This window comes from Roseococcus sp. SYP-B2431, from assembly GCF_004336745.1.
GTDB lineage: Bacteria > Pseudomonadota > Alphaproteobacteria > Acetobacterales > Acetobacteraceae > Roseococcus.
In genome coordinates this window covers 673701-787816 of record NZ_SJXD01000011.1, presented here as the reverse complement: position 1 = coordinate 787816, position 114116 = coordinate 673701, and the positions used below count along the sequence as shown (strand labels likewise).

100 protein-coding genes and 1 tRNA gene (2 of these 101 cut by a window edge) are annotated in these 114116 nt (G+C 70.8%); 62 read left to right on the top strand and 39 right to left on the bottom strand.

Going from position 1 to position 114116, the window contains the following annotated elements; genetic code table 11:
• The 4 genes in view from EJV46_RS04980 to EJV46_RS04965 are tightly spaced (at most 37 nt apart) and all read left to right on the top strand, a layout consistent with a single transcriptional unit that may run on beyond the window.
• Positions 1-800, top strand: partial view of a M20/M25/M40 family metallo-hydrolase gene (locus tag EJV46_RS04980; RefSeq protein WP_131547470.1) — the 3' portion only. 583 nt of this gene lie to the left of the window's left edge; only the last 800 of its 1383 coding nucleotides appear in the window; its start codon lies off the left edge, out of view; it ends in the stop codon at positions 798-800.
• Between the two features lie 16 nt (positions 801-816).
• Positions 817-2355: an AbgT family transporter gene (locus EJV46_RS04975; protein WP_131547469.1), complete on the top strand. Its 1539-nt coding sequence runs from the start codon at positions 817-819 to the stop codon at positions 2353-2355.
• Between the two features lie 37 nt (positions 2356-2392).
• Entirely contained in the window at positions 2393-4204 is a 1812-nt protein-coding gene (locus EJV46_RS04970; protein WP_131547468.1) for an SLC13 family permease, read from the top strand.
• Positions 4205-4216: 12 nt separating this feature from the next.
• Positions 4217-6043: an SLC13 family permease gene (locus EJV46_RS04965; protein ID WP_131547467.1), complete on the top strand. Its 1827-nt coding sequence runs from the start codon at positions 4217-4219 to the stop codon at positions 6041-6043.
• A gap of 21 nt (positions 6044-6064) precedes the next feature.
• Here EJV46_RS04965 and EJV46_RS04960 read toward each other — a convergent pair.
• A tRNA-Cys gene (locus tag EJV46_RS04960) sits at positions 6065-6138 on the bottom strand.
• Between the two features lie 123 nt (positions 6139-6261).
• On the opposite strand from EJV46_RS04960, the gene EJV46_RS04955 reads away from it, so the two are divergent.
• From EJV46_RS04955 to EJV46_RS04845, 24 genes are all read left to right on the top strand, one after another.
• Positions 6262-6957, top strand: coding sequence for a protein-L-isoaspartate O-methyltransferase (locus tag EJV46_RS04955; protein WP_131547466.1), 696 nt, complete (start codon positions 6262-6264; stop codon positions 6955-6957).
• 158 nt (positions 6958-7115) lie between these two features.
• A complete protein-coding gene (locus EJV46_RS04950; RefSeq protein WP_240782403.1) occupies positions 7116-8582 on the top strand; it encodes a TolC family outer membrane protein in 1467 nt (488 codons plus the stop codon).
• Between the two features lie 40 nt (positions 8583-8622).
• Positions 8623-9195: a DUF2497 domain-containing protein gene (locus EJV46_RS04945; protein WP_131547464.1), complete on the top strand. Its 573-nt coding sequence runs from the start codon at positions 8623-8625 to the stop codon at positions 9193-9195.
• 106 nt (positions 9196-9301) lie between these two features.
• Positions 9302-11998: a valine--tRNA ligase gene (locus EJV46_RS04940; protein WP_131547463.1), complete on the top strand. Its 2697-nt coding sequence runs from the start codon at positions 9302-9304 to the stop codon at positions 11996-11998.
• A 103-nt stretch (positions 11999-12101) separates the two neighbouring features.
• Positions 12102-13820, top strand: coding sequence for a dihydroxy-acid dehydratase (gene ilvD / locus EJV46_RS04935; RefSeq protein WP_131547462.1), 1719 nt, complete (start codon positions 12102-12104; stop codon positions 13818-13820).
• A 67-nt stretch (positions 13821-13887) separates the two neighbouring features.
• The gene (locus tag EJV46_RS22690; protein WP_165585347.1) at positions 13888-14478 is read left to right on the top strand and encodes a hypothetical protein; all 591 of its coding nucleotides are present in this window, start codon (positions 13888-13890) and stop codon (positions 14476-14478) included.
• 102 nt (positions 14479-14580) lie between these two features.
• Positions 14581-15486, top strand: a complete 906-nt coding sequence (locus EJV46_RS04925; protein WP_131547461.1) for a flagellin — start codon at positions 14581-14583, stop codon at positions 15484-15486.
• Between the two features lie 93 nt (positions 15487-15579).
• Positions 15580-15924 carry a flagellar biosynthesis regulator FlaF gene (locus EJV46_RS04920; protein ID WP_131547460.1) on the top strand — a complete coding sequence of 115 codons (345 nt, stop codon included), beginning with the start codon at positions 15580-15582 and terminating at the stop codon, positions 15922-15924.
• Between the two features lie 11 nt (positions 15925-15935).
• The gene (locus EJV46_RS04915; protein ID WP_131547459.1) at positions 15936-17384 is read left to right on the top strand and encodes a tetratricopeptide repeat protein; all 1449 of its coding nucleotides are present in this window, start codon (positions 15936-15938) and stop codon (positions 17382-17384) included.
• Positions 17385-17386: 2 nt separating this feature from the next.
• Positions 17387-19630: a tetratricopeptide repeat protein gene (locus EJV46_RS04910; RefSeq protein ID WP_131547458.1), complete on the top strand. Its 2244-nt coding sequence runs from the start codon at positions 17387-17389 to the stop codon at positions 19628-19630.
• Positions 19631-19661: 31 nt separating this feature from the next.
• A complete protein-coding gene (locus EJV46_RS04905) occupies positions 19662-20408 on the top strand; it encodes a glycerophosphodiester phosphodiesterase family protein (protein WP_131547457.1) in 747 nt (248 codons plus the stop codon).
• A gap of 54 nt (positions 20409-20462) precedes the next feature.
• Positions 20463-21251 (top strand): ABC transporter ATP-binding protein, encoded by a 789-nt coding sequence (locus EJV46_RS04900; protein WP_240782402.1) that lies wholly within the window; start codon positions 20463-20465, stop codon positions 21249-21251.
• Positions 21248-23119 carry an AMP-binding protein gene (locus tag EJV46_RS04895; RefSeq protein ID WP_131547456.1) on the top strand — a complete coding sequence of 624 codons (1872 nt, stop codon included), beginning with the start codon at positions 21248-21250 and terminating at the stop codon, positions 23117-23119. Before EJV46_RS04900 ends, EJV46_RS04895 begins: the two co-directional genes overlap by 4 nt.
• Positions 23119-24012: a branched-chain amino acid ABC transporter permease gene (locus EJV46_RS04890; RefSeq protein WP_131547455.1), complete on the top strand. Its 894-nt coding sequence runs from the start codon at positions 23119-23121 to the stop codon at positions 24010-24012. The genes EJV46_RS04895 and EJV46_RS04890 overlap by 1 nt, the downstream gene beginning before the upstream one ends.
• A complete protein-coding gene (locus EJV46_RS04885) occupies positions 24012-25073 on the top strand; it encodes a branched-chain amino acid ABC transporter permease (protein WP_131547454.1) in 1062 nt (353 codons plus the stop codon). The genes EJV46_RS04890 and EJV46_RS04885 overlap by 1 nt, the downstream gene beginning before the upstream one ends.
• 24 nt (positions 25074-25097) lie before the next feature.
• Positions 25098-26378: an ABC transporter substrate-binding protein gene (locus EJV46_RS04880; RefSeq protein ID WP_131547453.1), complete on the top strand. Its 1281-nt coding sequence runs from the start codon at positions 25098-25100 to the stop codon at positions 26376-26378.
• A complete protein-coding gene (locus EJV46_RS04875) occupies positions 26375-27208 on the top strand; it encodes an ABC transporter ATP-binding protein (RefSeq protein ID WP_131547452.1) in 834 nt (277 codons plus the stop codon). The genes EJV46_RS04880 and EJV46_RS04875 overlap by 4 nt, the downstream gene beginning before the upstream one ends.
• Entirely contained in the window at positions 27199-28755 is a 1557-nt protein-coding gene (locus EJV46_RS04870; protein ID WP_131547451.1) for an AMP-binding protein, read from the top strand. The genes EJV46_RS04875 and EJV46_RS04870 overlap by 10 nt, the downstream gene beginning before the upstream one ends.
• Positions 28752-29939, top strand: coding sequence for an isovaleryl-CoA dehydrogenase (locus EJV46_RS04865; protein WP_131547450.1), 1188 nt, complete (start codon positions 28752-28754; stop codon positions 29937-29939). The genes EJV46_RS04870 and EJV46_RS04865 overlap by 4 nt, the downstream gene beginning before the upstream one ends.
• Positions 29940-31541, top strand: coding sequence for a carboxyl transferase domain-containing protein (locus EJV46_RS04860; RefSeq protein WP_131547449.1), 1602 nt, complete (start codon positions 29940-29942; stop codon positions 31539-31541). It abuts the gene before it with no gap.
• 138 nt (positions 31542-31679) lie between these two features.
• Positions 31680-33560 (top strand): biotin carboxylase N-terminal domain-containing protein, encoded by a 1881-nt coding sequence (locus EJV46_RS04855; protein ID WP_131547448.1) that lies wholly within the window; start codon positions 31680-31682, stop codon positions 33558-33560.
• A 269-nt stretch (positions 33561-33829) separates the two neighbouring features.
• Positions 33830-33973, top strand: a complete 144-nt coding sequence (locus tag EJV46_RS22685) for a hypothetical protein (RefSeq protein WP_165585346.1) — start codon at positions 33830-33832, stop codon at positions 33971-33973.
• Positions 33974-34134: 161 nt separating this feature from the next.
• Positions 34135-35649, top strand: coding sequence for a L,D-transpeptidase family protein (locus tag EJV46_RS04850; protein WP_131547447.1), 1515 nt, complete (start codon positions 34135-34137; stop codon positions 35647-35649).
• 2 nt (positions 35650-35651) lie between these two features.
• Positions 35652-36245 (top strand): DUF882 domain-containing protein, encoded by a 594-nt coding sequence (locus tag EJV46_RS04845; RefSeq protein WP_131547446.1) that lies wholly within the window; start codon positions 35652-35654, stop codon positions 36243-36245.
• 30 nt (positions 36246-36275) lie between these two features.
• On the opposite strand, the gene EJV46_RS04840 is transcribed toward EJV46_RS04845, so the two are convergent.
• Together EJV46_RS04840 and EJV46_RS04835 are read right to left on the bottom strand one after the other, a co-directional pair.
• Positions 36276-37229, bottom strand: a complete 954-nt coding sequence (locus EJV46_RS04840) for a tripartite tricarboxylate transporter substrate binding protein (RefSeq protein WP_131547445.1) — start codon at positions 37227-37229, stop codon at positions 36276-36278.
• 40 nt (positions 37230-37269) lie between these two features.
• On the bottom strand, positions 37270-38397 hold the full coding sequence (locus tag EJV46_RS04835; RefSeq protein WP_240782449.1) for a mandelate racemase/muconate lactonizing enzyme family protein: 1128 nt from the start codon (positions 38395-38397) through the stop codon (positions 37270-37272).
• A gap of 108 nt (positions 38398-38505) precedes the next feature.
• Here EJV46_RS04835 and EJV46_RS04830 point away from each other — a divergent pair, with 108 nt between their 5' ends.
• The 3 genes from EJV46_RS04830 to EJV46_RS04820 are packed head-to-tail and all read left to right on the top strand — an operon-like array spanning position 38506 to position 40807.
• Positions 38506-38715, top strand: coding sequence for a hypothetical protein (locus EJV46_RS04830; protein WP_131547443.1), 210 nt, complete (start codon positions 38506-38508; stop codon positions 38713-38715).
• A complete protein-coding gene (locus EJV46_RS04825) occupies positions 38712-40124 on the top strand; it encodes an amidase (RefSeq protein WP_131547442.1) in 1413 nt (470 codons plus the stop codon). The genes EJV46_RS04830 and EJV46_RS04825 overlap by 4 nt, the downstream gene beginning before the upstream one ends.
• Complete coding sequence (locus EJV46_RS04820; RefSeq protein ID WP_131547441.1) at positions 40124-40807, top strand: DUF2064 domain-containing protein; 684 nt, start codon at positions 40124-40126, stop codon at positions 40805-40807. The genes EJV46_RS04825 and EJV46_RS04820 overlap by 1 nt, the downstream gene beginning before the upstream one ends.
• Positions 40808-40819: 12 nt before the next feature.
• On the opposite strand, the gene araD is transcribed toward EJV46_RS04820, so the two are convergent.
• The 3 genes from araD to EJV46_RS04805 all read right to left on the bottom strand — a co-directional run bounded on the left by araD (position 40820) and on the right by EJV46_RS04805 (position 44356).
• On the bottom strand, positions 40820-42541 hold the full coding sequence (araD, locus tag EJV46_RS04815; protein ID WP_131547440.1) for an L-arabinonate dehydratase: 1722 nt from the start codon (positions 42539-42541) through the stop codon (positions 40820-40822).
• 1 nt (position 42542) lies between these two features.
• Positions 42543-43301, bottom strand: a complete 759-nt coding sequence (locus tag EJV46_RS04810) for an SDR family NAD(P)-dependent oxidoreductase (protein WP_131547439.1) — start codon at positions 43299-43301, stop codon at positions 42543-42545.
• Between the two features lie 62 nt (positions 43302-43363).
• Positions 43364-44356, bottom strand: a complete 993-nt coding sequence (locus EJV46_RS04805) for a tripartite tricarboxylate transporter substrate binding protein (protein WP_131547438.1) — start codon at positions 44354-44356, stop codon at positions 43364-43366.
• Positions 44357-44721: 365 nt separating this feature from the next.
• Between EJV46_RS04805 and EJV46_RS04800 the strand changes: the two genes are divergently transcribed.
• The 4 genes from EJV46_RS04800 to EJV46_RS04790 all read left to right on the top strand — a co-directional run bounded on the left by EJV46_RS04800 (position 44722) and on the right by EJV46_RS04790 (position 48430).
• Entirely contained in the window at positions 44722-45531 is an 810-nt protein-coding gene (locus EJV46_RS04800) for a GntR family transcriptional regulator (protein ID WP_165585345.1), read from the top strand.
• Positions 45532-45613: 82 nt separating this feature from the next.
• Positions 45614-46846, top strand: coding sequence for a CaiB/BaiF CoA-transferase family protein (locus EJV46_RS04795; protein WP_131547436.1), 1233 nt, complete (start codon positions 45614-45616; stop codon positions 46844-46846).
• 13 nt (positions 46847-46859) lie between these two features.
• Positions 46860-48014, top strand: coding sequence for a thiolase family protein (locus EJV46_RS22680; protein ID WP_165585344.1), 1155 nt, complete (start codon positions 46860-46862; stop codon positions 48012-48014).
• Positions 48015-48019: 5 nt separating this feature from the next.
• Positions 48020-48430, top strand: a complete 411-nt coding sequence (locus EJV46_RS04790; protein WP_165585343.1) for a Zn-ribbon domain-containing OB-fold protein — start codon at positions 48020-48022, stop codon at positions 48428-48430.
• 122 nt (positions 48431-48552) lie between these two features.
• Here EJV46_RS04790 and EJV46_RS04785 read toward each other — a convergent pair whose 3' ends face one another.
• Both EJV46_RS04785 and EJV46_RS04780 read right to left on the bottom strand, forming a co-directional pair.
• On the bottom strand, positions 48553-49206 hold the full coding sequence (locus EJV46_RS04785; RefSeq protein ID WP_131547434.1) for a DUF1028 domain-containing protein: 654 nt from the start codon (positions 49204-49206) through the stop codon (positions 48553-48555).
• A gap of 139 nt (positions 49207-49345) precedes the next feature.
• A complete protein-coding gene (locus tag EJV46_RS04780) occupies positions 49346-51649 on the bottom strand; it encodes a penicillin acylase family protein (RefSeq protein ID WP_165585342.1) in 2304 nt (767 codons plus the stop codon).
• Between the two features lie 83 nt (positions 51650-51732).
• On the opposite strand from EJV46_RS04780, the gene EJV46_RS04775 reads away from it, so the two are divergent.
• Together EJV46_RS04775 and EJV46_RS04770 are read left to right on the top strand one after the other, a co-directional pair.
• Complete coding sequence (locus EJV46_RS04775; protein ID WP_131547432.1) at positions 51733-53298, top strand: ABC transporter substrate-binding protein; 1566 nt, start codon at positions 51733-51735, stop codon at positions 53296-53298.
• Positions 53295-54509 (top strand): aminotransferase class III-fold pyridoxal phosphate-dependent enzyme, encoded by a 1215-nt coding sequence (locus EJV46_RS04770; protein ID WP_240782401.1) that lies wholly within the window; start codon positions 53295-53297, stop codon positions 54507-54509. The genes EJV46_RS04775 and EJV46_RS04770 overlap by 4 nt, the downstream gene beginning before the upstream one ends.
• 52 nt (positions 54510-54561) lie before the next feature.
• Here the strand turns inward: EJV46_RS04770 and EJV46_RS04765 are convergent, their stop codons facing one another.
• Genes EJV46_RS04765 through glsA form a run of 3 tightly spaced genes read right to left on the bottom strand, consistent with a single transcriptional unit; the run spans position 54562 to position 58210 of the window.
• The gene (locus EJV46_RS04765; protein WP_131547431.1) at positions 54562-55545 is read right to left on the bottom strand and encodes an asparaginase; all 984 of its coding nucleotides are present in this window, start codon (positions 55543-55545) and stop codon (positions 54562-54564) included.
• The gene (locus tag EJV46_RS04760; RefSeq protein ID WP_240782400.1) at positions 55542-57194 is read right to left on the bottom strand and encodes an MFS transporter; all 1653 of its coding nucleotides are present in this window, start codon (positions 57192-57194) and stop codon (positions 55542-55544) included. The genes EJV46_RS04765 and EJV46_RS04760 overlap by 4 nt, the downstream gene beginning before the upstream one ends.
• Positions 57191-58210, bottom strand: coding sequence for a glutaminase A (glsA, locus tag EJV46_RS04755; protein ID WP_131547430.1), 1020 nt, complete (start codon positions 58208-58210; stop codon positions 57191-57193). Before glsA ends, EJV46_RS04760 begins: the two co-directional genes overlap by 4 nt.
• A 270-nt stretch (positions 58211-58480) precedes the next feature.
• Between glsA and EJV46_RS04750 the strand changes: the two genes are divergently transcribed.
• The 5 genes from EJV46_RS04750 to EJV46_RS04730 all read left to right on the top strand — a co-directional run bounded on the left by EJV46_RS04750 (position 58481) and on the right by EJV46_RS04730 (position 63528).
• Positions 58481-59566, top strand: a complete 1086-nt coding sequence (locus EJV46_RS04750) for a helix-turn-helix domain-containing protein (RefSeq protein WP_165585341.1) — start codon at positions 58481-58483, stop codon at positions 59564-59566.
• 184 nt (positions 59567-59750) lie between these two features.
• The gene (locus EJV46_RS04745; RefSeq protein ID WP_131547428.1) at positions 59751-60191 is read left to right on the top strand and encodes a Rap1a/Tai family immunity protein; all 441 of its coding nucleotides are present in this window, start codon (positions 59751-59753) and stop codon (positions 60189-60191) included.
• 17 nt (positions 60192-60208) lie between these two features.
• Positions 60209-60496 carry a glycine zipper domain-containing protein gene (locus EJV46_RS04740; protein ID WP_131547427.1) on the top strand — a complete coding sequence of 96 codons (288 nt, stop codon included), beginning with the start codon at positions 60209-60211 and terminating at the stop codon, positions 60494-60496.
• The gene (locus EJV46_RS04735) at positions 60493-62265 is read left to right on the top strand and encodes a DcaP family trimeric outer membrane transporter (protein WP_131547426.1); all 1773 of its coding nucleotides are present in this window, start codon (positions 60493-60495) and stop codon (positions 62263-62265) included. The genes EJV46_RS04740 and EJV46_RS04735 overlap by 4 nt, the downstream gene beginning before the upstream one ends.
• A gap of 78 nt (positions 62266-62343) precedes the next feature.
• Positions 62344-63528, top strand: coding sequence for a patatin-like phospholipase family protein (locus tag EJV46_RS04730; RefSeq protein ID WP_131547425.1), 1185 nt, complete (start codon positions 62344-62346; stop codon positions 63526-63528).
• 5 nt (positions 63529-63533) lie between these two features.
• On the opposite strand, the gene EJV46_RS04725 is transcribed toward EJV46_RS04730, so the two are convergent.
• From EJV46_RS04725 to EJV46_RS04675, 11 genes are all read right to left on the bottom strand, one after another.
• Complete coding sequence (locus tag EJV46_RS04725) at positions 63534-64406, bottom strand: LysR substrate-binding domain-containing protein (RefSeq protein ID WP_255465993.1); 873 nt, start codon at positions 64404-64406, stop codon at positions 63534-63536.
• A 91-nt stretch (positions 64407-64497) separates the two neighbouring features.
• Positions 64498-65415 carry an alpha/beta hydrolase gene (locus EJV46_RS04720; RefSeq protein WP_131547423.1) on the bottom strand — a complete coding sequence of 306 codons (918 nt, stop codon included), beginning with the start codon at positions 65413-65415 and terminating at the stop codon, positions 64498-64500.
• 28 nt (positions 65416-65443) lie between these two features.
• A complete protein-coding gene (gene urtE, locus EJV46_RS04715; protein WP_131547422.1) occupies positions 65444-66136 on the bottom strand; it encodes an urea ABC transporter ATP-binding subunit UrtE in 693 nt (230 codons plus the stop codon).
• 62 nt (positions 66137-66198) lie between these two features.
• Positions 66199-66975 carry an urea ABC transporter ATP-binding protein UrtD gene (gene urtD / locus EJV46_RS04710; protein WP_131547421.1) on the bottom strand — a complete coding sequence of 259 codons (777 nt, stop codon included), beginning with the start codon at positions 66973-66975 and terminating at the stop codon, positions 66199-66201.
• The gene (urtC, locus tag EJV46_RS04705; protein WP_240782399.1) at positions 66972-68027 is read right to left on the bottom strand and encodes an urea ABC transporter permease subunit UrtC; all 1056 of its coding nucleotides are present in this window, start codon (positions 68025-68027) and stop codon (positions 66972-66974) included. Before urtC ends, urtD begins: the two co-directional genes overlap by 4 nt.
• Positions 68027-69547 (bottom strand): urea ABC transporter permease subunit UrtB, encoded by a 1521-nt coding sequence (gene urtB, locus EJV46_RS04700; RefSeq protein ID WP_131547419.1) that lies wholly within the window; start codon positions 69545-69547, stop codon positions 68027-68029. Before urtB ends, urtC begins: the two co-directional genes overlap by 1 nt.
• A gap of 187 nt (positions 69548-69734) precedes the next feature.
• On the bottom strand, positions 69735-70982 hold the full coding sequence (urtA, locus tag EJV46_RS04695; RefSeq protein WP_206020701.1) for an urea ABC transporter substrate-binding protein: 1248 nt from the start codon (positions 70980-70982) through the stop codon (positions 69735-69737).
• A 213-nt stretch (positions 70983-71195) separates the two neighbouring features.
• A complete protein-coding gene (locus tag EJV46_RS04690; protein WP_131547418.1) occupies positions 71196-72497 on the bottom strand; it encodes a citrate synthase in 1302 nt (433 codons plus the stop codon).
• Positions 72498-72637: 140 nt separating this feature from the next.
• Complete coding sequence (locus EJV46_RS04685; RefSeq protein WP_131547417.1) at positions 72638-73201, bottom strand: thermonuclease family protein; 564 nt, start codon at positions 73199-73201, stop codon at positions 72638-72640.
• 55 nt (positions 73202-73256) lie between these two features.
• Positions 73257-74570, bottom strand: coding sequence for a CHAD domain-containing protein (locus tag EJV46_RS04680; protein WP_131547416.1), 1314 nt, complete (start codon positions 74568-74570; stop codon positions 73257-73259).
• A gap of 86 nt (positions 74571-74656) precedes the next feature.
• Complete coding sequence (locus tag EJV46_RS04675; protein ID WP_131547415.1) at positions 74657-75190, bottom strand: histidine phosphatase family protein; 534 nt, start codon at positions 75188-75190, stop codon at positions 74657-74659.
• 92 nt (positions 75191-75282) lie between these two features.
• Here EJV46_RS04675 and EJV46_RS04670 point away from each other — a divergent pair, with 92 nt between their 5' ends.
• From EJV46_RS04670 to EJV46_RS04650, 5 genes are all read left to right on the top strand, one after another.
• Entirely contained in the window at positions 75283-75924 is a 642-nt protein-coding gene (locus EJV46_RS04670) for a DUF6134 family protein (protein ID WP_131547414.1), read from the top strand.
• Positions 75921-77456, top strand: coding sequence for a cryptochrome/photolyase family protein (locus tag EJV46_RS04665; protein ID WP_131547413.1), 1536 nt, complete (start codon positions 75921-75923; stop codon positions 77454-77456). The genes EJV46_RS04670 and EJV46_RS04665 overlap by 4 nt, the downstream gene beginning before the upstream one ends.
• A gap of 49 nt (positions 77457-77505) precedes the next feature.
• Complete coding sequence (locus EJV46_RS04660; protein ID WP_131547412.1) at positions 77506-78504, top strand: tripartite tricarboxylate transporter substrate binding protein; 999 nt, start codon at positions 77506-77508, stop codon at positions 78502-78504.
• Positions 78505-78694: 190 nt separating this feature from the next.
• Positions 78695-79693 carry a tripartite tricarboxylate transporter substrate binding protein gene (locus tag EJV46_RS04655; RefSeq protein ID WP_131547411.1) on the top strand — a complete coding sequence of 333 codons (999 nt, stop codon included), beginning with the start codon at positions 78695-78697 and terminating at the stop codon, positions 79691-79693.
• A 55-nt stretch (positions 79694-79748) separates the two neighbouring features.
• Complete coding sequence (locus EJV46_RS04650; protein ID WP_131547410.1) at positions 79749-80546, top strand: creatininase family protein; 798 nt, start codon at positions 79749-79751, stop codon at positions 80544-80546.
• A gap of 7 nt (positions 80547-80553) precedes the next feature.
• On the opposite strand, the gene EJV46_RS04645 is transcribed toward EJV46_RS04650, so the two are convergent.
• Positions 80554-81285, bottom strand: a complete 732-nt coding sequence (locus EJV46_RS04645; protein ID WP_240782398.1) for a metallophosphoesterase — start codon at positions 81283-81285, stop codon at positions 80554-80556.
• A complete protein-coding gene (locus EJV46_RS04640; RefSeq protein WP_131547409.1) occupies positions 81282-82712 on the bottom strand; it encodes a deoxyribodipyrimidine photo-lyase in 1431 nt (476 codons plus the stop codon). Before EJV46_RS04640 ends, EJV46_RS04645 begins: the two co-directional genes overlap by 4 nt.
• A 138-nt stretch (positions 82713-82850) precedes the next feature.
• Between EJV46_RS04640 and EJV46_RS04635 the strand changes: the two genes are divergently transcribed.
• Positions 82851-83456 carry a fasciclin domain-containing protein gene (locus tag EJV46_RS04635; RefSeq protein ID WP_165585340.1) on the top strand — a complete coding sequence of 202 codons (606 nt, stop codon included), beginning with the start codon at positions 82851-82853 and terminating at the stop codon, positions 83454-83456.
• Positions 83457-83517: 61 nt separating this feature from the next.
• Here the strand turns inward: EJV46_RS04635 and pdeM are convergent, their stop codons facing one another.
• Both pdeM and EJV46_RS04625 read right to left on the bottom strand, forming a co-directional pair.
• Entirely contained in the window at positions 83518-84204 is a 687-nt protein-coding gene (gene pdeM, locus EJV46_RS04630; RefSeq protein WP_131547407.1) for a ligase-associated DNA damage response endonuclease PdeM, read from the bottom strand.
• Positions 84201-86732, bottom strand: coding sequence for a ligase-associated DNA damage response DEXH box helicase (locus tag EJV46_RS04625; RefSeq protein ID WP_131547406.1), 2532 nt, complete (start codon positions 86730-86732; stop codon positions 84201-84203). The genes pdeM and EJV46_RS04625 overlap by 4 nt, the downstream gene beginning before the upstream one ends.
• Positions 86733-86779: 47 nt before the next feature.
• Between EJV46_RS04625 and EJV46_RS04620 the strand changes: the two genes are divergently transcribed.
• Together EJV46_RS04620 and EJV46_RS04615 are read left to right on the top strand one after the other, a co-directional pair.
• The gene (locus tag EJV46_RS04620; RefSeq protein WP_131547405.1) at positions 86780-87802 is read left to right on the top strand and encodes a ligase-associated DNA damage response exonuclease; all 1023 of its coding nucleotides are present in this window, start codon (positions 86780-86782) and stop codon (positions 87800-87802) included.
• Positions 87799-89409 (top strand): cisplatin damage response ATP-dependent DNA ligase, encoded by a 1611-nt coding sequence (locus EJV46_RS04615; protein WP_131547404.1) that lies wholly within the window; start codon positions 87799-87801, stop codon positions 89407-89409. The genes EJV46_RS04620 and EJV46_RS04615 overlap by 4 nt, the downstream gene beginning before the upstream one ends.
• A 1-nt stretch (position 89410) precedes the next feature.
• Here EJV46_RS04615 and EJV46_RS04610 read toward each other — a convergent pair whose 3' ends face one another.
• The 4 genes from EJV46_RS04610 to EJV46_RS04595 form a co-directional block, all read right to left on the bottom strand.
• Positions 89411-90622, bottom strand: a complete 1212-nt coding sequence (locus EJV46_RS04610) for a multidrug effflux MFS transporter (RefSeq protein ID WP_131547403.1) — start codon at positions 90620-90622, stop codon at positions 89411-89413.
• 101 nt (positions 90623-90723) lie between these two features.
• Positions 90724-91884: an aminotransferase gene (locus EJV46_RS04605; protein ID WP_131547402.1), complete on the bottom strand. Its 1161-nt coding sequence runs from the start codon at positions 91882-91884 to the stop codon at positions 90724-90726.
• A gap of 140 nt (positions 91885-92024) precedes the next feature.
• On the bottom strand, positions 92025-92690 hold the full coding sequence (locus tag EJV46_RS04600; RefSeq protein ID WP_131547401.1) for a DNA-3-methyladenine glycosylase: 666 nt from the start codon (positions 92688-92690) through the stop codon (positions 92025-92027).
• On the bottom strand, positions 92635-94041 hold the full coding sequence (locus EJV46_RS04595; protein ID WP_131547400.1) for a carbohydrate porin: 1407 nt from the start codon (positions 94039-94041) through the stop codon (positions 92635-92637). Before EJV46_RS04595 ends, EJV46_RS04600 begins: the two co-directional genes overlap by 56 nt.
• A 160-nt stretch (positions 94042-94201) precedes the next feature.
• Here EJV46_RS04595 and EJV46_RS04590 point away from each other — a divergent pair, with 160 nt between their 5' ends.
• The 3 genes from EJV46_RS04590 (at position 94202) to EJV46_RS04580 (ending at position 95859) form a co-directional block, all read left to right on the top strand.
• The gene (locus EJV46_RS04590) at positions 94202-94906 is read left to right on the top strand and encodes an RraA family protein (protein WP_131547399.1); all 705 of its coding nucleotides are present in this window, start codon (positions 94202-94204) and stop codon (positions 94904-94906) included.
• 3 nt (positions 94907-94909) lie between these two features.
• Complete coding sequence (locus tag EJV46_RS04585; protein WP_131547398.1) at positions 94910-95380, top strand: thioesterase family protein; 471 nt, start codon at positions 94910-94912, stop codon at positions 95378-95380.
• Between the two features lie 275 nt (positions 95381-95655).
• The gene (locus EJV46_RS04580; RefSeq protein WP_131547397.1) at positions 95656-95859 is read left to right on the top strand and encodes a cold-shock protein; all 204 of its coding nucleotides are present in this window, start codon (positions 95656-95658) and stop codon (positions 95857-95859) included.
• A 157-nt stretch (positions 95860-96016) separates the two neighbouring features.
• Here EJV46_RS04580 and EJV46_RS04575 read toward each other — a convergent pair whose 3' ends face one another.
• Both EJV46_RS04575 and EJV46_RS04570 read right to left on the bottom strand, forming a co-directional pair.
• Positions 96017-98056 carry a hypothetical protein gene (locus EJV46_RS04575; protein WP_131547396.1) on the bottom strand — a complete coding sequence of 680 codons (2040 nt, stop codon included), beginning with the start codon at positions 98054-98056 and terminating at the stop codon, positions 96017-96019.
• A gap of 358 nt (positions 98057-98414) precedes the next feature.
• Positions 98415-98582 carry a hypothetical protein gene (locus tag EJV46_RS04570; RefSeq protein WP_165585339.1) on the bottom strand — a complete coding sequence of 56 codons (168 nt, stop codon included), beginning with the start codon at positions 98580-98582 and terminating at the stop codon, positions 98415-98417.
• 167 nt (positions 98583-98749) lie between these two features.
• Here EJV46_RS04570 and EJV46_RS04565 point away from each other — a divergent pair, with 167 nt between their 5' ends.
• The 4 genes from EJV46_RS04565 to bfr all read left to right on the top strand — a co-directional run bounded on the left by EJV46_RS04565 (position 98750) and on the right by bfr (position 101513).
• Complete coding sequence (locus EJV46_RS04565; RefSeq protein ID WP_165585338.1) at positions 98750-99535, top strand: HpcH/HpaI aldolase/citrate lyase family protein; 786 nt, start codon at positions 98750-98752, stop codon at positions 99533-99535.
• A 131-nt stretch (positions 99536-99666) separates the two neighbouring features.
• Complete coding sequence (locus tag EJV46_RS04560) at positions 99667-100695, top strand: extracellular solute-binding protein (protein ID WP_131547394.1); 1029 nt, start codon at positions 99667-99669, stop codon at positions 100693-100695.
• A gap of 17 nt (positions 100696-100712) precedes the next feature.
• Positions 100713-100892, top strand: coding sequence for a bacterioferritin-associated ferredoxin (locus EJV46_RS04555; protein WP_131547393.1), 180 nt, complete (start codon positions 100713-100715; stop codon positions 100890-100892).
• A 120-nt stretch (positions 100893-101012) separates the two neighbouring features.
• Positions 101013-101513 carry a bacterioferritin gene (gene bfr, locus EJV46_RS04550; protein ID WP_131547392.1) on the top strand — a complete coding sequence of 167 codons (501 nt, stop codon included), beginning with the start codon at positions 101013-101015 and terminating at the stop codon, positions 101511-101513.
• A 48-nt stretch (positions 101514-101561) separates the two neighbouring features.
• On the opposite strand, the gene EJV46_RS04545 is transcribed toward bfr, so the two are convergent.
• Together EJV46_RS04545 and EJV46_RS04540 are read right to left on the bottom strand one after the other, a co-directional pair.
• The gene (locus EJV46_RS04545; RefSeq protein ID WP_131547391.1) at positions 101562-103196 is read right to left on the bottom strand and encodes an iron ABC transporter permease; all 1635 of its coding nucleotides are present in this window, start codon (positions 103194-103196) and stop codon (positions 101562-101564) included.
• Between the two features lie 54 nt (positions 103197-103250).
• Positions 103251-103886 carry a flavin reductase family protein gene (locus tag EJV46_RS04540; RefSeq protein WP_131547390.1) on the bottom strand — a complete coding sequence of 212 codons (636 nt, stop codon included), beginning with the start codon at positions 103884-103886 and terminating at the stop codon, positions 103251-103253.
• Positions 103887-104013: 127 nt separating this feature from the next.
• Here EJV46_RS04540 and EJV46_RS04535 point away from each other — a divergent pair, with 127 nt between their 5' ends.
• On the top strand, positions 104014-106329 hold the full coding sequence (locus tag EJV46_RS04535) for a methyl-accepting chemotaxis protein (protein ID WP_131547389.1): 2316 nt from the start codon (positions 104014-104016) through the stop codon (positions 106327-106329).
• A gap of 129 nt (positions 106330-106458) precedes the next feature.
• Here EJV46_RS04535 and EJV46_RS04530 read toward each other — a convergent pair whose 3' ends face one another.
• The 5 genes from EJV46_RS04530 to EJV46_RS04510 form a co-directional block, all read right to left on the bottom strand.
• The gene (locus EJV46_RS04530) at positions 106459-106788 is read right to left on the bottom strand and encodes a DUF6285 domain-containing protein (protein WP_131547388.1); all 330 of its coding nucleotides are present in this window, start codon (positions 106786-106788) and stop codon (positions 106459-106461) included.
• A complete protein-coding gene (locus tag EJV46_RS04525) occupies positions 106772-107773 on the bottom strand; it encodes a phosphotransferase family protein (RefSeq protein ID WP_206020700.1) in 1002 nt (333 codons plus the stop codon). Before EJV46_RS04525 ends, EJV46_RS04530 begins: the two co-directional genes overlap by 17 nt.
• Positions 107766-108971, bottom strand: coding sequence for an acyl-CoA dehydrogenase family protein (locus tag EJV46_RS04520; protein WP_131547386.1), 1206 nt, complete (start codon positions 108969-108971; stop codon positions 107766-107768). The genes EJV46_RS04525 and EJV46_RS04520 overlap by 8 nt, the downstream gene beginning before the upstream one ends.
• 10 nt (positions 108972-108981) lie before the next feature.
• Positions 108982-109716: an SDR family NAD(P)-dependent oxidoreductase gene (locus tag EJV46_RS04515; RefSeq protein ID WP_370323058.1), complete on the bottom strand. Its 735-nt coding sequence runs from the start codon at positions 109714-109716 to the stop codon at positions 108982-108984.
• 79 nt (positions 109717-109795) lie between these two features.
• Entirely contained in the window at positions 109796-110743 is a 948-nt protein-coding gene (locus EJV46_RS04510; protein WP_165585337.1) for a tripartite tricarboxylate transporter substrate binding protein, read from the bottom strand.
• A gap of 60 nt (positions 110744-110803) precedes the next feature.
• On the opposite strand from EJV46_RS04510, the gene EJV46_RS04505 reads away from it, so the two are divergent.
• The 4 genes in view from EJV46_RS04505 to leuB are tightly spaced (at most 34 nt apart) and all read left to right on the top strand, a layout consistent with a single transcriptional unit that may run on beyond the window.
• Positions 110804-111715 (top strand): ABC transporter substrate-binding protein, encoded by a 912-nt coding sequence (locus EJV46_RS04505; protein ID WP_165585336.1) that lies wholly within the window; start codon positions 110804-110806, stop codon positions 111713-111715.
• A 34-nt stretch (positions 111716-111749) separates the two neighbouring features.
• Positions 111750-113144: a 3-isopropylmalate dehydratase large subunit gene (leuC, locus tag EJV46_RS04500; RefSeq protein WP_131547382.1), complete on the top strand. Its 1395-nt coding sequence runs from the start codon at positions 111750-111752 to the stop codon at positions 113142-113144.
• 1 nt (position 113145) lies between these two features.
• The gene (gene leuD, locus EJV46_RS04495) at positions 113146-113769 is read left to right on the top strand and encodes a 3-isopropylmalate dehydratase small subunit (protein WP_131547381.1); all 624 of its coding nucleotides are present in this window, start codon (positions 113146-113148) and stop codon (positions 113767-113769) included.
• A protein-coding gene (leuB, locus tag EJV46_RS04490; RefSeq protein WP_206020699.1) for a 3-isopropylmalate dehydrogenase crosses the window boundary here: on the top strand, positions 113766-114116 show its start. 738 nt of this gene lie beyond the right edge of the window; only the first 351 of its 1089 coding nucleotides appear in the window; it begins with the start codon at positions 113766-113768; the stop codon falls past the right edge of the window. The genes leuD and leuB overlap by 4 nt, the downstream gene beginning before the upstream one ends.

Here is a 114116-nt window from a genome sequence, read left to right as displayed (position 1 = left end):
CGGCCATCACCACCATGCTGCGCGGGCTCTGCGGCGAGGAGGTGATCATCCACGCCGCCGACCGCGACCTGCATTCCGGTTTCTACGGCTCAGCCGCGGCCAATCCGAACCGCGTGCTGGCGAAGATTATCGCCGGGCTGCACGACGAGAATGGCCGCGTGACGCTGCCGGGCTTCTATGACGGCGTACCGGAGCTGTCCGACGCGCTGCGCGCGCAATGGGACACGCTGGGCTTCGATGCGGAAAAATTCCTCGGTGCGGTGGGCCTCTCGGTCCCGGCCGGCGAGAAGGGGCGGTCGGTGCTGGAGATGACCTGGTCGCGCCCCACCTGCGAAATCAACGGCATGGGCGGCGGCTACCAGGGCGCCGGCTTCAAGACCGTGATCCCGGCCATGGCCTCGGCGAAGATCTCCTTCCGGCTGGTCTTCGACCAGGATCCGCATGCGATCCGCAAGGCCTTTCGCGACTATGTGCAGGCGAACGTTCCCGCGGACTGCCGTGCCGAGTTCATCGAGCACGGTTCGGGCCAAGCCATCCGCTTCCCGATCGACGCGCCGGAATTCGAGAAGGCCCGCCAGGCGCTGAGCGACGAATGGAACAAGCCTGGCGTCTTCATCGGCGGCGGCGGCTCCATCCCCGTGACGCATGAGCTGAAGAAGGCGCTGGGGATGGATGTGATCCTCGCCGGCTTCGGCCTGGAGGACGACCGCATCCACAGCCCCAACGAGAAATACGACCTGGAGTGCTTCCGGCGCGGCATCCGCTCCTGGGCGCGCATTCTCGACGCCCTTTCGCGCTAGACGAGGACCGATCCCGATGAGCGCCGCCGCCGAACCCAAGACCGCGATGCAGAAGATGCTCGATGTCGTCGAGCGCGTCGGCAACCGGGTGCCGCACCCGGTCCTCATCTTCGTGATCCTGATCGTGATCGTGATCGCCCTTTCCGCCATCCTCGGCGCGATGGGCGCCAGCGTCTCCTTCCAGCAGGTGAATTATGAGGCGGACACGGTCGAGCCCATGACGGTCGCGGCGCGCAGCCTGCTCACCGTCGAGGGCATCCGGTTCATGTTCACCGGCATCGTCCAGAACTTCATGAACTTCAATGCGGTGGGCGTCATCATCATCGCGATGGTGGGCGTGGGCGTCGCGGAGGAGGCGGGGCTGGTCAAGGCGCTCATCCGCAAGCTGGTCGTGGTCGCGCCGCCCAAGGCGCTGACCTATATCCTGGTCTTCGTCGGCATCGTCTCCTCCATCGCGGCCGATGCGGGCTACCTGGTGCTGATCCCGCTGGCGGCGGCGGCCTTCCTGAGCGTGGGCCGGCATCCGCTGGCGGGGCTGGCGGCGGCCTTCGCGGCGGTGGCCTCGGCCTTCCTCGTCAACGTGCTGATCGTGCCGACCGACGGCATCCTCACCGAGATCACCAACGACGCCATCGCGCTGGTGAATCCCAACGTCTCGATCGACCTCGCGGCCAACCTCTGGTTCTCCATCGCCTCGGTCGCGATGCTCACCGTCCTGATCGCACTGATCACCGAGCGGGTGATCGAGCCGCGCCTGGGCACCTATGTCGGCGACTACAGGCTGGAGGGCGACACCGGCCTCTCGGACGACGAGGGGCGGGGCCTGCGCTGGGCGCTCTGGGGGATGATCGCCGTTCTCGCCTTCCTCGCCGTGCTGACCCTGCCGCCGGGGGCGCCGCTGCGGAACCCGGAGACAGGCGCGATCATCGGCAATTCGCCCTTCATGAACAGCCTGATCGTCTCGATCGCGCTGGTCTTCCTGGTCTGCGGCACGGCCTACGGCCTCGGCGCGCGGACGATGAAGTCCACCAACGACGTGATCGGCGCCATGCAGAAGGCGATCGCGAGCCTGTCCGGCCTGATCCTGCTGCTGCTGGTGATCAGCCAGTTCATCGCCTTCTTCAACTACACCAACATGGCGACGCTGGCGGCCGTATCGCTGGCCGAGGTGCTGACGCGCGCCAATCTCAACGCGATCTGGCTGCTGGTCGGCTTCGTGGTGGTGGTCTTCCTGCTCGACCTCATCATCACGGCGGCGATCGCGAAATGGGCCATCTTCGCGCCCATCTTCGTGCCGCTGCTAATGCAGCTCGGCATGTCGCCCGAGGCGGTGCTGGCGGCCTATCGCGTGGGCGATTCGCCGATGAACGCCATCACGCCGCTGAACGCCTATTTCGCCATGATCGTGACCTTCGCCATCAAGTATCAGAAGGATGCGGGCGTCGGCACCGTGATCGCGCTGATGCTTCCCTATGTGGTCTTGCTGAGCGTGGTCTGGACCCTCTTCCTGGTCGCCTGGTACCTGACGGGCCTGCCCTGGGGCCTCGGGGCCTGAGCGCGGGGGCCGGGGGCGGCCAAGGTCGCGGCGCGCCGTGAACGAGATCTCCATCACCTTCGCCGTTATCGGAGTGATGGTGCTGGCCTTCGTCTCCAACCGCGTGCCCGTCGCCCCCGTGGCGCTGGCGGCCGCGCTCACCCTCTACTTCACGGGCATCCTCGACCATCACGAGGCGCTGGCAGGCTTCGGCGACACGACTGTGCTCTTCATCGCCTCGCTCTTCGTGGTGAGCGCGAGCCTGGACGCGACCGGCGTCACCGCCTGGGCCGGCAAGCTGCTGATCGCCCAGGCCGGCAAGAGCCGCCGGCGGCTGCTCGTGCTGTCCATGCTGCTGGTGGGCTTCCTCACCGCCCTGATCGGCTCCAGCGGAGCAGTCTCCGCGCTGCTGCCGGTGCTGGTGCTGGTGGCGGTGCGGCTGGGCTGGTCCCCCTCGCAGCTGATGATGCCGCTGGCCTTCGCCTCCTATTCGGGCTCGATGCTGGTGCTGACCGGCAGCCTGGTGAACGTGCTGGTCTCGGATGCCGCGACGGAGGCCGGCATGGCCCCCTTCGGCTATTTCGAGGTGACGGCGGTCGGCATCCCGCTTCTGGCGGGAACGGTCACGATCGTCGTCTTCTTCGGCGAGCGCCTGTTGCCGATGCGCGCCGGGCGCGGCATCCCGCAGGACCTCAGCCGGCACTCCGGCACGCTGGCCGAGCAGTACGAGGTCTTCGAGAGCATGCACCGCCTGGTGATCACGCCGGATTCACCCTTCGTCGGTCAGCCCAGCCCGGCGGTCGAGGCCGAGAACCGCCCGGGCCTCAGCCTTATCGCCATCCGGCCCGGCGGCAAGGCACCGCCCATGGCCAGTCCGGTGCTGGCCGCGGGCGACATCCTCTTCATGCGCGGCGAGTCCCAGGCCATCGCCGATTTCGCCGCCGAGAAGCGCCTCGAGCATGCCGAGCCGGCCAAGCGCGCCGAGCTCAGCGCCTCGCTGTTCAACCAGACCCACGGCTTCACCGAGGTGGTGCTGCCGCCGCGCTCCGGGCTGATCGGCGACACGGTCTTCCCCGGCATGGTCACGCCGGAGGGCGACCTCATCATCCTCGGCATCCAGCGGCGCGGCGAGAATCTGGGTCCGGGCAAGGTGACCCTGGCCGCTGGCGACACGCTGCTGATCCAGGGCCGCTGGGAGGCGCTGGAGAAGCATTCGGACGACCCGGACGTGCTGGTGGTGGCTTCGCCGGAGGCCATCCGTGGCCAGGCCATCCCGCTCGGCACGGGGGCGGCGCGGGCGGTCGCGATCCTGCTGGCCATGGTCGCCGCGTTGGCGACGGGCGTGGTGCCGAGCGTCATCGCCGGCGTCACGGCGGCCTGCGCGACGGTGCTGTCGGGCGCGCTGAAGGCCGAGCGGGCCTATCGGGCGATCAACTGGACGGCGCTGATCATGATCGCCTCGCTGATCCCGCTCTCCATCGCGATGCGCAAGACGGGCGCCGCCGAGCTTATCGCCGACACGCTGGTCGGCCTGCTCGGCGAGGCCAGCCCCTACAAGATGCTGGCCGCGCTCTTCGTGCTCACGGCGCTGCTCGGCCAGCTCATCAGCAGCACGGCGACGGCACTGATCCTCATCCCGGTCGCGATCGCGACGGCGACCGGGATCGGCATCTCGCCGCGCACGACGCTGGTCGTCGTGGCCGTCGCGGCCGCGGCCTCCTTCCTCACGCCCATCGCCTCCTCCGCCAGCCTGATGGTGCAGGGGCCCGGCGGCTATCGTTTCGGCGACTACTGGAAGCTCGGCCTGCCGCTGCTCGGCTGGTCCTTCCTGATCGCGACCTTCCTCGTGCCCGTCTTCTGGCCATTCTGAGGGGCATCCCCCATGAACATCGACCTGATCCTCGTCCTCCTCCTGCTCGGCGCCGCCATCGGCATGTTCGTGGCGAACCGCCCGCGCATGGACGCGGTCGCGCTCATCATGATCGCGGTGATGCCATTGACCGGCGTCCTCACGATCAACGAGGCCCTGGCGGGCTTCTCCGATCCCAATATCGTGCTGATCGCGGCCCTCTTCGTCATCGGGGAGGGGCTGGTGCGCACGGGCGTCGCGCGGCTGATGGGCGACTGGCTGAACGCCAGGGCGGGCCGCAGCGAGACGCGGATGCTGGTGCTGCTGATGCTGGCCTCGGGCTTCCTCGGTGCCTTCATGAGCTCGACGGCGGTGGTGGCGATCTTCATCCCGGTCGTGCTGCGGATCTGCCAGAACACCGGCACGGCGCCGAGCCAGCTCATGATGCCGCTCAGCATCGCCGCGTTGATGAGCGGCATGATGACGCTGGTCGCCACCGCGCCGAACCTCGTGGTGAACGCCGAGCTGGTGCGCCAGGGCGGCGAGAGCTTCGGTTTCTTCGCCTTCACGCCCTTCGGCCTTCCCATGCTGATCATCGGCACGGCCTACATGCTCTTCGCCCGCCGCCTGCTGCCCAGCACGAAGCCGGTCCTGGGACGGCAGGGGCGCCCCAGCCTGCCGGGCTGGGTGGAGCAATACGGGCTGAACCGGCGCGCCTATCGCGTGCGGATCATGATGGGCTCGCCGCTGGTCGGGCAGAAGCTGGACGACCTGGAACTGCGCGCCAGCGGCGTGAACCTGCTGGCCATCGAGATCGGCGGCCGCTTCTCGACCGAGGTGATCCGCCCCATGGCGCGAACGGTGCTGGAGGCCGGGCACATCATGCTGCTCGACGTCATCCTGCCCGATGTCGAGATCGAGGCGCTGCGGGAGAAGTACCGGCTCCAGATCCTGCCGCTCGGCGATGGCGGCTATGTCACCGACCGCTCGCAGGAGATCGGCATGGTGGAGGTTATCATTCCCGCCGATTCGCCGCTGGTGGGCCAGACGGTGCTGCAGGCGCGGGTGCGCTCCGAATCGGGCCTGACCGTCATCGGGCTGCGGCGGGGGCGGAAGGTGCTGAGCGAGGGGCTGCTCGAGGAGCAGCTCAAGGTCGGCGACACGCTGCTGCTGACCGGCTTCTGGTCGGACATCCGCAATCTGCAATCCGAACCCTCCGAGATGGTGGTGCTCAGCCTGCCGGCCGAGATGGAGGAGGTGCTGCCAGCCGCAAGCAAGGCGCCGCAGGCCGTGGCCATCCTGGCGCTGACGATCGGCCTCATGATCAGCGGGCTGGTACCCAATGTGCATGCGGCGCTGATCGGCTGCCTGCTGATGGGCGCGTTCGGCTGCCTCGACATGAACTCGGCCTACCGCTCCATCAGCTGGAAGAGCCTGATCCTGATCGTGGGCATGCTGCCCTTCTCACTGGCCCTGCAGCGGACCGGCGGCGTGGAGCTGGCGGCCGAGGCGGTGACGGCGATCGCCGGCAATGCCTCGCCGCGCATGGTGCTGGGGCTGCTCTTCCTGATCACGGCGATGCTGGGACTGTTCATCTCCAACACGGCGACGGCCGTGCTGATGGCGCCCGTGGCGCTGGCGGTGGCGCGGGACATGGGGGCCTCGCCCTATCCCTTCGCGATGATCATCGCGCTCGCTGCTTCCACGGCCTTCATGACGCCGATCTCCTCGCCGGTGAACACGCTGGTGGTGGGGCCGGGCAATTACGGCTTCGGCGATTTCGTGAAGGTCGGCGTGCCGCTGAGCCTGATCGTGATGGCCGTCAGCGTGCTGATGGTGCCGATCCTGCTGCCGCTGTGAGCAGGCTCAAGGGAGAAGGGATGGAGGTCCGAGGCGGAATTGAACCGCCGTAGCAGGTTTTGCAGACCTGTGCCTAACCACTCGGCCATCGGACCATCAGGGTCTTCCCCTCAGGCCGCGTTGTATCGGGCCCGGCGGCGTTTCGGTCAAGGCAGGCTGCTTTCCGGCGCGCGCCGCCCACCCTATAACCCCCCCGATCAGGATTGAGGTGAGTGGATATGGCGCAGAGCCTGGTGGCCGACGTTCCGGCGATCGAAGAGGACTTCCCCCGGGCCCGGCGCTTCATGGTGGACGGCCAGCTCACCCCGAACGGCATCACCGACCCGCTGCTGCTCGGCGCCATGGGCGAGATCCCGCGCGAGGCCTTCCTGCCGCCCGCGCTGCGCCCGCGCGCCTATGCGGACGAGGCGGTGCCGCTGGGCGGCGGCCGCGCCATGCTGGCGCCCATGGTGCTGGCCAAGATGATCCAGCTCGCGCTGCCCCAGCCCGGCGAGCGCGCCCTGGTGCTCGCGGCCGGCAGCGGCTACGGCGCGGCGGTGCTGGCCCGGATGGGCCTGAAGGTCACGGCCGTCGAATCCGACGCCGCCCTGGCGGGCCCTTCCGAGCGGGCCTTCGGCTTCGGCCTGCACGGCAACCGCCCCACGATGGTGAACGCCGACCCGCGGGGAGGCGTGCCCTCCGGCGCGCCCTACCGGCTCATCCTGATCGAGGGGGCGGTGGAAGCCGTGCCCGCGGCGCTGGGCTCGCAGCTCGGCGAGGGCGGGCGCCTCCTCGTCATCCGGCGCGAGCCGGGTGGGACGGGGCGCATCCTCATGCTGCGGAAGCTCGGCGGCGGCCTGACCGAGGTGGCGGGCCCGGATGCGGCCGGCCCCCTCCTGGCGGACTTCGCTCCGGCGCCGGGCTTCGTCTTCTGAGACGGCCTGCCGTTTCAAGCGTCGCGATCGCGGGCGCGAGGGCGCCCTTGGCTCGCCCGCCGAAGGAAGCCTTCAATTTTCCGGCGGTGGTGCGATATGCCCGGAAGCGGCTATAATCGGCGGCAGCGGGAACGGAGTTGGGTCATATGCATCTGGGCATGAGGTTTGTTCTCCTGTCCGCCACGGCGGCCGGTCTCTTCACGGCGGGGCATTTCGCAGCTGCGCCCGCATCTGCGCAGACGATGCAGCAGGCCCTGGCCGCGACCTACAACAACAACCCGACCCTGCTGGCCGCGCGCGCCCAGCTCCGCGCCGTGGACGAGGGCGTGCCCCAGGCGCTGGCCGGGTGGCGGCCGACGGTGGTCATGGCCGGCAGCGCCGGCGCGGCCGATGTCCGCACCCGCAGCCAGACCCAGTTCTTCCGCCCCGACGGCAGCTTCTTCTTCCGCGATCCGGTGGGCCCGCTCACCAACGGCACCCAGGGCCCGATTCCCTCGACCATTCGGCAGGAGCGCACCCCCGCCTCGGCCACCATGACGCTGACCCAGCCGATCTATCGCGGCGGCCGGACCGTGGCGCAGACCCGCCAGGCGGAGAACACCGTGCTGGCGCAGCGTGCCCGCCTGCTCGCCGTCGAGCAGCAGGTGCTGGGCGACGCCGTCCAGGCCTATATCGGCATGATCCAGAATTCGGAGCTGCTGCGCCTCAATATCAACAACGAGCAGGTGCTGACCCGCCAGCTCCAGGCCACTAATGAGCGCTTCCGCGTCGGCGAGATCACCCGCACCGACGTCGCCCAGGCCGAGAGCCGGCTGGCCGGCGCGCGCGCCACGCGCACCAATTCCGAGGGCACGCTGCAGATCGCCCGCGCCACCTTCGAGCGCGTGATCGGCGCCGCGCCGCAGCGGCTGACCAATCCGCAGCCGCTGAACGTGCCCATCCGCAGCGCCGCCGAGGCCCAGGCCGTGGCCATCGCGAACAACCCGAACGTGGTGGCGGCGCTCTTCGCCGCGGCCTCGGCGCGCGACAACATCGACGTGCAGATGTCGGTCCTGCTGCCGCAGATCTCGGCCAATGCCCAGGCCTTCCGGCAGGACAACCAGACCACTGCGCATACCCGCCAGACGGGCGGCCAGGCCACCATCAACCTCTCCGTGCCCCTCTTCCAGGGCGGCGCCGAGCATTCGGCGGTGCGCCAGGCGCGCCAGCAGGCCCAGCAGACCATCACCCAGGTGGACGAGCAGCGCCGCCTGGCGGCCCAGAACGCCTCTCAATCCTGGGAGACGCTGCGCAGCAACCGCTCGCAGGTCGACAGCGTCCGGGCCCAGATCCGCGCCCAGGAGATCGCGCTGGACGGCGTGCAGCGCGAGGCGATCGTGGGCAGCCGCACCACGCTGGACGTGCTGAACGCCGAGCAGGAGCTTTTGAACGCGCGCACCAGCCTCGTGAACGCGCTCTCCTCGGTGATCACCGGCTCCTATGCGCTGGCGGCCTCGATCGGGCGGCTGACGGCCCAGGATCTCGGCCTGCCGGTCGAGGTCTACGACATGACGGCCTACTACAATGCCGTGCGCAACCGCTGGGTCGGCATCGGGGACTACTCCACCGCCGCCGTTCGCCGCTGAGATGTCGGCCTCCAGGCCCCCCGGCGGGACGGACCCGTCGATGGACGATATCCTCGCCTCGATCCGCCGGATCCTGAACGAGGACGAGCAGGCGGCGGCGACCGTCGTGGCCTCGCCGGCTGCGACCCCCTCCGCGTCCAAGCCTCCTGCTGCGCCCTCTGCCGCGATCCAGCTCACGCCCGAGATGATGATAGCGCCGCCCGAGAGTCTCGCCGGGCCCGTCGCGGCCACGCCCGCGCCCATTGCGATCGCTCCGGCTCCCACGCGCATCCAGGAGTCGCCGCCCGTATCCGCCGCCGAGCCCGGCCCCAGGGCCGCGCCGCAGCCCCCGCAGCCGGAGCCCTTCCTCATGTCCCTGGAGCCCCAGGATCCGCCGTCTTCCGGCCTCGTCGATCCAACGGCCGCCGCGGCCGCCGCCTCGGCCTTCGGCCAGCTCTCGCGGCTGGCCCAGGATCGCGGAGCGGCGGTCACCCGCCAGGGGCCGTCCATCGAGGATCTCGTGCGCGAGGAGTTGCGGCCCATGCTGAAGGCCTGGCTCGACGCCCATCTGCCGGCCACGGTGGAGCGGCTGGTCCGCGCCGAGATCGAGCGGGTGATGTCCCGCCAGGGCTGAGCCGACGCCGCGCCGGGGCTGATTCGCGTCTTCGGGCCGATGGGGCGCGAAGACGATCCGGCCCTGGGGACTTGACGCGCCGCGCCGCGCGTTCGACCTCTGCGCGATGCTCGACAAGGCCTTCGACCCCGCCTCGATGGAATCGCGGCTCTATGCCGCTTCCGAAGCCTCCGGCGCGTTCTCCGCGCATCCGGAGAGCAACGCGCAACCCTTCACCATCGTCATCCCGCCGCCCAACGTCACGGGCAGCCTGCATATCGGCCACGCGCTGAACAACACGCTGCAGGACGTGATGGTCCGCTACCGGCGCATGCAGGGGCGCGACGCGCTCTGGATGCCCGGCATGGACCATGCCGGCATCGCGACGCAGATGGTCGTGGAGCGCCTGCTCGGCACGCAAGGCCAGACCCGGAGGGGACTCGGCCGCGAGGCCTTCGTGGACCGCATCTGGGAATGGAAGGCGGAGAGCGGCGGGTCCATCACGCGCCAGCTTCGCCGCCTCGGCGCGTCGCTCGACTGGCCGCGGGAGCGCTTCACCATGGATGCCGGCCTGTCCAAGGCGGTCATCGAGGTCTTCGTGCGGCTGCACACGGAAGGCCTGATCTACCGCGACACGCGGCTGGTGAACTGGGACCCGGTCTTCCAGACGGCGATCAGCGACCTCGAAGTCGAAAGCCGGGAGACCAAGGGGCAGATCTGGACGCTCCGCTACCCGATCGAGGGCGAGCCGGGGCGCCACATCCTCGTCGCCACCACGCGGCCGGAAACCATGCTGGGCGACACCGCCGTCGCCGTGCATCCGGAGGATCCGCGCTTCAAGGATCTGATCGGCAAGAGGGCCATCCTGCCGCTGGTGGGCCGTGCCATCCCGATCGTGGCCGACGACTACAGCGACCCCGAGAAGGGCACGGGCGCGGTGAAGATCACGCCCGCGCACGATTTCAACGACTACGAGGTCGGCCGCCGGCACGACCTGCCCATGCCTTCCGTGCTGGACGCCGAGGCGCGCATCTGGCTCGACGAGATCGGCGGCGACCTGCGGGCGGTGGAGGGCGCGGCCGATCCCGATTTCGTCCGCTCTCTGGGGGGCGTTGACCGTTTCGAGGCCCGCAAGCGCATCGTGGCGGAGCTGGAGCGGCTGGAGCTCCTGGAGAAGGTGGAGGCCCACGCCAACACCGTGCCCCATGGCGACCGCTCCGGCGTGCCGATCGAGCCGCGGCTGACGCTGCAATGGTACTGCGACGCCGCGACGCTGGCGAAGCCGGCCATCGAGGCGGTGGAGACCGGCAAGACCGAGTTCGTGCCCAAGCAGTGGGAGAACACCTTCTTCGCCTGGATGCGCGACATCCAGCCCTGGTGCATCTCGCGCCAGCTCTGGTGGGGGCACCGCATCCCGGCCTGGTACGGGCCGGAGGGCAGCATCTTCGTCGAGAAGGATGAAGAGACCGCCCGAGCCGCGGCTCGGGAAAAATTCGGCCGCGACGTGGAGCTCACGCGCGACGAGGACGTGCTGGACACCTGGTTCAGCAGCGGATTATGGCCCTTCTCGACCCTCGGCTGGCCCGACAAGACGCCCGAGCTGGACAAGTACTACCCGACCGACGTGCTGGTGACGGGCTTCGACATCATCTTCTTCTGGGTCGCCCGGATGATGATGTTCGGCATCCACATCATGGGCGAGGTTCCCTTCAGGCACGTCGTCATCCACGGCCTCGTGCGCGACGAGAAGGGGGCGAAGATGAGCAAGTCGAAGGGCAATGTCCTCGACCCGCTCGAGCTCATCGATGCCTATGGCGCCGATGCGGTGCGCTTCACCTTGGCCGCGCTGGCCTCGCCGGGGCGCGACATCAAGCTCGCCAAGGCGCGGATGGAGGGCTATCGCGCCTTCGCCACTAAGCTCTGGAACGCCTCGCGCTTCCTGGAGATGAACGGCATCGCCGCCGATCCCGCCTGGACGCCCGACGGCGCCCAGGGGCCGCTCGCCCGCTGGATCCTGGATGGCGCGAACACCGCCATCGCGGAGGCGACCGCCGCACTCGACGCCTTCCGCTTCGACGAATACGCGGCCGTGCTCTATCGGTTCACCTGGAACAGCTTCTGCGACTGGTTCATCGAATTCGCCAAGCCCGTGCTGAACGGACCCGACGGGCCCGAGAAGGACGAGGTGAAGGGCGCGGCCCAGCATGTGGTCGGCGTGGTCCTGCGCCTGCTGCAACCGGTCATGCCCTTCGTCACCGAGGAGCTCTGGACCCGGCTCGGCTATGGCGGAGAGGCCAGCCTGATCGTCGCCGCCTGGCCGCAGGCCGTACCCGTGCGCGACGCCGCCGAGGCCCGCGCGGAGCTGGACGGCGTGGTGCGCCTGATTTCCGAGGTGCGCGCCGTGCGCGCCGAGGTGAACGTGCCGCCCTCCATCACGACGAAGCTGCTCGTCCAGGGCGCGTCGCCCGAGATGCTGGCACGGGCCGGGCGCTGGATCGATGCGATCCGCCGCCTGGCACGCGTCACCGGGATCGAGGTGCTGGACGGCGCCGCGCCCCAGGGCGTGGTGCAATGCGTGCTCGGCGAGGCGACGCTCATGCTGCCGCTGGCGGATGTGATCGATCTCGGCGCGGAGCGCACGCGCCTGTCGAAGGACCGCGCCAAGGCCGAGATCGAGGTGAAGAAGATCAACGGCAAGCTCGGCAATCCCGAATTCATCGCCAAGGCGAAGGAGGAGGTGATCGAGGAAAACCGCGAGCGGCTCGCCGATGCCCAGGCCGAGATTGCGCGGCTCGATGCGGCGATGGCGCGGATCGCCGGGTAGGAAAAGATCGAGGGGCTCCGCCCCTCGAACACCCCGGCAAGAACCTCAGGTTCTTGCATCTCCGGTGAAATGGGGTTTCCTGGCGTCAGCAAGGGGAACGCCAATGACCACCTGGGACAAGTCGCGGCTGCCGAGCCGCCATGTGAGCGTCGGGCCGGAGCGCGCGCCGCACCGCAGCTACTACTTCGCGATGGGCATGACCCGCGAGGAGATCGCAAGCCCGCTGGTGGGCGTCGCCTCCTGCTGGAACGAGGCCGCGCCCTGCAACATCGCCCTCAGCCGCCAGGCGCAGGCCGCCAAGCGCGGCGTGGCCGCCGCCGGCGCCGCGCCCCGCGAGTTCACCACCATCACGGTGACCGACGGCATCGCCATGGGCCATCAGGGGATGAAGTCCTCGCTGGTCTCGCGCGAGGTGATCGCCGATTCCGTCGAGCTCACCATGCGCGGCCATTGCTACGACGCGCTGGTGGGCATCGCCGGCTGCGACAAGACGCTGCCCGGCATGATGATGGTGATGCTGCGCCTGAACGTGCCCAGCGTCTTCCTCTACGGCGGCTCCATCATGCCCGGCCGCCACCACGGCCGCGACGTGACCGTGCTCGACGTCTTCGAGGCGGTGGGTCAGCACGCGGCCGGCAACATGTCCGACGAGGAGCTGCAGGAGCTGGAGGAGCATGCCTGCCCGGGCGCGGGCGCCTGCGGCGGGCAGTTCACCGCCAATACCATGGCCTGCATCTCCGAGGTGATCGGCCTCGCGCTGCCCTATTCGGCCGGCGCGCCGGCGCCCGACACCGAGCGGGACGAATACGCCTATCGCAGCGGATTCGCGGTGGTGGACCTCGTCCGCAACCAGCTCCGCCCGCGCGACATCGTGACGCGCAAGGCGCTGGAGAACGCGGCGCGAATCGTGGGCGCCACGGGCGGGTCCACCAATGCGGGGCTGCACCTACCGGCCATCGCCAATGAATGCGGGATCGATTTTCCCCTGGAGGAGGTGGCGCGGCTGATGCGCGACACGCCCCATATCGCCGACCTCAAGCCGGGCGGGAAGTATGTGGCGCTGGACGTGCACAAGATCGGTGGCGTCCCCGTCATCATCAAGGCGCTGCTCGAGGGCGGCCTGCTGCATGGCGACTGCATGACCGTCACCGGCAAGACCCTGGCGGAGAACCACGCCGAGGTGGTCTTCCCGAAGAACCAGGACGTCGTGCGCCCCGTCTCCGATCCGATCAGCCAGATCGGCGGTGTCGTGGCGCTCTTCGGCAATCTGGCGCCCGATGGGGCGATCGTGAAGATCGCCGGCATGGAGAAGCTGCGCTTCGAGGGCACGGCGCTCTGCTTCGACTGCGAGGAGGACGCCTTCGCCGCCGTCGACGCGCGCGCCTACAAGCCGGGCGACGTGATCGTCATCCGCTACGAGGGGCCCAAGGGCGGCCCGGGGATGCGCGAGATGCTGAGCACGACCAGCGCCATCTACGGGCAGGGCATGGGCGACAAGGTCGCGCTCATCACCGACGGCCGCTTCTCGGGCGCCACGCGCGGATTCTGCATCGGCCATGTGGGTCCGGAGGCCGCCGTCGGCGGAACCATCGGCCTGCTGCGGAACGGCGACAGGATCGTCATCGACGCGCAGGCCGGCACGATCGACGTGGAGCTGGACGAGGCGGAGCTGGCGCGGCGCCGAGCCGAATGGAAGCCGCGCGCGCACAACTTCAACTCGGGCGTGCTCTGGAAATACGCGCAGACCGTGGGTCCGGCGCGGGCCGGCGCGGTGACGCAGCCGGGCGCCCGGGAGGAAACGCATGTCTATGCGGATATCTGATCGCGTCTTAGCGATGCGTTAAGCTTCGCGGGCCCATCCTGGCGACAGACAGGATTGGACCCGCAGAATGCTGGATGCTCCCTTCTCCGCCGCCGGCCTTCAGCCGGCGATGTCGCCCGCCGAGCAGCGGCTGCTGCGTTACGCGGCGGCCGGTGTGGAATCGGCCGTGGAATTCGGCTGCGGCGGCAGCACCCTTCTCCTCCTGGAAGAGCTGGGCGGACCGCTGATCTCGGTCGAATCCGATCCGCAATGGCTATCGCGCCTGAGGGCGGAGCCCGGCTGCGTCGGGGCGGCCGCATCGGGCCGCTGGCAGGGCGTTCGCGCGGACCTGGGCCCGGTCGGCCCCTGGGGCTGGCCACGCGATCCCGCGCGCTATGCCGACGGGCCGCTCTATTGGAATGCGCCGTGGGGGCTTTGCCCCGCGCCGGGCCTCGTGCTGGTCGACGGCCGATTCCGCGTGGCCTGCGCGCTGGCCGCGCTGGAACGCCTGGCGCCAGAAGGCGTGATCGCCATCCATGATTTCTGGGGCCGCGAGCACTATCGGCCGCTGCTGGAATTCGCCGATCTGGTCGGCACGACGGCGAGCCTGGCGCTGCTGGGGCGCAAGCGCGGCGCGGCGCTTCCGGAGCCGGGCCGCTACGCCACGGATCCGCGATGAGCGGAAAAAGGCGGGAGCCGTAAGGCTTCCTTAACTTCCCGACGCCCAGGATGCCTCCGCCCCCGGAATTCGGGGGAGGCCAACAGGCAAAGGAAAAAGACCATGTCGCTCAATTCCGTGAACACCAATATGGGCGCGATGGTGGCGCTCCAGTCGCTCAACAAGACCAGCGCCGAGATGGAGACGACGCAGAAGCGCATCTCCACCGGCTATCGCGTGGCCGATGCGCGGGACGACGGCGCCGCCTATGCGGTGGCCGAGCGCATCCGTGGCGACCTGGCCTCCACCACCTCTGCCAACCAGCAGCTCGGCGGCATCAAGGGCCTGCTCGACACCACGCGCACCGGCCTCGAGAACATCTCGAATGCCCTGAAGGACGTGAAGTCGACCATCGTCGCGCTCTCGGACGCGAACATCACGCCGGCCCAGCGCAGCCAGTACATGTCCGCGCTGAAGGAGAAGTTCAGCCAGATCTCCAACTTCGTGACGGACACGACCTATAACGGCCAGTCCATGCTCAACACCTCGGCGGATGCCACCGCGACGGGCACGACGCTCGGCGAGGTCAGGACCGTGCGGAACGGGGAGGGGGCGTCCTATTCCTTCGCCAAGATCGCCTCCAAGGGAATCAACGGCGAGGCCGGATTCACGGCGCTGACGGCCTTGGGCATGACCACCGGCGGCGTGGCGGCCGGCACCACGCTGGCCGGTGCCATCAGCAGCTTCGGCGCGGCCCTGACCACGGGGGGCGCGGTGAACGTCGCGATCAACAACACGCTGACCGCGATGAACAACCTCGGCAGCTACAGCAAGTACGTGGACAGCCAGATCAACTTCAACAAGGCGAAGATGGACGCGCAGGAGGCGGGCATGGGCGCGCTGATCGACGCGGATCTGGCGAAGGAATCGGCGCGGCTGCAGTCGCTGCAGATCCGCCAGCAGCTGGGCAGCCAGGCGCTGGGCATCGCCAACCAGGCACCGCAGGTCCTGCTGTCCCTCTTCCGCTGATGACGACCCCGGGCTGGCAGGAGGCCGCCCACTTTCCCTCTCCGGCTAGCCGCCGCCGCTCGCCCAGTCCCCCATGATGGAGGAACCCGTCCCATGTCCTACGCCAGCAGTTCCGCCGCCGTCGCCGGAAGCTACCGCCGCCGGCTGACGCCCAAGCAGATGGAGGCCGAGGTCTATGGCCGTGCCACGCGCGCCCTGCGGGAGGCGATGGACAACGAGAACCCCGTCGTCCTCGCGCGGGCCCTGGCCGACAACCGCCGCCTCTGGGATGCGGTGCTGGCCGCCGTGATCGACCCGAGCAACCGGCTTCCCGTCCCGCTCCGGGCCCAGATCGCCTCGCTGGCCCGTTCGGTTCTCCGCGAGTGCGACGCGGAAAGTCCTGACACGGATCTCATCATCGAGATCAACGAGCAGATCGCAGCGGCCCTGTGGGCCTGAGGAGGACCAGGATGCAAACCCTCGCCGCCGCCAGGCAGGCCGCCGATCCCGCCGTCGTCTCGCGGCTGCTCGACCGCGGCCGCGACATGCTGAGCGCGCGCCGCACCGCGGAAGCCCTTCTGATGCTGGAGCGGGCGGTCCTCGTGCCCGAGGCACCGCCCGAAGCCTTCGGTCTCCTGGCTGAGGCGCTGCTGGAGGCGGGCCGCACGGAGGAGGCGCTCCGCGCCGCCGACACCGCGCTCGCCGCCCGTGGGGCGGACGGCATGCTGCGCCTGCTGCGCGCGCGGATCCGGCGCGGCAACAACGATGCGCGGGGTGGCCTGGACGACGCCGCGGCCGCCGTGATGGCGGATCCCGGCAGCTTGGAGGCCAAGACCCTTCTCGCCACCTGCCTTTCCGAGGCGGGCCGTCACGACGAGGCGCTGTTCTTCTTTCACCAGGTCTTCGAGGCGCAGCCGGGCAGCGCCCTGGCTGCGGCCATGCTGGCCATGGGCTTCATGCGGGCCAATCGCCACGAAGCGGCCGAGGAGCTCTATGCCCTCGCGGAGGGGCTGTCCGGCAAGCCGCGCGGCCTCGTCGTGCTGCGCGCGCAGAACGCCATCCTCGCCGGCGACGCCCAGCGCGCCGCCGGCATGCTGGAGGCGGCGCTCGCCGCGGCTCCGGACAGCGCGCTCTGGTCCATGCTCGGCCAGGCCTATCATCGCCTCGGCCTCACCGACCGGGCTGGCGAGGCCTATGCCGAGGCCTCCGCGCTGGAGCCCGGGAATGCTTATCTGAGGCATCTGGCGGTCGCGGTGGGTGCGCGGCCGGCGGAAGGCGACCGGGCGAGCGAGCAATACGTGACCGAGGTCTTCGATGGCTTCGCGGCGCGGTTCGAAGAATCGCTCTTCTCGCTGGGCTATCGGATCCCGGGCGTCATGCTCCGCATACTCGAGGCGCATCTCCCCGATGTCGCCCAGGGCCGTGCCCGGCTCGGCGATGTGCTGGACCTCGGCTGCGGCACCGGCCTCATGGGAGCCGTGCTGTACGACCTTCTGGGCGGCCGGCTGGTCGGCGTGGACCTCTCGCCGCGCATGCTCGAAGCCGCAGGCGGGAAGCAGGTCTACACGGAGCTGCGTCGCGCCGATGTCCTGACCGCGCTGCGAGAGGATGGGACGCGATATGCGGCGATCCTCATGGCCGACCTGCTCTGCTACTTTGGCGCGCTGGAGGAGGTCCTTGCCGCGGCCCGGTGCCGCCTCGCTCCGGGCGGCTGCCTCCTGTTCAGCATCGAGGCGGGCGAGCCGGGCACGGGCTGGGTGCTCACCCGCAACGCCCGTTACCAGCAGAGCGCTGAATATGTCCGCTCGGCGCTGTCGCAGGCGGGCCTGGTCGCGATCGGCTTCCGCGAGGAGGTCCTGCGGTTCGAGAACGGCGAGCCGGTGAGGGGCTATATCGTCCTCGCGGCGCCGGGCCACTGACAATGCGGCTGGCCGAATTCGACGCGGGCCTGGATGAGCTCCGCGCCGGCCGGACGGATTCGGCCGTGCCGCTGCTGGCGGCTGCGCTCGACCGGGAGCCGGAGCATGCGCTGGCGGCACTCAACCTCGGCATGGCGCTGATGGATCTGGGCCGCCTCGAGGAGGCCGCGCCGCATCTCCACAAGGCCCAGGGATCGCTGCCCCATCTGGCCGAGGCGCATTTCCGCCTGGGCCGGCTCGCGCATCTGCGCGGCGATCCTGCCGCGGCACGCAGGGGCTACGAAGCGGCGCTGATGCGGGCGCCCGGCCATGTCGCGGCGCTGTCCGGGCTCGGCCTCCTAGAGCGTCAGGGCGGCGAGCTCGCCAGAGCGGAGATGCTGCTGGCTGAGGCCATGCTGCATGCGCCGGAGGACAGCGGCATCGCGCTCGAATATGCCCGGACGCTGCGCGAGAACGGGTCCGCGGATCGCGCCGCCGCCATCGCCGACGAGGTGCTCGCCCGAGAGCCGGAGCTGGGCCAGGCGGGGCTGATCTGGGCCGAAGCGCTGGTCTCCCTGCATGGCGCCGCCGGAGCGCGTAGGATGGCGGAGGCCGCATTGGCGGCGGACCCTCTGGCTGCCGCCCGGGTCGCGGGGCTCGCCAGCCTGATCGAGGCCGCCGAGGGCCATGGCGCGGCGCTGCCGCAATGGCGCCTCGCCGAGGCGCTGGCGCCGGATGACGGCCAGATCCTGAGTGGTCTCGGTCATTCCCTGGGGCGCCAGCGCCAGCACAAGGACGCGCTCGACATTTTCGAGCGGGCCGTGCGCCTCCTGCCAAACGAGCGCAAGCTGCGCGTGGCCCTGGGCGAGCAGTTGCTTCGCACGCATCGCTTCGCCGAGGCGGAGGACGTGCTGCGGCGGGCCATGCGGGATCTGGGCTCCGACTATCGCGGCCAGGCCACGCTGGCGCTCGTTCAGGTGTCGCAGGGCCGGCAGGAAGAGGCCATGGCCTCAGCGCAAGCCGCCGGCGGTGAGAACGAGCTGATGCTGCGGCTCTGCAGCGTGGGGCCCTACCATCCGGAGCAAGCCGAGCCGGCCCGGCTGCGGACGGTGGCGGACCGGCTGCATGCGCATCTGTCGGACAAGCTGGAGCCCTGGAGCCCGGCGCCGCGCGCCTCGGCCGGCCGTTTGAGGGTCGGCTTCCTCTCGTCCAACTTCGGGACGCATCCGGTCGGCTGGTTCACCTTGGCCGGCGTCGAGAACCTGCCGCGCGACGGGTTCGAGCTGGTCTTCCTCTCCCTGGGCGACCGGCCGGGGCCGCTGGCGCAGCGGTATCGGGCCAGGGCTGACCGATGGGTCGCCCTCGACCCCGCCATGGGCGAGCTCCCGCTGGTGGAGAACCTTCGCGCGGAGAAGCTGGACATCCTCGTGGATCTGGGCGGGCACGGGCTCGGGGGCCGGATTCGCGTGCTGCGGCACCGCTGCGCGCCCGTGCAGATCAAATGGGTCGGCTCGCAATCGGCGACGACCGGCGTGCCGAACATCGACTGGCTGGTCACCGATCGCTGGGAGACGCCGGAGGGCTTCGAGCCGAACTACGGCGAGCGACTCCTGCGCCTGCCGGACGGCTATGTCTGCTACGATCCGCCCTCCTACGGGCCGCCGGTGGTGCCGCCGCCGCTGCTGCGGCGCGGCCGCGCAACCTTCGGCTGCTACAACAACATGGCCAAGATCACGTCACGGGTTCTGACCTGCTGGGCGCGGATCCTGGCGGCGGTGCCGGGCAGCCGGCTCGTCCTGCGCACCCATGCCCTGGGCGACCCGCGGACGCGGGACGCCTTCGTCGAGCGCGCGAAGTCCCTGGGCCTGCCGCCGGACCGGATGGATCTCCACGGCGCGGTCCCGCATGCGGATCTGCTGGCCGCCTATGGCGACATCGATATCTCGCTCGATCCCTTTCCCTACAATGGCGGGCTGACCGTCTGCGAATCCCTGTGGATGGGCGTTCCGGTGCTCACGCTGACGGGCGGCAGCTTCGCCGCGCGCCATGCCTTCTCGCACCTGTCCAATCTCGGCCTGCAGGACTGGGCGGCCTTCGACGAGGACGGCTATGTGACCCAGGCCATCGCCCGCGCCGCCGATCCGGAGGCGCTCGCCGCCCTTCGCGCCACCTTGCGGGAGCGCATGGCGGTCTCGCCGCTCTGCGACGCGCCGCGCTTCGGGCGGAATCTCGGCGAGGCGCTCCGGCGGGCCTGGGAGGCGGCTTGACGCGGGAGCACCGACGGGAAACAGCTTGCCCATGAGCAGCATCGAGATCGCCAGCCATCGTGGCGGCGCCTTTCTCTGGCCGGAGAACAGCCTCATGGCCTTCCGCCATGCCCTGGGCTGGGCGGCCGAGCAGGTGGAGTTCGACGTGCATGCGAGCCGCGACGGTGAGCCCGTCGTGATCCACGACGCCACGCTGGATCGCACCACGGACGGCTCGGGCCCGGTCCGGGCGCTCGACTGGGCGGAGGTGCGGCGCCACCGCCTCCGCGGGACCGGCGGCGAGGCCGTGCCGAGCCTGGCGGAGGCCGCGGCCCTGATCGGCGCGTCGCCGCAGCGGCTGCGGATGGAGATCAAGGCCGGGGTCGACGGGCGGCCCTATCCGGGCCTGGTGCGCCGCTGCGCCGAGCGGCTCGGCGGGCTTCGCGCCCGCACCGTCCTGATGAGCTTCGAGGCGGCGACGGTGGCCGAGGCGGCGGCGCTCGGCGGATTCGGCCAGCTCGTCTACCTCGTCGAGACGCGCCCCATGCGCGCGCTGCGCCCGGCCGACCTCGTCGCCCTCTGCCGGAGCTGCGGGGCCACCGAACTCGGCGTCCACGAGGGCTCCGCCGACGAGGCCCTGCGCGATGCGCTGCGCGAATCCGGCCTGCGCCTCTCCGTCTGGGGTGCCAACCATGCGCCGAGCATCGCGCGCGCGCTGGCCCTCGGCGTGGATGTGCTGGCGACGGACGATCCGCCGCTGGCCGTCGAGATGCGCGCTGCCGCAATTCCGTTGCGCTGACCTCCTCCCCCGCCTAGCCTCGGCTCAACGAAAGAGACCGGGGAGGTCAGGGCCTTGCAGGATTCGATCCTGGCCGTGGAGGGCGTGTCGCTGCGCTTCGGCGGCGTTCGCGCGCTCACCGAGGTCAGCTTCGAGGTCCGTCGTGGGGAGGTCTTCTCCGTCATCGGCCCGAACGGCGCCGGCAAGACCTCCATGGTCAACTGCGTCTCGGGCCGCTACCGGCCGACGGAGGGCCGGATCGCCTTCGAGGGCCAGGACATCACGCGCCTGCCGCCCAGCCGGCGCGCGCCGCTCGGCATCGGACGGACGTTCCAGAACCTGGCGCTCTTCGGCCATATGACGGTGCTTGACAACATCATGGTCGGGCGACACCACCTGCTGAAGGCCGGCTTCCTGCGCGGCATGGCGCATTGGATCGGCGGCGCACGGGCCGAGGAGATCGTCCATCGCCGCGAGGTCGAGGACATCATCGACTTCCTGGAGATCCAGCATGTCCGCAAGGCGCCGGCCGGTACGCTGCCCTACGGGCTGCGCAAGCGCGTGGAACTGGCACGCGCGATCGCGCTGAAGCCCAAGCTGATCCTGCTGGACGAGCCGATGGCGGGCATGAACCTCGAGGAGAAGGAGGACATGGCCCGCTTCATCCTGGACCTGAACCAGGAATGGGACATGACGGTGCTCATGATCGAGCACGACATGGGCGTGGTGATGGACATCTCCTCCCGGGTCATGGTGCTGGATTTCGGCCGGAGGATCGCCGAGGGCACGCCGGACGAGGTGCTGGCCCATCCGCAGGTCCGCCGCGCCTATCTGGGCGAAGCGGTCGAGGAGGCGGCCGCGTGACGGACACGCTGCCGCGCCTCCTGGCCCACAATGCCGAGAGGCATGGCGGCGAGGTCGCGCTGCGCGAAAAGCAATATGGCATCTGGCGCAGCGTGACCTGGGGACAGTACCACGCGCGCACGCGGCTCTTCGCGCTGGGGCTCAGGCGGCTCGGCGTCCGGCCGGGCGAGGTGATCGGCCTGATCGGCGACAACCGGCCCGACTGGGTCATGGGCGAGATCGCGGCCCATGCGCTGGGCTGCCGCAGCCTCGGCCTCTATCGCGATTCGCTGGAGGACGAGGTCGCCTGGCTGCTGGAGCATGCCGGCGCCAGCGTGGTCTTCGCCGAGGACGAGGAGCAGGTGGACAAGCTGCTCGGCGCCTCGGAGCGGCTGCCGGCCTTGCGCCGCATCGTCTTCAGCGACCCGCGCGGCATGCGCAAGCTGGACGATCCGCGGCTGATCTCGGCCGAGGAGCTGGCGAAGATCGGCGCCTCGGAAGACCCCGCCGACTACGAGGCGCTGCTGGCCGCGCAGGATCCGGAGGCGGTCGCGATCCTCTGCACCACCTCGGGCACCACGGCCCGGCCGAAGCTCGCCATGCTGAGCTCCGCCGCGCTCCTCGGCCACTGCCGCAGCTATCTGCGCGCCGATCCGAAGGGGCCGGAGGACGAATACGTCTCGGTCCTGCCGCTGCCCTGGATCATGGAGCAGATCTACGCGCTGGGCTGGAACCTCATCGCCCGGATGAAGGTCAATTTCGTCGAGGAGCCCGAGACGATGATGGCCGATTTCCGCGAGATCGGTCCGAGCTTCGTCCTCTTCGCGCCGCGCAGCTGGGAGGCCATCGCGGCCGATGTCCGCGCCCGCGTCCTGGATGCGAGCCCGCTGAAGCGGAAGCTTTACGAGGCCGGCATGAAGATGGGCCTGGCCGCGCTGGACAAGGGCGAGCGCAGCGCCGTCGCGGACCAGATCCTGTTCCGCGCGCTGCGCGACCGGCTGGGCTTCTCCAACCTGACCTCCGCCTCCACCGGCGGCGCGGCGCTGGGGCCGGACACCTTCCGCTTCTTCCTCGCGCTGGGCGTGCCGCTGCGCCAGCTCTACGGCCAGACCGAGCTGCTCGGCGCCTATACGCTCCAGGAAAAGGGCAGGAGAGATTTCGACACGGTCGGCGTGCCCTTCGGCCCCGAGATCGAGCTTCGCGTGAACGAGCCGGACGCCAATGGCGTGGGCGAGATCGTCACCCGCCATCCCCATATGTTCCAGGGCTATTTCGGCGGCATCGAGACGGCCGACCTGCGCGACGGCTGGATGCACACGGGCGACGCCGGGTACTTCGACGCGCACGATCGCCTGGTGGTGATCGACCGCATCAAGGACATCGCCAGCACATCCGGCGGCACGCGCTTCAGCCCGCAATACATCGAGAACAAGCTGAAGTTCAGCCCCTATATCGCCGAGGCCGTGGTGCTGGGCGACGGGCGGCCGCACCTGGCCGCCATGATCTGCATCCGCTTTCCGATCGTCGGCAAATGGGCGGAGCGGCAGCGCATCTCCTTCACCACCTACACCGATCTCGCGGCGCGGCCGCAGGTCCAGGCGCTCCTCGCCGGCGAGGTCGAGCGGGTGAACGCGACCTTGCCGGAAGCGCAGCGCATCCGCGACTTCCTGCTGCTCTACAAGGAGCTGGACGCGGATGACGACGAGCTGACGCGCACCCGGAAGGTCCGGCGCGGCGTCATCAACCAGAAGTACGGCGAGATCATCGAGGCCATCTACCGGGGCGAGGCGCAGATTCCCGTGGACACCACCATCAGCTTCCAGGACGGCACGAAGAGCCGCATCCGCACCACGCTCCAGGTGCAGCATCCCGAGAAGGTCGCCGCCTGATGGAATGGGCGCTGCTGCTGCAACTGGTGCTGAACGGGCTGATCGTCGGCGCGCTCTACGGCGTCGTCGCGATGAGCTTCGTGCTGATCTACAAGGCGAGCCAAGTGGTGAACTTCGCCCAGGGCGAGTTCATGCTGGTGGGCGCCTGGGTCTGCTGGTGGCTGCTGACGCGATGGCAGCTGCCCTTCTGGATCGGCTTTCCCATCTGCCTCGCCTTCATGACGCTGTTCGGGATCATCGTGCAGATCGTGGTGCTGCGGCCGCTGATCGGCGAGCCGGTCATCAGCGTCATCATGGCCACGGTGGGGCTTTCCATCTTCTTCCAGGCGCTGATGAAGTGGATGTTCGGCGTCTTCGCCCAGCCCTTCCCGCCCATCTTCCCGGCCGAGCGCATCTCGCTCTTCGGGCTGCAGCTGCAGAGCGTCTATCTCCTCTCCCTCGCGCTCTCGGCCGTGATCATGCTGGGCTTCTGGTGGTTCTTCACCTTCAGCAAGCATGGGCTGGCCATGCGGGCCACGGCCTTCGACCAGCAGGTGGCGCAGTCGCTGGGCGTCTCGGTGCCCCGGGTCTTCGCCATGTCCTGGGCGATCTCGGCGGTGGTCTCGGCGGTGGCCGGCGTGGTGGTGGGCGTGGTCTCGGGCGTGAGCTCGGGGCTCAGCTTCTATGGGATCAAGGTTTTCCCGGCGGTCATCCTGGGCGGGCTGGATTCCATCGTGGGCGCGATGCTGGGCGGACTCATCGTGGGCGTGCTGGAGAACCTGGCGCAATATGTGGACGCCCAGTGGCTGAACTGGGGGAACATGACGAATATCGCGCCCTTCTACGCGCTGGTGCTGATCCTGCTCATCAAGCCCTACGGACTCTTCGGCACAAAGAACATCGAGCGCGTCTGATGAGCACGACCCCCTGCGGGGACTTCCGCACCAGCTACGCCGCCGACATGACGATCTTCCCCACGCGCAACTCGCGGCTGGCGATGCTGGCCGGGCTGGTCGTGCTGTGCTGTGCGCCGCTGATCCTCGGGCGCTACGAGCTATCGCTGCTCATCCAGATCGGATTCCTGGGCATCGCCGCGCTGGGGCTGAACATCCTGGTGGGCTTCACGGGCCAGATCAGCATCGGCCATGCGGCCTTTTTCGGCTTCGGCGCCTTCGCCTCGGCCGGGCTGGTGGAACATGGGGTGCCGGTGCCGTTGGCCATCCCCCTGGCCGGCGTGGTGACGGCGCTGGTGGGCCTCGTCTTCGGCCTGCCCGCGGCGCGGCTGAAGGGGCTCTACCTCGCGATCGCGACGCTTGCCGCGCAGTTCATCCTCGAGGACTTCTTTGCCCGCGCGCGATGGTTCTCGGGCGGCGTGGCCGGGCGCATCACCGAGCCCTTCACGCTCTTCGGCCTGCGCTTCGACCATGACGAGACCTATTTCTACGTGGTCGTCTTCTGGGTGGTCGTGATGTTCGTCGCCGCCGCCAACCTCATGCGGAGCCGCGACGGCCGGGCCCTGATCGCCGTGCGCGACCACTATCTCAGCGCGGAGCTGATGGGCATCAACCTCGCCTATTACCGCACCCTCTCCTTCGGCATCGCGAGCTTCTACGCGGGCGTGGGCGGCGCGCTCTACGCGCACTACCTGCTCTTCGTGAGCGTGGAGGCCTTCAACATCCTCTTCTCGATCCAGTTCCTGGCGATGGTCATCATCGGCGGGCTGGGCTCGGTCATGGGCAGCCTGATGGGCGCGGCCTTCATGGTGCTGATGCCCGAGGTGGTGCAGAGCGCGGCCCAGGCCCTGGAGGGCGGCGCCATCGACCGCGCCCTGTCGCTGGGGGCCTCCCTGAACTTTCTCCGCGAGATGGCGATCGGCGCCGCGATCATCCTCTTCCTGATCTTCGAGCCCGACGGCCTGGCGCGAAGATGGCGGCTGATCAGGGCCTATTGGAAGCTGTATCCCTACTCCCACTAAAATCAAGAAACGGAGGCAACGGACATGAAGACGACCATCCTCGCGGGCGCATTGGGGCTGCTGCTGGCCGCCCCCGCCATGGCCCAGGCGCCCTACCAGATCGGCCATATCGCCGATTACAGCGGCGCGACCTCGGATGTCGGCGTGCCCTATGGCCGCGGCGTGCAGGACGCGCTGGCCTGGGTGAACGCCAACCGCCGCATCGGCGGCCGCACCATGAACGTCATGACGACCGACTACGGCTACCAGGCGCAGCGGGCCATCGCGCAGTACCAGTCCTGGATGGGCCGCGAGCGGCCGGTGGCGATCCAGGGCTGGGGCACGGCGGACACCGAGGCGCTGACCACCTTCGTCACCCGCGACCGCGTTCCCTATATCTCCGCCTCTTACTCGGCCGCCCTGACCGACCCCTCGGGCCGGGCGCCCCGCGCCGAGAAGGCCGCCCCCTTCAACTTCTTCTACGGCCCCTCCTACTCGGATGCGCTGCGCGCCATGCTCATCTGGGCGCGGCAGGACTGGACGGCCCGGGGCCAGGCGGGGCGGCCGCGCTTCGTCCATATGGGCGCCAACCACCCCTATCCGAACTCGCCCAAGGCGGCGGGCGAGGCCCTGGCGGCGGAGCTCGGCTTCGACGTGATCCCGGCCATCCAGTTCGCGCTGACGCCAGGCGACTACACGGCGCAATGCCTCACGCTGAAGAACCAGGGCGCCAATTATGCCTATCTGGGCAATACCGCGGGCTCCAACATCTCCGTGCTGCGCGCCTGCCAGACGGTGGGCGTGCAGGTGCAGTTCCTCGGCAATGTCTGGGGCATGGACGAGAACGCCATGAAGGCGGCCGGCGCCGCCGCCAACGGCGTGGTCTTTCCGGTGCGCACGGCCACGGTCTGGGGCGGCGAGGCGCCGGGCATGGCGAATGTCCGGGCCATCTCGCGCCTGAGCGACCAGGCCGGCACGGCCTACCGGCCGGTGCACTACCTCGCCGGCGTCTGCGCGGCCATGCTGATGGTGGAGGCCATGGACACGGCCGCCGCGAACAACGGCGCGGTGAACGGCCCGCGCATCCGCGACGGCTTCTACGCCCGGCAGAACTGGGTTCCGGCCGGGTTCGAGGGCGTCTGCGAGCCGTCCAACTTCACCGCCGAGGACCATCGCGGCACGCTGACCGTCGGCCTCTACCGCGCCGTGGTCTCGGGCGACACGACCCAGGGCAGCGTGGACGAGCTGATGCGCGCGGGCACCATGCGCCTCGACCGCGTGACGTCGATCACGCTGGACCGCCGGCGGGACTGGCTGGGCTGGTGAGCCCCGGCCAGCCCGCCACGACATCCCCTGTGGCGGCGCGCGAGAAGCTGCTGCAGGTGAACAACATCGAGGTCGTCTACAACGACGTCATCCTCGTGCTGCGGGGGCTGTCGCTGGAGGTGCCGAAGGGCGAGATCGTCGCCCTGCTCGGCGCCAATGGCGCGGGCAAGTCGACGACGCTCAAGGCCATCTCCGGCCTGCTGAAGACGGAGGAGGGCGAGGTCACCCGCGGCGAGATCCGCTTCGGCGGCGAGCGCGTCGACGGGATCGACCCGCACCTCATCGTCCGGCGCGGCATCTTCCAGGTGATGGAGGGGCGGCGGATCATCGCGGACATGACCTCCATCGAGAACCTTCGCCTCGGCGCCTTCACGCGTTCCGACGGCGAGGTGAGCCGCGACATCGAGATGGTCTTCGAGTATTTCCCCAGGCTGAAGGAGCGGACGGGCCTCGCCGGCTACCTCTCGGGCGGCGAGCAGCAGATGCTCGCCATCGGCCGGGCGCTGATGGCGCGGCCGAAGCTGATCCTGATGGACGAGCCCTCGATGGGCCTCTCGCCACTGCTGGTGAAGGAGGTCTTCTCCATCATCCGCCGGCTGAACCGGGATCTCGGCATCACGATCCTGCTGGTGGAGCAGAATGCGCGGATGGCGCTCTCCGTCGCCAGCTACGGCTATGTGATGGAACAGGGAAAGGTCGTGCTGGACGGCACCGCTGCCGCGCTCATGGACAATGAGGACGTGAAGGAATTCTACCTCGGCGGCCACGGCACGGAGCGCAAGAGCTTCCGCGACATCAAGAGCTACAAGCGGCGCAAAAGGTGGCTGTGACCTCCTACGAGCAGTGGCGGCGGGAGTTCCGCTGGAACATCCCGGATCGCTTCAACATCGCCCGGGCCTGCTGCGACCGCTGGGCCGATGGGAGCGGCCGGCCGGCGCTGCTGCGTGAGGACGGCAAGAGCCTGAGCTTCGACCAGCTCCAGGAGCTGAGCTGCCGCTTTGCCAACCTCCTGCTGGCGCAGGGCATCCGCGCGGGGGACCGGGTGGCGATCCTGCTGCCGCAATCCTGGGAGGTCGCGGTCGCGCATCTGGCGATCTATCGGATGGGCGCGATCGCCGTGCCGCTCTTCGCGCTGTTCGGCGCCGATGCCATCGCCTACCGGCTGGCCGATTGCGATGCGCGCGCCGTCGTCACCAATGCGGAGAGCCTGCCGAAGCTGCCGCCGGGCCCGCTGGTCATCCTGGCGGAGGGGCGGGCGCCCGGCGCCATCGATCTCCACGCGGAGATGGCGCGCGCGAGCCCCGGCCACCGCTGCCTCGACACCGCCGCCGACGACCCCGCGCTGATCATCTACACCAGCGGCACCACGGGCGCTCCCAAGGGCGCGCTGCACGCCCATCGCGTCCTGCTCGGCCATCTGCCCGGCGTCGAGATGCCGCAGGACCTCTTTCCCCAGCCCGGCGACCGCTTCTGGACGCCGGCCGACTGGGCCTGGATCGGCGGGCTGCTGGATGTGCTGCTGCCCTCGCTCTTCCACGGCGTGCCGGTGCTGGCGCTGCGCATGGAGAAGTTCGATCCGGAGCGGGCCTTCCGCGTGATCGCGGAGCACGGGCTGCGCAACCTCTTCCTGCCGCCGACGGCGCTGCGACTGATGCGGCAAGTGCCCAATGGCCGCGCCCGGCCGCACTCCATCGCCCCCCGTTCGATAGGATCTGGCGGCGAGACCCTGGGTGCCGAGATGCTGGAATGGGGGCGCGACGCCTTCGGCGTCACCATCAACGAGTTCTACGGCCAGACCGAATGCAACCTGACCGTTTCCTCCTGCGGCGCGCTCTTTGCCCCCAGGCCGGGTTGGGCGGGCCGCGCGGTGCCGGGGCACGAGGTCGCGATCATCGACGGCGAGATTGCCGTGAAGTCGCCCGATCCGGTGATGTTCCTGCGCTACTGGAACCGCCCCGAGGCGACGGGGCAAAAATACCGCGACGGCTGGCTCATGACCGGCGATGCCGGCGAGATCGACGGCGAGGGCTTCCTCCGCTTCCTCGGCCGCGCCGACGACGTCATCACCTCCGCCGGCTACCGGATCGGCCCGGCCGAGGTGGAGGATTGCCTGATGCGCCACCCCGCGGTCGCCGCGGCCGCCGTGGTGGGCCTGCCGGACCCGCTCCGCACCGAGGCCGTGGCCGCCGCCATCGTGCTCCGCGCCGGCGAGCAGGCCTCGGAGGAGCTGGCGCACCGCCTGCGGGACCATGTGAGGACGCGCCTCGCGGGCCATCTCTATCCCCGCCACATCCGCTTCGTGGCAGAATTGCCGCAGACGGCCACCGGCAAGATCATGCGCCGGGTGCTGCGGCAGGACTGGGACAAGCTCCAATGATCTCGAACGCCCCTCCAAGCCTCGATGTCGCCGGCCTCGACTTTGCCCTGGGCGAGGAGATCGACGCGCTGCGCGACGCGACGCGCCGCTTCTCCGCCGATCGCGTCGCGCCCATCGCCGCCGAGATCGACCGGACCGACGAGTTTCCGCGCCACCTCTGGCCGGAGATGGGCGCCCTCGGCCTGCACGGCATCACGGTGGACGAGGCCTATGGCGGCTCGGGCATGGGCTACCTCGCCCATTGCGTCGCCATGGAGGAGGTCAGCCGCGCCTCGGCCAGCGTCGGGCTGAGCTATGGCGCGCATTCCAACCTCTGCGTGAACCAGTTGGCCCGCAACGGCACCGAGACGCAGAAGCGGAAGTATCTGCCCAAGCTCGTCAGCGGCGAGCACCTCGGTGCGCTGGCTATGAGCGAGCCCGATGCCGGCTCCGACGTGGTCAGCATGAAGCTGCGGGCCGAGAAGCGCGGCGACCGCTACGTGCTGAACGGCACCAAGCTCTGGATCACCAATGCGCATTACGCGGAGACGCTGATTGTCTATGCCAAGACCGATCCGGAGGCCGGGCCGAAGGGGATCACCGCCTTCATCGTCGAGAAGGGCATGAGGGGATTCACCCCGGCCCAGAAGCTGGACAAGCTCGGCATGCGCGGCTCGCCCACCTCCGAGCTGGTCTTCGAGGATTGCGAGATTCCCGAGGAGAACGTGCTCGGCGCCGTGAATGGCGGCGTGCGCGTGCTGATGTCCGGGCTCGACTACGAGCGCGCGGTGCTCGCCGCCGGCCCGCTCGGCATTCTGCAGGCCTGCCTGGACGTGGTCATGCCCTATATCCACGAGCGGAAGCAGTTCGGCCAGGCGATCGGCGAGTTCCAGTTCATCCAGGGCAAGGTCGCCGACATGTACACGCAGCTCAACGCCTCGCGGGCCTATGTCTACACCGTGGCGAAGGCCTGCGACGCGGGGAAGACCACGCGCAAGGACGCCGCCGGCGCCATCCTCTTCGCGGCGGAGGCGGCGACGAAGGCCAGCCTGGACGCCATCCAGATCCTCGGCGGCAACGGCTATATCAACGACTACCCAACGGGGCGCCTGCTGCGCGACGCGAAGCTCTACGAGATCGGCGCGGGCACCAGCGAGATCCGCCGCCTGCTGATCGGCCGCGAGCTCTTCCGCGAGACCGCCTGAATGGCGCTCTCCTCGAATGTGAGCCCACGGAGCGAGGAGTTCCGCGAGAACGCCGCGGCGATGCGCGGGCTGCTGGACCAGCTCGCGGCACGCACCGCCACGGCGGCGCTCGGCGGCCCAGAGGCGTCCCGCGCGCGTCATGCCTCCCGTGGAAAGCTGCTGCCGCGCCAGCGCGTGGAGCGGCTGCTCGACCCGGGCGCACCCTTCCTTGAGCTCTCACCGCTCGCCGCCCATGGCATGTATGGCGGCGAGGTCCCGGGCGCGGGCCTGATCGCCGGCATCGGGATGGTGAGCGGCCGCGCCTGCGTGATCGTCGCCAACGACGCGACGGTGAAGGGTGGCAGCTATTACCCGCTCACGGTGAAGAAGCATCTCCGCGCGCAGGAGGTGGCCGCGCAGAACAACCTGCCCTGCCTCTATCTCGTGGACAGCGGCGGCGCCAACCTGCCCAACCAGGACGAGATCTTCCCCGACCGCGACCATTTCGGGCGCATCTTCTTCAATCAGGCGAATATGTCGGCCGCCGGCATCCCGCAGATCGCGGCGGTCATGGGCAGTTGTACGGCCGGCGGCGCCTATGTGCCGGCGATGTGCGACGAGGCGGTGATCGTCCGCAACCAGGGCACCATCTTCCTGGGCGGCCCGCCGCTGGTGAAGGCGGCGACGGGCGAGGTCGTGACGGCCGAGGATCTTGGCGGCGGCGATGTCCACACGCGGCTCTCCGGCGTCGCCGACCATCTCGCGGCCGACGACATGGACGCGCTCGGCCGGCTGCGGAGGATCGTGGCGAACCTCAACACGAAGGCGCCGCCCGCGCCGCCGCATTCGCCCGTGGCGCCGCTGTTCGCGCCGGAGGAGCTGGATGGAATCCTCCCCCGCGACGTGCGGCAGCCCTATGACGTGCGCGAGGTCATTGCCCGCATCGTCGACGGCAGCGAGTTAGACGAGTTCAAACCGCGCTACGGCACGACGCTGGTGACCGGATTTGCCCGGATCTGGGGACATCCCGTGGGCGTCCTCGCGAACAACGGCATCCTCTTCAGCGAGAGCGCCCAGAAGGGGGCGCATTTCATCGAGCTCTGCTGCCAGCGCCGCATTCCGCTGCTTTTCCTGCAGAACATCGCGGGCTTCATGGTCGGCCGGAAATACGAGACGGGCGGCATCGCCAAGGACGGCGCCAAGCTCGTCACGGCGGTGGCGACGGCGCAGGTGCCCAAGCTCACCGTCATCATCGGCGGCAGCTTCGGGGCGGGGAATTACGGCATGTGCGGGCGGGCCTATGGGCCGCGCTTTCTCTTCGCCTGGCCCAATGCGCGCATCAGCGTCATGGGCGGCGAGCAGGCGGCCAGCGTGCTGGCCACCCTGCGGCGCGACAATCTCGAAGCCGGCGGAAAATCCTGGAGCCCGGAGGAGGAGGAGGCTTTCAAGGCGCCTATCCGGGAGAAGTACGAGCGGGAGGGCGACCCCTATTACGCCACGGCGCGGCTCTGGGACGACGGCATCATCCCGCCCGCCATGACGCGCGACGTGCTGGGGCTCGCGCTCAACGCGGCCCTGCACGCGCCGATCCCCGACACGAAGTTCGGCCTGTTCCGGATGTAGGGGTTACCGGAACATGGCCTCGGGTCGCTCCTCCGGGTCTTTCGCGCGCGGGCGGCGTCAGCGCCGCTTCGCGATGTCGCCACATCGCGTGCGCGCCGCTTCCTGGCCCGCACCCAATCCCTAGGAGGCGCTCCGCCAATGCCATGCTCCGGTAACCCCGCGAAGTTCCGCAAGATCCTGATTGCGAACCGCGGCGAGATCGCCTGCCGCGTCATCCGGACCGCCCGGCGCCTCGGCATTGCCACCGTCGCCGTCTTCAGCGAGGCCGATGCCCGCGCGCTGCACGTCCGCGAGGCCGACGAGGCGCATCCCATCGGCCCGGCGCCCGCCGCGCAATCCTACCTGCGCGGCGATGTCATCCTGGAGGTCGCCCGGCGCACCGGCGCCCAGGCCCTCCATCCCGGCTACGGCTTCCTCTCGGAGAACGCAGATTTCGCCGAGGCCTGCGCCGCCGCCGGCATCGCCTTCGTCGGCCCCACGCCCGCCGCCATCCGCGCCATGGGCAGCAAGGCGGAGAGCAAGCGCCTGATGGTCGCGGCCGGCGTGCCGACGGTCCCTGGCTATCATGGGGAGGCGCAGGAGGGTTCCCTCCTTGCCGCCGAAGCCGCGCGGATCGGCTTTCCCGTGCTCATCAAGGCCAGCGCCGGCGGGGGCGGGAAGGGGATGCGCCCCGTCTTTTCGCCGGAGACCTTCGCCGAGGAACTGGAGGGCGCGCGGCGCGAGGCGAAATCCGCCTTCGGTGACGACCGCGTGCTGCTGGAGAAGTACCTCCAGCGGCCGCGCCATGTGGAGGTGCAGGTCTTCGGCGACAGCCGGGGGCACGTCGTCCACCTGCACACGCGCGACTGCTCCATCCAGCGCCGTCACCAGAAGGTGCTGGAGGAGGCGCCCGCGCCCGACCTCCCTGACGCCCTGCGCGACCGCCTGCACGAGTCGGCGATCGCGGCGGCGCGGGCCGTCGGCTATGTGAATGCCGGCACGGTCGAGTTCATCGTCGAGGACGGCGAGGCCTGGTTCCTGGAGATGAACACCCGCCTCCAGGTGGAGCATCCGGTCACCGAGGCCATCACCGGCCTCGACCTGGTGGAATGGCAGCTCCGCATCGCCGCCGGCGAAGCCATTCCCGCGCATTGGCCGCCGCCGCAGCAGGGCCATGCGGTCGAGGTGCGTCTCTATGCCGAGGATCCGGCCCAGGATTTCCGCCCGGCGACCGGCGCCTTGCGGCGCCTCGTCCTGCCGGAGACGGGGCGCGTCGATGCCGGCGTGGCCGAGGGCGATGCCGTCACCGCCTTTTATGATCCGATGATCGCGAAGCTCATCGGCCAGGGCCCCGACCGGGAGGCCGCGCTCGCCGCGTTGGAGGGCATGCTGCGCCGGAGCGCGGTTTCCGGCCTCGCCACGAACCTGCCCTTCCTCCGGCGCCTGGCCGCGCATCCTGCCCTGCGCCGGGCCGAGCTGGACACCGGCTTCATCGCGCGCCATGCGGGGGCCTTGCTGGGCCCGCCGGAGCCCGCGCCCCCTTCTGCCCTGGCGCGCGCCGCGGCACCGCCGCCGCCCGGACCCTCGGCCTGGGAGCGGCGCGACTCCTGGCGGCTCCATGGCGAGGCCGAGCGCGTCGCGCTGCTCGACGACGGCGGCGTCGCCCGGCGGATCACCCTGCGCGCCTCGCCGCGCGGCATGGCCCTCGACGGGACCACGCTTCCGCCGGGCCTCGTCGGCACCGAGGCCGTGACCGAGGAGGGCAACCTCTGGCTGCTGGGCGCCCTCGATCCCTACGCCCCGGCCCGCGACGACGCCGCCCAGGAGAGCCGGCTCTCGGCCCCCATACCGGGGCGGGTCGTGCGTCTCCTCGCCGCCGCCGGAGACCGCGTGAGGAAGGGTCAGCTCCTGGCCGTGCTGGAAGCCATGAAGACCGAGATCAAGATCCGGGCGCCGCGGGACGGGGTGATCGACCATGTCGGCTGCACGGAAGGCGAGAGCGTGGAGGAGGGAACCGAGATCGCGGCCCTGAAGCCCTGATCCCCGCCGGTTGAGGCAAGTGAAAGCGAATACAACCTTGTGTTGAATGCCTGGCCTCGCATGCGCGCGTTGCGTCAGTGGGATCCCGAATGGCGAGAACGCGCTCTTGTTTCGATCACCGGATGGTTCTTGACTTGAACGGCACGGTTGAGGTCATGTCTGGCCAGCAGCCGCTCGCCGCTGCATCGGGCTTCGCCCGGGGGTGAGACGAGCAGGTCAGCAAGGAAGCGACGCATATGGCCGATGATCAAAGGGCCCCCGCCGGGGCAATGACCGCGGACCCAGCCCGCGGGACCGTCATCCGGATCGCGAAAGCCGAGGAAGGCTCCGCGAAGGGGGAATTCTGGGCGGTGCTCCGTGCCGTCATCTTCCTCGTCGTCGGCATCCTCGTGCTGGGCTACGTCATCGGCTGATGCCGGGCGGCCTTGCCGCCTGCTCGTCGTGCCCGCCGGCCGCGCGCGGCCGGCGGTTCCGCATGGATGGCCGCAGTCGGGACGCCTGTCGCTGCGCGTCCAAGCGACCTGCGAGGCCTGATCCCTTTGCGGCATGGGCGATACGCGCTAGACTTATCCACATGGACCGTCGCCAATTTCTCGCAGGAGTCGCGGCCCTCGCCGCGCCCGCCGCTGCCGCGCCCCTCTCTTCCGCTTCGGCCCAGGGCCCCGGGCCGGCGGGCCGCACGATGGTGGCTTCGCCGGAGGCGATGCGCCGCCTGGCCGAGCGGCTCTCGCGCGTCGAGGAGGACGGGCTCGACCCGCGCTGGTACGGGCTGAACTCGCAGAACCTCCAGGATCCGGCGGCGATCGCGCGCGGCACGGGCCTCGTCCTGGCCGATCTGGTGCAGGGGCGCGTCGCCTCGATCCCGGGCCGGATGGACCTCCTGCGCGAGGCGAACGCCGCCACGCTCAACACCTGGATGCAGCAGGTCGCCGATTCCGCCGAGCCGGCCGAGGTGCTCGACCGCGCTTCCGCGACGACGCCGGAACTCGTCATCCTGAAGAGCGCTCTCGCCGCCGCGCGGGCGCGGGCCCTTGTGGGCTGGCCGGGCTTCCCGGTCGGCGGCCGCGTGCTGGAGCCGAATGCCACGGACGAGACCCGGGTGAACGCCCTGCGCGCCCGGCTGGCCGCGACCGACCCGGTGCTGGCGGCCGATCTCGGCACGGGCCCGGTCTATGACGAGAACCTCCAGGCGGCGGTGCGCCGGTTCCAGGCGGCCGTGGGCACGGAAGCCGACGCGCGGGTGGGCCTTGCGACCATGACGGCGCTGAACCGTTCGCCGCAATCCATCGTCAACCAGATTCGCGTGGCGATGGACATGCGCCGGGGCGCGCCCGCTCGCCCGCGCGATCGCCGCATCGAGGTGAACATCCCCGACTACCGGCTGAAGGTTTATGACGACGCCCGCGTCATCATGGACATGGCGGTCGTGGTCGGCAGCGTCGCGCGGCAGACGCCGATGATCCAGGCCCGGCTGACGGCCGTGCAGTTCAACCCGCCCTGGGGCGTGCCCGCCCGCAACGCCAAGGAGGATGTCCTGCCCCGGCTGCGGCGTGATCCCGCGGCCGTGGCGGCGCGCGGCTTCCGCATCTTCCAGCGGATCGACGGCGAGGTCGTCGAGATCGACCCCACGACGGTCGACTGGCACGCGGTCAATCCCAACCGCTTCCCCTACATCATCCGCCAGGATGCGGGCGATGCCAGCGCGTTGGGCCGGCTGAAGTTCATCATGCCGAACGGTGACGACATCTACATGCACGACACCCCCGATCGGCAGTATTTCCGGCTGGCGGATCGCGCCCGCTCCTCGGGCTGCATCCGGCTGGAGAGGCCGATGGATTTCCTCATGCTCGTGCTCGACGGCACGCCCGGCTGGGACCGGGCCCGCGCCGACCGCGTCGTGGCGGGGCGCGCGACTTCCGTGAACGCGATCCGGCGTCAGCTGCCGGTGCGGCTGCATTACAACACCATCACCGTGGAGGGCGCCGACATGCGTATCCGCCAGGACATCTATGGGCTCGACGCGGCCTATGCCCGCGCGATGGACAGTCGCCAGAGAATGCCGGGCGTGCCCATGGCGGCGGCGCTGTGACCATGCGCCTGTTCCAGCATTCCTGCCCGGCCTGCGAGGGGGCCGACGATTCGCTCGCCTGCGCGGGGCGGCGCGGGGCCCTCGGGGCCATGCTCGGCCTCGGCTTCGCGGCGATGGCGCCGGAGGCCATCGCCCAGCGGCTCGGCAACGGGGCGACGCGCAGCATCGCGATCAGCCGCGCGCAGACCGGCGAATCCTTTGACGGCGTGTACTGGCGCGACGGCCGCTACGACCGCGAGGCCCTGCAGAAGCTCGACTGGGTGCTGCGCGACCCGCGCATGACCGAGGCGACGCCGATGGACCCGCGCCTCTTCGATGTGCTGAACACCGTGCGATCGCGGTTGGAGAGCACCGAGTCCTGGGAGGTCATCAGCGGCTATCGCGCGCCGGAGACCAATGCGGTCAGGGCGCGGGCGTCCCGCCGGGTGAGCCGCGCCTCCCTGCATATGTCGGGCATGGCCTGCGACTGCCGCCTGCCGGGGCGCAACTCGCTCGGCATTGCGCGCCTGGCCGCCGACCTGCAGACCGGCGGCGTGGGCCTCTACCGGCGCGACGGCTTCGTCCATCTGGATTGCGGTCCCTCGCGGCGCTGGTAGCTGGGGAATCGGCGCGATCCCCCCAGCCTCTCATTCGGCCCTGATATTCGACCGCTGGATGACATCGGCCCACCGCGCGCGGTCGCGCTGGATGGAGGTCCGGAACTCGTCCGGCCCCGAGAGCGTGATCTCCATGGCGTTCTCCGTCATCCTCCGCTGGAAGTCCGGATCGGCGCCGACCTGGCGGAGCGCGCCCACCCAGCGGTCCAGCGCGGCCGGGGGCAGGTTCGCCGGCCCGGCGACGCCGAACCAGGAGGACATCTCGAAGCCCGGGACGGTCTCGCCGATCAGCGGCAGGGGCAGGAGCGGGGAGGGCCGGGGCGCGCCATAGGCCACGGCCCGCAGCCCGCCGCCGCGAATCTGGCCCAGGAATTCGGGCATGTTGCCGAACATCATGTCCACGCGGCCCGCGGTCATCTCGACGATGGCCGGCGCGCCGCCGCGGAAGGGGACGTGCAGCAGGCTCACGCCCGCCATCCGCTCGAAGAGGGCGGCCGCCAGATGCTGCGAGGATCCGTTGCCCGTGGAGGCATAGGTCAGCCGGCCGGGCTCGGCCCGGGCCAGGGCGACGAGCGAGGGCACGTCCTGGAAACGCGCCTGCGGGCCGGTGACGAGGACGTTGTAGACATTCGCCACCATGCCGATCGGCGTCAGCTCGCGGTCCACGTCGATGGGCATGCGGGTTCCGGGCATGACGGGCATGACCGTCATATTGGCCATGCTGACGAGGAAGACGGTGTTTCCGTCCGGCGCCGAGCGCGCGACGAATTCGGCGGCGATGAGGCCGCCGGCGCCGGTGCGGTTCTCGACCACGACGCGCTGGTTGAGGACCGGCCCGAGCTTGTCGGCGAGGAGGCGCGTCAGGATGTCGCAGGTGCCGCCGGCGGCGAAGCCGCAGAGGAAGCGGACATCCTGCGCGCGGCCGGATGGCGGCGCGAGAGCGAGAAGGGCGGCCAGGGCCGCCCCGAGCAGGCGTGGCTTCATCTCCCGTGATCCTTTCTTGTTGGTTCGGACGTAACCCCAGTCAGACGTAACCGGGCCCCTCGATCGGCGGATGGGCCCGGAGGAAATCCTCGTCGATCTCGACGCCGATGCCGGGCGTCTCGTTCGGCAGCACGCAGCCGTCGGCGCCGATCGTCCAGGGCGTGCTGCCCAGCTCGTCGCGGAACTTGTTGGCGCGGCTGATGTCGGCCTCGAAGTAGCCGCCATTGTCGATCGCGCAGAGCAGATGGATCGAGGCCGCCTGGTTCACGCCGGTCATCGAGGAATGCGGGTGGAAGGGGATCTTGAAGGCGCTGCCCATCGCCGCGATGCGCAGGCATTCGGTGATGCCGCCGCTCTTGGAGAGGTCGGCCTGCCAGATGCGGATGACGCCGTCCTGCAGGACGCGGCTGAACTCGTAGCGCGTGAAGTGGTTCTCCCCCGCCGCTAGAGGGGTGCGGCCATAACCCGCGGCCTGGCGGTAGGATTCATGGTCGTGGGCGGGGAAGGGCTCCTCGAGCCAGCCGATGTTCAGCGCGTCCATGGCGGGCATCACGCGGCGGACATCCTCGATGGTGTAGCCGATATTGGCGTCGGTCAGGATCTCGACCTCGTCGCCGAAATGCTTCCGCACCGCCTCCATGCGGGCGATGTCGTCGCGCGGATTGTCGCCGACGCGCAGCTTCAGCGCCTTGTAGCCGGCGGCCATGTGCGGCTCCGCCTCGGCGATCAGCTGCTCGGGCGGCTGGTAGCCGAGCGCCACGCCGCCGGCATAGGCGGGGATGGGCCGCGAGGTGCCGCCGAGCAGCTTGTAGAGCGGCCAGCCGGCGGCCTTGGCGCGGATGTCCCACAGCGCCATGTCGATGCCGCTCATGGCCAGCGAGGTGCCCGCGCCCATGCCGTGCGAGGCGAGTTGGCCCTTGTAGATCTTCGCCCAGACGCCCACGACGTCCGCCGCGTCCATGCCGAGGACGAGGCTGCGCAGGGTGGTCTCGACGAGCTTGGCGACGGCGGTGTGCGCGCGGCCGTGGTGGGATTCGCCCCAGCCGACGATGCCGTCCTCGGTGGTGACCTTCACCATCACCGCGTCGCGCTTCACCGCCTGGCCGACGCCGAGGCGCGGACCGCCGGGCGGCAAGGGAAAGCTGATGGGAAAGGCGCGAATATCCACGATCTTCAAGGCTGTCTTCTCCCGTTTGAGGAGAGGCTGCGGCATGCGGGAGGGGCTGGCAAGCGTATGAATCCCGCGCCAGTATCGCAGCGCAGCAGGAGAATCCTCATGGCCGACAGCAGGCTCGCCCTTCCCCTCATGGATTCGATCCGGCGCTGGCAGGGGATCGCGGCGCCCAACGCCGCCGCGCGCCACGGGCTGAAGGATTTCGAGGGGCTGATCGCGGCGCTGGAGAAGCTGCGGGGCGAGTTGGTCTTCGAGGACGAGCCCGCGAGCTTCGAGGCCGCGCTGGCCGCCTGCAAGGAGCCCGAGGCGTGAGCCCGGACGCGCTGGCCGAGCTTTCCATGACCGAGGCCGCCGACGCTTTCGCCCGCGGCGACGTGACCGCGGCATCGCTGCTCGACGCGACCCTGCATCGGCTGGAGCGGCATGGCGGGAAGGTGAATGCGGTGGTCCGCCTCGATCGCGACGAGGCGCGCGTCGCGGCGGCGGCGGCGGATCAGGCCCGGAAAGCCGGCGCCAGGCCGGGCAAGCTCGCCGGCGTGCCGATGATGCACAAGGACATGTACTACCGTGCCGGCAAGGTCAGCACCTGCGGCAGCAGGATCCGCCGCGACTTCGTGCCGGCGGTGACGGCGACCGTGCTGCAACGGCTCGACGCGGCCGGCGCGATCGACTGCGGCACGCTGAACATGGCCGAATTCGCGCAGAACCCGACCGGCCACAACGCCCATTTCGGCGACGCGATGAATCCGTGGAACGCGGCCCATTGCACCGGCGGCTCCTCTTCCGGCTCGGGGGCCATCGTGGGCGCGCGCATCGTGACGGCGGCGCTGGGCTCGGACACTGGCGGCTCGATTCGCCTGCCGGCGGCCATGTGCGGCGTGACCGGCCTCAAGCCCACGCAGACGCGCGTGCCGCGGACCGGGGTGATGCCGCTTTCCTTCTCAGCCGACAATGTGGGTCCGCTCTGCCGCACGGCGCGCGATGCGGCACGGTTCCTCGATGTCACGGCCGGCGCCTGCCCGGGCGACCCGACCAGCTCGAAGGAGCCCGTCGCCGCCAGCGAGGCCGGGCTGGACGGCGACATCCGCGGGCTGCGCGTCGCTGTCTGCCAGAGCTGGTTCTTCGACGACATCGACGCCTCGGTGCTGAAGGGCTTCGAGGCGGCGATGGCCGTGCTGAAGGGGCTCGGCGCCGCGGTCGAGGTGGTGAAGCCCGGCTCGCTCTTCGCCGTGGCCACCTATACGGGCATCGTCTCGCGCGTGGAGGGCGCCACCATCCACCAGCAATGGATGCGCGAGCGGGCGGGCGACTACGCCGCCCATCTCTCGGCCCGCATCTATGGCGGCAACGCCATCCCGGCGACGGCCTATCTGGAAGCGCTGTCGCGCCGCGGCCCGCTGCTGCGCCGCTTCTGCGACGAGGCGCTGGGCCGCTTCGACATCGTCGCGACGCCCACCCTGCGCGACCGCGTGCCGACGCGGGCGGAGACCGACATCGACGCCGATCCCGACAACTGGGACCGCTTCATGGACCTGTCGCGCAACACGCGGCCCTTCAACTACCTGGGCCTGCCGACGGTCAGCATCCCCGCGGGCTTCGACGACGGGGGCCTGCCGCTGGGCCTCCAGCTCGCCGCGCGGCCCTTCGCGGAGGCGCGGCTGCTGAAGGTCGCGGATGCGTTCCAGCGGGAGACGGACTGGCACAGGCGGACCCCCTTCTGATGAGCCGGCCCGCGATCGGCCTGGTGTGCCGTCCGCCGCGCCTCGCCAGGGCGCGGCTGGAGGCCGTCATCGGCGTCGAGCGCGCCTTCGCCCTGGCGCAGGCCTTCCTTCAGGACACGGTCGCACTCGGGCAGGAGGTCGCGCGGCGCGAGACGGGGCAGGTCACGGTCTTCCACACGCCCCTCGGGACGAGTGCCGAGATGGCCGAGCTGCTGCCCGGCATGAAGCTCCATCCGCAGGCGGAAGGCGATATCGCCACCCGCCGGGAATGGGCCGCGGCGCATCTCTTCTCGCGCGGCGCCGCGCCCGTCGTGCTGCTGGGCACGGATGCGCCGACCTTGCCGCCGGCGCTGCTCGAACTGCTGTTCGACGCGCTGCGTTCCGGCGCCGATGCGGGCTGTGTCCCGACGCTCGACGGTGGCTATTGCGCCATCGGCTTCGCGCGGCCGCTGCCCGCCCTGCTGCGCGGCATGCCGTCGAACGGCCCGGAGGTTCTCTCCGCCACCCGCGCGCGGGCGAAGGCGGAAGGGCTGAGCTTCCGCGAGCTGCAGTTCTGGCACGACGTCGACGACGCGGCGGACCTCGGCCTGCTGCGGGCCGGCCTCGACGGGCTCGCGCCGCCGAACGGCTCGCCGCTGCCGCCCTTTCCCGCCCATGCGACGCGGGCCGTGCTGCAGGGCTGAGCCCTGCCTGCCTCAGTGGATCTCCGGCTCCGGCGCGGCGGCGCCACGCTCCAGGAAATCCATGTCGCAGCCGGTGTCGGCCTGGCGGACGCTGCGCTGGTAGAGGCCGGTCCAGCCGCGCTCCTGCGCCGGCTTGCGCGGCGCCCAGGCGGCGCGCCGCGCGGCGAGCTCCGCCTCCTCCACCAGGAGGTCGATCCGCCGGCCGGGCACGTCCAGCCGGATGAGATCGCCGTCGCGCACCAGGGCGAGCGGCCCGCCCAGCGCCGATTCCGGCGCGACATGCAGCACGCAGGTGCCGTAGCTCGTGCCGGACATGCGGGCGTCGGAGACACGGACCATGTCGCGCACGCCCTCCTTCAGCAGCTTCTTCGGGATGGGCATCATGCCCCATTCGGGAAAGCCGGGCGCGCCCACCGGGCCGCCGCAGCGCAGGACGAGCACGCTGTCGGGCGTGACCGGCAGGTCGGGGTCGTCGAGGCGGGCGTCGAGATCCTCATAATCCTCGAAGACGATGGCGGGGCCGGTATGGACCAGCTTCTCCGGGCTCGCCGCGCTGTGCTTGATGACCGCGCCGTCAGGGGCCAGCGAGCCCCGCAGGATGGCCACGCCGCCCTCGGGTTGGAGGGGGTTTTCGAGGCTGCGGATGATGTCCGTGTCGTAGGTCTCGGCCCCCTCGATCTGCGCCCCCAGGGTGCCGTTCACCGTCACGGCGTCGAGCTCCAGATGCGGCGCCAGGGTCGCCAGGAAGGCGCGACTGCCGCCCGCACAGAAGAAGTCCTCCATGAGGTAGGTGTCGCCGTTCGGCCGCAGGTTGGTGATCAGCGGGACGCGCGCGCTGATCTTGTCGAATCGCTCCAGATCCATCTCGATTCCCGCGCGCCGGGCCATGGCGATCAGGTGCGGGATGGCGTTCGTCGAGCCGCCGAAGGCCATGGTCGCGGCGACGGCGTTGTCGAAGCTGCGCTGGTCCAGCAGCTTGGCGATGGTGAGGTCCTCCCACACCATGCCCACGATGCGCGAGCCCGCGCCCGAGGCCATGCGCGCATGGCCGGAATCCACCGCCGGAATGCTGGCCGCGCCGGGCAGCGTGAGGCCCATCGCCTCGGCGGCCAGCGCCATGGTGCTGGCCGTTCCCGCCGTCATGCAGGTGCCGGCGGAGCGGGACAGCCCCGCCTCCATGTCGTTCCAGTCCTGCTGGCTGATCGTGCCGGCGCGCAGCTCGGCGTAGTACTTCCAGACGTCGCTGCCCGAGCCGAGCTTCCTGCCGCGCCAGTTGCCGCGCAGCATGGGCCCGGCGGGCACGTAGATGGTGGGGATGCCCATGCTGATGGCGCCCATGATCAGCCCGGGGCCGGTCTTGTCGCAGCCGCCCATCAGGACCAGGCCGTCGATGGGGAGCGAGCGCGCCAGCTCCTCCGTCTCCATCGACAGGAAGTTCCGGTAGAGCATGGTGGAGGGCTTCTGGAAGACCTCCGGCAGCGCCATGGCGGGCAGCTCCATCGGCACGCCGCCGGCCTGCCAGACGCCGCGCTTCACGTCCTGCGCGCGCTCGCGGAAATGGCCGTGGCAGTGCATCAGGTCGGACCAGGTGTTGATGATGCCGATCAGCGGCTTGCCGCGGAACTCGGGCGCGTCGTAGCCGAGCTGCAGCAGGCGCGAGCGGTGATTGGCCGAGCGCATCGTCTCGACCCCGAACCAGCGGTGGCTGCGCAACTCCTCCGGCTTCTTCGTCATGTCAGCGCGGGGCCATCCGGAGCGCGCCGTCGAGACGGATCGTCTCGCCGTTCAGATAGGCGTTCTCGATGATGGTCATGGCGAGCTTTCCATATTCGTCGGGATGGCCGAGGCGGTGCGGGTTGGGCACGCCCTGCGCCAGCGAGGCCTTCACCGCGTCGGGCAGGCGCTGGAGCATAGGGGTGTCGAAGATGCCGGGCGCGATGGTGCAGACGCGGATGCCCCGGCTGGCGAGGTCGCGCGCGGCCACCACCGTCATGCCGATGACGCCGGCCTTGGAGGAGGCGTAGGGGATCTGGCCGATCTGCCCCTCGATGCCGGCGATGGAGGCGGTGAGGACGCAGACGCCGCGCTCGCCGTCGATGGGATCGGTCTTCGCCATGGCGGCCGCGGCGAGGCGCAGGGCGTTGAAGGTCCCGGTGAGGTTCACGCGGATGATCTCGGCGTAATGGGCGAGGCTGCCGGGCGTGCCGTCCTTCTCCAGGATGCGCAGCGCGCCGCCGCGGCCCGCGCAATGCACCAGCACCCGCACCGGGCCCATCGCCTCGGCCTGCGCGACGGCGGCCTGCATGCTGGCCTCGTCGGCGACATCGGCCACGGCGAATCCGCCGCCCAGCTGCTGCGCCACCTCGGCGCCCGCGGAGGCCGCCTGGTCCACGACAAGAACCTTCGCGCCCGCTGCCGCGAGGCGCTTGGCCGTCGCATGGCCGAGGCCCGAGGCCCCTCCCGTCACGATCGCGACGGCGCCCTTCACGTCCATGCCTTCCTCCTGCGCTTGCCGGCGCAAGGCACCACGCGAGGCGGGCCGACGCAACCGGGGGGCTACAGGTCCACGCGGATATTCGCCGCGCGGATCACCTCGGTCCACTTCGCCTTCTCGCGCGCCAGCCGCGCGTCGCCGTCGGCCGGCGTCGAGCCGACATAGTCGAAGCCCAGCTCGGCGAAGCGCGCCGCCACCTCCGGCGCCCGCGCCGCACGGAGCACCGCCTCGTTCAGGCGGTTCACCGGCCCGTCCGGCGTCGCCTTCGGTGCCACCAGCATGGCCCAGGTATAGACGTCGTAGTCGCTCAGCCGCGGGTCGCTCTCGGCCAGGGTCGGCACGTCGGGGAGCTGCGCGATGCGGTTGGCGACCATGGTGCCGAGCGGCCGGATCGCGCCCGAGCGGATATGCGGGGTCGCGCCCGGCACGTCGCAGAACAGCACGTCCACCTCGCCGGCGAGGAGCGCCACGAGCGACGGGCCGGTGCCGCGATAGGCGATATGCGTCATGTCCACGCCCATCTTCAGCTTGTAGAGCTCGGCGCCCAGGTGGAAGGGCGTGCCGTTGCCGGCCGAGCCGTAGTTCATCGCGGCGCCGCGCTGGCGCGCCAGCGCGTGGAAGCCCGCGATGTCGCGCGCCGGGCTGTCGGCGCGGACCACGACGACATAGGGCGAGGTGGAGACGAGGCTCACGCAGCGCAGCGTCTCGACCGGGTCGAAGGGCATGGGCTGGGCCGTGAGCGGGGCCGTGAGGAAGGAGATGGAGCCCATCAGCACGGTGTGGCCGTCCGGCCGCGCCTGCACGACGGCGCGCGTGCCGATGGTGGAGCCGGCGCCCGCGCGGTTCTCGACGGTGACGGGCTGGCCGAGGAACTCGCTCATCTTCGGCTGGACGAGGCGCGCGCCGATGTCGGGCGTGCCCCCGGGCGCGAAGGGAACGATCATGTTGACCGGGCGATCGGGCCAGGCAGCTTGCGCGAGGGCAGGGGCCGCAAGGGGGCCGGCAAGTCCTGCGAAGGGCAGGGCAAGGGCGCCGCGGCGCGGAATGCGGATCATGGATATTTTCTCCCGGGTGTTGGCCGAAGATTAATCCGGTTCCGGCGCGCGCGCGAGACGGGCGACGATGCGGAACGCGCGCCCGCCCTTTGTCCTGCTGGCCTGTGGAACGGCATGCGGGAGGTATTCCGGCATAGCTGATATTCGGCCTATGATTGGAATCCAGCCCATGACCCCGCGGGCCTTCAGTCCAGGGAGAATGTTCGTCTTGCCGATTGCCCGTCATGCTCCTTGGCCTGAACGCCGTCCTTCCAGACGAAATCGGCGCTTGCCCGGGCTCCGCAACGCCTTCTGCCCGATGGCGCCGTCGCTTGCGCGCGCGTCGGATCCGGAAAAGAAAGTCCAGGACCTTTCCGGACATCAGCGTGCGTAAGTTCTTCAATCCCTATCCCAAGTATCTCCACGTGCGCCGCATCCTGCTCGACCGCATCGAGGGCACCATGCGGCCGGGCGACCAGCTTCCCACGGAACACGCCCTCTGCGCCGAATTCTCGGTGAGCCGGGAGACCATCCGCTCGGCGCTGGCGGCGTTGGAGCAGGACGGCATCATCGAGCGCACGCGCGGCCGCGGGACCTTCATCGCCCGGCTGCCGCGCCGCCGCCCGGAACGGCGCCTGACCGGCATGGCCGAGGATTTCTACGCGCTCAACCTGGACACCGAGGCCAAGGTCCTCCAGGCGGGCCCGGGGCGGATCCCCGGCGCCCTGGCCGAGCAGCTCGGCCTCGACCCCGAGCTGCCGCTCTTCCGCATCACGCGGCTTCGCCACTTCGAGGGCCGGCCCTTCGCCTGGCATGACGGCTGGATGCTGCCCGAGATCGGCACGCGCATCGCCGCCCTCGACCTCACCCGGGCCTCCATCGATCGCGAGCTGCGCGAGACTCTCGATCTGCCGATCTGGGAGGATCAGCAATCCATCGAGGCGGTGGCCGCCGATATCCAGTCGGCCGAGCTGCTGGACGTGCCGATCGGCGCGCCGCTGCTGTGCCTGACCAGACTCTATTTGCTGGAGGGCGAGAAGTTCGCCGTCTATTTCCGGTCGCTCTACCGGTCCGACCGCTACTACTACACGGTCAAGCTCGCCCAGCCTGCGGGCCCGGGCGGACGGCAGCCGGCGCGGGCTGCGGGGCTCCGCAGGCCGGCCGGCCCGCGAATGGCCAGCACGCAGGAAGATTGACGGGGGCCTCTTGCCCGAAGGGGCGTCGCCTCATAGCTTCCGATCGGATTTGTCTGTCCACCTAGACAAAGGATGTCCGCGAATGCCCGATCAGATCTGCCACACCGCGCCTGCCGCGCCCTCCAAGGGGCCGCTGCACGGCCTGCGCGTCATCGATGCGGGGCAGATGATCGCGGCCCCGCTCGCCTGCACCATGATGGCGGATTTCGGCGCCGAGGTGATCAAGATCGAGCACCCGGTGCAGGGCGACGCCATGCGCTCCCGCCCGCCGGAGAAGGACGGAAAATCCCTCTGGTGGAAGGTGATCGCGAGGAACAAGCGGAACGTCACGCTGAATCTCTCCAAGCCCGAGGGACAAGCGCTGCTGAAGCGCCTGGTCGAGCACGCCGACATCCTGGTCGAGAACTACCGGCCCGGAACCTTCGAGCGCTGGGGCCTCGGCTACGAGGATCTCGCGAAGATCAATCCGCGCCTCGTGATGGTGCGCGTCTCCGGCTACGGCCAGACCGGCCCCTACGCGCAGCGCGGCGGCTACGGAACCGTGGCCGAGGCCTTCACCGGACTGCCCTCCTTCACCGGCTTCCCCGACGGCGCGCCGACGCTCTCCTCCTCCTATGCGCAGGCGGACAGCGTGGCTTCCACCTTCGCGGTGATGGGCGCCATGTTCGGCATCTATGAGCGGCTGCGCTCCGGCAAAGGGCAGGAGGTGGACGTCAGCCTCTACGAGCCGCTGTTCCGGCTCATCGAGTTCCAGGCCATCGCCTACGACCAGATCGGCATGGTGCGCGAGCGCATCGGCAACCGCTCCACCACCGATAGCCCGCGCAACGCCTATCGCACGCGCGACGATCGCTACATCACCATCTCGGCCTCGACCCAGAAGAGCTTCAACCGGCTGGTGGAGGCCATGGGCATGGCCGAGCTCGCGACCGACCCGCGCTTCACCGACGGGCTGCTGCGCCAGCGTAATGCCGATGTGCTGGACCAGATCATGACCGGTTGGTTCCTGCGGCACGACTTCGACCATGCGCTGAAGATCCTGGAAGAGGGCGAGGTGGTGGCGGGGCCGATCCTCACCATCGCCGACATCTTCCAGGATCCGCATTACGCCGCCCGCGAGACCATCGTGCCCGTGCCCGATCCGCATTTCGGCACCGTGCGCATGCAGAACGCGATCCCGAGGATGTCGCGCACTCCTGGCCGCGTTCACCGCACCGGCGGCGAGCTGGGCGAGGAGAACGAGGCGATCTGGCTCGATGAGCTCGGCCTGCCGCGCGAGGAATACGACCGGCTGCGCGCCGCGAAAGTGATCTGAGAAGGAAGTGCCAATGGGTCCGGGCTATGAGGGTGTCTACGTCGTCGGCACCGGCCAGACGACATATGAGAAGAAGACGGACAAGCCCGTCCAGCGGCTGATCTGGGAGGCTTCCAACCTCGCGCTTCGCTCCGCGGGCCTCGGCTTCCGCGACGTGGACGGGCTGGGCGTCACCGCCTTCACGCTCGGTCCCGACAACGTCACCACCATGACGGAGCATATGGGCCTGACCTGCCGCTGGCTCTTCCAGGGCCTCTACGGCGGCGCCTCGGGCGTCTCGGGCATGCTGCAGGCGGCGCGCGCGATCCAGCACGGCGACGCCGAGGTGGTGGTCATCGTCGCGGCCGACGCCTTCGACGTCACCTCCCACATGAACATGTCGCGCAACCCGGGCCAGCACGACTACATGGGGCCCTGGGGCTACGGCGCCGCCAACGGCATCTTCGCCATGCACACGCGGCTCTACATGAAGGAGTTCGGCGCGACGCGGGAGGATTTCGGGCGCCTCTGCATCGCCCAGCGCGAGAACGCCATGCTCAACCCCAACGCGCTGCTCCGCACGCGTATGGGCATGGAGGACTACCTCAACGCCCGCCCCGTGGCCGATCCGCTGCGGCTCTTCGACTGCGTGCTGCCATGTTGCGGCGCCGATGCGGTCGTGCTGGCGAGCGAGGCGGTTGCCAGGCGGCTCGACGTGCCGCTGATCCGCATCCTCGGCGGCGGCGAGGTGCACAACCATCCGGCCGACGACATCTACCGCTTCAGCGCCGGTTGGGAGACCTTTGCCGGGCGCATGTGGAACACGGCGGGGCTCGGCCCCAGGGACATGGACTTCGTGCAGCTCTATGACGACTACCCGCTGATGGAATTCGTGCAGCTGGAAGGCATGGGCTTCGCCCCGCGCGGCGGCGCCGGCACGCTCATCCGCGACAACGACTGCACGGTGCGGGGCACGCTGCCCATCAACACCGGCGGCGGGCAGCTCTCGGCCGGGCAATGCGGCGCGAGCGGCGGCATGATCGGCGTCTACGAGGCCGTGACCCAGCTTCGCCACGAGGCAGGCGATCGCCAGGTGCCCGATGCGAGGCACGGCGTCGTCGCGGGCTACGGGCAGGTCTCCTACGGGCGCGGCCTCTCCGCCAGCGCCTGCGTGCTGGGGCGGGAGTGACGGCGATGGCGAACGACCTCAAGCCCATGCCGCGGCTGACCTCGATCAACCGGCCCTTCTTCGAGGCCTGCAACGCCGGGGAGCTAAGGCTCCAGCGCTGCACCGCCTGCGCGAAGCACGTCTACTTCCCGCGCGTCTGCTGCCCGCATTGCGGCGGCGGCGCGCTGGAATGGGTAGCGGTGTCGGGCCGCGGCACGATCCGCACGCACACGCTGGTGCGCCGGCCGCAGCATCCCTCCTTCTTTCCGGAGGCGCCCTACCATGTGCTCGCCGTGACGCTGGAGGAGGGGCCGCTGATGTACAGCCGGCTCGCGGGCGAGGCGCCGGAGGATGCGGATCTGATCGGGCGGAAGGTGAGGGTGACGTTCTCGCAGGAAGCGCCGGGGCAGAAGCTGCCGTTCTTCGAACTCGCCTAGCGAGGGGCTCGGCCCCTCGCGCTCCCCGCCAGGGCTTTTTGCCCTGGACCCTCTTACTGACCGAAGGTGCAGGAAACTGCGTTTCCTGCCGGGGGAGTTCGAGGGGACGAAGCCCCCTCGAGTCAGAACCCCGGCGCGCGATCGGCGTCCAGAGCCCGCGCCACATAGGCCGCCTGCTGCGGCTCGTACCGCATCCAGAGCCGGCGCAGCTCCGCCACCGGCTCGTCGTGCCAGTCCACGCGCAGGTCCACCACCGGCCAGTCGTAGCGGTCCGCCACCAGCAGGCCGGCGCCGTGCTCGTCGTCGAACTCGCCGCCCGCCTCCAGCCCGGCCTCCAGCGCGCGCACCAGCCGCTCGGCCAGCGGAGCCCCCGCGCTGGCGGCGAAGGAAACCACCATCGCCTGAGGCACGCCCGTATTCGCCAGCAGGTTCCCCATCGAGACGCAATCCGGCCCCGTCGCCACCGCGTGCTCCGGCATAGCCTTGCCGCCCGAGAACCAGGCGACCCCGCCCATCCTGTCCACCACCGCGAGCTGCCGGTGCTCCACGCCGCGGGTCGAGCGGATCAGCAGGTCCACCACCGCCCGCGCGCCCAGCCCCTGCCGCAGCAATGCGAGTCCCTGCGGGCCGAGTGCCGGATCGGAGAGGTTCTGGGTGGCGACGGCGCCCATCGGCCCGGCCCAGGCGCAGCGCGCGGCCGTCGCGATGGAGGAGGAGGTGACGATGGTCCCGAAGGCCCCAGTCTCGGCGCAGCGCGCGGTCAGGGAGTAGGTCATGTGGTGAGTTTACCTCGCTTCGAGCATCCGGCCGCAAGGCGGCCGGCGCCGCCAATGTGACCGCCCGGCCGGGTGCTCTGGTGGTGGGGCGAAGCCAAGCCGCCGGAAGCGGGGCCCGGCGTCCGAGGGTGGAGACATATCACGGCCGCAGAACCTGCCGGCTCCGCGCCTCCGCCTCAAGCCCGTCCCAGGCATAGCGCATCGGCGTCATCCGCGCCGCCGCCCAGGTCTTGTGCTGATCGGCGTAGTGGGGGCTGCCGGGATGGCCGGAGGTGCCGTGGAAGACGGTCCAGAGGCTGTTCTCCCAGTCGCCCACGTCGAAGGCATAGCGCGACAGCGCGCCATAGGCCGTGCGCGGACCGGCCGGCGCGATCAGGCCATTGGCCATGACGCAGTCGCCGTCGCCGCCCAGCGGCTCGGCGATCGGGTCCAGCACGGAGGCGGCCTCCGGGAAGAGCGGCGAGAGCGGATGCGCGAGCTTCGGGCGATGCACCTCGCCCCAGTTCTCCGGGGCGGGCGTCGCGGCCACCTCGTCCAGCGCGGCCTGCAGCAGCCCGTCCCAGCTCTCGCCCCCGAGCAGGCTGGCATCGTCGGCGCGCAGCAGGGCCGGCAGTGCCCACCAGAGCTGCATGAGCGGCGCCACGCCCGGCGAGGGCTGGAGATAGGGGTGCGAGGCCAGCGCGCCGAGGCCGCTCACCGCCGCGAGCCGCTTCGTCAGCGCGATGCGGAAGGCGATGTAGCGCGAGGCGGTGACGGAGGCGGCCTCCATCCGCGCATCCCAGGCGGCCAGCTCCGCGCGCAGGGCTTCCGCGGCGCCCGTGCAGCCTCCCAGCGCGTCGAGTCTCGCGATGACATCGCCGGCCGGCTGCGACAGCACGTCGCCATGGATGGCCGCCGAGCCTGCGGGGCTGCGCGTCGACGCGTCGGCCGTCAGCAGCGCCGCCACGCGCCGGGCGCGATAGGGCGGGTGGCAGTCCGTCAACAGGTAGTCCGGGTGATCGTCGGCGGCGATGCGGTTGTTGGCGGTGACGATGATCCCGCCCGCCGGGTCGTGCAGCACCGGCATCTCCTCATGCGGGATCCAGCCCTGCCATTCGTGCTCGCCGGTCCAGCCGGGCATGGGCAGCCAGCCGCATTCCCGTCCGCGCCGGGGCAGCCGCGCGCGCAGCAGCCAGCCGATATGGCCCTGCGTGTCGCCGGCCACGAGGTTGTGGTCGATGAGCCCCCAGCCGCGCGTGGCCTCGTAGAGCGCCTTCACATTCTCCGCGCGCAGCATGCGGGGCAGGCAGTCGAAGGAGAGGTCGGTCTCGGCGAACTGTACGCTCTTCAATGAGAGCGCGTGTCCCGAGGCCGGGTCGCCGGCGATGACCGGCCCGTGCCGCGTCTCCACGATCTCCACCTCGCGCGGCGCCTCGCCGCGGATGGCGACGGCCTCCACCCGCCGCCGCACCGGCTCCCACATCTCGCGGAACATCGCGTGCTCCGCGCGCTCGTCGAAGCGCTCGACATAGAGATCGTGGATATCGGCGAAGCCGTGCGTGACGCAGTAGGCCACCTTCCCGTTATGGGCGAAGTGCGGGAAGCCCGGCACGCCCGGCACCGTGAGGCCGATCACGTCGAAGGCCGGGCAGGCGAGGTGCCCCTGGGCATACATGTTCGGCAGTTCGAGGACGCGATGCGGATCGCCGGCCAGCAGGGGCCGCCCCATCGCGCTGAGCTCCGACGAGACGGCCCAGTTGTTGCTGCCGCCGCCCGTCGCATCCTGCTCCGCCGCCTCCATCAGGGCGGCGACCGCAGGCGCGAGCTCCGCCAAGCTCGCCCGCCAGCGATCGGCCTCCGCGCCCTGCGGCATCAGCAGGACATCCTTGCCGCCGTCGTCGTAGCGCAGGCTGGTCACGGCCTCGCCCGCGACCGGCAGCGCCGCCGCGCGCCAGAGCTTGAACCAGACCGAGCCCATGAGCAGCCCGAGCCGCCGCATCACCGCGATGGTCTGCCAGCCCTCCCAGGGCTCCGGCGTGGCGCCGAGCAGGGTGTACTCGATCGGCAGGGGCGCGCCCGAGGCCAGGAAGGCGTTCACCCCCGCCGCATAGGCCTCGATCATGACCTTGGCTTCGTCCCCCAGGGCGGCGGCGTCGCGCCGGCTGGCGCCCTCGACGCCGAGCCGCCGCGACAGCGCATCCGCCCCGAAGGCCGAGGGGCCGAGCCATTCCGCGCTGCGCCCCAGCGCGCGGCGGCGATTCAGCTCCATCTGGAAGAGCCGGTCCTGCGCGTGGCAGAAGCCTTGGGCAAAGAAGGCGTCCCTCGTGGACCCCGCGCGGATATGGGCCACGCCCAGGGCATCGCGAAGCACGGTCACCGGCGCCTCCAGCCCCGGCAGCGTGACCTCGCCCGTCAGCTCCGGCACGGCGCGCCGCGCGGCCGCCCGCAGTTCTTCCTGGTTCATCCCGATATCTTCCTCGCCTGCTGGACGCGCGTCGCACATAGGAAATACCCTCTCGGCAACAACGAATAGGGGACGTGCGGACAATGACACCGACGAAGATCACCCGACGTGGCGCCATGCTCGCCGCCGGCGGCGTCGCGCTTCCCTGGATCGCGCCGCCCGCGAGGGCGGCCGGCACGGCCAACCTCGTGCTGGAGAGCGAGGTCGTCATCCTCGATCCGCATGCCACCACGGCCGCCATCACGCGGACCTTCGGCTATCACGTCTTCGACACGCTCTTCGCCATGGACGGGCAGGGGATGATCAAGCCGCAGATGGTGGCCGCCTGGGAGACGAGTCCGGATGGCCTCGTCTGGACCTTCCGTCTGCGCGACGGCCTGCTCTGGCACGACGGCGGGCCCGTCACCGCGGCCGATTGCGTGGCGAGCCTGGAGCGCTGGGCGCCGCGGGATTCCCAGGGCCGCATGCTCTGGGCCGCCAAGGCGGAGATCGTGGCGCTGGACGCGAAGAGCTTCCGGCTGACCCTGTCCCGCCCGTTTCCGCTGGTCCTCGACGTGCTGGGCAAGCCCAACGCGCCGCTGCCCGTGATGCTGCCCGAGCGGCTGGCGCGCGTGCCGGTCGAGACCCGCATCCGCGAGATCGTCGGCAGCGGCCCCTTCCGCTTCCGCGCCGCCGACTGGCGCCCGGGCAACTACATGGTCCTGGAGCGCTTCGAGGGCTATGTCCCGCGCGAGGAGCCGAATGACTTCCTCGCCGGCGGCAAGCGCGTGCATCTCGACAGCGTGACCCTGCGCGTCATGCCGGACCAGGCGACGGGCGCCACCGCCCTCATGCAGGGCGAGATCGACTACATGCAGTACCTGCCCTTCGACCTGCTGCCGCGGCTGGAACGCGCGCGCGGCGTGAGGCTGATGGGGTTGGGCGGCATCCACATGTTCCAAGGCAATTTTCGTCTCAACCACGCGGCCGCGCCGATGGACGATCCGGCGATCCGCCGGGTGCTGTGGCATTGCGCCGACCAGGCCTCGGTGCTCACCGCGATCGGCGTGCCCGAGCGCTTCCGCGCGCCGCCATGCCCCTCCTTCTTCCTCTGCGACGCGCCCTATGACAGCCGGGCGGGCGCGGAGGCGATGGGCCTCGACGTGGAGGGGGCGAAGCGCATGCTGGCCGCCACCTCCTATCGCGGCCAGCCCCTCGTCTTCCTGACGGTGGCCGGCAGCATCAGCCAGACGGCCGCGCAGGTGATGATCCAGAACATGAAGCTCGCCGGCTTCAACGTCGAGGAGCAGCAGATGGACTGGGGCACGGTGCTGGCCCGCCGCGCCCGGCGCGAGGGCTGGCACATGTTCGCCGTCTACGCGAACGGCACCGACATGTTCTCCCCGCTCACGCATTTCTACGTGGCCAATACCTGCGCCGACTATCCCGGCTGGGATTGCGACCGGGACGCGGAGCGGCTGCTGGGCGAATTCGCCCTGGCCCCCACGCCCGAGGCGCGCAAGCGCATCGCCGGCGAGATCCAGGCGACCGCGGCCCGCAACGTGCCCTCCGTGATGTGGGGCCAGTTCACCATTCCGGCCGGCTATCGCGAGCGCCTGCGCGACGTGCCCCAGGCGGCCTATCCGATGTTCTGGGGAGTGAAGGTTTGAGCACCGATTCCGATCTGCGCGAGCGCGCCGCCCGCGTCATTCCAGGCGGCATGTGGGGCCATCTGGACGCGAAGAAGCTGCCCGAGGGCTATCCGCAATTCTTCGCGCGCGGGGAGGGCGGCCATGTCTGGGACGTGGACGGGCGCCGCTATGTCGACCTCATGTGCAGCTGGGGGCCCATCGTGCTCGGCCATCACGACCCTGCAGTGGACGCCGCCGCGCGGAAGCAGACGGAGCTCGGCGACGCGCTGAACGGCCCCGGCCCCGTGCTGGTCGAGCTGGCGGAACGGCTGGTGGATCGCATCCCCGCCGCCGACTGGGCCATGTTCCAGAAGAACGGCACAGATGCGACGACCACCTGCGTGACCATCGCCCGCGCCGCCACGGGGCGGGGCACCATCCTGATGGCGCGCGGCTCCTATCACGGCGCCGCGCCCTGGTGCACGCCGGTTCCCGCCGGCACGACGGAGGCGGACAAGGCGAACCAGCTCCGCTTCGACTACAACGACGTGGCGAGCCTCGAGGCCGCGGCCGATGCCGCGGGCGGCGACCTCGCCGCCATCCTCGTCACCGGCTTCCGGCACGACAATGTGGTCGATCAGGAGCTGCCCGCGCCGACCTTCGCCGCCGCCGCGCGCGCCATCTGCGACCGGAAGGGCGCGGCGCTCATCCTGGACGACGTGCGCGCGGGCTTCCGGCTGCATCCCGGCGGCTCCTGGGAGACGGTGGGCGTGCGGCCCGACCTCTCCGCCTGGAGCAAGGCGATCGCCAACGGGCATACGCTCGCCGCCGTGACGGGGAAGGACTCCCTGCGCGACGCGGCCTCGCGTATTTTCGTCACCGGCTCCTTCTGGTGCTCCTCGGTCGCCATGGCCGCCGCCGTCGCGACCCTCGGGGAGCTGGAGCGGCGCGACGTGGTCGGCCATCTGGAAACCCTCGGTCAGCGGCTGCGCGACGGGCTCGCGGAACGGGCGCGCGGCGGGAATGTCGGCTTGCGGCAGACAGGGCCCGTCTCCATGCCGCTCTTCCTCTTCGACGGCGACGAGGACTTCGCGATGGGCCGCGCCTTCTGCCGGGCCGCCCTGGCCGAGGGCGCCTTCCTCCATCCGCGGCACAACATGTTCCTCTGCGCCGCGCATACGGAGGCCGACATCGACGCGGTGCTCGCCGCGTCCGAGGCCGGCTTCGCCGCGATCCGGGAGTTGCGTTAGAGGCGGCCGGGCCGCCTCGGGAGACGGGGTTGGGCTCGGCGCGTCCCTCGGGTCACCGGTAGTTCGCGAAGGCGGCGGCGGCCGTGCTCTGCCCGCCTCCGCCGCGCAGGGCGAGGCCGAGCAGCAGCCGCGCCTTCAGGCCGGAGAGGAAGCCGGCCGGGATGAGCCCGCGGCCCAGCAGGTCGATTTCCGAGCCCGCATAGCCATAGGTGCGGGTGAAGACCGGGCCGGCCATGGCCCGCGTCGCCAGCACCACGGGCATGCGGAGCGCCAGCTCGCCCAGCAGCGGCGCGGCCTCGGCGGGAACATGGCCCGCGCCCATCGCCTCGACGACGGCGCCGGCATAGCCGAGGCCCGGCAGCGCCCCGAGCAGCCTCCCGTCCTCGCCCATGGCCCATTTCAGCAGCGCCACGGGGCGCGGCGGGCCGCCATAGCTGGGCAGGCCCGGCATCCGCGGCACGCGGGCGTAGAAGCGCGGCCGGCCCTCGGCCACCACGCCGATCGGCCCGGCCAACGGCGAGGCGAAGGCCGAGGGCAGCGCGGTGTGCGACTTCTGCACGAAGCGCGCTGCGTGGATGTCGTAGTTCAGTACGGCGAGCGTGCCGAGGCCGCGCGCCTCGGGCGAGGCCGCGACGCGGGCCGCGGCCAGGAGGTTCGCGGGACCATCCGCGCCCGGCGCATCCGCCCCGCGCATGGCGCCGGTGACGACGACGGGCTTGTCGTCGGCCACCAGCAGGTCGAGCAGGAAGGCGGATTCCTCGATCGTGTCGGTGCCCTGGATCACCACTGCGCCGTCGAAGCCTGCGGCGAAGCCGTCCTCGATGCGCTTAGCGACCTCGACCAGCTGGCCGGGCTCCAGCGAGGGGCTTGGCAGCCGGTAGGGCGAATGCGCCTCGACCTCGGCCACTCCGGCAAGCTCGGGCACGGAAGCCACGAGCTCGGCCGCGCCCAGTTTCGGCGCGATGCCGCCGCCCGCATCGGGCAGCATGGTAATGGTGCCGCCGAGCGAGAGGAAGAGGAGCCGTGGCCGTGTCATGCGGCGGCCTCGCCCTCCTCCTCGCGCCTGGCCGTGTTCCGCGGCGCCGGGCGGTCGGGAATTTCGCCGGGGCGATAGTTGGGCAGCCGGCTCGCCGGGATCATGGCGAGCGCCGCCACGGCCGCCATGATCAGCAGGCCGATCTTCAGCGCCTGCAGGCGGGCCTCCGTATTCACCCTGACGGCCTCGGCCACCACCTCCGGCGCGGCGCCGGTGCGCTGCATGATGGCGAGCAGTTGGGTGTTGTTGACGAAGTTGATGCTCTCGAGGTCGATTTGCCCGATCACCTCCACCGGCAGCCGCGGGTTCTCGGCGATGCGGTACATGACGCCGGCCGAGAGCAGCCCCACCAGGAGGGCGCCCGAGACGGCGGTGCCGACGCCGGCGGCGAGGTTCTGCGTCGTGCCGCGCAGCGCGCCGACATCGCCGGCGAGCTCCTTCGGTGCCGCGGTCACCAGCACGTTGAAGACCAGCGTCACCAGCGCGCCCTGGCCGATGCCGAAGGTGATCAGCCCCAGCATGACGGGCACCGCCGACCAGTCGTTGCGCACCACCCAGGCGAGCCAGAGCAGGCCCAGGATGCAGAGCGCGAAGCCGCACTGGGCGATCCGCCGCGGCGTCACCTTGTCGTAGAGCTTCACCACCAGCATCGCCGTGAAGAAGACGGTGAGGTTGAAGGGCATCATGGCGATCGTCGTCTCGATCGGCGTGCGGCCCTGCACGATTTGGATATAGAGCGGCACGGTGAAGTTCAGCATGGATTCGAGACCGACGACGGTGAACATCGCATAGACCGCCGCGCGCTCCTGGCCGGAGGTGATGATGCTGAGGTCCAGCAGCGGCGTGCCGCCCCGCGCCTGGACGCGGCGGGTCCAGGCCAGGAAGACCTGCAGCAGGATGATGCCGGCCACGATCATGATCGGCGCGGGCGACATGCCGAAGATGTCGAAGGGCGCGGCGGGCCGGGCGACGCCGAGGCCGAAGCGGTTCAGGTTGTTGAAGCCGAAGACGATCATGATGATCGAGGCCGCGGCCAGCACGACGCCCACCAGGTCGATCCTCACCTCGGGGCGCGCCGCCTGCGGCCTCAGCCTGAAGCTGAGGAAGAAGACGATGGCCGCCAGCACGACGAGGATGCCGAAGACCGGCCGCCAGCCGACGAAGGTGCCGAGCAGCCCGCCGATCAGGAAGGCGGAGACGCCGGCCGCCGCCCGGGCCGAGCCCAGCGCGCCCACCGCCGTCGCCTGCTGCGTGCCGTGGTAGTGATGCGCGATCAGCGCCACCAGCGCCGGGACGATCACCGCGGCCGCGAGGCCGGCCAGGAGCTGCGCCGAGAGCATCACGCCGGCCGCCGGCGCGATCACCATCAGCACCTGGGCGACGGCGAAGACGCCGATCACCACGCGGAAGACCTGGGTGGAGCCGAAGCGCTGCACCAGCTTGCCGCCCAGCATCACGAATCCCGCGACGGCCAGCGAGTACATGACGATGCCGGTCGCGACCGTGGTGGGCGGCACGCCGAAGCTCGCCACCATGCCGGAGAGCGAGACGGGCAGGGCGGCCACGTTGAAGGACATCAGCACCTGGGCCAGGGCGATGGCGACCATGGGAATCCAGGATTCCCGGACCTCGGCGGCACTCGTGCTCATGGGGCGCTCCCTGGTTGTTCCGGCTTGGAGGCGAAGAGGTTCAGCCCGAGCCGCTCGGATAGGAACTTCGTCACGAGTTGGCCGCGCACGCTGTTGCCCGCGGAATCCAGCGGCGGCGAGAAGGTGCCGAGACCGCCCTTGCCGGGCGCGATGGTGACGATGCCGCCGGCGACGCCGCTCTTGCCCGGCAGCCCCACCTCGTAGAGCCAGTCCCCCGACTGCTCGTAGAGGCCGGCCGTCGCCATCACGGCGAGCACGCGCCGGCAGCGGTCGGCGTCCATGACGCGCTCGCGCGTCACCGGGTTCACGCCGCCATCGGCCAGCGTCGCGCCCATTACCGCCATGTCGCGCGCCGTCACGTTCAGGGCGCATTGCCGCGTGTAGATGTCGGTCGCCTCGTCGGGATCCGAATACATGCGGCCATAGCCGAGCAGCAGCCGCGCGATGCCCTGGTTGCGCTGGTTGGTCGCGGCCTCGGAGGCGTAGACTTCCTCGTCCAGCTCCAGCTCGCGGCCCGCGAAGCGGGACAGGCCCTCGCGGATGAAGCGCCACTTCGCCTCGGCATTGGCGCCCGGGGCGAGGCTCGTCGTCGCGATGGCGCCGGCATTGACCATGGGATTCATGGTGCGGTCGGCGTTGAGCTCGATCGCCATCACCGAGTTGAAGGCGAGGCCGGTGGCATTCACGCCGATCTTCTCGCGGGCCTGGCCGCCGCCCAGCGCCTGGCAGACCAACGCGAAGACGAAGGGCTTCGACATGCTCTGGATGGAGAAGGGCCGCTCCGCATCGCCCACCGAGAAGACCCTGCCGTCGACACCGGCCACGCAGATGCCGAAGAGCCCCGGCCCGGCCTCGGCGAGGGCGGGAATGTAGTCCGCGACCTGCCCCTCGGCGACGGGCGCGTAGCGGCGATGCGCCTCCTCGACCTGGGCCGCGACCGTCACCGCTTCCGGCAGATGTCCGGTCGAGACCGTCTCCGGCCCGGGCAGGTCGTCCAGGTGAAGGCGGTAATCCATGAAATGCGGCCTTTCTTCCCCGGGTTCTTAGCCTGGCATGTAAAATCGATGGACGCGGAGCACCGGGCGGGTTCAGCATCGCAGCAATACGGCGACACGCTCAGGCTAGGCATTTGCGGGGAGGCGCAGATGGGCCGAAAATCCAGCCAGTATCCCTCCCGTCCCGATATCATGCCGCGGCAGCCGAAAACCCTGGTGACATGGGTTGGGAACTGAGAGGTCTGTGCGTTCGAAAACGCTGTCCCCGGCATGAGAAGGGCGGTCAGACGCATGCGAGATTCCGAGATCCTCCCGCAGGAGGACCGAAGCGCGCCGGCGGTCGAGCCCGGCCGCGGCCTGCTCCGGCCCGTGAGCTTCTCGACCCTGGACCTGCCCGCCGCGCAGCAGTTCGAGGCCTGGCGCGACCATTGCCGCTCCGTGGTCGAGATGACGGAATCGCTCGGCCCCGGGCCCGGCTACGCGGCACGCTTCCGCATGTGGAGCTTCGGCCATTTCGCGCTCAGCGCGGTCGAGGCCCCAGCCTGCCGCTTCCAGCGCACCCGAGCCCAGATCCGCCGGGATTCGCTCGACCTCTGGCAGATCCACGTGCCGCGCACCGGCTCGATGCGGCTGCGGACGGAGGCGGCCCAGATCTCGGTCCCGACCGGCGTGCCGCACATCCTGTCCCTCGACCAGGTCGTCGACGGCGACCGCACGGAGCGGGACTGGCTGTGCCTCTTCGTCTCGCGCGATGCCTTCCCGGGCCTCGGCCCCACCATCGACGCCTGCCGCGAAGCCCCGCTGGGCAGCGCCATGGGCGGGCTGCTGGGCCATTACGTGGAAAGCCTCGCCGACAGCCTGCGGACCATGACGGAGGCCGAGCTGCCGCGCGCCGCCGAGGCCACCCGCTCGCTGATCGCGGCCTGCATCGCGCCCTCCTCGCCCGCGGCCCTGGACGCCGAGGGGCATGTGGAACGCGCCCGGCTCGGCCGCATCCGGCAGATCATCCGGCAGAATCTGCGCTCCACGCGGCTCGGGCCCGACCGGCTGTGCAAGCTCGCCGGCGTGTCGCGCTCGCAGCTCTACCGCCTCTTCGAGCCCTTCGGCGGCGTGGCGCGCTACATCCAGAGCGAGCGGCTGCGCCAGGCGCACCAGGCGCTCTCGGACCCCGCGAACACGCGGGACATCATCAAGGTCGCCGAGGATTTCGGCTTTTTCGACCCCTCCGCCTTCAGCCGGGCCTTCCGCCGCGAGTTCGACTACTCGCCGACGCAGCTCCGCCAGACGGCCCAGAGCGGCTGGGTCGCCGCCCCCATCCGCAAGAGCCCCGGCCAGGCGGGCGCGCGCGACTTCGCCAGCGCCCTCCGGCAGATCTGAGCAGGGCCTGCTGCCGGCGCCTTTGGGACGCACGGCACGGGATCGGCATGCGGGAGCCATGGCTGCGGCCCCTCCCTGGACCTAGCGTTCGGGTGGCGGAAGCCGGCGCCGCAAGGGCGGTCGCGCATTTCGAAGGCCGGCACGCGAGGTCGCGGAAAGCCGGCGGCAAAGGGGAGTTCTGCTCATGCGCTTCGTCACCACCTTGGCCGGCAGCCTGGTGCTGCTGGCCGCCGCCATGGGGGGAGCGCCGGCCCAGACGACGGCCCCGGCGCCGGCCGGCCCCACTGCCAGCGGCCCCGTGACCGCCGGCCCCGTGACCACCGGCAATCTCGCGAGCCTCTGCGGTGCGCCGCTGAGCGAGGAGGTTGGCCATGTCTCGCAGGCCTTTTGCCGCGGCGTCATCGTGGGCGTCGGCCAGTACCATATGGAGATCTCGCGCCCCGGCGGCCGTGCGGCGATCTTCTGCCTGCCCACGCCGACCCCGACGCTGGAGGCCGCGCAGACCTCCTTCGTCGCCTGGGCGGCCGCCAATCCGCAGCATGCCGGCGAGCTCGCCGTGAACGGCCTGCTGCGCTGGGCCGCCGCCACCTATCCCTGCCCGACCGCGCGCGGCGCGCGGCGCTGATCCGGAAGGACAAGAACATGCGCAAGACGCTCCTCCTTCCCGTCGCCCTCGTGCTTGGCCTAGGCGCCTGCGCCGACGAGACGCTGAACGTGCCGATCAGCCCGACGACGCAGCGGGTCGGCGGCGGCGCGGCGGCCGGCGCGCTGACCGGCCTCGCGATCGGCTCCTTCTCCGGCAATGCCGGCCTCGGCGCGCTGATCGGCGCCGGCGTGGGCGCGGGCGGCGGATTCGCCCTCGACCAGAGCCGGCGCGCCCAGCAGCGGTCCTTCAACCAGGGTGTCGCGGCGGGCCGCGCCTCCCAATGACGGCCAGCCCCGCCGTCCCGCCGGGGGAGGTCGGCCCGGCGGGGTTGTCGGCGCGCGGGACGGGGGCGAGGGGCCGCAAGCGCCTCGGCCTGCCGCTCGCCGCCCTCCTGTGCCTGGCCGGCGCGGCGCCCGCCTCGGCCCAGGGCAGCGACGCCGCGACGATCGCGGAGCTGAGACGCCAGCTGGACGCGATGCAGCGCCGGCTGGAGCAGCTGGAGGCCAGGAGCGCGCAGCCCGCCGGCCGTCCGCCGGCGGCCCGCCCGCCCGCCGTGGTCGCGGTGCCCGACCGGGCTGCACGCCGGGCCCCCGATCCCGCGGTCGAGGCGGCGCAGGCGGCGGCGCGGGAGGCCCGCGTGGCGGCGAACGAGGCCCAGGCGGCGTCACGCAGCCTCACCCAGGCCTCCGCGGCGCTGGCCACCATGGGCGGGGCGCCGGCCGAGCGCACGGTGCCCGGCCTCGAACCGCCCGAGCCCATGGGCCATTCCTTCGAGGACGCGCTACGTTCCGACCTGCCGGGCGTCGCCTTCCGGGTGCCGGGCACCGACACCCAGCTCCGGCTCTACGGCTTCGCCAGGGTCACCGGCCACCAGGATTTCAACGCCCGCAACCAGACCGATGCGCCGCTGCCGGGTGGGATTCCGCTGCGTGGCAGCCCCGCCGATCAGCAGGGCGGCGAGTTCACCGCCTCGGCCCGCTTCAGCCGCTTCGGCGTCGACACGCGGACGCTCACGAGCTGGGGCACGCTGGAGACCCGGATCGAGGGCGACTTCGGCGGCGGAACCTCCGCCAATGCGACCTTCCGCCTCCGGCAGGCCTGGGCTGAGCTCGGCACGGAGCGGTTCGCCGTCCTCGCGGGCCAGGCCAACAGCCTGTGGAATGAGGGGCTGTTTGAGACGATCATCGACGCCACGAACCTCAACCAATCCTTTATCCGCCAGGCGCAGCTCCGCGTGACGGCGCGGCTGGCGAAGGGCCTGACAGGACAGTTCTCGATCGAGGCGCCCGAGACGCAGTACACGGCGGCGGGCGGCGTCTTCAATCCGTCCAGCACGCTCGACGGCGGGGCGAGCCCGGCCTTCAACGCCATGCCGGATGTCCTCGCGCGGCTGACCTATCGCGGGAACGGGATCGAGCTCGGCGCCCGGGCGCTGCTGCGCCAGCTGCAGATCCGCCCGGCCGGGACCGCCGCGGGCGCGCCCGCCGGCACGGCCTCGGCGACCGGCTGGGGCCTCGCGGCCCATGCGCGGCTCCCGATGCGGCTCGTTTCCGACCGGTTCGGCCCGGACGAGCTGGTGGGCATGGTCTATTACGGCGAGGGAATCGGCCGCTATTTCGCGGGAAGCACCAACGGCCAGGACGCCCTGTCCAATATCGGCATGCCCGGCGTTCACGGCCGCGTGAGCCTGGACGCAACCCCGGCCTGGGGCGCGACCCTGGCCTATCGGCGGTTCTGGATGCCGCAGCTGCGGAGCAATTTCGCCTATTCCTATGCGCGCCAGGATTTCCCGGGATACGCCCTGGGCTTCGCTCCGGGCTCCGCCGCCGCGATGGCGCTGAACCGCGACGTCCATCAGGGCTTCGCCAACCTCATCTGGAGTCCCTTTGCGGAGGTCCGCAACGGGGTCTTCGGCAGCGGCTGGCTGGATCTGGGGCTGGAGTATCTTTTCACGCGGCGCGATGTCTTCGGCGGTGCGACGGCCGCAGGGTCGGGTAAGGTCGGCCACGGTATCGCCAGCCGCCTCCTCTTCGGCGCCGTCGCACGCTTCTGACGCGGCAGCCGCCCGGGGCGTCATCGTGGAACAGGAGATCTCGCCCGGGATGACAAGAGGACCTGGGATTCAGGCGTGTTGAGGCGGTCTGCCGCCTGGCTGCTTCTGCTGCTGGCCGGCTGCGGCAGCATCGCGCGGCTCCCGGCGCCCCCGCCGGAATCCGCCGAGGCTCTCGCGGTCCTCGGCATCCCCAATGCCCGTTTCTGGATCGACGGCAGCCCGGACGCCATTCTCCGCGAGGGCGTCGCGATGGTGGCCCGCGAGGCCGCGACCCTGCCGCCCGGCGCGCCCCGGCCGCCGACCACCTTCCTCGCCATCTCGGGCGGGGCCGACAACGGGGCCTTCGGCGCGGGCCTGCTGAACGGCTGGACGGCGGCGGGCGATCGGCCGGATTTTACGGTGGTGACCGGCATCTCGGCCGGTGCGCTGATCGCGCCCTTCGCCTTCCTCGGCCCCGCCTACGACCCCCATCTGCGGGAGGTCTTCACCGAGATCGCGCCGCGCGACATCCTGCTGCTGCCGCGGCAGGTCTTCGCCGTGGTCCCGCTGCTCTTCGGCGAGGCGCTGGCCGACACCTCGCCCCTGGCCCGCCTCATCGGCCGCCACACCGACGAGGCCATGCTGGAGGCCATCGCCCGCGAGTACCGGCGCGGGCGGCTGCTGCTGATCGGCACCACCAATCTCGACCTGCAGCGGCCTGTGGTGTGGAACATCGGCGCCATCGCGGCCAGCGGCCACCCGGACGCGCTGAAGCTGTTCCGCAGCATCCTGCTGGCCTCGGCCTCCATCCCGGGCGCCTTTCCGCCGGTGCTCGTGCCGGTCGAATACCGGGGGCGGAGCTATGAGGAGATGCATGTGGACGGCGGCGCCGCCATGCAGGTCTTCCTCTACCCCTCCTCGGTGAATCTCCGCGAGCGAGGGAGCCTGCGCGAGCGCACCGCCTATGTCATCCGCAACGGCCGCGTGGACGTGGAGGGGAGCGTGACGCCGCGGGGCCTGTTCAGCATCGCCCGGCGCTCGGCGGCCACGCTGCTGCATTTCAGCGGCATCAGCGACATCCACCGCATCTACCTGACGACCCTGCGCGACGGGGTGGCATTCCGGCTGGCCTTCATCGGGCCGGACTTCCAGGCGGAGCGGCGGGAGCCCTTCGACCCGCCCTATATGCAGGCGCTCTTCGACTACGGCTATGCCCAGGCAGGACAGCCCTGGCACAGGGTGCCGCCCGGGGTGAGCAGCACGGCGGCCCCCGCGGCGCGCTGACGGAGTCAGGCTTCCGAGACGAGCCAGTTGCGGAACAGGGCCGTCGCCCGCTCGCGCTCCGGGGCGGGCGTGGCATAGACCAGCCAGTCCGGCTCCTCGGTCAGCGCCAGGTCGAAGAGCCTGACCAGCCGCCCCGCGCGCAGGTCCTCGGAGACGAGGTTGGCGAAGAACAGCATCACCCCCATCCCGGAGACCGTCGCGAGATAGGCGAGGTTCATGTCCTCGAACTTGATCCCGCGCCCGGCGTCGATCCCCGGCTCCTTCGCCAGCTTGAGCCAGCGTCGCCAGTCGCCCTTGCGCTTGCGCGTGTGGATCAGCCGGTCGGGGTCGAGCTGGGACGGATGGGTGATGGGCGAGCGTCCGGCGAGGTAGCCGGGGCTGCACACGGGCACGAGCCGGCCGTCGAAGAGGCGCGTCGGCTCCACCTTCGCCAGCGGCGCCGCGCCATGGGTGATGGCAAGGTCGAAGCGGCGCGGGGCGAGGGCAGGGGGTGGGCCGCCCTCGGCCGCGATGTCGAGCGCGATGGTCGGATGGCGCGCCAGGAAGCGCGGCAGCCGCGGCACCAGCCAGCGCTGGGCCAGGTTCACGGAGGCATAGACCCGCAGGCTCGCCGGGTCGTTGGCCGAGAAGAGGATGCGGGTGTCCTCCTCGATGCGCCGGAAGGCGTCGCCGATCGAGCGGAGATAGGCCTGGCCCTGCGGCGTGAGCACGACCTCACGGTGCTGCCGCTCGAAGAGCCGGGCGCCGAGATGCTCCTCCAGCTGCCGGATCTGGTGGCTGATCGCGCCCGGCGTCACGCCAAGTTCGGCGGCGGCGGCGGAAAAGCTCAACAAGCGGCCGGCGGCCTCGAAGGCGCGAAGGCTGCGGAGCGGGGGCAGGCGGGTGCTGATGAGGGTGTCCCCGGATGAAGGTGCGGCGAGCCGAAAGCGAGGCTTCGTTGTGAATCACGGGCTGAAGCAAAAGGCCAGATCATGGATCGGCGGACGCCTCCGCGATCGCCGCCCGCAGGTGCCGTCGTAGGAAGACGCCGGCGCTGGCCAGTGCCTGCCGGCCCGGTTCCAGACACGCGTTCCACATGGGCCAGGCGTGGATCATGTGCGGCCAGATCTCCAGCGAAGCCCGCACATCGGCGCAGCCCGCGGCCCGGACGAAGCGGCTGGAATCGTCGATCAGCGTCTCGGCCGACCCGACCTGGACCAGGAGGGGCGGCAGGCCCGCCAGATCGGACCAGAGCACCGAGATGCGCGGGTCGCTCGCCTCCAGGCCGGCCGGGACGAAGGCCGCGGCCAATTCGTCCAGATAGGCGCGATGAATGAGCGGATCGAGGGCGTCCCGGGTTGCCAGGGTCTCGCCGGACTGGGTGAGATCGGTCCAGGGCGAGACCAGCCAGGCGCAGGCGGGCAGGGCCTCGCCGGCGTCGCGAAGCCGGTTCAGGAGCGCCACGGTGAGATTGCCGCCCGCGCTGTCGCCGCCGATCACGATCCGGGCGGCCGCAAAGCCCTGCCGCCGGAGGAATTGCCAGGCCGTCCAGGCGTCGTCGAGCGCGGCGGGGTAGGGGTGTTCCGGAGCGAGCCGGTACTGGACGGCGAGGGTGCGCAGCCCGCCGGCCCGCCCGGCCTCGGTGACCAGCCGGCGATGACTGCGGATCGAGCCCGAGCAGTAGCCGCCGCCGTGGAAGTACAGCAGGACGCAGGAGGGATCGCTGCCCGGGGCCAGGGACCATTCGCCTGGCAAGCCGTCGAGGTCGATGGTCTCCACTGCGATGTCCCCGGCGGGCGGGCAGGTCGAGCCGACCTCGTCGATGCGCCGGCGCCGCTCCGCCCAGCCGACCGGCCGGGGCTTCGAGGCGAGCAGTTGCCGGATCGCGTCGATCTCGCTCGTATTCATGGGCGTTCCTCCGTCGTTCGAAGGAGGATTACACGGTCAGGAGCTTGCGGACCTCCTCTTCGTCCAGTTCCTTCGTGGGGCCGGCGAGCGCCACCTCGCCGCGGACCATGACGGTGATGGTGTCGGCGAGGTCGCGGGCGAATTCGAAATACTGCTCGACCAGGACCACGGCGAAGTTCCGGTCCTTCGCCAGGTGGTGGATCACCCGGGCGATGTCTTTGATGACATTGGGCTGGATGCCCTCGGTCGGCTCGTCGAGGATGAGCAGGCGCGGGCGCGCGGTGAGCGCGCGCCCGATGGCGAGCTGCTGCTGCTGCCCGCCCGAGAGGTCGCCGCCGCGCCGGCGGAGAAACTGCCGCAGGATCGGGAAGAGGTCGAAGACCTCGGCGGGGACCGAGCTGCCGCGGGGGGCGGCGGCCAGCGCCGTCTCGAGGTTCTCCTGGACGGTCAGGAACGGAAAGATCTCGCGGCCCTGCGGGACATAGCCGATGCCGGCGAGGGCGCGTTCGGCGGGGCCGAGGTCGCGGATCTCGCGGCCCTCCCAGACGACGCTGCCGCCCTGGATGCGCTCCAGCCCCATGATCGAGCGGAGCAGCGAGGATTTGCCCACGCCGTTGCGGCCGAGCACGGCGGCGATCTGACCAGGACCGACGGCAAGGGAGACGCCGCGCAGGCAGCGGCTGGCGCCGTAGGAGAGGTCGATATCGGTGGCGACGAGCATGGGCTATCGGTCCGATCGTGGCCGCGCGGCCTCAGGCCTGGGATGAAGCTGGGACCGCATCGTCAGCGCCCCAGGTACACTTCGACCACGCGCGGGTCGTTCTGCACATGGGTGATGCTGCCCTCCGAGAGCACGCTGCCCTCGTGCAGCACCGTCACCCGGCTGTTCAGCGCCTTCACGAATTCCAGGTCGTGCTCGACCACCACCACGCTGCGCTCGCCCGCGATGCCCGTGAGCAGCGCCGCGGTCTGCTCGGTCTCGTGATCGGTCATGCCGGCGACGGGCTCGTCCACCAGCAGGAGCTGCGGATCCTGCATGAGCAGCATGCCGATTTCCAGCCACTGCTTCTGGCCATGGCTCAGCAGCCCGGCCAGGTCATGCGCCCGGGCAGTGAGGCCGATCTCCTGCATGGTTTTCTCGATGCGGGCGCGCGCCTCGCCGCGCAGCACCCAGCGGATGCAAGCGATGGGGTTGCGCGGGGCCTTCAGCGCCAACTCCAGATTCTCGAAGACCGTCAGCGCGTCGAAGACCGTCGGCTTCTGGAACTTCCGGCCCACGCCGAGATTGGCGATGGAGGCCTCGTCCATGCGCGTGAGGTCGCGATCGCCGAACTTCACGATGCCCGAGCCGGGCCGCGTCTTGCCGGTGATGCAGTCCATCATCGTGGTCTTGCCCGCGCCGTTCGGGCCGATGACGGCGCGCAGCTCGCCCGGCTCGACGATGAGCGAGAGGTTGTTCAGCGCCCGGAAGCCGTCGAAGGCCACTGTGACGCCGTCCAGATAGAGGCCCTGCGTCGAGATGGCATGCGGCATGGTGGCCAGCGCTTCAGGCTCCATCATGCCTTCCCCTTCCGCCGCCGGACGAGCCCGACCAGCCCCTTGGGCAGCAGCAGCGGCACGGCCACGAAGAGGCAGCCGAGCGCGATGAGCCACAGATCGGGCGCCACCGAGGTCAGCCAGGTCTTCAGCGCATTGACGGAAAAGGCGCCGAGCACCGCGCCCACCAGCGTGCCGCGCCCGCCGAAGGCGACCCAGACCACCGCCTCGATGGAATTGCCCGGGCTGAATTCGCCGGGATTGATGATGCCCACCAGCGGCACGTAGAGCGCGCCCGCCAACCCCGCGATCATGGCCGAGAGCACGAAGACGAAGAGCTTGTGCTGCGTCACGCTGTAGCCGAGGAAGCGCACGCGGCTCTCGGCATCGCGGATCGCGGTCAGCACGCGGCCATACTTGGTCCTGGTCAGCGCCGAGCAGAGCAGGAAGACCACCACCAACGAGACCAGCGCGGCGTAGAAGAGGATGGCGCGGGTGGTGCCGCTGTTGAGCGGTAGGCCCAGCAGCTCCTTGAAGTCGGTGAAGCCGTTGTTGCCGCCGAAGCCCATGTCGTTGCGGAAGAAGGCGAGCATGAGCGCATAGGTCAGCGCCTGGGTTATGATGGAGAGATAGACGCCCGTGATGCGGCTGCGGAAGGCCAGGTAGCCGACCACCAGCGCCAGCAGGCCGGGCACGACGAGCGCCATCAGGAAGGCAAAGGGAAACCAGTCGAAGCCCAGCCAGAACCAGGGCAGCTCGCGATAGCCCAGGAAGACCATGAAGTCCGGCAGGACCGGGTGGCCATAGACGCCGCGCGGCCCGATCAGCCGCATCAGGTGCATGCCGATGGCGTAGCCGCCCAGCGCGAAGAAGGCGCCGTGGCCGAGCGAGAGGATGCCGGCGTAGCCCCAGGCGAGATCGAGCGCGAGGGCCAGGATCGCGTAGCAGATCCACTTGCCGATGATGCTGACCAGGAAGTCCGAGACATGCAGCGGATTGGAGGAGGGCAGGGCGTTCAGCACGGGCAGCAGCGCCAGCAGCAGCACGGCGACCAGCAGGACGATGCGTCTGGTCATCATTGGTCTGCCGCGCGTCCCTTGAGCGCGAAGAGGCCCTTCGGCCGCCGCTGGATGAAGAGCATGATGCCCACCAGCAGCAGCACCTTGGCCAGCACGACGCCGGCATAGGGCTCCAGGATCTTGTTCACGAGACCCAGCGTGAAGGCGCCGATCAGCGTGCCCATTAGCGAGCCGACGCCGCCGAAGACGACGACCATGAAGCTGTCGATGATGTAGCCCGTGCCGAGATTGGGCGAGACGTTGTCGATCTGGCTCAGCGCCACGCCCGCGAGGCCGGCGATGCCCGAGCCGAAGGCGAAGGTCATCGCGTCGACGCGGCCCGTGCGGATGCCCATGGTCGCCGCGATGCGACGGTTCTGCACGACCGCCCGCATCTCCAGTCCGAAGCGCGTGAGCCGGATGGCGGCGAGCGTCGCCAGCAGCACCGCCAGCGCGAAGAGGATGATCCAGGCGCGGTTCTGCGTGATGGTGACGCCGCCGGGCAGCACCAGCGTGCCCATCATCCAGGCCGGGCTGATCACCTCGCGATTCTGCGCGCCGAAGACCAGCCGCACGACCTGCTGCAACACCATGCCCACGCCGAAGGTGAGCAGCAGCGTCTCCAGCGGGCGGCCGTAGAGGTGGCGGATCAGCCCGCGCTCCATCGCCGCACCGATCACGGCCGTGACGAGGAAGGCGACCGGGATGGCGAGCGGCAGCGACCAGGGCTGCAACGCCGGGATGTTGCGGCAGAATTCCTGCACGACCACGGTCGCATAGGCGCCGATCATCACAAACTCGCCATGCGCCATGTTGATCACGCCCATGACGCCGAAGGTCACCGCGAGGCCGAGCGCGGCCAGCAGCAGCACCGAGCCCAGCGAGAGCCCCTGGAAAAAGGTCTCGGCCGCCTGGCGGAGTTGGAGCTTGCGGTCGATCGCGGCCACGGCCGCGTCGATCTCGGCGCCAAGCTCGGCATTGGCGGCACGGGAGGCCAGCAGCAGGTTGCGCGCCTCGGGCGAGGAGGAGGCGCCCAGCGTCGCGATGCCCGCGCGCTTGGCCGCGGCGTCGGCGGAGGCGAGGCGGGAACCGCCGAGGGCCAGCTCCATGCGCTCGCGCACCTGGGCGTTCTGCTCGCGCGCCAGCGCGGCCTCCAGCGCGGGGATGTCCTCGGCGCTGCGGTTGCGCAGGATCGCCTCGGCGGCGCTCAGGCGCTGCGCGGCGACGGGCGAGGCGAGCTGCAAGCGGCCCAGCGCGCCGCGCAGCGCCACGCGGACGCGATTGTTGATGCGGACGGGGCTGGCGCCCTCCGGCACGGCGCTGCCCTGCTGCACGGCGACGCCGCCGTCGGCGAGCTTCAGCAGGCGCGAATCGGCGAGCGCCTGAAGGAGGGGGAGGGCGCGCGCGTCGCCCAGCGCGCCCAGCCGCTCCACGGCCTCGGCCTGCTCGGCGAAGCTGCCGCCGAGGCGGGGCACGAGGCTGTCGAAAGCCTGCGCCCGGGCGGGGCCGAGCAGAAGAAACAGGCCGAGCAGGAGCAACGCCGCTCCATGTCCGACCCTGGCCAGCAATAACGGCAACGCCAACTCAGCACATCCCTTCGAGGATCCGGCCGCAGGCGGCCGGCGCGCCCAGAAGGACCCGCAGGCCAGGAGCGCCAGTCGCGGCGCGAAGCCGAGCGCGCGGAGCGCGCGCCCGGCGTTTGAGGGCAAGAAAAACAAATCGTCGTCAACGACGACGATTTGCGTTCTCAGGAATGAAGGGCGACCAGTTCTCGGCCGGGATCGCCGTCGGCGTCTTGTGGACGATGTTGAACTGGCCGTCGGCCTGGATCTCGCCGATCATCACCGGTTTGGAGAGGTGATGATTGCGGTGCATCTCCTCCTCGAATCCGCAAGGCGCCATCACCTTCTGCCCGTAGAGCTTTTCGCGCACCGCATCGACGGCGGTGGAGCCGGCCGCGGCCACCGCCTGAGCCCACATGCGGAAGCCCGTATAGGTCGCTTCCATCGGGTCGTTGGTCACGCGGCGCGGGTTGTTGATATAGGCGCGCCACATGACCAGGAACTCGGCATTGGCCGGGCCGGGCACGGACATGAAGTAGTTCCAGGCCGCGAGATGGCCGACGAGCGGGCGGGCGTCGATGCCGGCCAGCTCCTCCTCGCCGACCGAGAAGGCCACCGAGGGGATGTCCTCCGCCTTGATCCCCTGGTTGCCCAGCTCGCGGTAGAAGGGGACGTTGGCGTCGCCGTTGATGGTCGAGACGATCGCGGTCTTCTTGCCCTGCGCGGCGAACTGCTTCACGCGCGTCACGATGCCCTGCCAGTCGCTGTGCCCGAAGGGCGTGTACTCCTCCATGATGTCGGCATCGGCGATGCCCTTGGAGTTGAGGTAGCCGCGCAGGATGCGGTTGGTCGTGCGAGGATAGACGTAGTCCGTGCCGAGCAGCGCGATGCGCTTGGCCTCGCCGCCATCCGGCCCGAGCAGGTACTCGACCGCCGGGATCGCCTGCTGGTTCGGCGCGGCGCCGGTGTAGAAGATGTTCCGGCTCTGCTCCTCGCCCTCGTACTGGACGGGGTAGAAGAGCAGGCCGTTCAGCTCCTCGAAGACCGGCAGGACGGACTTGCGGCTGACCGAGGTCCAGCAACCGAAGGTCACGTCCACCTTGGAGACGGCGAGCAGCTCGCGCGCCTTCTCGGCGAAGAGCGGCCAGTTGGAGGCGGGGTCCACGACCACGGCCTCGAGCTGGCGGCCGAGCAGGCCGCCGCGGGCGTTCTGCCACTGGACCATCATGAGCGCGGTGTCGCGCAGCGCCGTCTCGGAGATGGCCATGGTGCCGGAAAGCGAGTGCAGCACGCCGACCTTGATCGTCGCGGTCTGGCCGATGGCGGGCGCCGCCAGGGGGGCGGCCAGGGCGCCGGCCGCGGGGGTGGCGAGCAGGGCTCGCCGCGAAACGGGCAACAGGTTCTTGCGCACGGCATCCTCCGGAAGTGCAACGAGGAGAAAGCTACCGAGGGCGGCGGGGCGCGGGCATGCGAGAGTCGGGAGAATTTGGGGGCGAGCGACGCAGATCCAAATTCGTCCGCACGATCTGAAAGCAACTGCCCAAACCGCAATCAGGTCCGGCCTGGCCAACAAAAAGCCCGGCCTCCTCACGGAGGCCGGGCTTCGTGCGCGCCGGGCAGGCGATCAGCCGCGCTTGTCGAGCGCCTCGTAGTCGCGCGTGTCGGCGCCCGTGTAGATCTGCCGGGGACGGCCGATGCGCTGGCTCGGATCCTCGATCATCTCCTTCCACTGGCTCACCCAGCCGACCGTGCGGGCGACGGCGAAGATGACCGTGAACATGGAGGTCGGGATGCCCATCGCCTTGAGGATGATGCCCGAGTAGAAATCGACGTTCGGATAGAGCTTGCGCGAGATGAAGTACTCGTCGGTCAGCGCGATCCGCTCCATCTCCATCGCCATGTCGAGCAGCGGCTCGTCCTTGATGCCCAGCTCGGCCAGCACCTCGTGGCAGGTGTCCTTCATGATCTTCGCGCGCGGGTCGAAGTTCTTGTAGACCCGGTGCCCGAAGCCCATGAGCTTCACGCCGCTGTTCTTGTCCTTCACCTGCTCGATGAAGGCGGGGATCTTATCCTTGGTGCCGATCTCGCCGAGCATCTTCAGCACGGCCTCGTTGGCGCCGCCATGGGCGGGACCCCAGAGCGCCGCGATGCCGGCCGCGATGCAGGCGAAGGGATTCGCCCCGGTGGAGCCGGCGAGACGCACCGTCGAGGTCGAGGCGTTCTGCTCGTGATCGGCGTGCAGGATGAGGATCAGGTCCATGGCGCGCGCCAGGACCGGCGAGACCTCATAGGGCTCGGCCGGGACCGAGTTCAGCATGTAGAGGAAGTTGGCGGCGTAGCTCAGATCGTTGCGCGGATACACGAAGGGCTGCCCGAGCGCGTATTTATAGGCCATCGCCGCGATGGTCGGCACCTTGGCGATGAGGCGGAAGGCCGCGATCTCGCGCTGCCGCTCGTCGTTGATGTCGAGGTTGTCGTGGTAAAAGGCGGCCATCGCGCCGACCACGCCGCACATGATCGCCATCGGATGCGCGTCGCGGCGGAAGCCGTCATAGAAGCGGCGCAGCTGCTCGTGAACCATGGTGTGGTTCGTGACGGCCTTGCGGTACTGCTCGAGCTGCTCCTTGTTCGGCAGCTCGCCATGCATTAGCAGATAGCAGACCTCGATGAAGTCGCTTTTCTCGGCCAGTTGCTCGATCGGGTATCCGCGGTAGAGCAGGATCCCCTGGTCGCCATCGATATAGGTGATCTTGCTCTCGCAGCTGGCGGTCTCGCCGTAGCCCGGGTCGTAGGTGAAGATGCCCAGGCTCGAATAGAGCTTGCGGATATCCGCGACCTGCGGCCCGAGCGTGCCGCCGAGAAGCGGCATCGAGGCGCTGGCATTGCTGCCCTCGAGCGTGATGGTGATCGAGCCGTTCTTGCTCATGTCAGCAGCCTTCCTCGCAAACTGTTTCGTCCCGATTGGTTCCGGGACCTATGCTGCAATGCAGGATAGGCGCAATGGCGCCCTTGTCTATCGGGGCAACCCTCAACCGGCGGCAGGCGGGCGCAATGCGGCGCGCCGGTTCAGTAGCCGCGCCGCCAATGGGCGGGAGGCTCGAAGCCGCCGGCCCACAGCCCTCGCTGCGCCGAGCGGGCCGCGGCCTCGACCGGGACCAGGGCGGGCAGGGATCCGCCATCGGCCAGCGCCCAGCCCGAGGTGACGAGGGCCGTGTTCAGCTCCACGCCGCCCGCCCGGCAGACGCCCAGCGCGCGGCCGAAGCGGTCCCGGCCCTGGACCCGGCACTCGACCCCGCGCTCGCCGACCAGCCGCGCGAGCTCGGCCGCGGCGGCGGTGCCGCAATCATAAAGGGCACCCTGCTCGTTGGTGCAGAACTGCCCGCGCTCGGGCGCCTCGACGCCGTAGAGGCGGAGCGTGCGGTCGCCGAGGCGGAGGGTATCGCCGTCGACGATGCGGATCTGCGCGGCGGGCGAGGACCATTCCTGGTTGCGCGGCGCGGAGCCCATCAGCTCCGTCGGCAGGCCGAGCACCACCAGCACCCCGCCCAGGACTCCGCTCGCCGTGAGGGCGAAGGCGCGTCCCCAGCGCTGCGGCGTTCGGGCGGTCTGAAAGAGGCGTCGGCGTCGCATGCCGCACTGGTTAACCCAGGCCCAAGGGGGCTGGCAACCCGGTTGTTTCCGGATGTTACGTATCGGCCGCGGCGTGGGTTTTCCAGAACGGGCCGGCCTTCTTCAGCGCCTTCCAGGCGACGATGGAGGCGATCCGGCTGCCCTCGGCGCGGCCCGCCGCGAAGCCCGTCACCGTGCCGATGGCGAAGCTGCCGGCGCCGCGCCCGGCCAGCCGCGCGGCGAGGCCGCGCGCCACCGTGGCGTCGTTGGCGAGGCCCAGTGCCTCCTGGAGCGCCGCCAGCCGCCGGGTGAAGCGCTTCGAGGCGCGGCCGGGCCAAAGGGCGGAGAAGGGCTCGGCGGCGTAGCGCAGCCGCTTGGCGTCGAGCCGCATCTCGTGCAGCGCGGAGGCGTCCAGCCCGCTCATCGCGGCGCCAGCGCGCTTCAGCCGGCGCCAGCGCTTGCGCAGCAGCTCGGCCGCGAAGGGGGCCAGCGGCTGGTTCGGAACCTCGTGCGGGCGGATGAGCGCGAGCTGCAGCCCGAGCCAGACGGTGCGGCGGAACTCCTCGCCCGCGAGCAGCCGGCCGAGCGCCGCATAGGCCGCGTCGCGCTCGCGCAGGGCGGCACGCAGCAGCCGCTTCAGGCGGATGTCGCCATCCAGCGCCTCGAGCGTTCCCGCGCCGATCCCGCCCAGGAACACGTCCCAGTCGCGGGCCGAGCCCAGCGCCCGGGCCAGGTCGCCGAGCTGCGCGTCCCAGGCCCGCCAGTCAGGCCCGTCCACCACCGGGCGGAACAGCTTCAGGATGGAGCGCAGCCGGCGGATCGCGACCCGCGACTGGTGCACGCCGCGCGGCCCCTGCTCGAGCCGGCATCGCGGCGTCTCGGCCAGCAGGACGTCCTGCAGATGGGCCATCGCGGCGAGAAACGCCGGCTCGACGGATTGGGCCCCGGCGAGGCTGGGCGGGCCGGAGCGCCGCGGGCGGGGCGCGCGGTCCTCGGCCAGCGCCAGGGCCTCCTCGGCCAGGGAGGCGCCGGCTGGCAGCAGGGGCAGGGTGCGGGCCAGCTCGGCACCGAGGCGCAGTAGGTCGGGCGCCTCGCCCTCCAGCACCAGTCGGCCGACTTTTCGGCGCAGGGTCTGGCCAGCCCCCGGGGCCTCGATGCGTCCCTCGATCCAGGTCACGCCTTCGGCCAGCTTGGCGCGGCGCCCGACGAAGCGCGCGACGGGCAGGGCGGCCGGGTCGGGCCCGGCCGGCTCCGGGGCCGGCCAGGTGCCCGGCCACCAGCATCCCTCCCGGGGCGGCAGCGGCTGGACGGCCTCCCAGGCGCGGCGCCGGCGCTGCAGCAGGGGCGCGCCCGCGTCTTCCGCCCGGCCCTCGGGCCGGAACCAGGTCACCGTCTCCGCCTGCCAGGCCGGCGCGGCAGAAAGCAGGGGATGGGCCGGACAGCGCGGCGGGGAAGTGCCGAGGGCGAGTTCGAGGATCAGGCGGCGACCTCCGGCAGGTCGCGCGGGGCCAGGAAGCGCACGAGCCGTCCGCCGCCTTCGGCGAGCTTGCCCCAGGATCCGGCGACGGTGAATTCGGCGAGCGCCCCGGTCGGATAGCCCTCGGCCAGGCGGCGCGCATGCGGCCCGCCCAGCGCCGCGCCCGCCGGGCCCATCATCGCGAGTCCCAGCTCGTGCATGCCTGGATTGTGGCCGATCAGCAGCACCGAGCGCGCCGTTTCCGGCACCCGCTGCAGCGTCTCCAGCAGGCGGGGCCAGGGGGCGAGGTAGAGGTCGTCCATCACCTCGACGAGCGGCCCGCCCTCGATCGGCTGCAGCGCCTCCAGCGTCTGGAGCGTGCGGCGCGAGGAGGAGACGAGCACGACGTCCGGCACGAGGCCGAGCTCGCGCATCTGGTCGGCCATGGCGGCGGCCGCCATGCGGCCCCGCGCATTGAGCGGCCGGGAATGGTCGGAAAGGCTCGCATCGTCCCAGGAGGACTTGGCGTGGCGAAGCAGCAGGAGCTGGCGCATGGCGGCCGCGATCATGCCATGGCGCGGGCGTTCTGTCCCGCCCCAGGGACGGCAGGTTGCGGGAAACGGCTGGCGGGCCGATCTAGCATCCCATGAGGACCATGCTTCCGGCCATCCCGCGCCGTCTCTTTCCCATGCTGGCGGCGACCCCGGCGCTGGCCCAGCCGGCTCCCGCCCCCGGCCCGGCGGGGGCGGGCTACCGTTGGCGCGTCATGCGCAACGGCACGCATATCGGCAGCCACGAGGTGAGCTTCTCGCGCCGGGGCGCCGATCTGCTGACGCTCTCCGAGGTGGTGGTGACGCCGCGCGTCCTGGGCGTCGTCGTCTATCGCTTCGAGCATCGCTACATGGAAGTGACGCGGGAGGGGCGCTTCGTCTCCGTGGCCTCGCGGCAGAACCGCAACGGGCGCATCGTCGACGTGCAGGCCGAGGCGACGCCCCGCGGCGTCGCCATCCGCGGCTCCGAGGGGGAGCGGATGCTGCCGGCAGAGGCCGTGCCGCTGTCCTGGTGGGAGCCGCAGCGCTTCGGCGGCGCCGTGCCCGTCTTCGGCACCACGACGGGCCGGCTCATGGACCTGCGCTGGACGCGCGAGGCCATCGCCGGCGGCGGCACGCGCTGGCGCTGCGCCGGCGAGGTGGATGCGGTGCTGGACTTCTCCGCCGACGGCCGCTGGACCGCCTACCAGGTGACCGGCGACGACGGCAGCACCGTGATGTACGAGCGCGCGGGATGACGGATGCGTTGCGCGTCGTGCTGGGAGACCAGTGCTCGCGCAGCATCGCGGCGCTACAGGATCTCGACCCCGTCCATGACGTGGTGCTGATGATGGAGGTCGGCGCCGAGTGCACCTATGTCCGCCATCACAAGCAGAAGATCGCGCTGGTCCCCTCCTCCATGCGCCATTTCGCGCGGGCGCTGGCGGCGCGCGGGGTCCAGGTGGACTACGTCCGGCTCGACGACCCGGACAACAGCCAGAGCTTCGGCGGCGAGATCGGGCGCGCCGTGGAGCGGCATCGCCCGGCGCGGATCGTCGCTACCCATCCCGGCGAGTTCCGCGTGCTCGAGGAGATGGAGGGCTGGGAGGCGCGGCTCGGCCTGCCTGTGGACATCCGGGAGGACACCCGCTTCCTCGCCGGGCTGGCGACCTTCCGCAACTGGGCGTTCGGGCGGCGCGAGCTGCGCATGGAGTATTTCTATCGGGGCATGCGGGAGGCGACCGGCCTGCTGATGGAGGAAAGCGGGCCGGCGGGCGGTGCCTGGAACTTCGACGCCGAGAACCGCAAGCGCCTGCCCAGGGGCCTGGTGCCGCCGCCGGCGCCCCGCTTCGCGCCGGACGCCATCACGCGCGAGGTGATGGCGCTGGTCGAGGCCAGGTTCCCCGATCACTTCGGCGGCCTGGAGGCCTTTGCCTGGCCGGTGACCGCAGCCGAGGCGCAGCGCGCGCTCGCCGATTTCGTGGCGCATCGCCTGCCGCATTTCGGCGACTACCAGGATGCCCTCGCCGAGGGCGAGGCCCATCTGTTCCACGCGCTCCTCTCGACCAGCCTGAACATCGGCCTGCTGCTGCCCTCCGAGGCCTGCGAGGCGGCCGAGGCGGCCTGGCGGGCCGGCACGGTCCCGCTGAACGCGGCCGAGGGCTTCATCCGCCAGATCCTCGGCTGGCGGGAATATGTGCGCGGCCTCTACTGGCTGAAGATGCCCGCCTATAAGGAGACGAACGCCCTCGGCGCCAACCGGCCCCTCCCGGCCTTCTACTGGACCGCGCAGTCGGGCATGCGCTGCATGGACAGCGCGATCGCCCAGACGCGCGACCTCGCCTATGCCCACCACATCCAGCGGCTCATGGTCACCGGCAACTTCGCCTTGCTCGCCGGGATCGCGCCCGCGGCGATCAACGAATGGTACATGATCGTCTATGCCGATGCCTTCGAATGGGTGGAGCTGCCCAATACGCACGGCATGGCCCTCCATGCCGATGGCGGCATTCTGGGCAGCAAGCCCTATGCGGCCGCGGGGGCCTATATCAACCGGATGGGCAACCATTGCCCACGCTGCCGGTTCGACGTGAAGGCGAGCTCGGGCGACCGGGCCTGCCCCTTCAACATGCTCTATTGGGACTTCATCGCCCGTCATGCCGAGCGGTTCGCGGCCAATCCGCGGATGGCGATGCCGCTGGCGGGCCTGCGCCGGATGGAGCCCGGGAAGCTGGCCGCGGCCCGGGAGGGGGCTGCCCGCTTCCTGGAATCCATGGCATCCGCCTATTGACCCGCGGCCGCATCGCGGCGCCCCCCATCCCCCGCCAGGAGTTCAACCCATGACTGACAGCCGACGCCGAAGCCTGCTTCTGGGCAGCCTCGCCGCGCCCCTCCTGGCGGCGCCCGCCTATGCCCAGGGCTGGCAGCCCGCGCGCCCCGTGCGGATGATCGTGCCGATCGCGCCGGGCGGCGCCAACGACATCATCGCCCGCATGATCGGCGAGCGGCTCTCCGCCGTGATCGGCCAGACGGTCATCATCGAGAACCGGCCGGGCGCCGGCGGCAATATCGGCGCGCAGGCCGTGCTGCAGGCCGAGAAGGACGGGCTGACCTGGCTCTTCACCTCGGCCAATGTGCTCACGGCCAATACCTATCTCTACGGCAGCCGCATGCCCTTCGTGCCGCTGCGCGACTTCACGCCGGTCACGCGGGTCGGCGTCGGCACGCTGCTCTGGGTGGTGAACGCGCAGCGTCCCTGGCGCACCTTCCAGGAGCAGATCGACTTCGCGAAGGCCAATCCGGGCCGCGTGACCATGGGCAGCAGCGGCACCGGCGCCATCAGCCATCTCTACTTCGAGAAGGTGAAGCGCGAGACCGGCACCGACATGACCCACGTGCCCTATCGCGGTGGCGGCCCCGCCATCCAGGACCTGATGTCCGGCAATATCGACATGATGTTCGACGTGATCCCGGCCCTGCTGCCGCATGTGCGCGAGGGCCGCTTCCGCGCGCTGGCCGCGGGCTCGGCCAGGCGCATCGACTACGTGCCCGAGCTGGCCAACGTCCCCGCCATGGACGATCTGCTGCCGGGCAAGGGCATCGACGCGCTGAACTGGTGGTCCGTCGTCGCCGCGACCGGCACGCCGGAGCCCGCCGTCGCCGGCATGCATGCCGCGCTTCAGCGCGTGCTGGCGCAGGAGGAGGTGAAGCAGCGCCTCCTGGGCCTCACCGTCTTCCCGCTGGTGGACGAGAACCCGGCGGCCTTCGGCGCCTTCTGGCGGGCGCAGGTTCCGGTCTGGCGGGAGCTGGTCGAGGCGTCCGGCGCCACGGCCGAATAGTCCGCGCGCCTTCAAGGGAGCCCGGGCAGGCGCATCGCGGCGGCGCCTGCCCCGGCCTTTCCGGCGCCGCTCCGCGGACCGCGCGCCGGAGATGGCGGGGATGGCGCCTCGTGGGAGGCTGTCCTGCGTCGCGTTTCGTGCGAACCTCGCGCGATCAGGAGACGATCCTGAATTCGGAGGAACCTCGCCGATGATCGTTACGCCGCGCCGCAGACTCCTGCTCGGCAGCCTCGCTGCGCCCTTTCTGGCGGCGCCCGCCCATGCCCAGGCCTGGCGGCCCGGCCGCCCCGTCCGGATCATGGTGCCGATCACGCCCGGCGGCGCGACCGACATGATCGCGCGCATGATCGGCGAGCGGCTCTCGCCCATCCTCGGCCAGGCGGTCGTCATCGAGAACCGGCCGGGCGCGGGCGGCAATATCGGCGCGCAGGCGGTGCTGCAGTCGGAGAAGGATGGCCTCACCTGGCTCTTCACCGCGGCCAATGTGCTGACGGCCAATCCCTATCTCTATGGGGCGCGCATGCCCTTCGATCCCGTGCGCGACTTCGTGCCAGTCTCGCGCGTGTGCCTGGGGACGCTGCTCTGGGTGGTGAATTCGCAGCGCCCCTGGCGGACCTTCCAGGAGCAGATCGATTTCGCCAAGGCCAATCCCGGCCGCATCACCATGGGCAGCAGCGGCACCGGGACCAGCGCCCATCTCTTCTTCGAGAAGGTGAAGCGCGAGACCGGCGCGGACATGACGCACGTGCCCTATCGCGGCGGCGGGCCGGCCATCCAGGACCTTGTCGCGGGCAATATCGACATGATGTTCGACGTGATCCCCGCCCTGCTGCCGCATGTGCGCGAGGGCCGCTTCCGTGCGCTCGCGGCCGGCTCGGCCAAGCGCATCGACTATGTGCCCGAGCTCGCGCATGTCCCGGGCATGGACGAGGTGCTGCCGGGCAAGGGCATCGACGCGCTCAACTGGTGGGGCTTCGTGGCGGCCCGCGGCACCCCCGCGCCCGCGATCGCGGCGATGCATGCCGCGCTGCGCGACGTCATCGCGCAAGAGGATCTGAAGCGCCGCCTGCTGGAGCTGACCGTCTTCCCCATGGCCGACGAGACCCCCGAGGCCTTCGGCGCCTTCTGGCAGGCTCAGATTCCCGTCTGGCGGCAGCTCGTCGAGGGCTCGGGCGCGACGGCCGGGTGACGGCTTCCCCGGCCGGGCCGCCCGGCCGGGCCACTCAGCGAAAGGACGATATCGAATGGCCAAGAAGCCCGAAGCGGCGGAACCGGCGCGCAGCCTCGAATGGATGAAGCTGACCGCCGCCGAGATCCAGGCCGAGGCGGCGGCCGATGCGCTGGTCATCGTGCCGGTCGCCTCGATGGAACAGCACGGCCCGCATCTGGCGACCGGCGTGGACATGGTGCTGGGCGGCAATGTCGCGCTGGAGACGGCGCGGCGCATGGCCGCGGCGGGGCAGCGCGTGATCGTGACGCCGGTCTGCTGGGCGGGGCTGGCCGAGCATCACATGGCCTTCGGCGGCACGGTGACGCTGGACCACGCGACCTTCCAGGCGGTGCTGCGCGGCGTCGTCGGCTCGGTGTCGCGCCACGGCTTCAGGCGCGTCTTCCTGATGAACGGCCATGGCGGCAACGCCGAGGCGATCGGCACCGCGGCGACCGACCTCGCGGTGGAGTTCGGCATCCGCGTCGGCGGCGCCACCTATTGGCACATGGTGCCGGAGGTGATCGCGCCGCTGCTGGAGCGCCAGCCCACGCTGATGCATGCCTGCGAGGCCGAGACCTCGATGATGATGCATCTCTCGCCCGGGAGCGTGCGTCCGGAGCGGATCGCCGAGGCGCATGGCCCGGCCTCCTCGCGGGTGCCGGGGCAGCCCCCGGGGCTGCTCATGCGCCGCTCCTTCCGCGAGATCACGCAGAGCGGCGTCGTCGGCGATGCGCGCCTGGCGAGCGCGGAGAAGGGGGTGAAGCTGCTCGACGCCATCGCCGCGCGATGCGCGGAGCTGCTGGCCAATCCGGAGCTGTGGCAGGCGCGCTGACGCGCTGTCACGGCAGCGGCAGGTCGAGCCAGGAGAGGTGCCCGCCCTTGCCGGAGCCGGTGTCCATGAACACCGCCTCGCCGCCGGCGCGGCCGCGCGTCGTCCAGGGGCGCCCATCCGTCGAGCGCTGGTCGTGGCCGCAATAGACGGTGACGCCGGCCGGGATCGAATCCACCCAGTGCAGCAGGCGCTCGGGATAGCCGTCGCCCTGGGTGCGGCCCGTGACCTGGCCGAAGAGCGCGCGCGAGACCAGGTTGTCCGGCCGCCGCGTGCCGGCCTCGCGCGGGGCCGCCTCGAACATCATGCCCGGATGGAAGGCGGCATGGACGAAGACCCAGGAGCCGAGCCGCAGCCAGGCCGGCGCGCGGCCGATCTCGGCGATGGCGCGCTCGGTCAGCTCGCCGCCGTCGGGCGCGGCATCCAGCTGCTCCAGCGTGCGCGGCGTCGCCTCGGCCGGGCTGCGCACGCGGTTGCCGACCAGGGCGCGGCGCAGCTTGTGGTCGTGGTTGCCGAGCAGGAAGATTCCCGCCTGGGCGTCCAGCAGGGCGAAGACGTCGCGCAGCACGCCGGGCGCGTCGGGCCCGTAGTCGGTGAGGTCCCCGAGCTGCAGCAGGAACAGGTCGGCGTCGCAGGCGCCGATGATGGCGGCTTCCAGCGCCCCGGCTTCGCCATGCACGTCGCCCACGACGCGCAGGCCGCGGAAGCCGCGGCGCCGGAGCTCGGCGGCGGTGGGGATCACGCGGCCGCCTCCTCCGCGCGGAGTGCGGCATGGGCCGCCAGCGCGCGGGCCCGGCCTTCGGCATGGCCGATGATGGGGCGCGGATAGTCGCGGCCAAGGGTGACGCCGGCCCGGGACAGCACCTCCGCGGGCGCCTCCCAAGGGCTGTGGATGTGCCTATCGGGCAGCTTCGCGAGCTCGGGCACCCAGCGCCTCACATAGGCGCCGCCCGCATCGAATTTCCGGCCCTGGAGCACGGGGTTGAAGACGCGGAAATAGGGCGCGGCATCCGCGCCTGAGCCGGCGACCCACTGCCAGTTGGCGGCATTGCTCGCGAGGTCGCCATCGACCAGCGTGTCCCAGAACCAGGCCTCGCCCTGCTGCCAGGGCTGCAGCAGGTGCTTCACCAGGAAGGAGGCCGCGACCATGCGGACCCGGTTGTGCATCCAGCCCGTGCGCCAGAGCTGCCGCATGCCGGCATCGACGATCGGGTAGCCGGTGAGCCCGCGCTGCCAGGCGCGCAGCGCCGGCCTCGAGGCCATCCAGGGGAAGCGCGCATATTCGGCACGCAGGGGCTGCTCGGGCAGCTCCGGCCGGTGCCAGAGCGTGTGGTAGGAGAACTCCCGCCAGATCAGCTCCTTGAGGAAGCCGGCCTCGCCCTTCAGCCCGGCCTCGCGCGCGGCATGCCAAGCCTGGCGCGGGCTGATCTCGCCGAAGCGCAGATGGGGGCTGAGGCGCGAAGTGCCCTCGATGCGGGGCGTGTTGCGGTCCTCCTCGTAGCGGTCGATCGCGCACTTGCCGAAGGCCTCCATCCGTTCGGCGGCGCCGGTCTCGCCGGGCGTCCAGGATGCGGAAAACCCGCGCCACCAGTCGGGCCCGGGCGGCAGCAGCCCGAGCGCGTCGAGGCTCTCGCCCCGCGGCGGATGCGCGACGGGCGTGAGGCGCTTCGGCGCGGGGATGGGCGGATGCGGCTCGCCCAGGGCGAAGATCGCGCGGGAAAACGGGGTATAGACCGAGTAGGGCCGGCCCGCGCCGGTCCGCAGGCGGTGCGGCTCGTGCAGCAGCGAATGCGTGTGCAGGACCAGCTTGCGCCCGGCCTTCTCCAGCGTATGCGCGACGGCCTCGTCGCGCCGGCGGGCCCAGGGCTCGTAGAGCCGCCCGGCGATCACCTCCTCCGCGCCGATCTCGTCGGCCAGCTTCGGGATGATCCGCGTGGCGTCCCCGCGTGCCAGATGCAGCGCCGATCCGCGCGCGCGCAAGGCGGCGTCCAGCGCGGCGAGCGAGCAGTGCAGCCACCAGCGCTGCGCGCCGCCCAGCGCATGCTCCCGCGCCGCGGAGTCGTCGAGCACATGGACCAGCAGCGCCGGCCGGTCGCCGAGCGAGTCGAGGCCTGGATTGTCGGCGAGGCGAAGATCCTGACGGAACCAGAACAGGGCAGGAGGGGACATGCATGCAATGTGGGGTTTTTGTGTCCTTCGCGCAAAGGCGGCGAATGCAACCGGAAAATCAGGCCCGCGTTGCACATGCACTGTCGCCCCCCGGGTCACACCGAGGCGGCTCCCCCCAGAGAAAAGGCTTCCCGAGACATGACCCTCCGCCGCCACATCTTGCTCGGCGCCGCCGCGGCCGCGCTTCCGCTGCCCCTGTTCGCGCAGACGACCATGAACGCCCCGGTGGTCACCGGCGGCAGCGTCATCCCCCAGACGAACGTCGTCGATTCGCTGGCCGCGGCCGGCGGCTTCAACAGCTTCCTGGAATATGCCCGCATGGCGGGCGCGATCGAGACGCTGCGCGGCGCCGGGCCCTTCACGCTCTTCGCGCTGCCGGATCCGGCCGTGGATATGATCCCCATCGCGCTGCGCGAGGATATGGCGCCGAGCACCGGCGGCTCGAACCAGCAGCGCCAGCAGGGCGACCAGGTCCGGCTCCAGGCCTTCGTCAACATGCACATCGTCGAGGGCCGCTACACCACCGCCGATTTCGCGAACCGCGTGGTTCAGCTGCGCACGCGCAACGGCAACACGCTGCAGGTCACGGCGCAGGGCAGCGGCCAGGTCGCGATCGTGCTGGTCGGCAATTCCGGCTTCGGCGTGGGCGGGGCCAATGCCTATCCGCCCGCGAACCTGGCTGGGCCGCAGATCCTGGCCAGCAACGGCATCGTCCTGCCGGTGAACCGCCCGCTGATCCAGTAATCCGCCCCGATCGGATTGCCCAGGACGCGATCATCGAAGGCGCGAAGGCGCCGGAGACGACCTAAGCGCGCAGCGCCTCGAAGGAGGCGCTGTGGAGCCTCTCACGGCCCAGCAGGAATACCCGCTGGGCCGCTTTCGCGACCGTCGCCATGGCCGGGTCGCGCACGTCGAGCCCGCCGGTGAAGGCGCCGAAGGCCGGCAAGACCAGGCGCTGCCCCGTCGCGAGGAAGCAGGGACGCGTGATACCGCCGATGCGCGTGGGCATCGTGGCCTTCGGGTGATAATGGCCGCTCAGCTCGGCCTCGTGGCGGGCCAGCGGCGTGACGCCGCCGATATGGCGGAAGCGCAGGCGGCCCTCGCTCCATTCCGGCACCGAGATTCCCGGAAGATCCGGCTGCGGCGCCGGATCGTGGTTGCCGGCGACCCAGATCACCTCCAGCGGCTCCAGCAGCCGGCGCAGCGCGGCCAGGTCGGCCGGCGCCATGCGCGCCAGCGCGCGGTCGTCGTGCAGCGCGTCGCCCAGCACCAGCAGGCGGCGCGGCGCATGGCGGCGGATGGAGAACGCGAGGCGGATCATGGTCTCGCGCGTGTCGTAGGGCGGCACATGCGCGCCGCGCACGGCCATGGCGCTGCCCTTCTCGAAATGCAGGTCCGAGACGACGAGCATGCGCGTGGAGGGCCAGATGGCGACGCCGGTCGGGCAGAGCATCAGCCGCTCGCCGCCGAGATGCAGGGGGGCTGCGATCAAGGCACGGCCTCCTTCGGCACCTTCCGGTGGAAGCGGGACTTTCTCCGCTCGCGATGGCGCGGCGGCGGCGCGGGATTGTCCTCCGCGAGGGCCCCCAGGCCCAGCTCGCCGCTGAAGCTGTCGGCGCCTTCCGTGGCCTCGTCCACCAGCGCGATGGCCTCGGCCAGGACGGCCTCCTCCGCGCCGCCGGACACCCATTCATGGCCGATCTCGATGAGCGCGGGCACCGCCAGCGGCGAGACGTGGTCCAGCCGGCGATGGCGGATATGCCCCTTCGCACGGGCCAGCAGCTGGCCGATGCGGGCCACGTCGGTCAGGCCCCAGGCCGCCTCGGCGCGTGTCGCGCGCAGAAGGACATGGTCGGGCTCGTGACGGCGAAGGACGTCGTAGATCAGGTCGGAGTTCACGCTCATCTGCTTCCGGGATTTCTCGGCATCGGGATGGTTTTTCTGGATCAGGCCCGCGATCGTCGCGATGTTGCGGAAGGTGCGGCGGAGCATGGAGCTCTCGGCGATCCATTCCTCCAGCTCCTCGCCGAGCAGGTCCTCGGTGAAGAGCGCCTCGGGGTCGGCGGGCTCGAAGGCGGACCAGGTGGCGATCACGTAGTCCGTCGCGACATAGCCGAGCGGACCCCAGCCCAGCCGCTCCATGCGGCGGGTGGCCAGCATGCCCAGCGTCTGGTGGGCGAGGCGGCCCTCGAAGGTATAGGCGACCATGAACCAGCGGCCGCCGCGCGGGAAGGTTTCCACGAGCAGGCCATCGGCGCGGGGCAGCTCGCTCTTGTCGCGCTGGAGATCCAGCCACTCCTGCACGCCCTCTGGCAGCAGGGCCCAATGCGTGGGGTCGGCGAGAATGTCGCGCACGCGCTTTCCGAGATGGGTGGAGAGCGGCATCTTCGCGCCGGCATAGGCGGGCACGCGCGGCTCCCCCGCGCCGCCGCGCGAGACCTGCGCGACCATGCCGGCCATCCCCTCGAAGCGCAGCACCTGTCCCGCGAAGAGGAAGGTGTCGCCCTGCGCGAGGGTGGAGATGAACCACTCCTCCACCTCGCCGAGGACGGGGCCGCCGCGCAGCTTCACCTTGAGCAGCGGCGTCTCGACGATGGTGCCGAGGTTCAGGCGGAGCTGAAGCGCCACCTGGTTGCCGCGGACGTGGATCAGCCCCTCCGAATCGCGGAACAGCTTGCGGTAGCGCTCGTAGGAGGAGAGGGCGTAGCCGCCATCCTCCACGAAGCGCAGCGTGTCGTCGAAGTCGCGGCGGGGGAGTTCGGAATAGGCGCCCGCGCGGCGCACCTCCGCATAGAGGTCGTCCGGGTGGAAGGGCGCGTGGCAGGCCATGGCCAGGATGTGCTGCGCCAGCACGTCGAGCCCGCCCTGGCGCGGCGGCTCGCCGTCCAGCTCGCCGGCCTCGATGCTCTCGATGGCGGCGGCGCATTCGATCACCTCGAAACGGTTGGCCGGCACCAGCCAGGCCGCGCTCGCCTCGTCCATGCGGTGATTGGCGCGGCCGACCCGCTGGAGCAGGCGCGAGACGCCCTTCGGCGCGCCCACTTGGATCACCTGGTCGACGGCGCCCCAGTCGATGCCGAGGTCGAGCGAGGAGGTCGCGACCACGCCGCGCAGCCTGCCCGCGGCCATCGCGGCCTCGACCTTGCGGCGCTGCTCGACGGTGAGGCTGCCGTGATGGAGCGCGATGGGCAGCGCCGCCTCGTTCAGCTTCCAGACCGCGGCGAAGACCAGCTCGGCCTGGGCGCGGGTATTGACGAAGACGATGGTGACGCCGGCCCCGGCGATGCGGGCCATGATGTCGGGCGCCGAGGCCAGCCCCATATGCCCGCCCCAGGGCAGGCGGCCCTCGGGCAGCTGCACGCCGATCACCGGCGGCTCCCCGGGGGCGGCGCGGACCAGCGAGACATCCTCGGCCCGGGCCGTGGGGGAAAGCCAGGCCCGCAGCGCCTCGGGATGGTTCACCGTGGCCGAGAGGCCGACATGCCGCCCTCTTGGCGCCAGGGCCGCGAGGCGCGAGAGGCAGAGCGAGAGCTGGTCGCCACGCTTGGTGCCGGCGAGCGCATGCGCCTCGTCCACCACGACGCAGGCCAATTCGCCGAACAGGCTGCCGGCATCGGGCAGGGAGAGCAGCAGCGTTAGGCTCTCCGGCGTGGTGAGCAGGATGTTGGGCGGGTTCTGGCGCTGCCGGGCGCGGCGGTTGGCCGGCGTGTCGCCGGTGCGGGTCTCGACGGTGATGTCCAGGCCCATCTCCGCGATGGGCGCCTCCAGGTTCCGGGCGATGTCGACCGCCAGCGCCTTGAGCGGCGAGACGTAAAGCGTGTGCAACCCTTTGCGGGGATTCTCGTAAAGCTGGATGAGGCTCGGGAGGAAGCCTGCCAGGGTCTTGCCGCCGCCGGTCGGCGCGATGAGCAGGGCCGATCGTCCCTGGCGCGCGGCCTCCAGCATATCGAGCTGGTGGGGGCGCGGGGACCATCCTCGCCCGGCGAACCAGCCGGCAAAAAGTTCTGGCAATGTTCTCATACCGGACCCAGATATATGCGACGTGACGCGCGGCGTGAAGGAGCCTGATGCCACCCCATCCCAAGACCTGGCTCTGCGTCACGCCGGCCGGGCTGTTCTGCGAGCCGGGCGGGTTCCACATCGACCCCCAGCGCCCGGTGGACCGCGCCGTCATCACCCACGGCCACAGCGACCACGCCCGGCCGGGCCACGAGCGCGTGTTGGCCACCGCCGAGACGCTGGCCGTCATGCGCGAGCGCATGGCGCCGGGCCAGGCCGGCCAGTCCCAGCAGCCGCTCCGCTATGGCGAGGTGCTGCATGTCAATGGCGTGAGGCTCTGGCTGCGGCCGGCGGGGCATGTGCTGGGCAGCGCGCAGGTCTGCCTGGAGTGGCAGGGCTCGCGCGCCGTGATCAGCGGCGACTACAAGCGCCGTCCCGATCCGACCTGCGCGCCCTTCGAGCTGGAGTGCTGCGACGTCTTCGTCACCGAGGCGACCTTCGCCCTGCCGGTCTTCCACCACCCGCCGGCGGAGCTCGAGATCGCGCGGCTGCTGCGCAGCGTGCGGCTTTTTCCGGAGCGCACCCATGTCATCGGCTGCTACGCGCTGGGCAAGGCGCAGCGGCTGATCGCGCTGCTGCGGCAGGCCGGCTGGGACGCGCCCATCCCGCTGCACGGGGCGCTGATGCGGCTGTGCCGCCTCTATCAGGAGCTGGGCGTGGACCTCGGCGAGCTGGTCCCGGCCACGGTCCAAGGCCGGGAAAGGTTCGCGGGCGCCATCGTGCTGGCGCCGCCCTCGGAGATCGGCGAGCGCTGGGCGCGGCGGCTCAGCGACCCGCTGCCCTGCCTGGCCTCGGGCTGGATGCGCGTGCGGCAGCGGGCGCGGCAGGGCGGGGTGGAGCTGCCGCTCATCATCTCGGACCATGCCGACTGGCCTGAACTTCTCTCGACCTGCGCGGAGGTCGAGGCCGGCGAGGTCTGGGTCACCCATGGGCGCGAGGACGCGCTGATCCACGCGCTGGGAATGCGCGGCATCAAGGGCCGGGCGCTGCACCTCGTCGGCATGGGCGAGGAAGGGGAGGAGGACGAATGAGTGTCCCCGCCTTCGCCGAGTTGCTGGAAGGGCTCGTCTTCTCGCCCGGGCGCAACGCCAAGATCGCGCTCATGCGGCAATGGTTCGCGACCCAGGGCGATCCCGACCGCGGCATCGGCTTGGCGGCCTTGGCGGGCGAACTCGTCTTCCGCACGGCCAAGCCGGCCATGATGCGCGAGCTGATCGCCGAGCGAACCGATCCGGCACTCTTCGCCATCAGCTACGACTATGTGGGCGATCTCGCGGAAACCATCGCGCTGATGTGGCCCGCGGATGTCAGGAGCAACCGCCCGCCTCTGAGCCTCACCGAGGTTGTGGAGACGCTGGAGACGGCGCCCAAGACCGCGCTGCCGCAGATCATCGCGGGATGGCTGGACGCGCTCGATCCGGGCTCCCGGCTGGCGCTGATCAAGCTGGTGACGGGCGGGCTGCGCGTCGGCGCCTCGGCGCGGCTGGCCAAGACGGCGCTGGCGGATTGGGCGAAGGTCGATGTCGGCGAGATCGAGGAGGTCTGGCATGGCGTGGCGCCGCCCTACCGCCCGCTCTTCGCCTGGCTGGAGGGGCAGGGGCTGCGCCCCGATCCCAGGGGCCTGCCGGTCTTCCGCCCGCTGATGCTCGCCCATCCCCTGGAGGAGAAGGATTTTGCGGTGCTCCACGCGCCCGACTGGCGCGCGGAGTGGAAATGGGACGGCATCCGCGTGCAGCTGACCGCCGGGCCGGGCGGGGCGCGCATCTGGTCGCGCTCGGGCGAGGACGTCTCCGGCGCCTTCCCGGACATCCTGGCGGCCATGACCTTCCACGGCGTCGCCGATGGCGAGCTGCTGGTCGTCCGCGACGGCGAGGTCGCGCCCTTCTCGGACCTTCAGCAGCGGCTGAACCGCAAGGTCGTGACGCAGAAGATGCTGCGCGACCACCCCGCCGCCGTCCGCCTCTACGACCTGCTCTTCGACGGCGAGGAGGACCTGCGCGCGCTGCCCTTCGACATCCGGCGCGCCCGCCTGGAAGCCTGGTTCGCGCGCGAGCGGCCGGAGCGGATGGACCTCTCGCCTCTCATCCCCTTCGCCTCCATGGAGGAGCTGGCGGAGATCCGGGCCGGCGCCCGGGCCGCCTCGATCGAAGGCCTGATGCTGAAGCGCGGCGACAGCATCTACTCGCCCGGCCGCATCAAGGGCCCCTGGTGGAAGTGGAAGCGCAACCCGCTCTCCGTGGACGCGGTGCTGATGTACGCCCAGCGCGGCCACGGCAAGCGCAGCAGCTTCTATTCCGACTACACCTTCGGGCTCTGGCGCGCCCAAGGGGATGACATGGAGCTCGTCCCCATCGGCAAGGCCTATTCCGGCTATACCGACGAGGAGCTGCTCTGGCTGGACAAGTGGATCCGCAACCACACCACCAACCGCTTCGGCCCCGTGCGCGAGGTGGAGCGCGGCCTCGTGCTGGAGGTGGAGTTCGACGCGGCGCAATACTCCAACCGCCACAAGTCCGGCGTGGCGCTGCGCTTCCCCCGCATCGCGCGCATCCGGCGGGACAAGCCGGCCGAGGAAGCCGACCGGCTGGAGACGCTGGTGGCGCTGATCGCGGGAAGCCCCGCCGCCGCGGCCGGGTAGGTCAGGCGGACCGGCCGCGGCGCTCCCAGGCCAGGGCGCCGGCGAAGCAGAACAGGCCCAGCAGCGTCGCTCCGGTCAGGATGCTGCCCGCAGCCAGGGCCGGGTCGCCGCCGAAGCCGACCAGCGCGGCGCAGACCGCGCCCACCGCCATCTGCAGACACCCGTAGAGCCCCGCGGCCGAGCCGATCACCCCGGGGTTCACGCCCAGCGCCTTGGTGAGCGCGAGCGGGCTCGTGACGCCCACCCCCATCATGTAGACCAGCGGCCCGGCCACGATCACGGCCAGGCTGAGATGCCCCGCGAGCATCGGCGCCAGGAAGATCAGCGTGCCCAGCACGCCGAGCAGGCTCGCGCCGGGCAACAGCCGGGAGAGCGAGAAGCGCCGCAGCAGCCGGGCGGCCAGGATATTGCCCAGCGAGGTGCCGAGCATGAGCAGGATGGCGATGAAGCCCACCTCCCGGATCGGCCCCAGCTGATCGACCACCATGAAGGGCAGGGCGGCCAGGTAGGCGTACCAGCTCGTGGTCGCGCAGCCGCCGCCGATGGCATAGCCGAGGAAGGCCGGCGAGGCGACGAGGCGCCGGTAGTCCTGCGCCAGCGCCGCGAAGCTGCGGCCCTGCCCGCCGCGGTTGGTCTCCGGCAGGACGCGCAGCGCCAGCAGGGTCGTGGCCGCGCCCATCGCGCTCAGGAAGAGCAGCACCGCGCGCCAGCCCAGCTCCTCGGCGAGGAAGCCGCCGAGCAGCGGCGCCATGGCCGGCCCGGCGGAAACGGCGAGGTTCAGCACGGCGAGGCGCGAGGCGGCCTCGCGCGGCGGCGAGACGTCGCGCACCATGGCGCGGCCGAGCGCCAGCCCCGCGCAGCCGCCCATCGCCTGCAGCAGCCGCGCGACGACCAGCCAATGCGCCTCGGGCGCCAGCGCCGCCCCCAGCCCGGCGAGGCTGTAGAGGGTCAGCCCGGCCAGCAGCACCGGCCGCCGGCCGAGGCTGTCCGAGATGGGGCCGTAGAACAGCTGCCCCAGCGCCAGCCCCAGCACGTAGAGGCTGACGGTCAGCGACATCAGCGTGCCGGGCGCCTGGAGGGAAGCGCCGGCCTGTGGCAGGGCCGGCACGAAGACATGGATGCCGAAGGTGCCGGAGGTGGTGATCAGCACCAGCAGCCAGAGCGGCAGAGGCACGGCGGGGCCGGCCGGACGGCCGTCGGGATCAGGGGCCATGCGGTCGGGCGTGGATCGGCATCCGTCCATCATGTGGCATTGCGCCGCGCAATCCAGGCCCGAATGGCCGAAAAATGCCGCGATGCAGCAAGATTGCCGGATTACGGCGCCAGGCCCGCCAGCCGCGCCGGCAGCTCCGCCAGGCGCTCGGCCTCGGCATTCGCGAAGGCGAGCCGCAGGTGGCGCTCCTGCCCGGGCCCGAAGAAGGGGCCGGGCAGGCAGAGCAGGCCCTTCTCGGCGGCCAGGAATTCCGCCGCCGCCATCGCGTCCGGCGCGCCGTCGGGCAGCCGCAGATAGGCGAAGTAGCTGCCCATCGCGTCGGTCCAGCCCTCGTTCAGGGCGGCCCGGCAGGCGGCGGCACGCGCGGCCATGACGGCCCGGTTGCCGGCCCGCCAGTCGCGCAGCGCCGGAATGGCCCAGGCCGCCGCCTGCTGGCCGGCGCGGGCAGGGCAGATCTGCAAGGTGTCGACGGCCTTGCCGACCTGCCGCTGGAACTCCTCGCCGGCGACGATAGCGCCGAGCCGGTGGCCCGGGATGCAATAGGCCTTGGAGAAGCTGTAGAGATGGACCAGGACATCGGGCCAGCCATGATCCTGGAACAGCGCGTGCGGCGGGCATTCCGCCTCGGTCAGGAAGTCGCGGTAGGTCTCGTCCAGGATGAGCCAGATGCCGCGCCGCCGGGCCAGCTCCGCGAAGGCGTGGATGACCCCCGGCGGACAGACCGCGCCGGTGGGGTTGTTCGGCGTGACCAGCAGGATGGCCCGGGTGCGGGCATCGATCAGCGTGGCCGCCAGCTCCGGATCCGGCACGAAGCGGTCCTCGGCGCGGCAGGGCAGGGGCCGCGCTTCCATGCCGGACATGCGCAGCGCCATCTGGTGGTTGAAGTACCAGGGAGTGGGCACCAGCAGGTTGTCGCCGGGCGAGGCCACGACCTTCATCGCCATGGCAAAGGCCAGGTTGCAGCCCGCGGTGATGGTGACCTGCGTGGCCGCGACCCCGGCGCCGTAGAAGACCGCGATATCCTCGGCCAACGCCTCGCGCAGCGCCGGGTCGCCGGCGATCGGGCCATAGGCGGCCGCCGCGCGGGATCCGGCGGCTTCGGCCAGGCGGGCGAGCAGTTCCGGATGAGGAGGATAGCCCGGCGCCGCCTGCGTCAGGTCCAGCGCCGGGCCATGCTGCCCCCGGTACCGCGCCGCCCAGGCGCGGGCAGCGGGGATGGCGGGCTCGGCCGTGCCGAGGATCGTGGGCGAGAAACGGGGCATGCGCGGCAAACTGGCATCGCGTTCCGCGCCTTGGAAGCCGGCGGCGGTCCTAGAGCACGATCCGCTGAGGCGGAATCGCCGAAGCGGTGAATCATCCTCAGCCAAGGCCTGGACCGTAATCCACCGAAGTGGATCATGGTCTAGGGATCCTCGACCAGCGTCCGTCCCGTCTGGTGCCGCCAGTGGTGCCAGAGCAGCCGCGCCGCGAGCGAGCGCTGCGGCGACCAGGCCAGGGCCATCCGGGCGAGCGTCAGCGGCCTGGGCCGCTCGTTCAGCCGGAACAGGTGCTGCGCCGAATTGGCCAGCGCGATGTCGCCGCTCGGGAATATGTCGGTCCGCGCCTCGGCGAAGAGCAGATGGACCTCCGAGGTCCAGGGGCCGAGGCCCTTCACCGCGCTCATCATCGCCACGGCCTCGGCGTCCGGCAGCATCGCGAGCCGGTCGAAGTCGAGCCTTCCGTCCAGGCAGGCGGCCGCCAGCGAGCGCGCATGCGCCGCCTTGGGCCGCGACAGTCCCGCGACGCCGCAGAGCGCCGCATCGTCCAGCTCCAGCAGCCCCTCGGGCGTCAGCGCCCCTGGAATGGCCGACAGCCGCCGCCAGATGGCGCCCGCCGCCTGGTTGCTGATCTGCTGGCCGCAGATGGTGCGCAGGATCCCGGCGAAGCCGCGCGGCCGCGTGCGCCACGGCAGCGGCCCCGCGCGTTCCTCGATGCCGGCGAAAAGCGGCTCGGCCGCGAAGAGGACTTCCCGGTCAGAAGGCGGTGCGGAGGCGGAGGGAGAAGATGGAGACGGGACCACGGTCGGCATTGTAGGCCGGGTTCACCAGCAGCTGGTAGCCGAGCGCCGCATTCACGCCCGGCGCCAGGCGCGCGTCGTAATAGAGCTCCGTGGCCCATTCCGGCCGGTGGTTCAGCCGCCCGTCGCCCGTGATGAAGCCGATGCCGCCGGCCTCCAGGTAGCGCCGCCGCCCGCCGCTGATCCAGCCGATATTGGTGCCGAGTCCCAGCGTGTCGTCCGGCCGGTTCCAGCGCCGGCCCGTGAGGACGCCGCCCAGGCTCACCGCGCGGTCCATTTCGGTGAACATCCAGTTCTGCGTGCGGCCGTCGTTCCAGGAGAGGCGGCCGAAGACGCCGAGATCGCGGGTGACCTGCTGGTCGGCCGAGATCGTGACGTTGTGCTTGACCGTGTAGCGGTTCGGGCTCCGCTCGAAACTGGCGTGGTCCATGGGGTCGATCTCGCCCCAGCGCGACTGCCGCGTGCGCGAGGCGCCGTAGATCACGCGCACCGCGCCCTCGCGCTCGCCGATCCGCCAGAAGCGCTCCACCGAGGCCAGCGCCTGGAAGCCGCGCGTCGCGGCGGGGTCGAGGAAAAGGCCGTTCACCCGCCGCGGCACGCGGAAGGCACCGCCGCGCACGGCCCAGTTGCCGTTCTCCCACTCCACCGCGAAGCCCTCGGTGAAGCCGCGCGAATCCGCCGCATAGTCGAAGGCGCCGCCGCCCACGAGCGCCCAGTTCATGAACTGCGTGCGCGCGTCATGGGCGTAGCGGTTGTCGTCGAAGATGTCCCAGACCGCGAACTTCCCCGCCGTGATGGTGATGCGCTCGCGCGCCATCGGCTCGCTGAAGCGCAGCGGGTCGTCGTCGCTCGGCATCATGTCGGCGGAGAGGCCGATCGTCTGGCGGAAGAAGGCGCGGGGGACGAAGAAGTTCGGCTCCGTCGTGCCGAGGCGGAAGGCCTCGCCGTTCGGAAAGGCCGCGGCGCCCACCGAGTTGGACAGCCCGAAGCCCCGCGTCACCGAGGCGTCCACGATGAACTCCGCGCCCCGCCATAGCCGCCGGCCCAGGATGAGGTCGGTCGAGAGCGTGTTGCGCGCCTGGGCCGCCGGCTGGAGGCTCGCCTCGCCGCGATAGGGCGAGCGGAAGCCGGCCTGGCCCTGCAGGATGAAGGTGGCCTGGCCGCGGATGATCCAGCCGAGCTCCTCCAGCCGGTCCTGCCGGGCGGCGAGCGAGGGGATCAGCGCCTCCTCCGGCGGGCCGGTATTGGCCGTGCCGGCCGAGCCGAAGCGGCCGGTCTGCGCCCAGGCGGCGCCCGGCAACGGCAGAAGCGGCAACGCCAGAAGCGTCAGCAGCAGGGCCGTCGGGATCGCGAGCAAGCGCATGCCCGCCCGCTAGACTGCCGATGGAGGAACGGCAAGCGCGACACGAATCCTTCACGACAGGGGGCAGGGACCGAACGCGCGGCGGCTCCCCAGGTTTGACGCGGCGGTTTGACGTGCGGGACGCCTGCCACGAAGCTGCGGCCTCCATCCGGAGGAAATCATGACCCAGCGCCCCTATACCCAAGCCGACCTCGATGCCCTGTGCGAGTGGGACACGCCCACCATCTGCAATGCGCTCGAGGTGGTGGTGCCGGCGCGCCGCGGCCACGGCTTCACCGTCCGCACCTTCGACTGCGCGCATCCGACCATGAAGCCGATCTGCGGCCCGGCCCGCGTGGGCACGCTGCGCGCGGCGCACCCGCACGGCCGCACGCCGGAGGCCGACCGCGCCTCGCGCATCGGCTGGTACGAATATGTCGCCAACACCGACATGCCGACCGTCGTCGTGCTGCAGGACCTGGACGACGTGCCCGGCACCGGCGCCTTCTGGGGCGAGGTGAACACCAATGTCCACAAGGGCCTCAAGTCGCTGGGCTGCGTCACCAACGGCTCGATCCGCGACCTCGACATGGTGGCGCCGGACTTCCAGCTGCTGGGCATCATCAACCCGAGCCACGCCTACGTGCACATCGTCGATTGGGGCCGCCCGGTCACCGTGCACGGCATGGCCGTGAACCATGACGACGTGGTCCATGCCGACCGCCATGGCGCCGTGGTGATCCCGGCCGATGCGGTGAAGGGAATCCCCGCCGCGATCGACCTGCTGACGCGCAAGGAGGCCGTGATCCTGGAGATGGCGAAGCGCCCGGACTTCGACATCGCCAAGCTGCGCGAGGCGTTGGCCAAGTCCGCCGACATCCACTGACGCGTGGCCATCCGCGACGAGGAGGGCTGGTTCCGGTGGGACCAGCCCCTGACCTCGGTCCGCCCCGAATGGGTGGACCACTACCGCCACATGAACATGGGCAACTACCTCGTCGCCTATGACCTGCAGACGGACCGCCTCTGGCCGGAGATCGGCCTGGGGCATCCGCTGCGTTCCATGGGCCTCGGCACCTTCGCCGCCGAGGCCTGGCTCGACTACCAGCGCGAGATGCTGGAGGGCATGCCGATCGGCGGCTCCAGCATGGTGCTCGCCTTCGACGAGAAGCGCCTGCTGTGCCGCCACCGGATGTTCCATTTCACCGAGGGCTGGACGGCCTCGGAGCACGAGGTGCTCTACCTCTGCGTGGACCTGGCGAAGCGGAAGGTCGCGCCCTGGCCGCAGGAGGTGCTCGGGCAGTTCCGGGGCGCCGCGACGGGCGACGCGCCGAAGCGGCTCGCGCTCCGGCGCCGGTAGCCGGCCTCGCGCCGCGAGGCGTCGCGCACCGATTCGATCGCCATCGGCCCGCTGCGCGAAACGATCGGATGGACGGCCATGTCCAGCCGGCCATTTCTGTCACGCTGCTGATGATGTTTGACTTGTGGGCTCCGATCTGCGCCTTTGATCAGGCCTCGTCTGGCCGTGCCGATCCCAGAAGCTCTCCAAAGACCAGCTGGATGCGTACCGTTTGTCCGGCGTGAGTTGGCCATGGCGCGGAAATTCCCGCGACATGCGATCAAGGAGAATACAAGATGGCTTCAGGTACGGTTAAGTGGTTCAACGCCACCAAGGGCTACGGCTTCATTTCCCCGGCCGGCGGCGGCTCCGATGTGTTCGTGCACATCACGGCCGTCCAGGCTGCGGGCCTGCAGGGCCTCAATGACGGCCAGCAGGTGTCCTTCGACCTGACGGAAGAGCGCGGCAAGACCTCCGCGGTCAACCTCAAGGCCGGCTGAACCAGCCTCACGGCTCGTTTGGATGGAAAGGGCGGCCTTCGGGCCGCCCTTTTTCGTTTGGCCGGCCGGAACGAACGCCTGGTGCCGGAAGGGTTCACTGACCGGAGGTGCAGGACACTGAGCTTCCTGCTGGGGGACTTGAAGGGGCAAAGCCCCTTCAAGTCCCCCGCGCGACGACCTTCTGAGCGGCCGCCCTCCAGGCCGTCCACGCATTGTCCCCCGCCGTCCCCAGCCGCCCCGCCTCGACGGAGGCCGCATTGAGCTGCTGCCGTGCATTTTCCTTCTCGCTGCCCGTCCGGTCCTCGAAGGCGCGGCGGGCGCGGGCGAGGTTCGCCTCGGCGGCGGCATAGGCGCGCGCCGCCGTGCGGAAGGCGTCCATCAGTTGCCGCGCCTGGGAATAATCAGCGATGAGCGCGGCGAGGTCGGCACGCCCCGGCGCCCCCTCGGGCAGGCGCGCAAGGATATGGCGCAGCGCGTCCAGCCTGTCGGTGCCGCCGGGCAGCCGGGCGGGATCGCGCTCGAGGTTCAGGTCGCGCCAGACGGGCGGGAGGGGATCGGGCAGGGCGGCCTCCCAGAGCGGGATCGTCTGCTGCTGCTCGCGCTCCCAGCTCCAGTCGAGGTTCGCGGGGCGGCCCTCCAGCATGGCTTCGACGCGGAGGCCGAAATCGCCCTCGGCGGCGGGCACGAAGCGGGGCGTCTCGCCGGGGCGGCGGGGCAGGTCGGCGACGAACCGGCCGCGGCCGCCGCGCGGGTCGATGGCGAAGGCGACGGTGTGCACCGCGCGCAGGATGGCGAGGACGGCGCCGCGGCGGAGCTCGACGCGGATGGGCGTCGCTTCGCTGCGCTGGGCCACGCTGTACTGGACCTCCCGGTCGCGGGCGAAGGCGAGCAGCCGTGTCTCGCCCGGCGGCAGGCCGAGGAGCTGCGTGTCCCCCAGGAAGCCGCCGGCCTCGGCCCCGGTGCTGCCGAAGACGGTCACGATGCCGCCCGGCAGCGCGTGGTTCGTGTCGTTGCGCAGCCGCACGGCCTGCAGCGGATAGCGCGCGGCGAGGGTCTGCGCCCACCAGACCCGCTCGGCGTTCAGCCGCTGATCGAGGAAGGGCAGGTTGGCGGTCTCGCCGGCGCGGATGGTGACCGGGTCGGCCAGGGTGAAGGCAACGCGACCGAGCGAGGCGGCGGCCGAGGCCTCCGCCGCCGGGGGAGGGGCCTCGGCGAAGGCCGGGGCCGGCGCGGGCATGGCGAGCTCGGCCGTGCCCCCGCGTGGCGCCATCCGCGCCATCGGCGCCGAGGCGGCGACGGGCGCAGGCGGAGCGGGCGGCGGCACGGGCCGGGCGCCGCTATCCGCGCCGATCTCGACCTGGCCGCTGCCCTGGATCGGGAGTTCGCGCCGGGGGAGGATGATCGGGGTGTAGAGCGCCTGGCGGAAGGCGGCCGCCTCGCCCGAGGCGAGCGAGAGGCGGATGCCGTTCCAGTCCGCGCCGCTGCGGTTCTCGACCACGGCCCAGCCCATCAGCCTCGCCCGGCCGTCGGAGGCGCCGAATTCCGGCACGGCCAGGCGCCAGGAAGGCTTCCACAGCGGCGCGCCCGCGACATAGGCCAGGGCGATCTCGCGCTCGGCATTGGCGCCCGGCCGCAGGGCGATCGAGAGCTGCCGCGTGTCGGCGGCACGTGTGGCGGCGACCGCCTCCGCCGCGCGGGCGATGCGGGCGGCGAGGCCCGGGTCGAGCAGGTGCAGCTCCTCCTCCTCGGTGAACCGGAGGCTGCGCAGGCCGGTCCCGGTGATGAGCGAGACCCGTAGCCCGCCGCGCGCCTCGGTGGCCTCGGCGATGCGGCCCTCGACGCCGCCGATGGCGATGCGCTCGCCGCGCAGCGCGTTGAGCAGGGCGGCACGGCTCTCGAAGTCCTCCGGACGGACCGGCAGGCCGCGGAAGGCCTCGGCCGCGAGGTCCTGGGCCGGCAGGCGCAGCCCTTCCACGCGGCCGGCGGGATCGCTGACGACGAGCGACCGCAGGATGTCGTCCACATCCTCGGTGGGCACGCGGAAGGTGAGGGCGGGCTCGGACGCGGGGACCGCGCCGCTGCGCTCGATCTGCGCGAGGCCCGCGGAGGAGAGGGTGACGCCGCGCACCGGCAGTTCGGCGGCGGAGAGGGAGGTCGTGGCGAGGAGGAGCACGGCGAGGGACAGGCGTGCGGGCATGGCGGCATCCTTCCGGGATGTTTGCGCGGGATCATCGCAAACTTCCGGGCAGGAATGCGGCGGCATGTGTTCGACCGCAGCCCTGGTCCTCAGCCGGCGCGGTCCGGCCGCGCACTTGCAGGACGTCGCGGCAGGGCCGGCGGGACCGCGCGCCACCCGGGCAGAAGCTCGGGCGGTTGTCCGGGCGAGAGCAGCACGGCCGTCTCGACGGCTCCCCGCTGCCCGGGACAGCGGATGTCGTGGAGGGCAAACTGCTCGCCGGCAGCACCGGCGATGAGAATCGGTCCATGGTCCCAAGGGACGCAGGCCCGCCCGATCAGGCGGCGCCGACCCGCGGGACCGGCATAGACGTTCACGGTCAGGCTTTCTCGGGCTCGGGTCGCGGCTCCTTCGGCGCCTTGCCGACCCCTTGGCTCGGATCGGTCAGCTGCACGGGGTCACTGCCCGGAAAGGTGTCCTTCAGCGCCTGGTCGAGCTCCTTCTCCGCCTCGGCCTTCGTCCTGTCGCTCTCTTCGGTGCCGTCCATCTGGCTCTCCTGTTGACGCTTCATGAAGGCTAACGCCAGCCCGATGCGGGCGGTTTCGGATCGCGGCAGCATCATCGCGCCCGGCGGGCGGATCGGCCCGCGCCGATGCGGATTGACCCTGCGCCGGCCCCATGATGCCCTCCGCGCGAAACAGGAGGAGTCCAATCATGCCCATCGTGAAGAACCTGGCCAAGCAGCGCCTGAACGAGGGAAAGCTGTCCATCGGCTTCGGCGTGCACCACCTGCGCGGCTCGGCCGTGGGCGCGCTGGGCGCGGCGACGGGCTTCGACTGGCTCTTCATCGACATGGAGCACGGCGCGATGAGCGTCGAGGCCGCCGCGCAGATCAGCATGGCCGCGCTGAACCAGGGCTGCACGCCCATCGTGCGCTGCTGCAAGGACGCGCTCTTCGAGGGCACGCGCTGCCTGGACAACGGCGCGATGGGCGTCGTCGTGCCGCATGTCGATACCGCCGGGGAGGCGCGCGAGGTGGTGAAGGCCTTCCGCTTTCCGCCGTTGGGCATGCGCAGCTGGGGCGGCCCGCCGATTCTCTACGGCTTCGCGCCGCCGGACGCGGCGACGGCGCAAAGGGAGAGCAACGACGAGGTGCTCATCGCCTGCATGATCGAGACCGAGGAGGCCGTCGACAACGCCGATGCCATCGCGGCCGTGGAGGGCGTGGACGTGCTGAAGTTCGGCACCAGCGACCTGACGGCGACCATGGGCATCCCCGGCCAGATCGGCCATCCGCGCGTGCGCGCCGCCTATGAGAAGGTGGCCGCCGCCTGCCGGAAGCACGGCAAGGTCATGGGCATGGGCGGCGTCTACGACGAGGTGGTCGCGAAGGACTACATCGCCATGGGCGCGCGCTTTGTCCTGGGCGGCTCCGACCATGTCTTCCTGATGGCCGGCGCCTCGGCCCGGGCGAAGTTTCTCCGCGTACTGGCGGGCTGATCCGGCGGGCCGGGGCATGCCCCGGCCTAACCTCCGGGAATCATTTGCAACTGCGAGCGTTTCGCAATTGCCCTTGCGAACGCGTCGCAACTGCCTTACGCATGCTTCAACGCCAGTCTCCAGAGGGTTGCATGCAACGACGAGTCTTTCTCGCCGCTTCCGCCGGAGGGCTCCTGGCCCCCACCGTGCTTCGCGCCCAGGAGCGCGTGGTCAGCCTGTATTCCTCGCGCCACTATGATTCCGACAAGCAGATCCACGAGGCCTTCACCCAGGCCTCGGGCATCCGCGTCCGCGTCATCGAGGCCAATGCCGACCAGCTGATCGAGCGAATCCGCGCCGAGGGCGCCAATAGCCCGGCCGATATCTTCCTGACCGTGGATGCGAGCCGGCTGGCCCGCGCCGTCGAGCTCGGCCTGACGCAGCCCTACGCCTCCGCCACCATCGACAGCCGGGTTCCCGAGGGCCTGCGCGATGGGGGCGGCCACTGGTTCGCCGCCTCGCGCCGGGCCCGCGTCGTCATGTACGACAAGGCCAAGGGCGCGCCCGCGGGCCTGGCCCGCTACGAGGACCTGGCGAACGACCGCTACAGGGGGCAGATCGCCGTTCGCTCCTCCGGCAACGGCTACAACGTGGCGCTGGCCGCGAGCTTCCTGGCCGCCAACGGCGCCGAGGCCACGGAGGCCTGGGCCCGCGGCATCGCGGCCAACCTCGCCCGTCCGCCGGCCGGCGGCGACCGCGACCAGATCCGCGCCATGATGGCCGGGCAGGGGACGATCGCCATCTCCAACACCTACTACCTCGGCCTGATGTCGATCTCGCAGCAGGCCGAGGAGCGCGAGCTGGCGCAGCGCGTCGGCGTGCTCTTCCCGAACCAGGGCGCCGGCGACCGCGGCACGCATGTGAACATCTCGGGCGCCGCGCTGGTGAAGACCTCGCCGCGCCCGGCCGAGGCGCGCGCCTTCCTGGAGTTCCTCACCACGCCGGCGGCGCAGCGCATCTTTGCGCTCGGCAACATGGAGTTCCCGGCCGTCGCGGAGGCCGAGACGCACCCCTTCCTGGTCTCGCTCGGCGCGTTCCGCGAGGAGGCGCCCGACGGCCGGAAGCTGCTCGCCAATGCCCCCGAGGCGCTGCGCCTCATGCAGCGCGCCGGCTGGCGCTAGGGAGCCGGTTCCGGATCATGGTCATCTGCCTGTGCAACGGGATGAGCGACGGCGACGTCCGCACCGCCGCCTCCAACGGCGCCTCGCGCCCCAAGGAAGTCTACGAGGGCTGCGGCTGCCGCGCCCAGTGCGGCACCTGCACCGCGACAATCCTGAGCATTCTCCGCGAGATGCCGGAAGACAAGGCGCGCGGCTGAAGCTCCGCAGCTGCGAACGAGTTTCACTCCGTTTCGCAATTAAGTCCTTTTTTTACAGGGACTTGATTTTGCCTTGCCAGATGTGACATCCCTTCGGCCACACAGCCGGAGTGAGCCACCATGCCCAAGGGCGACCCCAAGGTCATCGAGCACCTGAACGTTCAGCTCACCAATGAGCTGACCGCCATCAACCAGTACTTCCTGCATGCCCGCATGCTGGACGATTGGGGCGTCACGAAGCTCGCCAAGCACGAGTACAAGGAGAGCATCGAGGAGATGAAGCATGCGGATGAGCTCATCAAGCGCATCCTCTACCTCAACGGCCTCCCCAACGTGCAGCGTCTGAACCCGATCCTGATCGGGCAGAACGTGAAGGAGGTCCTGGAATGCGACCTCAAGCTGGAACTCAAGGCGATCGAGGACCTGCGCGAAGGCATCGCCTATTCCGAGGGCGTGCGGGACTATGTGAGCCGCGACCTGCTGAAGTCGATCCTCGCGAACGAGGAGGAGCACCAGGACTTCCTGGAGACGCAGTTCGACATGATCGAGCAGATGGGGCTGCCGAACTACATCCAGCTCAACAGCGATGCGGCGCCGGATCAGCACAAGGATCACGGCTGAGGAAAGCCCTGGCGGGGAGAGCCTGAGAGTGGCGGCGCCCCTCTCGGCTCACCTCCGCATCGCTTGCGCGAGCACCCCCACCGGCAGCAGCCCCACGACCACGATCAGCAGCGCCGAGGTGCTTGCTTCCGACAGGCGCTCGTCCGCCGCGAGGTTGTAGACCCGCACCGCGAGCGTATCGAAGTCGAAGGGCCGGACGATCAGCGTCGCCGGCAGTTCCTTCATCGTGTCCACGAAGACCAGGATTGCCGCCGTCAGCAGCGCCCCGCGCGAGAGCGGCAGCTCCACCCGCCGGACGGCGCCTCCGGGCCCGGCGCCGAGCGACCGCGCCGCCGCCTGGAAAGACGGCTTCAGCCGCGCCAGCCCGCTCTCCACCGACGCCAGCGCCACGCCCAGGAAGCGCACCAGATAGGCAAAGACCAGCGCCGCGATCGTGCCCGAGAGCAACAGGCCCGTGCTCACGCCCAGATGCGCCCGCAGCCAGGCATCCAGCGCATTGTCGAGGAGGCCGAAGGGCACCAGCGTGCCGACGGCGATCACCGAGCCGGGAATGGCGTAGCCCAGCCCCACGGCGCGGTTCGCGAATCGACCCGGCGCGCTGGGGTGCAGCCGCACGGCCCAGGCGAGCCAGGCGGCCAGCGCCACGGCCAGCGCCGCCGTGATCGCGGCGAGGGTAAGCGAGTTCGTCAGGAAGGGCAGGAAGCGGCCGGGCGCGAGGGGATCGCCGGCGCGCAGGGCCAGCGAGAGCATCGTCCCGGCGGGGATGAGGAATCCCAGGGCCAGCGGCAGCCCGCAGGCCAGCAGCGCCAGGGCCGCCTTTGCCGGCCGCAGCGGCACGGGCCGGACGGGCGCCTGCCGCGTGGTCGTCGGATGGAAGCGGCGGCCGCCGCGGCTCGCCTGCTCCAGCGCCAGCAGCAGCGCGACGCAGAGCAGGAGCGCGGCGGCCAGCTGCGACGCCGCGCCCCGATCGGCCATGGCGAACCAGGCCTCGTAGATGCCGGTGGTGAAGGTGCGCAGGCCGAAATGCTGCACCGTGCCGAAATCGGCCAGAACCTCCATCAGCACGAGCGCCACGCCCGCGGCCAGGGCCGGCCGCGCCAGCGGCAGCGCAACATGCCAGAAGGTGCGCGAGAGCGATTCACCCAGCGTGCGCGAGACCTCCAGCAGGCAGGTGGATTGCGCGAGGAAGGCGGCGCGGCACAGCAGGTAGACGTAGGGATACAGTACCATCGCCAGCACCAGGGCGGCGCCGGGCAGGCTGCGCATCTCGGGGAACCAGTACTGGCCGTAGCGCAGGCCCGAGGCCTCCCGCAGCGTCGATTGCACGGGCCCCGACACGTCCATTAGCCAGACCCAGGCATAGCCGCTCACATAGGCCGGCATGGCCAGCGGCAGCAGCAGGGCCCATTGTAGGGTGTCGCGCCCCGGGAAGCGGCAGGCGGTGACGAGCCACGCGGTGATGGCGCCCGCGCTGCCGGCCATGGCCGCAACCAGCAGGGCCAGCGCCGCCGTGTTGCCCAGCAGTTCCGGCAGGGACGTCTGCCAGATGTGCCACCAGACTTGGCCCGCCGGAACCATCGCCGCCGCGAGCACGGCGGCCAGCGGCAGCGCGATCAGCAGCATCGCCGGCCAGGTCAGCTTCACCCAGAGCGGCCGTTGCCGCCGCGGCGCGGCTGCGCTCATGGCCGCTTGCGAAAAAGTCTCATTCGCGGCGCATACAGGATGCGCCGCGCGCGGTCAGCCCTTCTTCTTGGCCTCCCATTCGGCGACGCCGATGCGGGGCACCTCCACCCGGTCGCGCGTGGTCGTGTACCAGCCGCGGCCATGCATGCGGCCCACCAGGTCGAGCTTGGGCGTGTCCACGTAGTTCTTCGCTGGATCCATCACGGCTTCGTCGCGGATGTGCATGGCGACGACCTTGCCGAGCACGATCGTGTGGTGGCCCACGGGGATCAGCTGGAAGGTCTCGCATTCCATCGCCACCGGGCTCTCGCCGATGCGCGGCACCTTGATCTTGCTGGACGCGACCTTGGTGAGGCCGGCCTCGTCCAGCTCGTCCACCTGCGCGTCGAAGTCGATCGCCGTCGCGTTCATCGCGTGGATGTGCGAGTGCGGCACCAGGCAGACCACGAACTGGCTCAGCGCCTTGATGTTCGCCAGCGTGTCCTTGAAGCTCCCGGAGGGCTTGGGGCCGACGCCGATGCCGATCACCACGGGATCGTCGGTGAAGACGTTGAAGAAGGAGAAGGGCGCGGCGTTCACCACGCCGGCGGCGTCCTGGCTCACCACCCAGGCGACGGGGCGCGGCACGACGGTCGAGACCACGAGCTTGTAGCGCTCGGACGCGGGAAGGGTCTCGAAATCGAAGAACATGGGCGGGCCTCACGGGTTTGCCGCGGCAAGCTGGCCGGGGCGGCGGGAAGAGTCGAGAGGGTGCCGCGTTCACCGGCTCTTAACCGGATGCGGCCTAGACCGGGGTCCGAAGAGGAGATCTGGTCCCATGCGATTCTTCCGCGATCTGTCGGTCGGGCGAAAGCTGTCCACGAGTGCCGCCCTGGCCGTCCTGCTGCTGGCCATGCTCGTTCTGCTGGTGACGCGCGGGAGCGGCCAGCTCGACGAGCAGCAGGCGGCGGAGCGCCAGGCGGTTGCCGCCCGCGCCGCGGCCGACGAGGCGGCGCGCTTCGCCGGCGAGGCGCTCAGCGCCCAGCGCGGCGTCCTCCTCGCCAATGATCCCGCCCAGCTCGAGCGGGAGACGGAGCGTATGCGGGCGCATCTCGACCATGCCGCAGCGGCCCTGCAGACGGCGCGGCGCGAGGCCACCGCGGCTGCGGCCATCCAGCCGCTGGAGGCGGCGGAGGCCGAGCTCGCGGCCTTTCGCGGCGGCCTGGACGAGACGGCCGCCGCCCGGGCCGAGCTGATCGCCAAGCGCGACCGCGACTTCTTCCCGCGCTTCTCGGAGTTCGACCAGGCGCTGGAAGCGGCGACAGCCAATCTCCAATTCGGCATGAGCGGCGATGCACGCGACGAGCTGCGCGACGTCATGAACACCTACGTCGCCTCGGTGAACGAGGTGCGGCTCGGCATCCAGCGCTACCTCGCGACGGACGACGCGCCCTCCGGCGCCCGCGTGCGCCGCTCCGCCGCCCAGGGCCGCGTGCATGCCCGCCGGCTGAACTCGGCCGCGGCGGAGGAGGTAAAGCAGGACATGACCCGCCTCACCAATGCCGGCCAGCGCCTGGCCGACGAGGCGGAGGCGCTGATGGGCATCGGCGCGCGGATTCTCGAGATCCGCGCGAGCCGCACCGACCCGGTTCGCGAGCGCCTGACGGCCGCCTTCGGCACCGCGACGACGGCGCTGGCCGCGGATGCCCGCAGCCGGGCGCGATCCGCGGCGGAGGCGATGAATGCCTTGGAGCGCAGCGTCTGGATCATCGGCGCCGTGGTGGCGCTGATCCAGATCCTCTCTGGCTTCATCACCGCCCGCGCGATCGGGACGCCCTTGCGCCGGATCGCGGCCGCGGTGCGCCGCATCGCGGCCGGCGAGACGGCCGATCCCGTGCCGGACCGCGACCGCCGCGACGAGATCGGCCAGATCGCGACCGCGCTGGAGGAGCTGCGCGGCGGCGTGGAGAAGGCCTTCGCGCAGCAGCAGATGCTGGAGCAGATGCCGCTCGGCGTGATGATGGCCGATCCGAAGGACGAGTTCCGCATCCGCTACATGAACCCCGAGAGCACGCGGCTCATGGGCCTGATCGAGGGCGATCTGCCGGTGAAGGGGGACGCCGTGCTGGGCCAGAGCATCGACATCTTCCACAGCAATCCGGAGCGGCAGCGCGAGATCCTGTCCGATGCCTCGCGCCTGCCGCACCGCTCCCGCTTCGCCATCGCGGACCAGATGATGGATCTCAACGTCACCGCCATCCGGGACCGCGGCGGCGAATACGTGGCGCCCATGCTGGTCTGGACCCTGGCCACCGCGCAGTCGCAGCTGGCGGACAACTTCGAGCAGGAGATCGGCGGGGTGGTGGACGCGGTCGCGACGGCGGCGGGTCAGATGCAGCAATCGGCGAACGTCCTCTCCGGCTCGGCCGCGACCTCCGGCCGCGAGGCCGAGGCGGTGGCGGAGGCTTCGGTCCGTGCGGAGGCCGACGTGCAGGCGGTGGCGGCCAGTGCGGAAGAGCTGGCCGCCAGCGTGGCCGAGATCACCCGCCAGGTGGCCGAGGGCGCCCAGGTGGCGCGCGCCGCGGCCGACGAGGCGCGGGCCACCGACGGCACCGTCCAGGGCCTGGCCCAGGCGGCCAGCCGGATCGGCGACGTGGTGCGGCTGATCAGCGACATCGCGGGGCAGACCAACCTGCTCGCGCTCAATGCCACGATCGAGGCGGCGCGCGCCGGCGAGGCGGGGAAGGGCTTCGCGGTCGTGGCGAGCGAGGTGAAGAATCTCGCCGCCCAGACCGCGAAGGCCACGGAGGAGATCGCCGCCCAGATCGGCGGCATCCAGGGCACGACCGAACAGGCGGTGACCGCGCTTCGCTCCATCAGCCTCACCATCGAGCGGATGAACGAGGTCACGACCGCCATCGCCGCCGCGGTGGAGGAGCAGGGCGCCGCGACGCGCGAAATCGCCCGCAGCGCCTCGCTGGTGGCCGAGGGCACCGGCGCCGTCACCCGGCGCATCAACGACGTGCGCGGGGCCTCCGGCGAGACCGGACGGTCGGCGGGCGAGGTGCTGGAGGCCTCGAACGACCTGGCGCTCCAGGCGGGCGTGCTGCGCGACAAGGCCGGCGCGTTCCTGAAGCAGGTGCGGGCGCAGTAGGGGCGGCGAGTCTCGTGCGCTGCCGCTCAGATCCGCAGGCCGAAACGGGTGAGCGCGCCTCCTCCGGCGAGCGGACCATGGCGCGTCTCCCGATCGTCGGGGCGAGGCTGTGCGCGATGCTCCCGATCGCTACCGCAAGGCGCGCGGTGCGCTCACCGAGCAGCGCAGCCGCGCCATGTCGCGCAGCAGCGCGGCGGCCTCGGCATGGCGCGGCGCCCCCGGTGCGAATTCGCCCGCCCGGATACGCGCCGCGAACCCGGCCGCGTCCTCCGCCAGCTCCGCCAGCCGCGCTGCCAGGGGCGCCGGGTCGGCCGGGATGGCCCGCGACGCGATGGCGATGGCGTTCGCCGCCATCCGGGCCTCGTAGTGCAGATGGGCGGGCAGGGCCGGCAGCAGCTTCTGCAGGAGGGAGTCGCGGGCGGTGGCGAGGAGGTCGGCCGCGTCAGGCGCTTCGAGCATCGAGGTCCTCCACCTGGCGCAGGATATCGAGCTCCAGCTCGGGAATGATATGCGCGGTCAGCGCCAGCTCCAGCCCGCGCTCCTGGCCGGAGAGGTGGCGGGCGCCCTGGTCGGCGGCGATGACCGCCCAGCGGATGCTGGCGGCCAGCTCCCAGAAGGGCAGGCGGGAGGGATCGGCCGCCGGGCCGTAGCCCTCCAGCAGCGCCGCGCGCGGGCCGAGGCCGCCGGCCTCGAGCGCCAGGTTCCCGAAGCGCCAGCAGGGCGCGCAGAACCAGCCGAGATCGGCATGCGGATCGCCCCAGGCCGCGAACTCCCAGTCCAGCACGGCGGTCACGGCGTGGCCCTCAACCATCAGGTTCCCGGTCCGGAAGTCGTTGTGGCAGAGCACGGGCGCCAGCGGAGGCACGGGGTGCCGCTCCAGCGCGAAAAGCCCCCATTCCAGGACGGGACGGGGCGTGCCGGCGGCGTCGAGGCGCTCGCGCATCGCGCGGACGAACTCCACGCCCGCATCGGCAGGGGGGGCGCCGAGGAAGGCCAGGTCGTCGCGCGGCGGCACGATGCTGTGGATGCGGGCCATCTCCTTGCCCGCATGGCGGACCAGTTCCGCATCGCCGCCCAGGGCGGCCGCCAGCTTCGCGAGGCGGAAGGCCGTCGCCGTGCCCGGGACGCGCCGCATCACGAAGAAGGGCGCGCCTATGATCGAGGCGTCCTCGCAGCAAAACAGCGGTTCCGGCACAGTCACATCGGCGGAGAAAGCGGCGCGCAGCAGCGCGTATTCCGCCGTGCGCGGCAGCGAGACGGTGAGCGTCGCCGCGTTGTCCGTCCGCAGCACCCATTCCTCGGCAGCACCGCCCCGCGTCACGGAAATCGCCCAGTTCTGCTGGATCGCGCCGCCGGAGAGCAGGGAGGCCGCGCCGATCTCGACGGGCGTGCCGGCCGCCTGCGACAGCCAGGCGTTCAGCGCCGCGCGGCGGGCTTCATCCATGATGGCCCCAGGCGAAGAACCCGCCGCCCTCGCGCCGCAGGAAGTTGGCGAGCACCATGCGGTGCACCTCCGAGGCGCCGTCCACCAGCCGCGCCTGGCGCGCGTAGCGGTACATCCACTCGACCGGCGTGTCCTTCGAATAGCCCTTGGCCCCCAGGAGCTGCAGCGCCGTGTCGGCCGCCTTGTGGAGCGCGTCGGCGGCGACGATCTTGGCCATGCTGACCTCCTTGCGCGCGAAGTCGCCCTGGTCGAGCCTCCAGGCCGCGCGCATGGTGAGCAGCCGGCTGATGTCGAGCTGCATCGCCGCCTCGCCCACCATCATCTGCACGGATTCCCGGTCGGCCAGCTTCAACCCGAAGGTGGAGCGCTCCTCGGTGTGGGCCTGCGCGATCTCCAGCGCCCGGCGCCCCATGCCGGTCCAGCGCATGCAATGGGTGAGACGCGCGGGGCCGAGGCGGATCTGCGTCAGCTTCAGCCCGTCGCCCACGCCCATGAGGCGGTTCTCGTCAGGGATCTCCAGCCCTTCGAAGCTGATCTCGCAATGGCCGCCATGCTCCTCGGGGCCCATGATCGGGACGCGGCGCTCGATCTTCCAGCCGGGCGTGTCGGCGTGGAAGAGGAAGGCGGTGAGGCCCTTGCGCGGATCGTCGCTGGTCCTGGCCATCAGGATGAAGTGCTTGCTCTCGCCCGCTCCCGTGATGAACCACTTCCGCCCGTTGATCTTCCAGCGGTCGTTCCCGACGCGCTCGGCCGTGGTGTAGGTCATGCCCGGGTCGGAGCCGGCGCCCCCTGGCTCGGTCATGGCGAAGCTGGACTGCACCTCGCCGCGCACGACCGGCATCATCCACCAGTCCTTCTGGGCCTGGGTGGCGACCTTGTTCATCACCATCATGTTGCCGTCGTCGGGCGCCGCTGAGTTGAAGCAGACGGGGCCGAAGATGGAGCGATTCATCTCCTCGTAGCAGGCGGCCATGCCCGTGAAGGGCAGGCCCTGGCCGCCGATCTCCTCCGGCAGCTGCAGGCACCAGAGACCCGCGGCCTTCACCTCGGCGCGCAGCGTCCTCAGCAGCGCGGGCGAGATATTCTCGTGCTCGTCGTAATTCGCGCGGTCGCCCTCCAGCGGGATCAGCCGGTCGTTGACGAAGGCGCGCACGGCCTGGCGCTTGGCTTCGCTCTTGGGGTCGAGGGTGAAGTCCATGGAACTGCCTTCAGATCGGATTGATGGAATGGCCGCCATCGACGGTGATGACCGACCCCGTCATATGTGCGCCCGCCGCCGAGGCCAGCAGCAGCAGCGCGCCGTCGAGGTCCTCCGGCCTACCGAGGCGGCGCTGCGGGATCCGGCGGATCATGGCCTGCCCGCCTTCGGAGGCGAAGAACTCGGCATTGAGGTCGGAGGCGACATAGCCCGGCGCGATGGCGTTCACCCGGATGGAATGGCGCGCCAGCTCGACCGCCATCTGCCGCGTGAGCTGGATCAGCCCCGCCTTGGCCGAGGTGTAGCCCGCCACTCCCGAAATCACGCGCAGCCCCAGGATGGAGGCGATGTTGATGATCGACCCGCCGGATCTCGCGGCCGCCATCCGCTTCGCCGCGGCCTGGGCGACGAAAAAGGCCCCTCGCAGGTTCACATCCACCACCTGGTCCCAGTCCTCGGCGGTCTGCTCCAGGAAGGGGCGCGTGGCGGCGATGCCGGCATTGTTGACCAGGATGTCGCAGACCGGGCCGTCCAGGGCGGCGGCGATGCTCGCTTCGTCCTGCACGTCGAGGCGGACGGCGCTGGCGCGGGAGCCCAGCTCGGCGGCCAGCGCCTCGCAGGCCTCGATGCGGCGCGCGGCGAGCACAACCTCGGCCCCGGCCCCGTGCAGCACGCGGGCGAAATGACCGCCCAGAAGGCCCGAGGCCCCGGTGACGAAGGCTCTGCGGCCTTCAAGCGAAAACACGATCGATCCTCCCGCAGTGCAGCGGCGCGGGAAGATCGGGGGCGGGGGCCGGATGGTCAACCCGGCCAGCGGCCGGAGATCATCCGGGCGCGATCCCCGCCACGATGGGCGCCCAGCGCGCAACCTCGGCCGCGACGTGCCGGCGCGCCGACTCGGCGCTTGGATCGGGCCAGGTCTCGACATTGGCCTGCAGCAGCCGGTCGCGCACGGCGGCATCGGCGAGCGCCGCGACGCAGGCGGCCTGGACGGCGCGCTGCGGCTCCGCCGGCGCGCCCGGCCGCGAGAACAGCACCTGCCAGGCCGTGAGGTCGTAGCCGGGCAGGGCGCTCGCGATCGGCGGCACGCCGGGCACCAGCGCGGAAGCCTCGGCGCTGCTGACCGCGATGGGGCGCAGGCGGCCGTCGCGGATCAGCGGCATCATGATGGTCGGGCTGTCGATGGTGAGGTTCATCCGCCCCGCCACGAGGTCCTGCACGGCATTGGCGGCCGAGCGGTAGGGCACGATGGTGAAGCGCGTGCCCGAGAGCTGCTTCAGCAGCTCGCCCGCGAGATGGTTGGTGGCGCCCGGATTGGCCGAGCCGAAATTCGCCTGCTCCCCGCGCGCACGGAGCCAGGCCAGCAGCGAGGGCAGGTCCGTCGCGGGTACCTCGGGATGCACGGCGAGCACGAAGGGCTGCCGCCCGACCAGCGCGAGCGGCGTGAAATCCGTCACCGGATCGAGCGGGAAGTTGGGATAGACCGCCTTCATCACCGGATGGTTGTTGGTGCCGATGTAGATCACCGTCCCGTCGTTCGGCGCACGGTGGAAGGCGGCGGCGCCCACCGTGCTGCCGGCACCCACCACGTTCTCCGGCACCACGGGCTGGCCGAGCAGGGGCTGCATCCCATCGGCCAGGACGCGGCCGACGATATCCGTCACTCCCGCCACCCCCACCGGGATGATCAGGCGCAGCGGCCGGGTGAAGACCTGCGCGCTCGCGGCGAAGGGCAGGGCGGTGCCGGCGGCGAGGATGTGGCGGCGAAGCATGCGGGGCCTCTCTGGCTGCGAGTCTTGGCGGGTGTGCGAGCTTGGGCCACGATGCAAGCCATGCGCCAGATCCGATTGCAGGAACCCTTCCGGGCCGTCTTCTACGTCCCCTTCTACGCGGCGCTGGCCCGTAATGCTTATAAGGAGCAGGGCGTGAGCGTGGAGCTGGTCTCCGGCACGCAGCCCTCGCTCGCGAAGGACTCGGTGCTGGAGGGGCGGGCGCATCTCGCCTGGGGCGGGCCGATGCGTATCCTGCTCGCGCATGACGCCGATCCTGCCTCGCCGCTGCGCAACTTCGGCGCGGCGATCCTGGGCGATCCCTTCTTCCTCGTTGGCCGTGAACCGCGCCCGGATTTCCGGCTCACCGACCTCGCGACGCTCACCCTCGGCACGGTCAGCGAGGTGCCGACGCCCTGGTGGACGCTGCAGGACGACATCCGCCGCGCCGGCCTCGACCCGGACAGCGTGAGGCGGATCACCGACAGATCCATGGGCGAGAACGCCGCGGCTGTCGCCGAGGGCCGGCTCGACGTCGCGCAGCTCTTCGAGCCCTTCGTCAGCCAGATGGAGGCCGAGGGCACCGGCCACGCCTGGCACGCCGCCGCCTCGCGCGGGCCGACCTCCTACACGACCTTCTATTCCAGCGCGCAGAACATCGCCGAATACGCGCCCGAGTTCCGCGCCATGATCCGCGGCCTCGCCGCGACGCAGCGATGGCTCATGGCCGCGGCACCGGAGGAGATCGCCGCGACCGTCGCCGGCTTCTTCCCCGGGATGGACCCCGCGCTGCTGGCCCGCTGCATCGCGCGCTACCGTGCCCTGGGCATCTGGACGGCCGATCCGCATTTCCCGCCCGAGCCCTTCGAGCGGCTGCAATCGGCCATGCGCAGCGGCGGCGCCATTTCGCGCAAGCCGGGCTATGCTCGTTGCGTGGACGATGCGATCGTGGTCGCAGCGCTTGCGGAGAGCTGACCGGCCGACGAACGGCCGGAGGAGGAAAACGCCCATGGCGACCACCATGTTCGACCGCATCTGGGACAGCCGTGTCGTCGCCGATCTCGGCGAGGGCTGGTCCCTGCTCTATCTCGACCGGCTGCTGGTGCACGATCTCAGCGGCGGCCGCGCCATGCGGGAGCTGGCCGAGAAGGGCCGCCGCGTGGCCGAGCCGGGCAAGGTCTTCGCCGTGCCCGACCATGCCCTTTCCAGCGCGCCGGGCCGCACCGAGCACACCTATCCGCAAGGCGCGAAGCTTCTCGCCTCGCTGCGCGAGCGCGCCGCGTATGAGGGCGTGCGGATCTTCGACATCGGCACGCCGGGCAACGGCATCGTGCATGTCGTGGCACCCGAGCAGGGCATCGTGCTGCCCGGGCTGACCCTGGCCTGCGGCGACAGCCACACCTGCACCAATGGCGGCGTGGGCGCCGTGGCCTTCGGGATCGGCTCCAGCGAGCTGGTGCATGCGCTGGCCACCCAGACCCTGCCGCAGCGCCGCCCCGGCACCTTCCGCATCCGCTACGAGGGGGTGCGTCCCGCGGGCGTGACGGCGAAGGACATGATCCTCGCCGCCATCGGCCGCTTCGGCGCCGCGGCGGGCACCGGCATGGCCATGGAATATGCCGGCAGCGCGGTGCGCGCGATGAGCGTCGAGGAGCGGCTGACCCTCTGCAACCTGTCCATCGAGATGGGCGCGAAGACGGGCATGGTCGCGCCCGACGATACGACCTTCCAGTACCTCGCCGGCCGTCCCTTCGCGCCCAAGGGCGCGCTATGGGACGCCGCGCTGGCCGACTGGCGCAAGGTGCCCTCCGACCCGGAGGCGCGCTTCACCCGCGACGAGGTGATCGACATGGCCGAGCTCGCGCCGCAGATCACCTGGGGCACCAGCCCCGAGATGGTGTCGGACGTCACCGGCCATGTGCCCCTCATGGAGGAGACGGCGCCGAGCCGCCGGGCCGGGCTGGAGGCTGCGCTGCGCTACATGGGGCTGGAGCCGGGCCAGAAGCTGGCCGGCACCAGGGTAGACTGGGTCTTCATCGGCAGCTGCACCAATTCCCGCCTGTCCGACCTGCGGGCGGCGGCCGAGGTCATCAAGGGGCGCCGGAAAGCCGAGCACGTCACCGCCTGGGTTGTCCCCGGCAGCGAGATGGTGAAGGCCGAGGCCGAGGCCGAGGGCCTGCACCACCGCTTCACCGAGGCCGGCTTCGAATGGCGCGAGCCGGGCTGCGCGCTCTGCGTGGCCGCCAATGGCGAAACCGTGCCCGACGGCGCGCGCTGCGTCTCCACCTCCAACCGCAACTTCGTGGGCCGGCAGGGCACGGGCGCGCGCACCCACCTAGCCTCGCCCGCCACGGCCGCGGCCGCCGCGCTCGCCGGCGCGATCGTCGACGTCAGGAGCTACTGAGATGCAGGCCTTCCGCACCGTCGAGGGCACCGCCATCCCGCTCATGGAGGCGAATGTCGACACTGACGTCATCATCCCGATCCAGCGGCTCGTGGGCTCCGGCCGGGAGGGGCTCGGCGAATACGCCTTCGAGCGCCGGCGCTACCTGCCGGACCGCAGCGACAACCCCGACTTCGTCCCGAACCAGGGCCCCTACAAGGGTAGCAACATCATGCTCGCCGCCGAGAATTTCGGCTGCGGCTCCTCGCGCGAGGGCGCGGTCTGGGCGCTGATGGGCATGGGCGTGCGCTGCGTCATCGCGCCGAGCTTCGGCGACATCTTCTTCTCGAACTGCTTCCAGAACGGCCTGCTGCCGGTGCGGCTGCCCATCGAGGCGATCCGGCGGATCGCGGAGCAGACGGAGGAAAGCCCCGGCAATGCCCGCACCACGGTCGACCTGGAGCGCAAGGTGGTCATCACCCCGCGCGGCGAGACCATTCCCTTCACGGTGGACGACCGCAAGCGCGAGGCCATGCTGGACGGGCTCGACGACATCTCGCTGACGATGAAGCACGCCGAGGCCATCGCGGCCTGGCGGGACAAGGACAAGGCGGCCCGCAGTTGGGCCTGGGAGAGCGTGGCTTGAAGGTTCTGGTTCTCGCCGGCGACGGCATCGGCCCCGAGGTCACCGCCGAGGCGGTGCGCGTGCTGGAGTGGTTCGGCCAGAACCGCGACCTCGACATCCGCGTGACCGAGCGCGACTTCGGCATCGCCAACTGGCGCAAGCACGGCACCATGATGCCCGAGGAGACCTGGCAGCAGATCCAGGACGCGGATGCCATCCTCTTCGGCGCCACCGGCAGCCTGGAGCAGGCGGGCGCGGTGCCGCCGGAGGAGCGGCGCAAGGGCTCGCTGCTGCGCCTGCGCAAGGGGCTCGACGTCTTCGCCAATATGCGCCCGGTGAAGATGCTGCCGGCGCTCTCCGAGGGCAGC

Coding starts and splice junctions, on each gene's coding strand:
- EJV46_RS04975 (WP_131547469.1), top strand. CDS start 817: ATGAGCGCCGCCGCCGAACCCAAGACCGCGATGCAGAAGATGCTCGAT.
- EJV46_RS04965 (WP_131547467.1), top strand. CDS start 4,217: ATGAACATCGACCTGATCCTCGTCCTCCTCCTGCTCGGCGCCGCCATC.
- EJV46_RS04955 (WP_131547466.1), top strand. CDS start 6,262: ATGGCGCAGAGCCTGGTGGCCGACGTTCCGGCGATCGAAGAGGACTTC.
- EJV46_RS04950 (WP_240782403.1), top strand. CDS start 7,116: ATGAGGTTTGTTCTCCTGTCCGCCACGGCGGCCGGTCTCTTCACGGCG.
- EJV46_RS04945 (WP_131547464.1), top strand. CDS start 8,623: ATGGACGATATCCTCGCCTCGATCCGCCGGATCCTGAACGAGGACGAG.
- EJV46_RS04940 (WP_131547463.1), top strand. CDS start 9,302: ATGCTCGACAAGGCCTTCGACCCCGCCTCGATGGAATCGCGGCTCTAT.
- ilvD (WP_131547462.1), top strand. CDS start 12,102: ATGACCACCTGGGACAAGTCGCGGCTGCCGAGCCGCCATGTGAGCGTC.
- EJV46_RS22690 (WP_165585347.1), top strand. CDS start 13,888: ATGCTGGATGCTCCCTTCTCCGCCGCCGGCCTTCAGCCGGCGATGTCG.
- EJV46_RS04925 (WP_131547461.1), top strand. CDS start 14,581: ATGTCGCTCAATTCCGTGAACACCAATATGGGCGCGATGGTGGCGCTC.
- EJV46_RS04920 (WP_131547460.1), top strand. CDS start 15,580: ATGTCCTACGCCAGCAGTTCCGCCGCCGTCGCCGGAAGCTACCGCCGC.
- EJV46_RS04915 (WP_131547459.1), top strand. CDS start 15,936: ATGCAAACCCTCGCCGCCGCCAGGCAGGCCGCCGATCCCGCCGTCGTC.
- EJV46_RS04910 (WP_131547458.1), top strand. CDS start 17,387: ATGCGGCTGGCCGAATTCGACGCGGGCCTGGATGAGCTCCGCGCCGGC.
- EJV46_RS04905 (WP_131547457.1), top strand. CDS start 19,662: ATGAGCAGCATCGAGATCGCCAGCCATCGTGGCGGCGCCTTTCTCTGG.
- EJV46_RS04890 (WP_131547455.1), top strand. CDS start 23,119: ATGGAATGGGCGCTGCTGCTGCAACTGGTGCTGAACGGGCTGATCGTC.
- EJV46_RS04885 (WP_131547454.1), top strand. CDS start 24,012: ATGAGCACGACCCCCTGCGGGGACTTCCGCACCAGCTACGCCGCCGAC.
- EJV46_RS04880 (WP_131547453.1), top strand. CDS start 25,098: ATGAAGACGACCATCCTCGCGGGCGCATTGGGGCTGCTGCTGGCCGCC.
- EJV46_RS04865 (WP_131547450.1), top strand. CDS start 28,752: ATGATCTCGAACGCCCCTCCAAGCCTCGATGTCGCCGGCCTCGACTTT.
- EJV46_RS04860 (WP_131547449.1), top strand. CDS start 29,940: ATGGCGCTCTCCTCGAATGTGAGCCCACGGAGCGAGGAGTTCCGCGAG.
- EJV46_RS04855 (WP_131547448.1), top strand. CDS start 31,680: ATGCCATGCTCCGGTAACCCCGCGAAGTTCCGCAAGATCCTGATTGCG.
- EJV46_RS22685 (WP_165585346.1), top strand. CDS start 33,830: ATGACCGCGGACCCAGCCCGCGGGACCGTCATCCGGATCGCGAAAGCC.
- EJV46_RS04850 (WP_131547447.1), top strand. CDS start 34,135: ATGGACCGTCGCCAATTTCTCGCAGGAGTCGCGGCCCTCGCCGCGCCC.
- EJV46_RS04845 (WP_131547446.1), top strand. CDS start 35,652: ATGCGCCTGTTCCAGCATTCCTGCCCGGCCTGCGAGGGGGCCGACGAT.
- EJV46_RS04840 (WP_131547445.1), bottom strand. CDS start 37,229: ATGAAGCCACGCCTGCTCGGGGCGGCCCTGGCCGCCCTTCTCGCTCTC.
- EJV46_RS04830 (WP_131547443.1), top strand. CDS start 38,506: ATGGCCGACAGCAGGCTCGCCCTTCCCCTCATGGATTCGATCCGGCGC.
- EJV46_RS04820 (WP_131547441.1), top strand. CDS start 40,124: ATGAGCCGGCCCGCGATCGGCCTGGTGTGCCGTCCGCCGCGCCTCGCC.
- araD (WP_131547440.1), bottom strand. CDS start 42,541: ATGACGAAGAAGCCGGAGGAGTTGCGCAGCCACCGCTGGTTCGGGGTC.
- EJV46_RS04810 (WP_131547439.1), bottom strand. CDS start 43,301: ATGGACGTGAAGGGCGCCGTCGCGATCGTGACGGGAGGGGCCTCGGGC.
- EJV46_RS04805 (WP_131547438.1), bottom strand. CDS start 44,356: ATGATCCGCATTCCGCGCCGCGGCGCCCTTGCCCTGCCCTTCGCAGGA.
- EJV46_RS04795 (WP_131547436.1), top strand. CDS start 45,614: ATGCCCGATCAGATCTGCCACACCGCGCCTGCCGCGCCCTCCAAGGGG.
- EJV46_RS22680 (WP_165585344.1), top strand. CDS start 46,860: ATGGGTCCGGGCTATGAGGGTGTCTACGTCGTCGGCACCGGCCAGACG.
- EJV46_RS04790 (WP_165585343.1), top strand. CDS start 48,020: ATGGCGAACGACCTCAAGCCCATGCCGCGGCTGACCTCGATCAACCGG.
- EJV46_RS04785 (WP_131547434.1), bottom strand. CDS start 49,206: ATGACCTACTCCCTGACCGCGCGCTGCGCCGAGACTGGGGCCTTCGGG.
- EJV46_RS04780 (WP_165585342.1), bottom strand. CDS start 51,649: ATGAACCAGGAAGAACTGCGGGCGGCCGCGCGGCGCGCCGTGCCGGAG.
- EJV46_RS04775 (WP_131547432.1), top strand. CDS start 51,733: ATGACACCGACGAAGATCACCCGACGTGGCGCCATGCTCGCCGCCGGC.
- EJV46_RS04765 (WP_131547431.1), bottom strand. CDS start 55,545: ATGACACGGCCACGGCTCCTCTTCCTCTCGCTCGGCGGCACCATTACC.
- EJV46_RS04760 (WP_240782400.1), bottom strand. CDS start 57,194: ATGAGCACGAGTGCCGCCGAGGTCCGGGAATCCTGGATTCCCATGGTC.
- glsA (WP_131547430.1), bottom strand. CDS start 58,210: ATGGATTACCGCCTTCACCTGGACGACCTGCCCGGGCCGGAGACGGTC.
- EJV46_RS04750 (WP_165585341.1), top strand. CDS start 58,481: ATGCGAGATTCCGAGATCCTCCCGCAGGAGGACCGAAGCGCGCCGGCG.
- EJV46_RS04745 (WP_131547428.1), top strand. CDS start 59,751: ATGCGCTTCGTCACCACCTTGGCCGGCAGCCTGGTGCTGCTGGCCGCC.
- EJV46_RS04740 (WP_131547427.1), top strand. CDS start 60,209: ATGCGCAAGACGCTCCTCCTTCCCGTCGCCCTCGTGCTTGGCCTAGGC.
- EJV46_RS04735 (WP_131547426.1), top strand. CDS start 60,493: ATGACGGCCAGCCCCGCCGTCCCGCCGGGGGAGGTCGGCCCGGCGGGG.
- EJV46_RS04720 (WP_131547423.1), bottom strand. CDS start 65,415: ATGAATACGAGCGAGATCGACGCGATCCGGCAACTGCTCGCCTCGAAG.
- urtE (WP_131547422.1), bottom strand. CDS start 66,136: ATGCTCGTCGCCACCGATATCGACCTCTCCTACGGCGCCAGCCGCTGC.
- urtD (WP_131547421.1), bottom strand. CDS start 66,975: ATGATGGAGCCTGAAGCGCTGGCCACCATGCCGCATGCCATCTCGACG.
- urtC (WP_240782399.1), bottom strand. CDS start 68,027: ATGACCAGACGCATCGTCCTGCTGGTCGCCGTGCTGCTGCTGGCGCTG.
- EJV46_RS04690 (WP_131547418.1), bottom strand. CDS start 72,497: ATGAGCAAGAACGGCTCGATCACCATCACGCTCGAGGGCAGCAATGCC.
- EJV46_RS04685 (WP_131547417.1), bottom strand. CDS start 73,201: ATGCGACGCCGACGCCTCTTTCAGACCGCCCGAACGCCGCAGCGCTGG.
- EJV46_RS04675 (WP_131547415.1), bottom strand. CDS start 75,190: ATGCGCCAGCTCCTGCTGCTTCGCCACGCCAAGTCCTCCTGGGACGAT.
- EJV46_RS04670 (WP_131547414.1), top strand. CDS start 75,283: ATGAGGACCATGCTTCCGGCCATCCCGCGCCGTCTCTTTCCCATGCTG.
- EJV46_RS04665 (WP_131547413.1), top strand. CDS start 75,921: ATGACGGATGCGTTGCGCGTCGTGCTGGGAGACCAGTGCTCGCGCAGC.
- EJV46_RS04660 (WP_131547412.1), top strand. CDS start 77,506: ATGACTGACAGCCGACGCCGAAGCCTGCTTCTGGGCAGCCTCGCCGCG.
- EJV46_RS04655 (WP_131547411.1), top strand. CDS start 78,695: ATGATCGTTACGCCGCGCCGCAGACTCCTGCTCGGCAGCCTCGCTGCG.
- EJV46_RS04650 (WP_131547410.1), top strand. CDS start 79,749: ATGGCCAAGAAGCCCGAAGCGGCGGAACCGGCGCGCAGCCTCGAATGG.
- EJV46_RS04640 (WP_131547409.1), bottom strand. CDS start 82,712: ATGTCCCCTCCTGCCCTGTTCTGGTTCCGTCAGGATCTTCGCCTCGCC.
- EJV46_RS04635 (WP_165585340.1), top strand. CDS start 82,851: ATGACCCTCCGCCGCCACATCTTGCTCGGCGCCGCCGCGGCCGCGCTT.
- EJV46_RS04625 (WP_131547406.1), bottom strand. CDS start 86,732: ATGAGAACATTGCCAGAACTTTTTGCCGGCTGGTTCGCCGGGCGAGGA.
- EJV46_RS04620 (WP_131547405.1), top strand. CDS start 86,780: ATGCCACCCCATCCCAAGACCTGGCTCTGCGTCACGCCGGCCGGGCTG.
- EJV46_RS04615 (WP_131547404.1), top strand. CDS start 87,799: ATGAGTGTCCCCGCCTTCGCCGAGTTGCTGGAAGGGCTCGTCTTCTCG.
- EJV46_RS04610 (WP_131547403.1), bottom strand. CDS start 90,622: ATGGCCCCTGATCCCGACGGCCGTCCGGCCGGCCCCGCCGTGCCTCTG.
- EJV46_RS04605 (WP_131547402.1), bottom strand. CDS start 91,884: ATGCCCCGTTTCTCGCCCACGATCCTCGGCACGGCCGAGCCCGCCATC.
- EJV46_RS04600 (WP_131547401.1), bottom strand. CDS start 92,690: ATGCCGACCGTGGTCCCGTCTCCATCTTCTCCCTCCGCCTCCGCACCG.
- EJV46_RS04595 (WP_131547400.1), bottom strand. CDS start 94,041: ATGCGCTTGCTCGCGATCCCGACGGCCCTGCTGCTGACGCTTCTGGCG.
- EJV46_RS04590 (WP_131547399.1), top strand. CDS start 94,202: ATGACCCAGCGCCCCTATACCCAAGCCGACCTCGATGCCCTGTGCGAG.
- EJV46_RS04580 (WP_131547397.1), top strand. CDS start 95,656: ATGGCTTCAGGTACGGTTAAGTGGTTCAACGCCACCAAGGGCTACGGC.
- EJV46_RS04575 (WP_131547396.1), bottom strand. CDS start 98,056: ATGCCCGCACGCCTGTCCCTCGCCGTGCTCCTCCTCGCCACGACCTCC.
- EJV46_RS04570 (WP_165585339.1), bottom strand. CDS start 98,582: ATGGACGGCACCGAAGAGAGCGACAGGACGAAGGCCGAGGCGGAGAAG.
- EJV46_RS04565 (WP_165585338.1), top strand. CDS start 98,750: ATGCCCATCGTGAAGAACCTGGCCAAGCAGCGCCTGAACGAGGGAAAG.
- EJV46_RS04560 (WP_131547394.1), top strand. CDS start 99,667: ATGCAACGACGAGTCTTTCTCGCCGCTTCCGCCGGAGGGCTCCTGGCC.
- EJV46_RS04555 (WP_131547393.1), top strand. CDS start 100,713: ATGGTCATCTGCCTGTGCAACGGGATGAGCGACGGCGACGTCCGCACC.
- bfr (WP_131547392.1), top strand. CDS start 101,013: ATGCCCAAGGGCGACCCCAAGGTCATCGAGCACCTGAACGTTCAGCTC.
- EJV46_RS04545 (WP_131547391.1), bottom strand. CDS start 103,196: ATGAGCGCAGCCGCGCCGCGGCGGCAACGGCCGCTCTGGGTGAAGCTG.
- EJV46_RS04540 (WP_131547390.1), bottom strand. CDS start 103,886: ATGTTCTTCGATTTCGAGACCCTTCCCGCGTCCGAGCGCTACAAGCTC.
- EJV46_RS04535 (WP_131547389.1), top strand. CDS start 104,014: ATGCGATTCTTCCGCGATCTGTCGGTCGGGCGAAAGCTGTCCACGAGT.
- EJV46_RS04530 (WP_131547388.1), bottom strand. CDS start 106,788: ATGCTCGAAGCGCCTGACGCGGCCGACCTCCTCGCCACCGCCCGCGAC.
- EJV46_RS04525 (WP_206020700.1), bottom strand. CDS start 107,773: ATGGATGAAGCCCGCCGCGCGGCGCTGAACGCCTGGCTGTCGCAGGCG.
- EJV46_RS04520 (WP_131547386.1), bottom strand. CDS start 108,971: ATGGACTTCACCCTCGACCCCAAGAGCGAAGCCAAGCGCCAGGCCGTG.
- EJV46_RS04510 (WP_165585337.1), bottom strand. CDS start 110,743: ATGCTTCGCCGCCACATCCTCGCCGCCGGCACCGCCCTGCCCTTCGCC.
- EJV46_RS04505 (WP_165585336.1), top strand. CDS start 110,804: ATGCGCCAGATCCGATTGCAGGAACCCTTCCGGGCCGTCTTCTACGTC.
- leuC (WP_131547382.1), top strand. CDS start 111,750: ATGGCGACCACCATGTTCGACCGCATCTGGGACAGCCGTGTCGTCGCC.
- leuD (WP_131547381.1), top strand. CDS start 113,146: ATGCAGGCCTTCCGCACCGTCGAGGGCACCGCCATCCCGCTCATGGAG.